This window comes from Candidatus Kuenenia sp. (genome assembly GCF_027493735.1).
In the GTDB taxonomy this organism is placed as follows: domain Bacteria; phylum Planctomycetota; class Brocadiia; order Brocadiales; family Brocadiaceae; genus Kuenenia; species Kuenenia stuttgartiensis_A.
On record NZ_JAOSKF010000001.1, the window covers coordinates 115,344 to 230,686 of the forward strand.

Annotated in this window: 92 protein-coding genes and 2 tRNA genes (1 of these 94 only partly in view); 28 read left to right on the plus strand and 66 right to left on the minus strand. The window is 40.9% G+C overall.

Going from position 1 to position 115,343, the window contains the following annotated elements:
* The 24 genes from mdh to mraZ form a co-directional block, all read right to left on the minus strand.
* On the minus strand, window positions 1–232 hold the 5' end (the start) of the coding sequence (mdh, locus tag M5U24_RS00570) for a malate dehydrogenase (RefSeq protein ID WP_099326381.1). It extends 710 nt beyond the left edge of the window; only the first 232 of its 942 coding nucleotides appear in the window; its start codon is at window positions 230–232; its stop codon lies beyond the left edge, outside the window.
* Between the two features lie 335 nt (window positions 233–567).
* Complete coding sequence (locus M5U24_RS00575; RefSeq protein ID WP_099326380.1) at window positions 568–1,251, minus strand: class I SAM-dependent methyltransferase; 684 nt, start codon at window positions 1,249–1,251, stop codon at window positions 568–570.
* A 3-nt stretch (window positions 1,252–1,254) separates the two neighbouring features.
* Window positions 1,255–1,545, minus strand: a complete 291-nt coding sequence (locus M5U24_RS00580) for a hypothetical protein (RefSeq protein WP_157820684.1) — start codon at window positions 1,543–1,545, stop codon at window positions 1,255–1,257.
* Window positions 1,546–1,795: 250 nt separating this feature from the next.
* Window positions 1,796–2,830, minus strand: a complete 1,035-nt coding sequence (locus M5U24_RS00585) for a tetratricopeptide repeat protein (protein WP_099326378.1) — start codon at window positions 2,828–2,830, stop codon at window positions 1,796–1,798.
* 259 nt (window positions 2,831–3,089) lie between these two features.
* Complete coding sequence (gene gspM, locus M5U24_RS00590; RefSeq protein ID WP_099326377.1) at window positions 3,090–3,692, minus strand: type II secretion system protein GspM; 603 nt, start codon at window positions 3,690–3,692, stop codon at window positions 3,090–3,092.
* Window positions 3,693–3,694: 2 nt separating this feature from the next.
* Complete coding sequence (locus M5U24_RS00595) at window positions 3,695–4,963, minus strand: PilN domain-containing protein (RefSeq protein ID WP_099326376.1); 1,269 nt, start codon at window positions 4,961–4,963, stop codon at window positions 3,695–3,697.
* Window positions 4,964–5,175: 212 nt separating this feature from the next.
* On the minus strand, window positions 5,176–5,973 hold the full coding sequence (locus M5U24_RS00600; RefSeq protein WP_230405811.1) for a general secretion pathway protein GspK: 798 nt from the start codon (window positions 5,971–5,973) through the stop codon (window positions 5,176–5,178).
* Between the two features lie 128 nt (window positions 5,974–6,101).
* Window positions 6,102–6,905 carry a prepilin-type N-terminal cleavage/methylation domain-containing protein gene (locus M5U24_RS00605; RefSeq protein WP_099326374.1) on the minus strand — a complete coding sequence of 268 codons (804 nt, stop codon included), beginning with the start codon at window positions 6,903–6,905 and terminating at the stop codon, window positions 6,102–6,104.
* Window positions 6,898–7,365 (minus strand): prepilin-type N-terminal cleavage/methylation domain-containing protein, encoded by a 468-nt coding sequence (locus tag M5U24_RS00610; protein ID WP_099326373.1) that lies wholly within the window; start codon window positions 7,363–7,365, stop codon window positions 6,898–6,900. Before M5U24_RS00610 ends, M5U24_RS00605 begins: the two co-directional genes overlap by 8 nt.
* 12 nt (window positions 7,366–7,377) lie before the next feature.
* On the minus strand, window positions 7,378–9,384 hold the full coding sequence (gspD, locus tag M5U24_RS00615) for a type II secretion system secretin GspD (RefSeq protein WP_099326372.1): 2,007 nt from the start codon (window positions 9,382–9,384) through the stop codon (window positions 7,378–7,380).
* 124 nt (window positions 9,385–9,508) lie between these two features.
* Window positions 9,509–9,595: transfer RNA gene (locus tag M5U24_RS00620), tRNA-Leu, on the minus strand.
* Between the two features lie 297 nt (window positions 9,596–9,892).
* Window positions 9,893–10,813, minus strand: a complete 921-nt coding sequence (locus M5U24_RS00625) for a hypothetical protein (protein ID WP_099326371.1) — start codon at window positions 10,811–10,813, stop codon at window positions 9,893–9,895.
* Complete coding sequence (locus M5U24_RS00630; protein WP_099326370.1) at window positions 10,794–11,798, minus strand: D-alanine--D-alanine ligase; 1,005 nt, start codon at window positions 11,796–11,798, stop codon at window positions 10,794–10,796. Before M5U24_RS00630 ends, M5U24_RS00625 begins: the two co-directional genes overlap by 20 nt.
* A gap of 12 nt (window positions 11,799–11,810) precedes the next feature.
* Entirely contained in the window at window positions 11,811–13,313 is a 1,503-nt protein-coding gene (murC, locus tag M5U24_RS00635; RefSeq protein WP_099326369.1) for a UDP-N-acetylmuramate--L-alanine ligase, read from the minus strand.
* A gap of 260 nt (window positions 13,314–13,573) precedes the next feature.
* Window positions 13,574–14,698: an undecaprenyldiphospho-muramoylpentapeptide beta-N-acetylglucosaminyltransferase gene (gene murG, locus M5U24_RS00640; RefSeq protein ID WP_099326368.1), complete on the minus strand. Its 1,125-nt coding sequence runs from the start codon at window positions 14,696–14,698 to the stop codon at window positions 13,574–13,576.
* A 212-nt stretch (window positions 14,699–14,910) separates the two neighbouring features.
* Window positions 14,911–16,110 carry a putative lipid II flippase FtsW gene (ftsW, locus tag M5U24_RS00645; RefSeq protein ID WP_157820683.1) on the minus strand — a complete coding sequence of 400 codons (1,200 nt, stop codon included), beginning with the start codon at window positions 16,108–16,110 and terminating at the stop codon, window positions 14,911–14,913.
* A gap of 24 nt (window positions 16,111–16,134) precedes the next feature.
* Window positions 16,135–17,211 (minus strand): phospho-N-acetylmuramoyl-pentapeptide-transferase, encoded by a 1,077-nt coding sequence (mraY, locus tag M5U24_RS00650; protein ID WP_230405680.1) that lies wholly within the window; start codon window positions 17,209–17,211, stop codon window positions 16,135–16,137.
* Window positions 17,212–17,232: 21 nt separating this feature from the next.
* On the minus strand, window positions 17,233–18,681 hold the full coding sequence (gene murF / locus M5U24_RS00655; protein ID WP_172953492.1) for a UDP-N-acetylmuramoyl-tripeptide--D-alanyl-D-alanine ligase: 1,449 nt from the start codon (window positions 18,679–18,681) through the stop codon (window positions 17,233–17,235).
* A gap of 13 nt (window positions 18,682–18,694) precedes the next feature.
* Window positions 18,695–20,164, minus strand: coding sequence for a UDP-N-acetylmuramoyl-L-alanyl-D-glutamate--2,6-diaminopimelate ligase (locus tag M5U24_RS00660; protein WP_099326364.1), 1,470 nt, complete (start codon window positions 20,162–20,164; stop codon window positions 18,695–18,697).
* Between the two features lie 26 nt (window positions 20,165–20,190).
* Entirely contained in the window at window positions 20,191–20,454 is a 264-nt protein-coding gene (locus M5U24_RS00665) for a hypothetical protein (RefSeq protein WP_230405681.1), read from the minus strand.
* A gap of 114 nt (window positions 20,455–20,568) precedes the next feature.
* Entirely contained in the window at window positions 20,569–22,284 is a 1,716-nt protein-coding gene (locus M5U24_RS00670; protein WP_099326362.1) for a penicillin-binding protein 2, read from the minus strand.
* A gap of 417 nt (window positions 22,285–22,701) precedes the next feature.
* Window positions 22,702–23,067, minus strand: coding sequence for a hypothetical protein (locus tag M5U24_RS00675; protein WP_099326361.1), 366 nt, complete (start codon window positions 23,065–23,067; stop codon window positions 22,702–22,704).
* A 1-nt stretch (window position 23,068) separates the two neighbouring features.
* A complete protein-coding gene (rsmH, locus tag M5U24_RS00680) occupies window positions 23,069–23,968 on the minus strand; it encodes a 16S rRNA (cytosine(1402)-N(4))-methyltransferase RsmH (RefSeq protein ID WP_099326360.1) in 900 nt (299 codons plus the stop codon).
* Window positions 23,969–24,077: 109 nt separating this feature from the next.
* Window positions 24,078–24,518 (minus strand): division/cell wall cluster transcriptional repressor MraZ, encoded by a 441-nt coding sequence (mraZ, locus tag M5U24_RS00685; RefSeq protein ID WP_099326359.1) that lies wholly within the window; start codon window positions 24,516–24,518, stop codon window positions 24,078–24,080.
* A gap of 313 nt (window positions 24,519–24,831) precedes the next feature.
* Between mraZ and queA the strand changes: the two genes are divergently transcribed.
* Window positions 24,832–25,935, plus strand: a complete 1,104-nt coding sequence (gene queA, locus M5U24_RS00690) for a tRNA preQ1(34) S-adenosylmethionine ribosyltransferase-isomerase QueA (RefSeq protein WP_230408010.1) — start codon at window positions 24,832–24,834, stop codon at window positions 25,933–25,935.
* A gap of 404 nt (window positions 25,936–26,339) precedes the next feature.
* Window positions 26,340–28,109 (plus strand): adenosylcobalamin-dependent ribonucleoside-diphosphate reductase, encoded by a 1,770-nt coding sequence (locus tag M5U24_RS00695; RefSeq protein WP_298201304.1) that lies wholly within the window; start codon window positions 26,340–26,342, stop codon window positions 28,107–28,109.
* On the opposite strand, the gene M5U24_RS00700 is transcribed toward M5U24_RS00695, so the two are convergent.
* The 3 genes from M5U24_RS00700 to M5U24_RS00710 form a co-directional block, all read right to left on the minus strand.
* Window positions 28,081–29,430 carry a response regulator gene (locus tag M5U24_RS00700; RefSeq protein ID WP_298201305.1) on the minus strand — a complete coding sequence of 450 codons (1,350 nt, stop codon included), beginning with the start codon at window positions 29,428–29,430 and terminating at the stop codon, window positions 28,081–28,083. The two genes, M5U24_RS00695 and M5U24_RS00700, sit on opposite strands and share 29 nt — an antisense overlap.
* A gap of 156 nt (window positions 29,431–29,586) precedes the next feature.
* Window positions 29,587–30,027, minus strand: a complete 441-nt coding sequence (locus tag M5U24_RS00705) for a GatB/YqeY domain-containing protein (protein ID WP_169703179.1) — start codon at window positions 30,025–30,027, stop codon at window positions 29,587–29,589.
* 3 nt (window positions 30,028–30,030) lie between these two features.
* Window positions 30,031–30,312 carry a hypothetical protein gene (locus tag M5U24_RS00710; RefSeq protein WP_099326354.1) on the minus strand — a complete coding sequence of 94 codons (282 nt, stop codon included), beginning with the start codon at window positions 30,310–30,312 and terminating at the stop codon, window positions 30,031–30,033.
* Between the two features lie 224 nt (window positions 30,313–30,536).
* On the opposite strand from M5U24_RS00710, the gene M5U24_RS00715 reads away from it, so the two are divergent.
* From M5U24_RS00715 to M5U24_RS00735, 5 genes are all read left to right on the plus strand, one after another.
* Window positions 30,537–30,728, plus strand: a complete 192-nt coding sequence (locus tag M5U24_RS00715; RefSeq protein WP_099326353.1) for a hypothetical protein — start codon at window positions 30,537–30,539, stop codon at window positions 30,726–30,728.
* A gap of 654 nt (window positions 30,729–31,382) precedes the next feature.
* The gene (locus M5U24_RS00720) at window positions 31,383–32,858 is read left to right on the plus strand and encodes an RNA polymerase sigma factor RpoD/SigA (RefSeq protein WP_298201306.1); all 1,476 of its coding nucleotides are present in this window, start codon (window positions 31,383–31,385) and stop codon (window positions 32,856–32,858) included.
* 1,118 nt (window positions 32,859–33,976) lie between these two features.
* On the plus strand, window positions 33,977–34,177 hold the full coding sequence (locus M5U24_RS00725; RefSeq protein WP_099326351.1) for a cold-shock protein: 201 nt from the start codon (window positions 33,977–33,979) through the stop codon (window positions 34,175–34,177).
* Window positions 34,178–34,404: 227 nt separating this feature from the next.
* Complete coding sequence (locus M5U24_RS00730; protein WP_099326350.1) at window positions 34,405–35,070, plus strand: transposase; 666 nt, start codon at window positions 34,405–34,407, stop codon at window positions 35,068–35,070.
* A 78-nt stretch (window positions 35,071–35,148) separates the two neighbouring features.
* Window positions 35,149–35,949 carry a DNA methyltransferase gene (locus M5U24_RS00735; RefSeq protein ID WP_099326349.1) on the plus strand — a complete coding sequence of 267 codons (801 nt, stop codon included), beginning with the start codon at window positions 35,149–35,151 and terminating at the stop codon, window positions 35,947–35,949.
* A gap of 27 nt (window positions 35,950–35,976) precedes the next feature.
* On the opposite strand, the gene M5U24_RS00740 is transcribed toward M5U24_RS00735, so the two are convergent.
* Window positions 35,977–36,426, minus strand: a complete 450-nt coding sequence (locus tag M5U24_RS00740) for a VanZ family protein (RefSeq protein WP_099326348.1) — start codon at window positions 36,424–36,426, stop codon at window positions 35,977–35,979.
* 190 nt (window positions 36,427–36,616) lie between these two features.
* Entirely contained in the window at window positions 36,617–38,101 is a 1,485-nt protein-coding gene (locus M5U24_RS00745; RefSeq protein WP_099326347.1) for an aldehyde dehydrogenase family protein, read from the minus strand.
* A gap of 763 nt (window positions 38,102–38,864) precedes the next feature.
* Between M5U24_RS00745 and nadA the strand changes: the two genes are divergently transcribed.
* A complete protein-coding gene (gene nadA / locus M5U24_RS00750) occupies window positions 38,865–39,773 on the plus strand; it encodes a quinolinate synthase NadA (protein ID WP_099326345.1) in 909 nt (302 codons plus the stop codon).
* A gap of 65 nt (window positions 39,774–39,838) precedes the next feature.
* Window positions 39,839–40,648 (plus strand): ATP-dependent sacrificial sulfur transferase LarE, encoded by an 810-nt coding sequence (gene larE / locus M5U24_RS00755; RefSeq protein WP_099326344.1) that lies wholly within the window; start codon window positions 39,839–39,841, stop codon window positions 40,646–40,648.
* Window positions 40,649–41,056: 408 nt separating this feature from the next.
* Here the strand turns inward: larE and M5U24_RS00760 are convergent, their stop codons facing one another.
* From M5U24_RS00760 to M5U24_RS00805, 10 genes are all read right to left on the minus strand, one after another.
* Window positions 41,057–41,287: a type II toxin-antitoxin system HicA family toxin gene (locus M5U24_RS00760; protein ID WP_169703175.1), complete on the minus strand. Its 231-nt coding sequence runs from the start codon at window positions 41,285–41,287 to the stop codon at window positions 41,057–41,059.
* On the minus strand, window positions 41,265–41,540 hold the full coding sequence (locus tag M5U24_RS00765) for a hypothetical protein (RefSeq protein ID WP_099326343.1): 276 nt from the start codon (window positions 41,538–41,540) through the stop codon (window positions 41,265–41,267). Before M5U24_RS00765 ends, M5U24_RS00760 begins: the two co-directional genes overlap by 23 nt.
* A gap of 408 nt (window positions 41,541–41,948) precedes the next feature.
* Complete coding sequence (locus M5U24_RS00770; protein WP_099326341.1) at window positions 41,949–44,555, minus strand: AsmA family protein; 2,607 nt, start codon at window positions 44,553–44,555, stop codon at window positions 41,949–41,951.
* Between the two features lie 1,062 nt (window positions 44,556–45,617).
* A complete protein-coding gene (gene tatA, locus M5U24_RS00775) occupies window positions 45,618–45,851 on the minus strand; it encodes a twin-arginine translocase TatA/TatE family subunit (protein ID WP_099326339.1) in 234 nt (77 codons plus the stop codon).
* 144 nt (window positions 45,852–45,995) lie between these two features.
* Window positions 45,996–47,042, minus strand: coding sequence for an RluA family pseudouridine synthase (locus M5U24_RS00780; protein WP_157820681.1), 1,047 nt, complete (start codon window positions 47,040–47,042; stop codon window positions 45,996–45,998).
* Window positions 47,000–47,650: a tetratricopeptide repeat protein gene (locus M5U24_RS00785; RefSeq protein ID WP_157820680.1), complete on the minus strand. Its 651-nt coding sequence runs from the start codon at window positions 47,648–47,650 to the stop codon at window positions 47,000–47,002. The genes M5U24_RS00780 and M5U24_RS00785 overlap by 43 nt, the downstream gene beginning before the upstream one ends.
* A gap of 13 nt (window positions 47,651–47,663) precedes the next feature.
* Window positions 47,664–48,305, minus strand: coding sequence for a histidinol phosphate phosphatase domain-containing protein (locus M5U24_RS00790; protein WP_099326336.1), 642 nt, complete (start codon window positions 48,303–48,305; stop codon window positions 47,664–47,666).
* A gap of 12 nt (window positions 48,306–48,317) precedes the next feature.
* Window positions 48,318–48,391: transfer RNA gene (locus tag M5U24_RS00795), tRNA-Arg, on the minus strand.
* A gap of 475 nt (window positions 48,392–48,866) precedes the next feature.
* Window positions 48,867–49,673 (minus strand): AsmA family protein, encoded by an 807-nt coding sequence (locus M5U24_RS00800; RefSeq protein WP_157820679.1) that lies wholly within the window; start codon window positions 49,671–49,673, stop codon window positions 48,867–48,869.
* A 361-nt stretch (window positions 49,674–50,034) separates the two neighbouring features.
* A complete protein-coding gene (locus tag M5U24_RS00805; RefSeq protein WP_157820678.1) occupies window positions 50,035–52,359 on the minus strand; it encodes a sensor domain-containing diguanylate cyclase in 2,325 nt (774 codons plus the stop codon).
* Window positions 52,360–52,714: 355 nt separating this feature from the next.
* Between M5U24_RS00805 and M5U24_RS00810 the strand changes: the two genes are divergently transcribed.
* Complete coding sequence (locus tag M5U24_RS00810) at window positions 52,715–54,427, plus strand: 2-oxoacid:acceptor oxidoreductase subunit alpha (RefSeq protein WP_099326332.1); 1,713 nt, start codon at window positions 52,715–52,717, stop codon at window positions 54,425–54,427.
* A gap of 1 nt (window position 54,428) precedes the next feature.
* A complete protein-coding gene (locus tag M5U24_RS00815) occupies window positions 54,429–55,292 on the plus strand; it encodes a 2-oxoacid:ferredoxin oxidoreductase subunit beta (protein ID WP_099326331.1) in 864 nt (287 codons plus the stop codon).
* Window positions 55,293–55,305: 13 nt separating this feature from the next.
* Here the strand turns inward: M5U24_RS00815 and M5U24_RS00820 are convergent, their stop codons facing one another.
* The 22 genes from M5U24_RS00820 to M5U24_RS00925 form a co-directional block, all read right to left on the minus strand.
* Window positions 55,306–55,896, minus strand: coding sequence for a TetR/AcrR family transcriptional regulator (locus M5U24_RS00820; protein ID WP_099326330.1), 591 nt, complete (start codon window positions 55,894–55,896; stop codon window positions 55,306–55,308).
* 579 nt (window positions 55,897–56,475) lie between these two features.
* Entirely contained in the window at window positions 56,476–57,255 is a 780-nt protein-coding gene (locus M5U24_RS00825) for a hypothetical protein (RefSeq protein WP_099326329.1), read from the minus strand.
* A gap of 107 nt (window positions 57,256–57,362) precedes the next feature.
* Window positions 57,363–58,580 (minus strand): MFS transporter, encoded by a 1,218-nt coding sequence (locus M5U24_RS00830; RefSeq protein ID WP_099326328.1) that lies wholly within the window; start codon window positions 58,578–58,580, stop codon window positions 57,363–57,365.
* Window positions 58,581–60,131: 1,551 nt separating this feature from the next.
* The gene (locus tag M5U24_RS00835; protein ID WP_157820677.1) at window positions 60,132–60,302 is read right to left on the minus strand and encodes a hypothetical protein; all 171 of its coding nucleotides are present in this window, start codon (window positions 60,300–60,302) and stop codon (window positions 60,132–60,134) included.
* Window positions 60,299–60,481, minus strand: a complete 183-nt coding sequence (locus M5U24_RS00840; RefSeq protein WP_099326327.1) for a response regulator — start codon at window positions 60,479–60,481, stop codon at window positions 60,299–60,301. Before M5U24_RS00840 ends, M5U24_RS00835 begins: the two co-directional genes overlap by 4 nt.
* Window positions 60,482–60,487: 6 nt before the next feature.
* The gene (locus M5U24_RS00845; RefSeq protein WP_157820675.1) at window positions 60,488–61,573 is read right to left on the minus strand and encodes an ATP-binding protein; all 1,086 of its coding nucleotides are present in this window, start codon (window positions 61,571–61,573) and stop codon (window positions 60,488–60,490) included.
* Window positions 61,574–62,384: 811 nt separating this feature from the next.
* Window positions 62,385–62,633 (minus strand): hypothetical protein, encoded by a 249-nt coding sequence (locus M5U24_RS00850; protein ID WP_099326325.1) that lies wholly within the window; start codon window positions 62,631–62,633, stop codon window positions 62,385–62,387.
* Between the two features lie 847 nt (window positions 62,634–63,480).
* Entirely contained in the window at window positions 63,481–64,746 is a 1,266-nt protein-coding gene (locus M5U24_RS00855) for a DUF2130 domain-containing protein (RefSeq protein ID WP_099327101.1), read from the minus strand.
* Between the two features lie 692 nt (window positions 64,747–65,438).
* Entirely contained in the window at window positions 65,439–68,825 is a 3,387-nt protein-coding gene (locus M5U24_RS00860) for a PAS domain S-box protein (protein ID WP_099326322.1), read from the minus strand.
* A complete protein-coding gene (gene lipB, locus M5U24_RS00865) occupies window positions 68,816–69,514 on the minus strand; it encodes a lipoyl(octanoyl) transferase LipB (protein ID WP_099326321.1) in 699 nt (232 codons plus the stop codon). Before lipB ends, M5U24_RS00860 begins: the two co-directional genes overlap by 10 nt.
* A complete protein-coding gene (locus M5U24_RS00870; protein WP_099326320.1) occupies window positions 69,465–70,715 on the minus strand; it encodes a dihydrolipoamide acetyltransferase family protein in 1,251 nt (416 codons plus the stop codon). Before M5U24_RS00870 ends, lipB begins: the two co-directional genes overlap by 50 nt.
* A gap of 15 nt (window positions 70,716–70,730) precedes the next feature.
* Window positions 70,731–71,759: an alpha-ketoacid dehydrogenase subunit beta gene (locus M5U24_RS00875; protein ID WP_298201387.1), complete on the minus strand. Its 1,029-nt coding sequence runs from the start codon at window positions 71,757–71,759 to the stop codon at window positions 70,731–70,733.
* A 453-nt stretch (window positions 71,760–72,212) separates the two neighbouring features.
* Window positions 72,213–72,854 (minus strand): LexA family transcriptional regulator, encoded by a 642-nt coding sequence (locus M5U24_RS00880; protein WP_099326319.1) that lies wholly within the window; start codon window positions 72,852–72,854, stop codon window positions 72,213–72,215.
* A gap of 219 nt (window positions 72,855–73,073) precedes the next feature.
* Window positions 73,074–74,051, minus strand: a complete 978-nt coding sequence (locus M5U24_RS00885; protein WP_099326318.1) for a thiamine pyrophosphate-dependent dehydrogenase E1 component subunit alpha — start codon at window positions 74,049–74,051, stop codon at window positions 73,074–73,076.
* Window positions 74,052–74,314: 263 nt separating this feature from the next.
* Complete coding sequence (locus tag M5U24_RS00890; RefSeq protein WP_099326317.1) at window positions 74,315–74,560, minus strand: ferritin family protein; 246 nt, start codon at window positions 74,558–74,560, stop codon at window positions 74,315–74,317.
* Between the two features lie 249 nt (window positions 74,561–74,809).
* A complete protein-coding gene (locus M5U24_RS00895) occupies window positions 74,810–75,943 on the minus strand; it encodes an SAM-dependent methyltransferase (RefSeq protein ID WP_099326316.1) in 1,134 nt (377 codons plus the stop codon).
* 376 nt (window positions 75,944–76,319) lie between these two features.
* Entirely contained in the window at window positions 76,320–77,219 is a 900-nt protein-coding gene (locus M5U24_RS00900) for an NAD(P)-dependent oxidoreductase (protein WP_157820674.1), read from the minus strand.
* Between the two features lie 282 nt (window positions 77,220–77,501).
* Window positions 77,502–78,809: a tellurite resistance/C4-dicarboxylate transporter family protein gene (locus M5U24_RS00905; RefSeq protein ID WP_099326314.1), complete on the minus strand. Its 1,308-nt coding sequence runs from the start codon at window positions 78,807–78,809 to the stop codon at window positions 77,502–77,504.
* A gap of 1 nt (window position 78,810) precedes the next feature.
* Window positions 78,811–80,037 (minus strand): MFS transporter, encoded by a 1,227-nt coding sequence (locus M5U24_RS00910; protein ID WP_099326313.1) that lies wholly within the window; start codon window positions 80,035–80,037, stop codon window positions 78,811–78,813.
* A gap of 116 nt (window positions 80,038–80,153) precedes the next feature.
* Window positions 80,154–80,537, minus strand: coding sequence for a hypothetical protein (locus M5U24_RS00915; protein ID WP_099326312.1), 384 nt, complete (start codon window positions 80,535–80,537; stop codon window positions 80,154–80,156).
* 151 nt (window positions 80,538–80,688) lie between these two features.
* On the minus strand, window positions 80,689–82,053 hold the full coding sequence (locus M5U24_RS00920; protein WP_099326311.1) for a cache domain-containing protein: 1,365 nt from the start codon (window positions 82,051–82,053) through the stop codon (window positions 80,689–80,691).
* Window positions 82,037–82,453, minus strand: coding sequence for a response regulator (locus M5U24_RS00925; protein ID WP_099326310.1), 417 nt, complete (start codon window positions 82,451–82,453; stop codon window positions 82,037–82,039). The genes M5U24_RS00920 and M5U24_RS00925 overlap by 17 nt, the downstream gene beginning before the upstream one ends.
* A gap of 691 nt (window positions 82,454–83,144) precedes the next feature.
* Here M5U24_RS00925 and M5U24_RS00930 point away from each other — a divergent pair.
* The 3 genes from M5U24_RS00930 to gspE all read left to right on the plus strand — a co-directional run bounded on the left by M5U24_RS00930 (window position 83,145) and on the right by gspE (window position 86,469).
* A complete protein-coding gene (locus M5U24_RS00930; RefSeq protein WP_298201320.1) occupies window positions 83,145–83,849 on the plus strand; it encodes a prepilin-type N-terminal cleavage/methylation domain-containing protein in 705 nt (234 codons plus the stop codon).
* Window positions 83,850–84,049: 200 nt separating this feature from the next.
* Window positions 84,050–84,490, plus strand: coding sequence for a type II secretion system major pseudopilin GspG (gspG, locus tag M5U24_RS00935; RefSeq protein ID WP_099326308.1), 441 nt, complete (start codon window positions 84,050–84,052; stop codon window positions 84,488–84,490).
* Between the two features lie 302 nt (window positions 84,491–84,792).
* Window positions 84,793–86,469, plus strand: a complete 1,677-nt coding sequence (gene gspE / locus M5U24_RS00940) for a type II secretion system ATPase GspE (protein WP_099326307.1) — start codon at window positions 84,793–84,795, stop codon at window positions 86,467–86,469.
* A gap of 185 nt (window positions 86,470–86,654) precedes the next feature.
* Here the strand turns inward: gspE and uvrA are convergent, their stop codons facing one another.
* The 3 genes from uvrA to M5U24_RS00955 form a co-directional block, all read right to left on the minus strand.
* Complete coding sequence (uvrA, locus tag M5U24_RS00945; protein WP_099326306.1) at window positions 86,655–89,480, minus strand: excinuclease ABC subunit UvrA; 2,826 nt, start codon at window positions 89,478–89,480, stop codon at window positions 86,655–86,657.
* Entirely contained in the window at window positions 89,477–90,994 is a 1,518-nt protein-coding gene (locus M5U24_RS00950; protein ID WP_298201323.1) for a leucyl aminopeptidase, read from the minus strand. The genes uvrA and M5U24_RS00950 overlap by 4 nt, the downstream gene beginning before the upstream one ends.
* A gap of 314 nt (window positions 90,995–91,308) precedes the next feature.
* On the minus strand, window positions 91,309–92,151 hold the full coding sequence (locus M5U24_RS00955; RefSeq protein ID WP_295101185.1) for a heme-binding protein: 843 nt from the start codon (window positions 92,149–92,151) through the stop codon (window positions 91,309–91,311).
* 497 nt (window positions 92,152–92,648) lie between these two features.
* Between M5U24_RS00955 and folD the strand changes: the two genes are divergently transcribed.
* The gene (gene folD / locus M5U24_RS00960) at window positions 92,649–93,560 is read left to right on the plus strand and encodes a bifunctional methylenetetrahydrofolate dehydrogenase/methenyltetrahydrofolate cyclohydrolase FolD (protein WP_099326304.1); all 912 of its coding nucleotides are present in this window, start codon (window positions 92,649–92,651) and stop codon (window positions 93,558–93,560) included.
* Between the two features lie 82 nt (window positions 93,561–93,642).
* Here the strand turns inward: folD and M5U24_RS00965 are convergent, their stop codons facing one another.
* A complete protein-coding gene (locus tag M5U24_RS00965) occupies window positions 93,643–96,642 on the minus strand; it encodes an SBBP repeat-containing protein (RefSeq protein ID WP_172953491.1) in 3,000 nt (999 codons plus the stop codon).
* 64 nt (window positions 96,643–96,706) lie between these two features.
* Window positions 96,707–97,924: an aryl-sulfate sulfotransferase gene (locus M5U24_RS00970; RefSeq protein ID WP_197705236.1), complete on the minus strand. Its 1,218-nt coding sequence runs from the start codon at window positions 97,922–97,924 to the stop codon at window positions 96,707–96,709.
* Between the two features lie 636 nt (window positions 97,925–98,560).
* Between M5U24_RS00970 and M5U24_RS00975 the strand changes: the two genes are divergently transcribed.
* The 13 genes from M5U24_RS00975 to M5U24_RS01035 all read left to right on the plus strand — a co-directional run bounded on the left by M5U24_RS00975 (window position 98,561) and on the right by M5U24_RS01035 (window position 115,297).
* Window positions 98,561–99,256, plus strand: coding sequence for a phosphopantothenoylcysteine decarboxylase (locus M5U24_RS00975; RefSeq protein ID WP_164995328.1), 696 nt, complete (start codon window positions 98,561–98,563; stop codon window positions 99,254–99,256).
* Window positions 99,257–99,748: 492 nt separating this feature from the next.
* Window positions 99,749–100,531, plus strand: a complete 783-nt coding sequence (locus M5U24_RS00980; protein ID WP_099326300.1) for a DNA-binding protein — start codon at window positions 99,749–99,751, stop codon at window positions 100,529–100,531.
* 714 nt (window positions 100,532–101,245) lie between these two features.
* Window positions 101,246–101,458, plus strand: a complete 213-nt coding sequence (locus tag M5U24_RS00985; RefSeq protein WP_157820672.1) for a hypothetical protein — start codon at window positions 101,246–101,248, stop codon at window positions 101,456–101,458.
* Between the two features lie 1,141 nt (window positions 101,459–102,599).
* A complete protein-coding gene (locus M5U24_RS00990; protein WP_099326297.1) occupies window positions 102,600–104,117 on the plus strand; it encodes a glycosyltransferase family 39 protein in 1,518 nt (505 codons plus the stop codon).
* A 192-nt stretch (window positions 104,118–104,309) separates the two neighbouring features.
* Window positions 104,310–104,675: a lipid-A-disaccharide synthase N-terminal domain-containing protein gene (locus M5U24_RS00995; RefSeq protein ID WP_197705235.1), complete on the plus strand. Its 366-nt coding sequence runs from the start codon at window positions 104,310–104,312 to the stop codon at window positions 104,673–104,675.
* An 11-nt stretch (window positions 104,676–104,686) separates the two neighbouring features.
* Window positions 104,687–105,412, plus strand: a complete 726-nt coding sequence (gene cmoA / locus M5U24_RS01000) for a carboxy-S-adenosyl-L-methionine synthase CmoA (protein WP_099326296.1) — start codon at window positions 104,687–104,689, stop codon at window positions 105,410–105,412.
* On the plus strand, window positions 105,409–106,131 hold the full coding sequence (locus tag M5U24_RS01005; protein WP_099326295.1) for an isoprenylcysteine carboxylmethyltransferase family protein: 723 nt from the start codon (window positions 105,409–105,411) through the stop codon (window positions 106,129–106,131). Before cmoA ends, M5U24_RS01005 begins: the two co-directional genes overlap by 4 nt.
* Before the next feature lie 312 nt (window positions 106,132–106,443).
* Window positions 106,444–107,883, plus strand: coding sequence for a TolC family protein (locus M5U24_RS01010; RefSeq protein ID WP_298201327.1), 1,440 nt, complete (start codon window positions 106,444–106,446; stop codon window positions 107,881–107,883).
* Window positions 107,884–107,887: 4 nt separating this feature from the next.
* Window positions 107,888–108,997, plus strand: coding sequence for an efflux RND transporter periplasmic adaptor subunit (locus tag M5U24_RS01015; RefSeq protein ID WP_298201329.1), 1,110 nt, complete (start codon window positions 107,888–107,890; stop codon window positions 108,995–108,997).
* Window positions 108,994–112,047 carry an efflux RND transporter permease subunit gene (locus M5U24_RS01020; RefSeq protein WP_099326292.1) on the plus strand — a complete coding sequence of 1,018 codons (3,054 nt, stop codon included), beginning with the start codon at window positions 108,994–108,996 and terminating at the stop codon, window positions 112,045–112,047. The genes M5U24_RS01015 and M5U24_RS01020 overlap by 4 nt, the downstream gene beginning before the upstream one ends.
* A 120-nt stretch (window positions 112,048–112,167) precedes the next feature.
* The gene (locus tag M5U24_RS01025) at window positions 112,168–112,320 is read left to right on the plus strand and encodes a hypothetical protein (protein WP_157820671.1); all 153 of its coding nucleotides are present in this window, start codon (window positions 112,168–112,170) and stop codon (window positions 112,318–112,320) included.
* 183 nt (window positions 112,321–112,503) lie between these two features.
* Window positions 112,504–113,940: a glycosyltransferase family 39 protein gene (locus tag M5U24_RS01030; RefSeq protein WP_298201331.1), complete on the plus strand. Its 1,437-nt coding sequence runs from the start codon at window positions 112,504–112,506 to the stop codon at window positions 113,938–113,940.
* Between the two features lie 304 nt (window positions 113,941–114,244).
* Complete coding sequence (locus M5U24_RS01035; RefSeq protein ID WP_298201333.1) at window positions 114,245–115,297, plus strand: metallophosphoesterase; 1,053 nt, start codon at window positions 114,245–114,247, stop codon at window positions 115,295–115,297.
* Window positions 115,298–115,343 lie beyond the last annotated feature (46 nt).

The window sequence follows — 115,343 nt, forward strand, 5'->3', positions numbered from 1 at the left end:
TGATAACTACTATATCCGAATCCTTTGTTTCTTCATACCCGTTCGCACCGGTGATTTTCGTATTATATCCATAAACAGGACCTGCCTCCAGGATGTCCAAGGCCTTTCCTTGCGGCATATCCTGCACTATGTCTAAAAGTACCAAGTCTCCGAGTTCCTTTTCTGCAAGGCGTTGTGACAATGTGGCTCCGACATTCCCTGCGCCAATAATGGTTATTTTTTTTCTGGCCATAAATATACTCCATTGATTTTCATGGTGTGTGAATAAGTGTAATTACGAATCCCGCATTTCGTGTTTGTTTGATTTCGGCTGTGCCGGCTTAGATGAAATCCGAAATACGAAACACGAAATACGAGACAATTTCTAATGACAAAATAATTTGAAATTCTAAACAAGTACACCTTTCGTATCCCGCATTTCGTGCTTCATATTATTGTAAGTTTTGGATTTGTTTTGAATTTTATGCTTTGTTATTCGGATTTGTTTCGTATTTCGTACTTCGAATTTCGTATTTTTTATATATTGCTTGTTTGATTCCGGCTGTGCCAGCCTAAGGGACAGGTTGACTATAATGCCTCTGGGCTAAACACCAGAAAATACTGGTAAGGAAGGAGTAGGTCATATTTCTTTTGTAATGTAAACCCCGCCTGTTTTAATTCGTTGATAACCAATTCTTCCGGCAAGCGGATATTGATCGGTGGGCCAATGGGACTCTCTTTGCTAAATTCTATAATTGCTAGCCGGCCTTCGGGTTTCAGTGATGCTTTCACTTTCTTCATGAAATCGACAGGATGCGCTATTTCATGGTATATGCTTAGCAAGATTGCCGTGTCAATACTATTTGCAGGCAATAAGGGGTCGTCCATGCCGCCCAGCACGAGACGAACTGTTTTTTCATCTTCCGCATTTAATCTGTTTTTAATGTAATCAAGCATTTCTTGTTGTATATCGACGGCATAAACAGTCCCGGTTGGTCCGGTACGTTTTAAGAGTCTCATAACAAGGTATCCGGAACCGGCTCCAATGTCAGCAACAACGCTCCCTTTTTTGATTTCCAGCGCATCCAGCAGTAATTCCGGTTTTTGCCAGACATCACGTTCCGGATTCTCAAGCAGCGGGATTTTTGCAGGACTGAACAGTTTGCCGGGACGCTCAAGTTGTATGGTATATTGGGCGTGCATTTCACGGCAAAAAAACACTATTCCCAAAATAGCAATGAGAGAGAGTAGTTTGGTTCTTTTTTCACACATAAACTAGTTTTCCTCCTTTTCGTTTTTTTCTTTCTGTTCCTGTTTATCTAACCGCAAGATGAGCCAGATCGATGCGCCAATGGCGAATGGCAGCAATATGTATTGAATAATCTCTAGTTTTGACCGTGGATATGGCGTTATTTCCGGGAGGGGAGAGGAAGTTTGAAATTGTTGCGGTTGTTTGGCTTCCTCTGTTTGATTACTTCCCTGTGTTGTTTGGGCGTAAATGAAACTGCCGGAAAACAAACTGCCCGTTAGCAGAAAAAAGCACATTAAAATCAAAACTTTTTTCATAATGAAACATCCATAAACTTTAGTCACAAATGGGGATAAAAATAAATAATCCACAATCAGGACGCAACGCGTGGTAATAAGCAAAATAATCGTAACACTTTAGTTTTTTGAAAAATTAGGGGCGAAGTATTTGCTGCAAATTGTCATAAAAGCATTCATACCCAAACGGGCAAATGCTTCGCCACTACACTATGCGGTAAACATCGCTATTATTAGAATTTTTCAAAAAACTAAAGTGTTACAAATAATTTCATTTCTTAAATACAAGTTCTTTGTAAATATCAAATTCTCTTTTCGCCTCTTCGTGTTTGCCGAGTTTATTATATGAATCTCCCATCAACAAGCGCACATTGGTGTTTGCAGGGTTTAATTCCGTCAGTCTTTTGCAAATTTCTAAAGATTCACCGTATAATCCACTTTTATTATATGCAAATCCAAGATTGTACAGCGCATCATGATTTTCAGGGTCAAGGTTTAAAACTTTTTTAAACGCTTCAATGGCTTCATCAAATCTCTCCATCATATTATATGCTACGCCGATATTGTAATACGTTGGGACATGATTCGGATTAATGGTTAATGCCATAAGGTATGCTTTTACTGCTTTGTCAAACCTGTTTTTTTCTCCATAAATACATCCCATATTATAGTAAACATTGGCATTGCCTTGATCAAGCGAGACATATTTTTCAAAGGTAGCAATGGCGTCATCGGCCATGCGGTTCTTGTAGTAAAGAGTTCCAAGTTCAAGGAGTGCTTTTGCGTCGCGAGGATCTAATTCTATCACTTTTTTGAAGTTTGCAATCGCTTCGTTTGCTTTGCCCGATTTAGTATATGATAAAGCAAGCATCCTGAATGCTTCTTTCATCGTCGGATCTAAACTGACCGCCAGACTAAATGCTTCTGTCGATTCGTTTATCCACCCCTGCTGAAAGAGTTCACATCCTTTGTTGTAATAATCATTTGCCGTGAGTGGTTTTCCCTGAATAGGTTGTTCGGCTTGTTGCTTTTCTGGAGGAATTGATTTTTCTGTTGTTTCCGGCGCTTGAACGCCTGCAATGGCATTTATGTCCAAAGGAGGCCTTGTGTCCATTGTAACCGCGTAAGGAACTGGCGTTACTGCAACTGGTTCTATTCGTTCTATTTCAATTATTTCCGTTAAAGGGCTTTCTTTTTTCCCGCAGCCCGCATTGACCAAGACAAAACAACAGGCAAAAAAAAACGCAGAACTGAAGATTGGTTTTAACCACGAAAGAAATTCAAAATGGCAATTTGTTTTTTTCATGTTATTTTCCCCGAATTCCTTTTCAAATAATTAATAATGCCGCCGTTCTTATGGCATTTTAGTTTGACAAGTTGAATTGTCAAGAAAATTAGCGTTTATTATGAGGCGATTATACTGTAACTGTCATTCATTAGTCATTGGTCAACAGCCGATTGCCGACTGCAGAAGCAAGCATTAAATATTTTGCCAAAAAGCACGCACTGACGAATGGAAGTGTGCAAAGAAATTACTGGATTTGTTCGGTGCAGTCTATGCTATTCTATGATTTCTTTTCTATAAAGGCAACCGCTGTTAAGGTCGAGTTAAGAACCGCACCCTTCACTGCCGTAACACCTAATACTTTAATTCTGAGATTGTCAATAAAAAGTGTTTTGTCGTTATCATATTCGATATCATAGAGAAAATTCCGCAATTCTTCCGTACTTGCGATATCGCTTATTTCAATATTAATTGATAATGCTATGAGATACGGATTCTTATTGATGATATTTCTCTTTAGTGCAGTGCTTCTCGATACCACCAAACCGTTTTTTTTCGCAATATTATTTACTATCTCCTGCAATTTTGCAGATGCAAGTTCTTCCGTCTCCTCATAAAAAAACTTCTTCTTCATTTTTTCATAATATTGTTCCAACTCACTCAATCGTTCTTCGTATCGTTTTTTATTTGCAATAAACGAGTAACTCTTCTCCAGCAGTTTTTCTTTCGTTTCTAAACTCTGCTTCGTTTCATTGATCGATGTAAAGAAGGGGGTAATTATTGCCCTATCGATGACAATATAAAAGAGAACGAGTATTGCACCAATCAGCAGAACTCTTTCTCGTACTTTAAATCTTCTCAATACAGCAATCAGTTTTTCCATCACTACTGCCTTTCAACCTTACCCTTTATCCGGAATTTCTCCCTCCCGCTCTGCGTTTTGGTAACAGGAGATGCTAAACCAATCGCTGATAAAAGAGGTGAATTTTCCAGAATGGGTATTAAATGGGTGGAAGATACCGCATCACCCTCTATCTCAAACAGATTATTATCTATTTTAATGGTTTTAGCCCAGGCGTCGTTCGGCAAAATTCTCGCTAATTCCAGGATAATATCAATTCTTGGAATGTATTTTTCGCTGATTTTGTCAACATTAATCACCGTATTCTCCAACAACTCCATCCTCTCTTTTGTATTTTCAACAATCTTTATCTCTTTTTTTAATGATTTAATTATTGAATCCACGGTTTTTATTCTTGTAAGGTTATTCATTTTCTGAATATAGGGTATCAAAAAAATAAACAATATTAAGAAGCCTGTCAAAAAACACATTGCCGATATTTGAGGATTGCGTTGTTTTCTCTTTAACTTAATTAAGCTTATATTACACGGATAACCAGAAACGCCATAAAGCGCTGCGCCATATGATTCTGCATTCTCATCCATCCGTTTTGTTTGAACAGAATAGTCTTCCGGCAAAATTGTATCACCGTTATTTATATAAAAAACTGCTCCGGGAGCATTCGCCTTTACCTGTTTTGTCAACTCATCCAGATTCTTCACAATCGACGATGACCTCAGGAAACTATTTTCATACAGGCTGTAGCAGTAATCCTTTTTATTTTTATTAACAACGGCAACAGCGCCTCGTTTGTCTGCTATGAGAGGAATAAATGCGAAGGGTGTGATAATAACCCGAGATGGCATTATTTCGAGAGCTTTCAAACGCAACAATATATCATCCAATGCCTCTTTTTTTACCGCAACAATGAGTACCTTTGAATTGTGCCGGTTGCGGGAAAGCAAGTGAATATCAAAATAAACATCTTCGTTATTAAAAGGAATAAAACTATCTAACTGATATGATAACGCTTCCCGTAATTCTTTAATATTTGCATAGGGAAATTCTATTTCTCTGATAATACATAATTCTCTGGGCACGGAGAGGATTATCTCTCCGGCAAATTTCTTTTGTTGCACTAAAATGGGTTTTAATTGCTGGCTATCTTTAATTAAAAAATCTTTTACTACAAACGTTTCATACGATAATTTGATTAGTTTCCTGGAAACAAACGTAATAACAAGATCATCCCCGTGCAAAGATAAACCAGTGCCACTGGGGGAAAAGACACCAACAAACGGAATCCTACTCATAGCATTAGTCCTTAGGCGATTTTCTGAATGTAGGGCGAAGTGCAACTTCGCTCATAACGAAGCAGGCGCTTCGTTCTACAATTTTAAAATTTTTATATACCAAAAATCCACCAATAGTGTTTACAGGAAAGGTGGATTCGCAATCGCTTAATCCACCCTATATCTGTGGTTTAAATATCTTTTTATCGGTCGGAGGCTTCGCCAGACACTTATTAATCAGGATATACCGCAATAATAGTAAAATCACCGCTGCCTTTCCGCACAATCATCTTGTAAGAGCCATAAGAGTTTTCTGATTTTTCAGGGTGCGAAAGAGCATTAATTGTCAAAAAACTTGAATCGTACACGGTTAAATATTTCGTCACTTCCTGAAAGGATTTGCCTATGACCCCATACCCTCTGAATAATTCCTTTAAATCTCCGAATTTTTCTATTTTCCCGTTTTCATCTCTATATTGAATAATCGCATCAACTATTTCCGGTGAAATGTCGGGCACGGAAAGCAACACTTCCTTAGAAGCAAAATTAACATTAATTTTGCCGGCTCCATAGATGGTTACATGCTCCCGTAATAATTCAAATACTTGCGGGGTAACGCCCTTTACTAATGTTAACTCTTCAATTATCTCAAATGCCCCATTTTTCGGTTCGTAAGGTTCAGGTAATGAGCTGTAGTAATTTTTTTCTGCTCCATTTACATGGTGCAAATCATCCTCATCCACCCAATCCAAAATAGAATCCGTTATAATTTCTGCTGCATGTTCTTCGATCTTCAGGGCTAAAAGGAATTTAATAAAACCCTGTTTCGTCTCATCAGTAATCTTATTTATGTTTATTTTGCCGCTTTCATCGTGAATATGCACATCACAATTCCTATCCCCTATCAATACAGAATACGGTTTATTGCTTGGTACCCATTGGCGTACACTTTGTCCCTTCTTCTCTTTCCCGCGCGGCTTTTTTTTATTATCCTCTGTTTTTTTAACCTGTTTTTCCGGGAGCAATAGCATTTTTATCGCATAAATACATGCCCCTCTGGCAGCATAAACATTTTTTATACGCTCAGTAAACGCCAATTCGGTTTTTATCGCAATACCGGTATTACGGGTAAAACTTAATGCGATAAATCCTATAACTACTATTGTCCATAGGCTAAAAACGAGTACATAGCCATAATTGGAGTTATAAGCGTTTGTTCTTCCCCATTTTTTGTTACCGTTAGTTTTATTGCCTTCGGGATTTTCCCTATAATTTTTCCCTTCCATACTGCTTTCACGCCTTCTTTACTATTATCACTCTGTTGAGAAGGAGACACTTCCCCTCCTGCAATATCCACGTCATCGTCCATTGCGTCCTCATCAGATACTAAATATTCAAATGCAACGGATGTACAGTCATTAAAAAATACCGTATACTCTTCATACAAAACGGCGTTAGATTCCATACGAAAATTCGTTTTAAATCCTTCCGCCAAATCCATTAACAATTTTGGATTCAATCGTGTTTCAACATAAATCAAATCCAACCTGCCCTCATCATTCATTTTCACCTTATAATTTGCAATTACCAATCCCTGTGAATAATGTTTTTTTAAAGAAAGCGGCGAGACAAAAGCAAGAAAATCTTCTTCACCAACAAACATTTTATCCTTCTTTTTTTTCACATTATCATTTAGAAGTCTGTTTTCTTTCGGGAGTTTTTGATTATACAGGGCAGACGCTTGCTGCCAAAGGAAATCAAAGGCCGCTTTTTCCCTTGTGGAATCACTGAACCAAACGCCCTCTTTTTCCATAGAAAACAAGCCAATTCTGATCGCATACACCCCTGACATAACAAGCACCATACCAACAAAAAGCGCTATTAGTAACTCGAATAAGGTGAAGCCTTTTTTGTCATGTATGCCAACCGCATCATCATATACGCTACAATAATTACTATTCATTCCCCTTCTTCTTTTTCTTTATAGTATCATTTCTCTTCTGTTCGATAAATGTTACCGTATCAATCGTTATCCCCTCTACTTGCGTATTTAATGCCATATAACCTTCCGGGGGTAATTCTCGCTCCTCATCCTCCTCCCCCATCATAACTCTCATACGTGCTTCTTTATATTTATCAATTTCCATGATTTTCCATTTAACACCCTTTTCGGTAACCCCCTCATATATTGTTTTTTCATCCAGCCTGGTGTATATCCCATCAAGTATTCCCAAAAAGGATTCTTCTGCTTTTGTCCTTGCCAGCAACAACGAATTTGTATGATCGTCGATTTTCCCTCTAATTCTGGAAGAATTACCCACCATGCTGAAAAAAATACCAATGGAAACGCCGATAATTGCCATCGCAACCATAACCTCAAGCAGGGTAAATCCTTTTCTTTTTTGAGACAAAATGAATTTCATCACCTCACCTGCCTACTGGTTTACCAGAAAATCAATTTCCTGCAATTTTTTCTCGAATGCCTGCGTTAACGAATCGGCATCTTCTGCGTTATTTGCAATATATGGTGTAATTAACATTATTAACTCAGTCCTCTTATCAATAAGCGATGTCGCCTTAAACAAATTTCCCAGATAGGGAATATCACCCAAAAGAGGGATTTTTTTCACCTCTTTCTCATTTTTTTGTTCAATAATACCACCAAGACCTATCGTATGGCCGCTTTTTATCACCAGCGAAGTTTGCACCTGACGAGTGGAAAACGTCGGGGATTTCTCAACGCCTGTGTCTGTTAGTTTAGCATTGCTTACTTCCTGATTTACCTCCAGTGTAATAAGGCCATTTTCGGCAATATGTGGTGTAACGGTAAGGATAATACCAGTATCACGATACTGTACCTGTTCAAAAGTAATCGTAGTGCCCGTCTGTTGGCCGGAACTGGTAAGAATCGGCACCTCTTCTCCCACCTGAATACTTGCCGGTTGTTCGTCCCGTACTAATATATGCGGCGCAGAAAGTATTTTTGCATTAGAACTTGTGGCGAGAATATCAATAAGAATTTCAAAGCTCCCTTTCGCAAATGTGTTGGTAAACTGCACCGCTGCATTACCGGCAGCCCTTGCAATATCACCTACCCCATATACTTGCAAATTACTTCCCGACCACAACCACTCCGTTCCGTAGTCTAATGTATCGTTACGAGTGACTTCTACAATCAATACTTCTATAAACACCTGTTGCGGGGTTGCATCAATTGCTTCTATAATAGCTTTAATGCTCTTGTAATCACTGGGAAAGGTCTTCATAATGACCGAATTGGTTTCAGTGTCCGCAAGCACCTTCATTGATTCTACTATATCTCTTCCAAGCTTCTTCGGCTGCGCCGCCATCTTTTCGCTATACATCTGAGTGATAATCGGCACAATTGTCTCTGCTTTCTGGTGCTGAACTTTATATATATACACTCTCATTTCCTCGTCTAACTGCGTGGGAGGAACATCGATATTTTTTATCCACATGTCTATTTTAGGCAAGAGTTCCGGGAGTTTCGTAATCACTATCAATTTATTTGTATCTGAGAATGGCACAAAATCAAATTCCCCGTCCCCTCCGACCTTTGCCCCTAAAGATTTTGCCAAACTCCCAAGATCCTTCGACATATTCCGTGCATCAACATATTTAAACTCATAAAATCTCATGGCTTTCCCTGCTAAAAAAGGCACATCAAATATTTTTATTATGGTAAGCAGTTTTTCCATTACAGAGGCATTATCGATAATCATTAAATAGGGAAAGTCTTCGTGGGTAACAATATTTCCAATACTAGACATGAATTGCTTCACGGTTGAACTCAATTTTTTCGGGTCGGCATATTTCAATGGCACAATTTGAATAATAATATCTTTACTCCATTCGGGAATTTTATCTCCGTGTATAATGATACTTGTTTCCCGTCTGGCTTCCGCCTGCGGCAGCACATTGTATAGATTCCCGTCTTTCAGTATCGTAAAATTATACACATAAAGGAGTGAATTAAGCATAGAGATCAATTCTTCTTTATAGACTTCTCCGCTGGCATGAAGGTTTACTTTTCCCCCAACTCTTTTATCCAACACATAATTCACATTTAAAATTTCCCCCAATATTACCTGTACCACATCCTTGATTTCTGCATCATCAAAGTTGAGTGCAATATCAATTTTTTCCCCGGTATACGCTGGTTTATAGAGCGCCGGTTCAGGCCTTCTGTACTCAGAAGGATATATAATTTCATCCGGTACTCCCTCTTTCTTTCCTCCTAAAACCTCCTTCTCCGGCATCACTTCATATTCCCACGATTTTTTTTCTACTTTTTCCGTGGTAGTTGAAAGCGAAATGGGTTTTCTAAAAGGCGTAAAATCTGTTTGCTTTATCTGCGTTTCTTTACACCCGGATAAAAGTGCAAAAACAATCATGATAAAAACACGTGTGCATTTATTCATTCCCACGCTGCCTCTCCAAAAAGAGAAAAATATCCAAACATTACTTTCTGCCCTTTATTTATGTTTGTAGATGTGTCATCAATTGCATTGTCATACCAAATTTAACTGGCGGGGGAATATCGAATGGTGCGGAAGGGGGGATTTGAACCCCCACCCCGGTTAAGGGACTAGCCCCTCAAGCTAGCGTGTCTGCCGATTCCACCACTTCCGCATTTTGTTGATGTGCTTTTACTGTGGCAACTTCTGTCTATTTTTATAACAACTTCCGGCTTTCTCAACTTCAATGATACTTTTAATACTTTATTATATTATTCCATTTATACTATTAAACAACCCTTTTCTTTCGATATATTCATTACCTTCGCAAAACGGGCAATCAAAATCAATACCACTTCAAGAGGTGTGCACATTTTTCTTAACTTATATCTATCTAATCACTTAAAAAAACCTAGTAAATTTTATCACCATAGCATGAAATGTCAAATAATTTTACCCCCCCTTGTGCCTTTTAGTTTCCCCATCTTTTGCCGACAGGTTTGCTCCATCTCACGTCAACGTACTCCATTTGTTTCAAGCTCGTACCCTCAATCTTTGCAATACTCAAGAGATTTTGAAGTTTCTCTTCGTCGGTGAGCTCATCCGGAGACTTGAATAATGAAGAGCAGCCCCAACGAATCTGGGTATTGTTTTCCGTCCACAAAATAATATCACTTCCCCGGGAATATTTCTCTCTATGCACATTTGTTACATCCACAGTTACAATTCCAAAGAGGTTGTGTATGTTATTTATCCTGAGAAATTTCACCAATGCTACTCCTGCCTTTATCTTCTTATCATTCCACTCTTTTCCCGGCAATGGCAGCCTGGATAACCTTCTGCTTTGAATGTAAGGGCTTATATAATCGACATCAGAGAATTTATAATATTCTTTTGGCAACAATACCCCTTCTTCATCAACAAGATAAGAATTCTCCCCTTTTTTTATCAAAGCAAACGGCCTGCGCATCGTAAACCTGATGTTGAGTTTATTGGGAAATACACGCTTTACCACATCGACTTTTTTAATCACTACCATATCGCCATATATCGTTGCTATCCTATTCGCTATGTCCCTTTCATATAAACTATAATGGCGATGCAATGCCTCTACTTGTTTTATATCTTCGGAAAAACGATTATCCATCCATGGCGGTACATTAAATGTCAAAGTAGCAGGATTCACTTTAAATATACTTAAATCGGTGAGTGTATTCCATACTTCCTTTAGTCCCCAAATGGTAAAAATTACAATACAAACCACTCCCGCAAATTTTAATAAAAAGGGGTATAGCTGCCGATGGAACCAATGAAGTTTTTCAAAAATAGACGGCACAAGAGATTTGAATGTAAATGTGTGGTTCAGAGATTTTTTAATTTTTAATCGACCCATCTATACTTACAAAATTCTTTTGTGAAGCAAGATCGACAATTTTTTCACATAATGATGTGAAAGAAATATCTGCTGCCCTTGCCGCCATCGGCAATAAGCTTTTTTCTGTAAAACCCGGGATTGTATTGACTTCCAATATGTAAAAATCATTCTTATTATCCAGCAAAATATCCACTCTGGAAAACCCTCTGCAACCTATAGCATTGTGTGCCTCAATAGCCAATTCCTGAGCTTTATCATACAACGCAGCATCCAGAAAACCAACATCGCAACAAGGGGTATTCAATATGTTTGTTTTGTTTTCAAAGGTTTTATTTATTACAAAATATCTTGTTTTACCGCTATTGTATTTCGCATTATAATCAAAAAAATCATCTGCTACACAAATCTCTATAATTGGCAATGACCTGCTATCCAGTATTCCAATCGTAAACTCCCTGCCAGATACATATCTTTCAACAAACGCTTCATCGCCACACTTTAATGCTTCTCCAACATGATAATGAAAATTGTTGCCCTCTTTAATTATGGATACCCCTATGCTCGAGCCGCCGTTCGTTGGTTTTATTACTACTGGCAAACCAAACTCTTGAATCTCTTGCTCTATCTCTGCCAGATTTACGGGTTTCTTTAGCAAGAAATACTCCGGCGTCTTGAGTCCGGCATACAAAAAACATCGTTTCGATTCCACCTTATCCATGGCAATCCTGCTGGCGTTAACCCCTGAACCTGTATAGGGAATGCCTTTTACTTCCAAAAGCTGCTGAACCCCCCCGTCTTCTCCAAAGTAACCGTGTAATGCAATGAATGCGACATCAATCTCCTCATGATCGAGTTCTTTTATGTCTTCATCCTTTACATCAATACAAATAACATTGTTTCCCGCATCTTTTAGCGCCTTTGCTACGGCATTACCCGATCTTAAAGATATTTCACGCTCAGGAGAAACGCCCCCCATCAGTACTGCAATATTTCGTGTTCTCATTTTATGCCTGCTTTATAGTATTCCCGGTAGGGGCGTATTGCAATACGCCCCCTGATTCTTTTTTTCTGCACTATATGTTGTTCCTATTCTTTCCGCAAGTTCATGCGCCACTTTCCAAATATCGCCCGCACCCATCGTAATAATAACATCTCCAGGCTTCGCATTCAAACAAAGCATGTCTGTAATGTATTCCATTTGCGGATAATATTGTATATCGACGCCTGTTTTGCGAATTTCTTCATACAATTTTAATGAACTAATTGAAGTTTTTTCAAAATCATTGTCGCGTGACTCATAAATATCTGCCAGCGCTACTTTATCTGCAAGATAAAACGATTCCGAGAGTTTTTTCAACAAATGCCTTGTTCTGCTATACTGATGCGGTTGATACACACAACATATTTTTCTTGCGGGATAAAGCTCGCGCGCTGCTTTCAGGGTGACGTCTATTTCCGTGGGATGGTGAGCATAATCATCAATTATTGTAATATTATTCTTTATGGCAACAATTTGAAAACGCCTTTTTGCACCTTTAAAAGACTCCAATGAAGTTTTTATAATTTCTTTATCAACGCCAATAGATGTACAAACGGCAATAGCGGCAAGTGCATTCAATATGTTATGCGACCCTGGAATCTTTAACCAAAAATCGCCGAAGATTTTGCCTCTATTGTAAACCCTGAATTTATTTATACCCTGAGTAGTAGGAAGAATCTTTTTTGCATACCAATGAGAAGTATGCCGTAGTGAGTAAGTTTCTCTCTTACAAACGGATCTTTTCGCAGCAACTGCAACATTTCTGTCGTCATCATTCACTACTAACAAACCATTTTTTGCTATCAGGTTTGCAAAATGTCCAAAAGCATTTACTATTTCCTCAAGATTGCCATAATAGTCTAAATGGTCTTCCTCTATATTTGTAATCACTCCTATGGAAGGAACCAGGTCGAGGAATGAACTATTATACTCACAGGCCTCTGCCACAAACAAATTCCCCTTGCCTAAATGAGCATTTCCTCCGATATCAGGGACTTCTCCACCGATAACATAGGTAGGATCCAATTCCGCTTTTTTTAAAATAGTGGAAATCATTGCGCTGGTGGTTGTTTTTCCATGTGTACCGCTAATTGCAATGCCTCTCTTTTCCTGCATTAAAGAGCCAAGTATTTGAGAGTATTTTACCACCTTAATGCCCAATTGTCTTGCGACTTTCAGTTCCGGATTGCCCTCCTGAATCGCGGCAGAAACTATCACCATATCAGTTTCCAATGACATCATACTTCCATCTTGTTTTGAGTTAACCGTCACTCCTATTTTTTCCAGTGAAGAAATAAGCGGCGATAGCAGAATATCAGAACCGGCAACAATACACCCTTCACTCACAAGAATACGTGCAAGCGCACTCATCCCATTCCCGCCAATCCCGATAAAATAAACACGGTTTCCGCGCAAAGGCTTGTAATTAAAAAATCTGTTATTAACTGATGATGTTGTATGCGCTAAGGATATATCCATTGTTTTTGTTGTATGTTGTATACACGTTTCTCCACTTTAAAACTATTTTTTGAAACATGGGTTTTGCTTATTTTAACAGCAAAAATCACGTACCAGGATTTTGTTCTTCTTTCACAAAAAAAGTAGGGGCGAAGCATTTGTCCGTTTGAGCATGAACGCATTTATAACTATTCGTAGCAAATGCTTCGCCCCCTATACTATACGGCAAACATCGCTATTATTGGAATTTTTCAAAAAGCTAAAGTGTTACCAAAAAGGAGTTATCTGGCGAGCAATGCTACTCGCGTCTCCCTGTAGCTAATTAGTCTGCTTATCGTATCTACAACACAAACAGAGGCATTCGGACGCCCCATTTCTTTACTAAACATCTTCATTCTCTCGTATTTTTCCTTGTTTCTGATAAGGTCAATAATAATTTCAACAATCTTTTCAGGCGTTAAATCAATCTGTGGCAATAAATATCCACCGCCGTTTTTCTCCACTTCAACTGCATTCCAGTATTGGTGATTATCGGCGGCGTAAGGGTAGGGTATAAGAATAGCTGGAATACCAATTGCGGTAATTTCAGCAATTGTTGTTGCACCTGCCCTGCATATAACAATATCTGCTATATTAAGCGCCGCATCCATTTCATTTAGAAAACTACATACAAAAGAATTAATCTTTGTTTGCCTGTATCCTTTTTTTACGCATTCATATCCATGCTCGCCCGCACAGTGAATTATTTGTATCTTCTCTGAAAACGGTTCCAGTTTATGTAGACTTTTCACCATAACCTCATTAATTGCCTGTGCGCCCTGGCTTCCACCAGTGACTACAATGGTATATTTTGCGCTATCGAAACCAAATTTTTCATAATAGTTCTTCTTCCTGCCAGACACTATTCCCTTACGGATAGGCGTCCCGGTAACATTTACCTTCTTTGCCTTTGCAAACCATTTGAGAGAAGAACGCCAATGGCAACACACCTCATCCGCCCATCTTGCCAAAAACAAATTCGCCTTACCTGGCACCACATTTTGTTCAAGCAATACGGAAGGGATGCACAGTAATTTTGCCGCAATAATTGGCGCAAAAGAAGCATATCCCCCCAACCCTACTACAATATCAGGCTTGAATTTTCGCTGCAGGAAAAGAGATTCAATCACCCCTAAAATTGCCATTCTAAGGAATACAAAAATCCCCTTAAATGATCTTTCCCATTTTTTTGCATGTATTTTCTGAAACCGAAACCCTTGTTGTACAACATATTCCTCTTCAAACTTTTTCTCCGTGCCGCAAAACATAATTTCTGCATTATGGAATCTCATGCGAATCTCTTCTGCAGCGCTAATTCCAGCAATAAGGTGGCCGCCTGTACCGCCACCCGCAAATATTATTCTCATTTCTCAACCTCTATTTTCAATAATTGCCATCAATAATTAAACATTTAAAAACGCTCGTCCCAAGCCGGAACCTTGAAACGAGAGCGAAAGAATATCTTTTATTTCTGTTTTCGTCATTGGTAATTGTAAGCTTGTGACGAATTTTTTAATCTGTGTAATCTGTGGTTCCCCTTTTTAACAACTCCGATGGATATTATAATTTTTTTTAACAACTACCATGAAAATGCGGATATCTTAGAAATTATTTTACCGGTAATTCTCACGGGGAAAAACCTTTCATTAACGGATAGTTTTTCTTTCGCTTCACCGTTCAATAGTTTGTCTGCATCACACCTTAAAGATTGTTTCGCAATATTAACCAAAATCCCTATGCCAAGCATTGAAAATAACAAAGAAGAACCCCCTGTACTTAGAAACGGCAAGGGAATACCTTTTGTCGGTATAATACCGGAAACAACTGCAATATTCATAATTGACTGCAAACCAAACATCATGGTAATGCCAAGTCCTAAAAAGAAACCAAACACATCCTTAGTCCTGCTGACAATTCTCAACCCCTGCCATAGCAGTAATGAAAAAAGAACAATAATTGTCATTCCCCCAATAAAACCAAATTCTTCCCCGATAACGGTAAATATAAAGTCACTGCTGCTTTCCGGTAAGAAAAACAGTTTTTGTTTGCTATTGCCGAGTCCCAGGCCTGTCAGCCCCCCGGAACCAAGGGCAATCCACGATTGTATTACATGATAGCCCGTTCCCTGCGGGTCCTGCCATGGATCGAGAAATGAGGTAAATCGTATTTTTCTATACGTAACACTAAAAATCAATTCGTAGATAAACGGCGCCGACGCAAGTAAAGTAAAAAAGATAAAAATAATCCGCGTCCCCCCCACCATGCACATCAATATTGACAGTATAACGATAAACGCCGCTGTACCAAAGTCGGGTTCCATGAGTATTAGCCCGCCCATCATCGCTATGAACCCCAGAGGTATTAAAAACCCACTTTTAAAGCTATGCATGTGATTATGATTTTTGGCTATATAATTCGATATAAATATAATCGTCGCCAATTTTGCAAATTCAGACGGCTGAATACCCGCAATACCTCCCAATCTGATCCATCTTCTCGCGCCGTTGGCTACCGTTCCAACACCTGGCAACAGCACAAGTATAAGGCTAATCACTGATACCGCAATAATCGGATACGTTAATTTCTGTAAATGCCGGTAATCGACATATGACATAGCAATTAACACCACCAAACTTAATACTATCCATAAAAGATGTTTGGCAAATTGATAACCATTGCTATCTGCCGCAAACATTGTAGTGTCAGTACTATAAACAGTGACAATACTAAAACCCAGTAGCGCAACGACAATATATACGAGACAGTGCCATGATTTCAAAATATCTCTCCCGATTAAATTGAATCACAAAAGCATAAAACTACATACTGACAGCAACGCTGCAATTATCCAAAACCTAAGGGTAATTTTCGATTCAGGCCATTTCGCAAATTGAAAGTGATGATGCAAAGGGGCGCACAGGAAGATTCTTTTCTTCGTAATTTTAAAAAAATATCTCTGCATAAGTACCGATACTGCCTCCGCAACAAAAACACCCCCTATAACAATCATCAATATTTCCTGTTTTACGATAATACTTACCAAGGCAAGCATCCCACCTAGCGCCAGAGAACCTGTATCTCCCATAAAAATTTGTGCGGGATAACTGTTGTACCATAAAAACCCCATACCGCCCCCTACCAGTGCGGCGCAGAAAATACTCAATTCACCGGCGCCGGGAATGTAAGGAACTCTTAAATATTCACTAAAATCAACCCTGCCGGAAATATACGCAATAATGGCAAGGGAGATGCCTGCAATTATACTGCATCCTATTGCCAATCCATCCAGGCCATCCGTTATATTCACGGCATTTGACATACCTACAATAAAAAAAGTGATTATTATTACATAAAAAGGTCCCAGTTCCGGCCTCAAATCCTTAATTAACGGAATCATCAACTGAGTGCCCCATGTAAACTTGCTGGAATAAAAATATAATATCAACCCAAGGATAAGCCCCAAGGCAGACTGGAATAATAATTTTGATATATCTGTCAGGCCGGACGAGTTCTTTTGTGTAAGCTTGATGTAATCATCAATAAAACCGATTACGCCAAACCAGATCAATGTAAACATCAATAACAAAACGTAAATATTGTAAATATTACACCAAAATAGCGTAGCAACTAATATTGAAACCAAAACAACAATACCGCCCATTGTTGGTGTATTTTTTTTTGAAAAGTGCAATTTTTTCAATTCTTCAGAATCCGTCTTCGTAGTGTCTTCTCCATAATTCAAGGCGCGAAATTTCCTGATAAACCAGTGGCCGAAAATAATGCTTATTAAAAATGCCGTAAATGCCGCCAGGCAGGAACGAAAGGAGATGAACCTGAATATTTCAAACGAAAACATTGAATACAATAAACCGTATAACAATCCATGCCCTCTTAAATAAAATCAGTTATGAGTAAGTACACGCGGAGAGAAATATTCCCGATATTTATCAATGATAGTTTCCATGTGCATACCCCTGGAACCTTTAATAAGTATTACATCATTTTCCCTGAATTCACCCATGTCATATTCCGTGATGTCATCCAGACTCCGAAAACTTAACACCTTTTCCACGTCCATGCCGCCATCTTTTGCCGCGCCTGCAATATCAGATGCATATTTGCCTACCGTCCATAATAAATCCAGATTAAGCGTTGACGCCTTTTCCCCCAATTCTTTATGCAGGGCATGTGATTCTTTCCCAAGTTCCAACATATCTCCGCAAATGAATATCTTCCTCCCTGCAGCATCAATTTCTTCAAAATATTTCAAGGCGGCAAAAACGGATTCCGGGTTTGCATTGTAAGCATCATTAATAAAGGTAACATTGCCTATCTGCTGAGAATCGATTCTCATATCGGGCATTTTAAATGAGAGAAAGGCATTATAAAGTCCACTTATATCGAGGCCAAGCGCATGGCAGACCGCAAACGAAGCCAGACAATTGCTAATATTATGATGACCTGGAACCTGAAGTTGTATTTCAAATTGCCTGCGTCCTCCCCCCTTGACCCCACAGAGGCGAAAGGTATTGTAATCAATATCAATTGTAAACACAGAACCGTTGCCTTTTTTCTTTGCATCAGTACCCCTTATTTGCGCATTCTGACCTAAGCCGAAACTTATCTTATTGCCCCCGAATTTATCCGCAATTTCACAGCACAACGGGTTATCGGCGTTATATACAAAAACTCCGTTTTCTTTCAGATTTTTTACTATATCCCCCTTTTCCAATGCGACGCCTTCAATACTCCCTAATCCTTCCAGGTGTGTTTTGGAAATATTCAGGATTACCGCTATATCGGGTAAACCAATCTCCGAAAGACGCAATATCTCTCCCGGAGCATTTGTACCCATTTCGAGTATTCCGTATTTATGTTTTGACTCAATTTCAAATATAGTCAGAGGAACACCGATAAAATTATTAAAACTCTTTTGTGGTTTTACTACCGGGGCAAAATGAGAAAGCAGGTGATATAACATCTCTTTGGTGGTGGTTTTGCCATTACTTCCTGTGATACCTATGATCTTTGCATTTAATTTCCGGCGGTAATGTCTTGCTAAATCGCCCAATGCGGTTTTAACATCATCTACCAAAATCAGAGGAAGGCACTTGCCGCTAATATCAATTCCACCTTGTTTTGATACCACCACACCAATTGCACCCGCATCAAAGGCTTGCTCAATAAACTGACGCCCGTCGTAGTGGTCGCCTTTTATAGCAAAAAACACATTGCCCTTATGGACGTTTCTACTGTCAACAGAAACGCCATTCACCATTAAACCACTGACATTCGATATCGCTTTCCCGTTAACGGCTTGTATCACTTCTTCAAGAGAAATTGCGTCCATTTTCATTCATCGTCTAATTTTGAGATACCATAGTGCCGGATAATACCTGCTTTACCACTTCACAGTCATCAAAAGGAATACTCTTGTCTTTCAATATCTGGCAACGTTCGTGACCCTTTCCTGCAATAACGACGACATCGCCCTTTTTCGCCTCAAGGAGTGCTTCTTCTATTGCAACTTTTCTATCCAGTTGAACTTTATAGCATGAATCCCGTTTTATTCCCCTCTGTATTTCACGTATTATATTAAGCGGGTCTTCAGAACGGGGATTATCATTTGTTATCCAAAATAAATCTGAATATTTTTCTGCGATATGCCCCATCTTTGCCCTTTTCCCTTTATCCCTGTCTCCGCCACAGCCAAATACTAAAATAATCCTCCTGGCTGCAATGCCTCTAAGAGTCTCTAAAACTACCTGTAACGCATCGTGCGTATGTGCATAATCAATAAGGACATGAAAATCCTGACCGTAGTCCAGTTTTTCCAGCCTGCCAGGAACGTTATTTAAAGATTCAAGGCCTTTTCTTATTATTTCCATATCAAAACCGAGACAAAACCCCGTCGTTGCGGCTGCCAGTGCATTATAAACATTATGATTGCCTGTTAATTTTAAGTGAATAACTTCCTTTCCCCAGGGAGAAATCAATAAAAACCTTGTTCCGTTAACCCCCATATTTATTATCTCTGCTCTCACGTGTGCAGACGTATCTTTTATCCCATACCACACTATTTGTGCGACAGTACTCTTTGCAAAATATTTGCTTGAAGTATGGTCGGCATTTAAAACCGCAGACGCATTTTCATCTAATCCCCTCATCAATTTAATTTTTTCTTCTCTGTAATTTTTAATATTTTCATGATAATCGAGATGTTCCGCAGACAAATTGGTAAAAACAGCAGAACGGAAATGCACTCCGTCCAGCCTGTGCTGCGAAAGTGCGTGAGAACTTGCCTCAATTACCGCATATCGTATATTGTTGTTAAGCATATCTGAAAGATGTGATTGTATATCAACGGATTCAGGGGTAGTTTCATTCGCAGGGATAATCCTGCTCCCTAATTGGTAATATATCGTTCCTATTAACCCTGCCTTATTGCCGGAAGATTCTATGATAGACTTCGTAAAAAACGAAGTAGTTGTCTTGCCATTCGTTCCGGTAATACCTACTATTGTCATTTTTGAAGAAGGATAGCCATAAAAATATTCACTCAGAAGAGAAAGCGCCCGTCGGGCATTCGGCACAACAATTTGCGGAACATTTATAACATAGTCAACACCTTTCTCCGCAACTACGGCAATAGCTCCTTTCTCTATTGCCATTGAAATAAAATCGTGACCATCAGATTTATAGCCCTTTATAGCAACAAAAATATACCCCTCTTTAACTTTACGGGAATCGTGTGTTAGCCCTAAAACGACTTTCTCCGTAAAGGAATTGCACTTATATTTTTCTAAAACAGCACAAATCTCACTTAATTTCATTTTGCGACCTTCAAAAACCCATCAAACTAAATGTTTTTTTCATTACCTGAAAAACAATCAATTCTCAGTACGCCATCGAAACCTTGTGTACTCAGACTCTGCGGCTGAACAATCCGTTCGTATAAACGCTTGGTACTGTCTACCCTGTCAACCTCCTCTGCATATTCCTTTAAAAGCCTATGCAGCGCTTCTCTATTACTCGACCTCGCAATTTCTAATTCTTTTTGAGAAGCATACAAACTATACCATAAAATAAAATTTTTCTTGTTTAAATCCTTCGGTCCCATCATTGCTCCTCCTCCCCTCTCTCCTAAGCGCTATAATTATAACAAATATATTTACCATTATTTTAGATATAACATCATATAACTACCACCTCCTTCCTTTTTTCGTAGTGCCAATAGTCAGTGCATAGCCATTTTTAATTTTAATGGCTCTACCTCAAGATACTGCAGCGTTTTTTTGATAATTTCCCGCACTGACGGAGCCGCAACAGTGCCGCCATAATAAGCACCTTTTGGTTCGTCAGCCATTATTAATACACAAATACGGGGATTATCCGCCGGAGCATATGCGACAAAGGAAGCGATATATTTATTGCGCGAATAACGTCCGTCGCTCTTGTTAACCTTTTGGGACGTTCCTGTTTTTCCGGCAACCTCATATTCCGCTAAAAAAGCCCTCTTTCCTGTGCCATTTCTCACGACATCAACTAATATAGGATTTAATAAATCACGGGCAACTTCTTCACTCATTACACGCCTGACAACCTGAGGTACAGGATATTCTTCTTTAACCTTGCCGTCATTGCCGGTAATCGACTTTATTATTACTGGTTTTAACAGCAGGCCGCCATTTGCAATACTGCTAAATATAGTGACAAACTGAAGCGGTGTTGCAGCAATTTCATGGCCAATCGAAACCGATACTAAAGAAAATTGTTTCGACCAGCTTTTCATGGGACGAAAAATCCCCCCCTGTTCTCCGGATAACTCAATACCAGACTTATTCCCAAAATTAAACTGTTCAAGGTGACGATACATCCTTTCGATTCCCATGCGCATACCCAACTTTGCCATCCCAATATTACTGGAATGGGTAACAATTTCTGCAACAGTAAGGGTGTCGTAGCGGTGCGAATCGTGCAATATTCTTTTCCCCATTACATATCTTCCATTTTCACAGTTAATCATATCATTCGGCCTGGCAAGTTTATTTTCAAATATGCCGGCCAGCACAATCGGTTTTATTATTGAACCCGGTTCATAATAATCAGTGACTGCCAGATTTTTCCTTGCTCTCGCAGGATATTTACCAACATTATTTAAATCATATGCCGGCAGATTCGCCATGGCAAGTATTTCTCCGGTGCTTATATCCATCACAATCGCCGTAGCAGAGGCAGGCGACCATGTTTTGTCAAGATTCTCCAATTCCTCTTCGGCAAAACGCTGAATATTCGCATCAATTGTCAGCATAACATTGTTTCCATGCCTTGGACGCCGCATCTCTGTGTCTGCCGTTAAAATATTGCTTTGCTGGGCATCGCGGTACATCCTTTTATAACCAGGCTCACCTTGCAACGCTTGATTGCATGACAATTCAATACCTTCAAGACCATTTTCATCGATATCCGTGAACCCGATAACATGGCTTCCTAACGGGCCATTTTGATAAAAACGCTGATACTCATGCTCAATATACACACCTTGCAAGGAGAGCTTCCGAATCTCTTTCAATTCCTCATCGCTGACCCTTCTCTTTATCCAGACAAATTTTTTATCTTTTTCGAGTTTTGCTGATACTTTTGAGGGATTAAGGTGTAAGACCTTGCTTAAGTGGCTGGCGACTAAAGAAACGTCTTTAATTGCAGAAGGGTTTGCATAAACAGAGCCGACACGTAAAGATTCCGCAAGCTTCCTGCCATTTCTATCCAATATCAAACCCCTTCTTGCAGATAAGGCTACCTTCTTGCTTTGTTGTGCTTTGGCCAGTTTCAAATATTTATCATGCTCAAGTACCTGTATACGGCATAAATTTACTGCCAACCCTATGAAAACCAAAATAAGCATAAAGCCTATCGTATTCGTCCAAAACCTGTGCATGTTTTTAAAATACATAACCGGCTTTCCTTAGAATAGAAAAAAATACCTTTAGAAATTTACGAACGCTTTCGAGAAAAAAAACTTTCCCCGAAAGCGTTCGGGAGGAAGGCAATAAAATAAGTTCAAATATCAATCCTCAGTCCTCAATCCTCAATCCTCAGGCGGCAATGGTCACTTTTGCCGATTACCGATTGTAGACTGCCAACTGCTGAACAGACAAATACTAATAACATCTTACCGTTTTACTATCTCCTGAAAAATTCTCACCTTTAACCATCTCTAGTACATCGTTTCGTTAAAATGTGCACGTGAAAAAATGTCATTGCGAGGAGTGGCGCGACGAAGCAATCTCTTGTTCACAAAAAACTTAAGATTGCTTCGCTGTCGCTCGCAATGACGGTATCAATGTAGATATTTTAATGAAACGTTATACTAGTTATGGAGCACACTACCCTTCAATACTTGTTCTTTTTGTGTATATAAATTACCGGCCATAATTGTTTTTGCATCCCGCCCCACATTTTCCTTTATATTCCCGGCAACCACGCTGTTCTGAAAATATTCTTTAGGTAAAAGCGCCAGTTGATAGGTTTTTACCTTATCTACAATCACCTCATGTGATTTTAATTTCTGCACATAATAATTGAGGTTTTTGTTTCTTTCAGACATCTCATTAAAATCTTTTTGCAGTTGTGCAATCTGATATCCTGTTTCAATGGTTTTATTTCTCTCCCATACAACCAACACCGCCATCGTTATTATAATAGCAAACATTACCAACCATCTGAACATCTCCATGTTAAATCCTTTCTGCAACTCTGAGTTTTGCGCTTCTGCTCCTCGCATTTCTTTCTATTTCAGAAGCACCCGGCCTTAATGGTTTTTTGGTTATTATGTGAAAAATATTTTTATCTTCCATCTCTATAAAACTGTTTTTCACAATTCTATCTTCCAGTGAATGAAAGCTTATGACGGCAATACGCGCACCTTTTACCATAGAAAAATGAATCTTATTCAAAAATTTTTCCAAACTTTCCAATTCTTTGTTAACTGCTATTCTCAACGCCTGAAAGACCCTTGTTGCAGGATGAATTCTGTGTCTCATAGATGGCACAGCACGTTCTATTATCCTTGCTAACTGTGTTGTTGACTTTAATCCGGATACACTTCTTTCTTTTATTATCCGCCTTGCAATTCTTTTTGACCAACGTTCTTCCCCATATTTTTTTAACAATGCCTGCAAATCCCGTTCAGATATCTTACGTAATAAATCCTGCGCCATAAAAGAAGCCGTCCGGTCCATTCTCATATCAAGCGGGCCTTCTTTAGAAAAACTAAATCCGCGCTCTGCGCTATCAAACTGCAATGAAGAAGCACCCAGGTCGAGAAGTACACCATGAACTCCGTCAATGCCAGCCTGCCGCAATACTTCATCTGCATCAACATAATCGGCATGATACAATTTAAATGGGCATCCTCTGTCCGATAAACACTCTTTTGTCATATTTAACATATCAAAATCCTTATCAATACCAATCAAACAACCATCAGGTTTAATCCTGTCCATTATTTTACCTGCATGCCCTCCACCTCCTACCGTGCAATCCAGAATAATGCTCCCCGGCTGCAAACACAGGTATTCCAACACCTCGTCAACCATAACAGGCTCATGAAGCAGATTATCTTTTTTAACATACATATGATATTTTCATTAAAAACCTGCGTGGGTTCAATCCCGGAATATCTCATAGATTTCACAGTGATTATAATGCGTTTCTGCCATTCATCGGTTATAAGGAAAGTCATGCTTACTGGAATAAATCTTCTGCAATTTCTTCATATTCCTCGTTAGTTTCCGATTCAAAGTCGCTCCAGTTTTTTTCATCCCATATTTCAATCCGGTTGTTCACACCCACAATAACAACATTTTTCTGTATATTCGCAATTTCTTTGAGGTACTGAGGAATTAATATGCGACCATGAGGATCCGTTACGCTAATGTGTTGGGCTTTAGAGAAAAAAAGACGCTGAAATTGTCGCGCCTTTTTATTCGTAAAAGAGGATTGTTCTATTTTGGAAACAACACCTTGCCATTCTTTAGGGGTGTACATGAAGAGACATGTATCGAGGCCCCGCGTTATATAAAACCCTTTCCCCTCAACTTCTTCGTTAATGCTTTCACGCAAAGAAGCCGGAATGGCAAGGCGGTTTTTAGTATCTATTGTGTGTCGGTACTCTCCGGTGAACATACGCTTTCCCCACTTTTCACCACTTTATACCACTTTATACCACTTATGTGGCTATGAAATTATCTTATTTTTTCTTTTTGTCAACAAATATTTTTCCCTTTGCTTCTGCATAATCCGCGTAATATTAACTATCTATCCAAATTGTTGTCATATTGTCATGTTCGGATACTATATGTTGTAGTAATAAAAAAGAATGTTTTTCCTAAAATTTAGCGTATGTTTTTCTTTTTTTCATGAATTTCCATAATTGAACACTGTTTTTTTTAATTGTTATTTTCTTAGATGTCTTTTAATATGAAGTAAATAAACCAAAGTGCCTCTAATTTTCTGTTTTTCATTGCTAAATACCGGAATGCCTGACGTCTCTGTCATTTCTCATAAATTATCCGATTACGATTTCGATCTTCCAAAAGAACTTATTGCCCAAAAACCTACGGAAAAAAGGGATAATGCGCGGCTTTTGGTTCTATATCGCCGCTCTGGCAGGATAGAACATCGCAGATTCAGTGAAATTGCCGGTTACCTCCGCCCCGAAGATCTTCTCGTGTTGAATAATACGAAGGTTATTCCGTCACGGATAGCTGGTAAAAAACCTCAGGGGGCATATGTAGATTTATTGTTCATAGAAGAATTGGAAGGTAATCACTGGAAGGCTTTGCTAAAATCAAATGGGCTGTTGAAGAAAGGAGAAAAGATTTATCTTGATAATGCCGCCGTTTCAGCCTGTTTACTTGTAAAACATGAAGATAACTCGTGGATATTGCGGATAGAAAACGGGGCGAATATAAGGGAACTTATTCACCGGACCGGAGAAATGCCATTACCTCCATATATAAAACGTCCTAAAAAAAACAATACACTTTCCACCCTGGATGCAGAACGATATCAGACCGTGTTCGCTCAAAAGGAAGGCGCTATCGCAGCCCCAACGGCGGGATTACATTTCAGCGAAGATGTTTTGGGAAAAATAAGAAATAGCGGAACAGATATCGCGTTTGTCACGCTTCATGTCGGATTAGGCACGTTTTTGCCTATCAAAACGGAAGAGATAAAAAATCACCGTATGCATAAAGAATATTACGAATATACAAAAGAATTGCTCCCAAAAATAACTATCACCAAAAACCGGGGTGGACGCATTATTGCAACCGGAAGCACGTCATGCCGAACGCTTGAAACGATTGCATTGAATAACAACATACATCAGTTTTCTGGTTATACAGATTTGTTTATATATCCGCCATATCCTTTTCAATACGTTGATGCGCTCATTACCAACTTTCATCTTCCGAAAACCACTCTTTTCTTATTAGTTTCAGCCTTTGCAGGAAGGGAACAAATTTTTAACGCCTATGAAATTGCCAAAAAAGAGGGATATCGCTTTTACAGCTACGGTGACTGTATGCTGATCATTTAATTCTGTTGACTTAACCATAAAGCTTATCCACACTTTGTGAGTGAAAATTTATTATATTTTTGCGCAGAACGTAAGAATAAAATGCCGCAATAGAGATAATTTGTAACACTTTAGTTTTTTGAAAAATTCCCGGTATAGAAAAAATACCATGTAGCCCCGTTAGGGGCGGTCTGTTTGTAGCACAATAAAATTCAATAGAGTAAATAGCTCCGTAGGAGCGGCCTGTCCATATTCAGGCAGACCTGTTTAATATGGGTTTACAAGAGACAGGTCGCTCCTAACGGAGCTAATATCTGTTATAATATCCTATTTTGCTACAAACAGGCTGCTCCTATGGAGCTTATAGGTAATACGTTTTTCAAAAGACTAAAATGTTACGATAATTTACTTTTTTCAATAAAAATATGAATAAAAATATCCTTTTCTTATCTCCAAACGCTAAACTGACGCTTGAAAAGAGATATTTAAAAAGAAATGTCTTAGGCAAGATCATAGAATCGCCTGAAGATATGTTTCGCAGAGTGGCAAAAAATATCGCCTCGGTTGATTTAATTTATAATAAAAAGGCTGATATTGTTTCCATGGAAGAAGAGTTTTACCACCTTATGACCTCACTGCAATTTTTGCCCAACTCACCTGCATTAATGAACGCAGGCAGGCATCTGCAACAATTGCTCGCATGTTTCGTATTGCCTGTAGAAGATTCCATCGAAGGCATATTTGATACCGTAAAACAAGCCGCATTAATCCACAAAAGCGGGGGCGGCACCGGTTTCAGTTTCTCACGCATAAGACCAAAAAATGATATTGTAAGCGCTTCATGTGGTATGGCAAGCGGCCCTGTTTCCTTTATGAAGGTTTTCAATGAAGCGACGGAGGCCATAAACCAGGGTGGTTTCAGACGAGGCGCAAATATGGCGGCGCTGAACGTAAATCATCCCGATATTTTTGATTTTATTCATGCAAAAAATACTGAAGGTGTTTTGACAAATTTTAACATTTCTGTCGGGATTACGAATGCATTCATGGAAGCAGTGGAAAATGACGCACCATTTCCCCTCATTAATCCGAGAACGAAATTGGTTGTCAAAACAATAAGGGCAAAAGTGCTTTTTCAGGAAATCGTACAATCCGCATGGAAAAATGGCGAGCCGGGCGTTTTATTTATTGATGCCATAAACGCCGCCAATCCTACCCCATTGCTTGGGAGTATTGAGGGAACAAACCCCTGTGGAGAACAGCCCCTGCTGCCTTATGAAGCATGTGTTTTAGGATCGGTCAATGTTTCGCAAATGACTACATACAAAAATGATCATTACGAAATGAATTGGCACACATTGGAGAAAACAATCCATCTTGCCGTGCACTTTCTTGACAATGTTATTGATGCAACAAAGCATCCATTACCTCAAATTGAAGTGTTAACCAAAGGCAACAGAAAAATAGGATTGGGGATCATGGGATTTGCAGACCTTCTCATAAAACTCAATATTTCCTATAATTCAGAAGAAGCCATGAGATTCACTGATAAACTTTTAAGATTCTTCTCCGGAAAAGCAAATGAAGCATCTGAGAGATTGGCATCAGAACGCGGTATGTTTCCCAACTATGAAAAAAGTATTTATGCCCGGCAAAATGGCCCCAAATATAGAAATGCGACACGAACAACAATAGCGCCTACAGGCACTATCAGCATTATTGCCAATTGTTCCAGCGGCATAGAGCCTCTGTTTGCCATTGCATATACAAGAAATGTTCTCGTTGAAGGTGGATTACCGGAAATCCATCCGTTTTTTGAAAACGTTGCAAAAAAAAGAGGACTGTATACTGATAAACTTTTAGCAGAGGTAAAAAGGGAGGGTTCAATACAAAATATTGCCTATATTCCAGATGATATAAAAAGAATATTTACAACGGCAAGAGACATTTCACCGGAATATCACGTAAAAATTCAATCTATCTGCCAAAAATATATCGATAACGCCGTTTCCAAAACTATTAATTTTCCAAAAGAATCAACCGCTGAGGATGTGGAAAAGGTCTTCCTGCTGGCATACAGAAGCGGTTGTAAAGGAATAACCATTTACAGGGATAAGAGCAGAATGTCACAGGCGCTTTCCTTTGAATGTGCATGCACAAAAGATCTTATTGGCAAAAATACCGTTGTGTTATAGCTGAGTCCCAATATTGTTTTAATTTTTGCATATCATTTGGCTTCACAATAAAATTATCCACCCCACCCATCAAATAACTGCTACGTTCCCGAATGTTTTCCGACAGTATCGTAGTTGAAAGACGCGGGAAATATTTTTTTACTTTTGTAATAAAATCCAATCCCTCCTCACCGGTAATTTCAGTGTCTAAAAGCATAAAATCAATTTTGTTCATATTTAACACATTCCATGCGTGTTCCGTATTAATGACAAAAATGGTATTCAAACCCTTTTGGTCTGTAATCTCATAAAGCTGTTTTCTCACTGTATCTCTGAGGCTAACAATCAGTAGATTTTGATTCGACCGTTTTTCGTTTTCAATATATTGACGAAACATATTTTTATACAATATTTTTTTAAAAACCACTTCAACAACAATAGTGAGTTCTCTTTCATTAAAACCTTTTATGAGATATTCATCCAAACGAAATGATAAAAGGTCTATCCATGTATCTACCGAGTCTATTTCCAATATTATTCCCAAATCAGCAAATTCGGTCTTTACATCTTTTAACAATTCATACTCATTAATCTTTGCAGATTCAAATTCAGTAACAAGAAGATCGCATTTGTTTTTGCGTAATATACTCATAGCATTGTGTTTTTGATTTACCGCAAAAATAATATACCCTTGCTTTGATAATATATTTTCAATTGCACTGCATTGGGTTTCCTTGGTATAGAGCACCATTATTTTCAGGTCTTTCTTCATTTTACAACGTTTTTTTATAACCTCAATACCATTAACCTCTTCCTGCAATTTCTCCATAGAATCCTCGTCTATAGATAAAGCGCCTATGTCATACTCTTCACCGGACGAAGTGGAACGTTTTAGCACCCTCCTTACCTCCACAGATATTTTCTTTTGCGGCTTTCGATACAAATTGCCGGAAACGCCGGCAGGAGATAAGCTGAATTTAATGATTAAATGGTTTGACGGCAACAATGAACGATTGATAATAAACCTGATTCCGTGCTGAGAAACATCCTTAATAGTAATGGGTATTTCTTCATTTGAATAATCATTCAGGCTCCTATCTAGGATCGCACACGTACCACTTATCTTCATATCAAAACGTTTCTCTGTGCGTCTTTCTCCTGATTTCTGAGGTGTGTCTGGCGGGTAAACAATGACAGGTGCAATTTCTGCTGCTGCTGCTGTTGCAGGGATGGTTGCTTTTGCTTCTGATTCCTGAATTAATTCATCGACAAAAGACCTGATATTCCTAAGTTCATCGGCCGCTAAATTCCGAAGCGATTCCTTCCAGTTTTCATTTTGCATGGACAATATTCAGAAAAAGTTTTTCTTTTATTACTGTGTAAAAACTTCTTTTTCTGCAAGGTTTTTCCCTTCCTCACGAAAGAAGGGGAGATTATCTTTGGTTGAGGCTTGCTGCGCTGTGTTACTGCCTTCGGGTGTTCAATGACAGAAGACGGCTCAACAACCTAGTTTTTGTTTTAAAATCGTTAGAACCTTCTTCCCATCGGCTGTTCCGCCGCATTTGTTCATAATAAGTTTCATTGCAACGCCAAATTCTTTTCCGGTAAATTTGTTTTCGTCAACAACTTCATCAACAATTTTCTGAACATCTTCATCAGAAAGCTGCTTTGGAAGATATTCCTCCACGATAGCAAGCTCATTATCTATTTCTCTTGTCTTTTCCGGTAACGAAAGCCTTTCATACTCTTCCCGCGTCTTTTTTAATTTTTTCTGATACCCTTGAACTACTGCAGCATAATCTATCTGATCCCTTGGCTTGCCAGATGTCTCTGCAATTTTTATATCCGCAAGCATCATACGCAAGACGGAGGTTCTCATCTTATCCTGCGCTTTCATGGAAGATTTTAAATCTTCTTTGATCTTTTCATTTAAATCCATAGTTTATTCCCCGTTAAATGAATACCCTTCAACCTTATGCCCGCAATTGGGGCAATACGCAGGGCTGCCCTCATAATGTCTCCCACAGTATTTACAAGGCGTCAATATCTCCACCTGCGACTGTTTTGGCCGTGTAAATAAATACAACGGCAAAAATACGATCATAAGCAAAAACGCACCTAACATCCATCCGACGGCAGAAATGGTTTTATATCCTTTACTTTTGGCATCCATGTAAACCCAAACAGCCACCGCCGCAGCAATAAGCAATCCAATAAATCTCATAACCATTACCCCTTCCCTGGTAAGGGTGAAATATAGCACACAAAACTTTTGTAGTCAAATAATTATCATTGCAGCATCTTGCACCGGCAAACGATTTATTGTAATTATATTTTTATTTTATACAAGAAAATTAACCTTGAAACTATTTTATCCTGTAGTAAAATACCTTGAAATTTTGTTAGTGAGAAAAGCCTGCAAATATATTTATACAAAGGATGGTGTCGATGAAATACATATATACGGCTGAAGATTGTCCAAAGTGCGAAACGTTGAAGGAAAAATACAGGGCAGATGGTATACGATTTGTTGAAAGAAACGCCGAAAGAATCAAACAGCCTGAAGATGATATTGACAGAGAGGCCTTGGTACAAGCTTCAATGCAAAATATGGAACTACCCGTTGAGGTAGACGCTTAAATCAACACTCGTGAATTTTGCAATATGATTGTAGCCAGAACCCCCCACGTTTTATGCTTCGCCCCCCAAATAAAGCAGAGACGCAAAATTTTGTGTCTCTGCTTTATTTCAGGCAGCAAAAATTAGTATAATCTCTTCAAAAAGACAGTCTTTTTTACACTTTACAAAGACACTCGTTATCCCATCCCGCCATTCACTTTTTATTTTAGAATCCTGCTTTAGCTGTTTTCCCCTTGGTGTAATACTTTAAGGACACTACGACTTATTACGGAACAATTTATTCTCTTGAAAAACTCCTGAAAAGCTTCGTGAGGAGGAACGGCCTAAACAATACATCGCTCCTTTTGGAGCTTTATCATCGTATTTGGTGTTTTAGCTTTTTAACATTTCATCCCTCCGGGGTTGTTTAAAAAAAATTAAAGTGGTACGAAAATAAAAAATAGATGAAAACAGGGCAATATTTTGTAACGATTTATTAGACTATTATGTTATAATCCGCGCTTATTTAGTAATTTGAATAAAAAAAACTTCATTAAAATTTTGTAAAATGGTAAAAATATATATTCCAGGAGAACATTTAATAAATAAATTATGTTATATGATACGTGTAGATTATTATTTTATTTTATTCACTTAACTCAATAAAATAGTGTTATGACCATATTAAAACAAAAAACAGAACGTTTAGATCAAATAAACAACGAAAATAACCCGGTTGAGGAAGAAATAACAGAATGGAACCAGGAAGAAGAAAAGAGCCGCGATTATGATTCTGTACGATTATATTTAAATGAGATGGCAAAAATACCACTGCTTACCCCTGCAGAAGAAATCTACCTTGCGAAGAAGATACGGGTTATGAGCAGACTGCTCCATCGCAAGGTGCTGGGTTTTGATTATGCCTTGGAAATGTATATACGACTACTGGAAGGAGTGGAGAGTGAATCAGAGCTTGTTCAATTTGTTGAATTATCAGCGGCAAGAGAACAAAACCGGGATGCAGTTGTTGAACAGATTCACGCGGTTACCAGCAATATCAGAAAGAGCATAGAAAGCAATTTAAAAGATTATGAAAAGATTCGCAGGGGAAATATTGTGCGGGATAAAAAGCTGAGGGTGCATAAAAGTATTCTCGTAAGAAAGAGAATGGCGATTAAAGAGTTAGAATCCATTAGTGTACGGTCGGAAACCATACTGCCGGTTATGCGTGAATTGTTAGAGGTTTTATCGACAATTGCGGATTATAATAGAAAACGTACCGTCCATCGTAATTTTAAAAGGGAATTATGCAAAGAACTTTCTTGTGATATCAATGAGATAGAGGCATTGTTTGCAATGCCGGCGAAAGAGTTGAAAAAAATTATTTTTTCTATTAATTCCATTTACAATGAATATGTGATGGCAAGAAAGCGGTTTTCAGAGGGAAATTTACGACTGGTAGTAAGTATCGCAAAAAAATATAGAAAACGAGGGATGGCTTTTCACGACCTTATCCAGGAAGGTAATACGGGGCTTATGCGCGCCGTGGACAAATATGACTACAGGATGGGTTTTAAATTCAGCACATATGCAACATGGTGGATAAAACAAGCTATTATCAGGGCAACAGAAGAAAAAGTAAGAACAATACGAATCCCTGTGCATATGATGGATGTAATCAATAAGTCTACTTACGTGGCCAAAGCCGGACAGGGATCATCTGCGGAAAAAATACAGTTAGAAGCCATTGCAAGGGATACCAATACGCCATTGCCTGAAATATATAGATTGCTTCAGATAACATCACAGCCTATATCATTAGAAACACCAATTGGCAGTGATGGAGAAACAATGTTTGAAGATTTTATTCAGGACAAAAAAATAGACGCCCCTATATTTCTTGCCCAGCGTTCTTTATTAAAAGAACAAATACAAAAGGTGCTTGATACGTTAAGTTACCGCGAACGGGAGATTATTAAATTACGTTTTGGAATTAGTGATGGATACACACACTCATTGGAAGAAATCGGAAAGAGGTTCAATATAACCCGCGAACGTATCCGGCAGATTGAAGCTATTGCCCTTCGTAAACTTCAACATCCGGTTCGCAGTAGAAAACTGGAAGGATTTCTTGAAGGTACGATGAATTAAAGGAAATTCAAATATCAGTATTGCAAAAATTTACACAGGGGATTCACTGGAAAATATGGCGAATCCCCTATTTTTTTCTCCATATTTTTCCAATTATCTTATTAATGTTGTCTCTCTGGCCAAGTGGCAAAACAGATATTTTTTTAAATAAAAAAACAGGTAACAATAAAAGGAAATGTTAACTACCGGGCGATAGTTAAGCAGCTCTCCCTAAGCAGCAAAATATGCCATATTGAAAAACGCGGTGGATTTAGCCCAAAAATCTATCAAATAATTATTTGTTCTTGTAAACATATCATCATAAACAAAGCCGTTTCGCATGGCAAATAATTATACGAAAACGGCTACAACGACAGGGAATGATTGCAGGTAAAAGGAAAGGTGAGATTTTCCGGAATGTTTCATTACCTCCCCATTATTGTACATGGGTCGGCAGTAGGTCATGAATTTATCTTTTTAACAGATTCACGTCATACCGCGCATGAATTTAAAAATGATTTATCAAAAAATATCCGGGAGTGTTAACCGAAACAAACTAACTGCTTCCATGCAGGTACAGACCTGCGATTTTATACCTTATCGCGTCTTCTTCTACGTCTTTTTAAAATGTATTTTCTCCTGTTTAACCGATGTTTTTTCTTACCCTCAAAACCGCAAGCCATACTAACTCCTTAAAAACTTTCAGAATAATTTCTAAATAAGTAAACGTAAGGGGAAATGTTACCAATAATAGGTTTCAAATTCAATAAAATATTAGATAAAAACGAAGTTATTTATATCATTAAAATCCTTATGTGGGTTTTATCTTCACAAATGAGCAACGTTTTATAACAAATCACCAGAATCACCAGTTACATTAGAGTAGAAATTAGTTCTGGCTTGTCCATGTTGGTGGAGTTCTACACACCACATGAACTATTGTTTTGAAATGGATAAAAGCAATAATTTCTCTTGCTTTAATGATAAAGTGTGATAATATTATTTCCAGTGATTGGTTGTACTGTACCGGATCGTTGCATATAGGGAAGTTTATAACGAGGCTACAAGGTGTTACAACCTTGTAGCTTTTTTAGTTTATAATGTTGTTTTTTTAATTATGAAAGGGGGTGATTTTAAGAATGCCACAGGGTACCGTTAAATGGTTTAACGACTCAAAGGGTTTTGGTTTTATTTCTCAGGACAATGGAGAAGATGTATTTGTACATCAGACTGCGATCGAATGCGAGGGTTTTAGAACTCTTGCAGAAGGAGATAAAGTAGAGTTTGAAGTCGTAAAAGACCAAAAAGGCTACAAAGCCACAAAAGTAGTCAAATTATAAATATATTTATTAAGCATACTCGTATATTTTGCCGTATATAAAATACTATTAATGTTGTATATTGAAAATATAGAGTACTATTAAAAATATTGTTATAATTAAGGCGCAAAAGACCCTGATAATTGTAAAAATTTATTGGGGTCTTTTTTTTCTTATAATTATGGTGATACAAGGGACAGCTACCCTTTTTCTTTGACATTTTAAATTAAAAGGATTACTATTTTTTCATGGCACGAATCGCACGAATCACAGTCCCGCGTTACCCTCATTATGTAACACAAAGAGGCAACTATCAAAAGCCTGTTTTTGAAACAGAAGATGACTATGAGCATTATATTCAATGGCTTCATGAGTATGCCGGTGAATACTCTCTGAAGATATGGGCATATTGCCTTATGCCTGACCATGTTCACCTCGTTTGTGTACCTGCCGAAAAAGATTCTCTTTCACGCGCATTAAATCTGCTTCACATGAGATATTCACAATATTTTAATCGTAAACGAAATGAGAAAGGACATCTCTGGCAAGGAAGATTTTATTCTTGCATCCTTGATAAAAAACACACATACGCCGCTGTCCGACATATAGAAAACAACCCTGTTCGTGCCGGCATCGTAAGAAAACCACATAGGTATAAATGGTCGAGCGCGTACAGTCATGTCACCCAAAAGAGAGATGGTATTTTATCTTACGATTGCTATTTAAATGCCGAAATCGAAGATTGGTCAGAATATTTAAGAGAAAAGGATTACGAACAAATCATTAAAAATATAAAGAAATGTTCAATGACGGGACGTCCTTGCGGTGATGACCGATTTATCAAGAAATTTGAAAAACTCCTGGGGAGAAGAATAAAGACGCTGCCACCAGGAAGACCGCTCAAAAACAAATGACAACTACCCCCCATCCTGTTTTAACCATTCAATATTTTAAAGCAAGCGCAATACATTTCAAGAGACCTTAGTTAATTAATGAATAAAAAAATCCGGTTGCAGACATTGACACTTTGGGATTTTCCTTCCCAGCACTATCTTCGTGAACAGGAACACGCCCAGAACTACAAGGGAGCCACTCCTTCTTATATCATCTGGAACCTATTGCAGCGATATACACGACCAGGAGATGTTGTAATTGACCCCATGTGCGGCGCAGGCACAACCCTAGATGTTGCTAAGGAGCTAAACCGTGAGGCATTAGGGTTTGATCTGAATCCAACACGCAAAGATATTAAACAGGCAGACGCACGGAAAATCCCCATAGAAAAGGCAACAGCAGATTTTGTTTTTATCGATCCTCCCTATTCAACCCACATCACTTATTCAGGAAAAGAAAACTGTATTGGAGAATTAGAGGCCACTTCCGGGGAATATTACACAGCATTGGAACAGGTAATCCGGGAAATACACCGCATACTCAAGCCCCGCCGCTATATGGCGCTTTTGGTATCCGATTCGGCAAAAAAAGGGAAACCGTTTCTTCCGATAGGGTTCAATCTGTTCAGCATTCTGAGCGATTATTTCCTGCCGGTGGATATTATTGCCGTAACACGCCACAATGCAAAACTTCTCAGGAATCACTGGCACAGCGCAGCAGTTGAAGGAAACTATTTCCTTAGAGGCTTTGGTTATCTTTTTATAATGTACAAAATGGGCAAGGGAGAGACTCCCGGGAAGTGGCTCGACCGCAGAGCTTCCAAGGAAACCCAAAAACAGCTTGACTCATTTACGATCAAAAAGAAAAACCAGGCAGGTTTTTGTAATCAACCACAGTAATATTCACTAGCAAGGCTAAACGATGAGCTACGTATAAGGATTTTTAAGACAACACCCCTTTCCCCCCTTTGCAGTATCCCAAACTGGCTTTAATACAAACACAATAAAGAGAGTTCCCAATCCGCCGGAAAACCAGTTCATCACTATATCCCTCATATCAAAGCATCTCATCGGCAAAATTGCCTGAATAAACTCATCAATTGCGCCTACCAAACATACCAAAATGGTTGTATACACATAGATTAATTTATTTTGAACGTCTATTCTTAACGCCCAGAACAGAATACCGCTTAAAATCCCGTAAAATAGCAGATGGAATCTCTCCGCACCATTCACACACATATACTTCAACAAAACAAGGCATGCCAGAGATATCACAAAAAATGCCGCATAAACAGAAACATTCCTTGCCTTTTTCCGGTAAACTAAAAAGAAAAGGGAATACACTCCCGCGATACTTACGAATATCCCGCTCAAATAGTTTACTTTTTCTCCCAGCAGTCGCAGTGCAAACCTCCAAATCGCAGGAGCAAACGGCAGGAAGGCATAGAGGGCAATGATATATGCAACAGTAATTATCCATCGCCATTTTCGTGATACATTTTCTGCTAATTCCGTCAGATGTTTAATGGTGGTGCTCTCAAGATTAAGTAAGTGGTGATAAGTACTAAGATAATTTAGCGCTAAGCCCCTGCGCCATTTTTATTTCTAAATCATGATTCACCGTCCATGCCGTGCGGTGTGTTACCGCATCTATCAAAGTGCTTGCGGAAGGGAGACCGGTCCCGCTCTTTTTCAGTCCCCCAAACGGCAAATGTACCTCCGCGCCTATTGTAGGTAAATTAACATACCCAAGTCCGTATTCACAGTCATCCCTTATCCGCCTCGCCTTTCGAAAATCTTCCGTAATTACTGCACAGGAAAGACCATATTCTGTATCATTATACACATTAATAGCCTCATCAATACTTTCCACAGGGATAATCGCCACATGAGGCCCAAAGACCTCCTCATGGAGAACACGGCTCTTTGGATTATTTTTCATTCGATATACAAAAGGAGACATAAAGTACCCCTTATCATATCCCCCGCCAGTAAGCCTGGAGCCGTCAAGCAATACCTCCGCCCCCTCATTCTTTGCAAAATCGTTATATCGTAAAATTTTTTCTGTTGCTGCTTGATTTATAACTGGTCCCATAAATACCTCTTCGTCAAGAGGGTTGCCGATTTTAATCCGTTTGGCGAGTTCAACAAATCTCTTTTCAAATTCTTCAAGCATATTCACATGTAAAATCAACCTGCCTGCGGAAGTACATCTCTGCCCTGAAGTTTTAAAGGCGCTGAGAATAGAGGCATTCACCGCTATCTCCATATTGGCGCCATCGAGAACTATTATCGCATTTTTCCCCCCCATCTCGCAGGCGCACATTTTGTTATAGGATTCAGCAGCAATCTTCTTTATCCCTTCACCAACTTCACATGAACCGGTAAACAATATTACCTGTGTATCGGAATGTCTTACCAACGCATCTCCACAACCTCCATGTATTACATTAATTACTCCGGGAGGAAATCCTGCAGCATGCACATATTCTGCAATTTTATTAGCGACGCAAGGCGTCTCCCGGGACGGTTTTAACACAACGGTATTCCCCTCCACTACAGAGGGACAAATCAGCCATAGTGGAATCGCAAAGGGAAAATTCCATGGCGTAATTGCGGCAACAACACCTTTTGGCCTCCGTCGCATGAAGGAGTCTTTTTCTACAATCTCCGAATCAATAATATCGCCATGCGGCATCCTTGTTGTGCCAAATATATATTGAACCATATGAATGCCTTCCGTTACATCCGCACGCCCTTCCGCAATCCCTTTCCCGCATTCTTTCGATACCAACTGAGAGATGGCTTCTCTGTCTTTTTTCAGCAACTGCGCCAATTCATCAAGATATTCGCCGCGTCTTATCCGTGAAATTTTTCTCCATGTATCATAAGCGGTCTTTGCCGCCAGCACCGCATTATTGACGTCATCTGCAGAAGAAAGGGGAAATGTCCCTAGCACCTCATCACAATACGCCGGATTTCTGCTTTCAAACACTTCAGATGAAGCACTATCAACAAATGCGCCATTGATGTAGTTTTTACCCTTCATAATGCAATTCCCCCCTCAAATAAAATAGTAAGAAACATCCCCATTGAACATAACGGTAATAAGTAAATCTATGTAACACTTTAGTTTTTTAAAAAAGAACCACCAAAAACACCGGAGGGGAAAACTCTTTTAATAAAAAAAAAAAAATAATAACAGATCGTAGAGACAGGTTTGAAACCTGTCTCTGCAATTATGAGCAACCTGTCTCTTGTAAATCCATATAAACAGGTCTACCTGAATACGGACAGGCCGCTCCTACGGAGCTATTTACCTTATTGAATTTTATTGCGCTACAAACAGACCGCCACTAACAGGGCTACATGGTATTTTTTCTATCCCGGGAATTTTTCAAAAAACTAAAGTGTTACAAATTTATTGTTATTTTCTGCTTCTGCGGTAACATAATCTTTTTGTCTGTATTCTGCGCCTAGCATCCATTTTATATCACATTGATAAATACGAGTCAATTTCACTTTGCCCGGCGGTATATTTGATTTCGATAAAAAGCAACCAATTTTGCAAATTGAAAAAAAACAGTAACACATTCCCTTTGCTTATAACCACTCGTATGAAATAACTGCTCCCGATTAATAGTTGGGAGCAATTGACTCATTTGGCGAAAGAGTCACATAAAAAAAGTATTTAAAATCGCATCATACTGTGTTATCATTCATTTTCGTAGCGTTTACGCCATGTTTTTCAGAAAGAAACACTGGCATGAAAAGATACCTCAATACAAGAACATCAACAAAACACCTAGAATTTGACTACATTAATAATAGATAAAATAAAAGAATTAAAGAAAAAAAGAAATGCAATAATACTTGCGCACAACTATCAAAGGGGTGAAGTACAGGATATTGCGGATTACGCCGGGGATTCCCTGGGATTATCACAACAGGCCGCCAAAACTGAGGCGGAAATGATTGTTTTCTGCGGGGTACATTTCATGGCAGAAACCGCATCAATTCTTTGTCCCGGCAAATTGGTGCTTTTGCCTGATGAAAATGCAGGCTGCCCGATGGCAAATATGATTACCCGGAAGGAACTTATTCTGAAAAAAAAGGAGTATCCCGGTGCAAAAGTTGTTTGCTATGTAAACAGTACCGCCGCAGTAAAAGCAGAGAGCGATATCTGTTGCACGTCATCTAATGCAATAAAAATCGTATCTTCATTTCCCAAAGAACAGGAAATACTGTTTGTTCCGGATAAGAGTCTGGGCGGGTATGTATCAAAACAGCTCAACCGTCCCATGATTCTTTGGGAGGGCTACTGCCCAACACACCACAGGATACTGGCGGAACATATTGTAAAAGCAAAAAAGGAACATCCTCAGGCAAAAATCGTGGTGCATCCTGAATGCACACCTGATGTTATTGAGCTGGCTGACCATGTTGCAAGTACGACTGGAATCGCAAAATATTGCAGGGAATCCAGTGCAGGCAAATTTATAATCGGAACCGAGATCGGTCTTTTACATCGCCTAAAGAAAGAGAACCCGCAAAAATCATTTTTCGCAGTTACACCGCTTTCCGATTGTCCCAATATGAAGCTCATTAACCTGGAAAAGGTATTGTGGGCTTTGGAAGACCTTGTATATGAAGTCAAGGTCGCTGAGGATATCGCGCAAAAGGCACATTCCGCTATCCAGAAAATGCTGGATTTATCGTAAATTTTCAGTGGAATATATTCAAATACACCTTGCTGAAATTAAAAATTTGATCACAGTTGAGTAGTATGGATACGAAAGAAAAACTTAATAAATTAAGAAACTATGCAGAGGCATTGGAAAGTGTTGTTGTTGCTTTTTCAGGAGGAGTGGACAGCTCGCTTGTCGCGAAAGTTTGTTTTGATGTTTTAGGCGGAAAAGCTATGGCAGTCACTGCCCGTTCAGAAACATATCCCGCCTTTGAATATGAAGAGGCGACAAAAATAGCAAAGGAGATTGGTATCTCCCATATGACCATCCATACCAGCGAACTTAATATTAAGGGCTTTGCGGAAAATCCCACGAACCGGTGCTATTTTTGCAAATCGGAATTATTTGGAAAACTGAAAGACATTGCAAGGGCACAAGGATTCAAGAATGTTGTGGATGGCGCCAATTTTGACGATACAAGTGAACACAGGCCCGGGCTTGAAGCTGCAAAGGAACTCAGCGTACGCAGCCCTTTAAAAGACCTCGGATTCAGGAAGTCCGACATACGCGAAATATCAAAATACCTCCTTCTCTCAAACTGGGATAAACCGTCATACGCCTGCATGTCATCCCGCTTCCCATATGGAGAAGCCATTACTGAAGACAAATTAGTTCTCGTTGCCGCCGCAGAAGATTATTTGCGAAGCATTGGGCTGCGACAATTTCGCGTCAGGCATCACGATACCATAGCAAGAATTGAGATACTGCCGGAAGATTTTCTCAAATTATTACAAAACGGCAAAAGAACTGAATTAATCAATACATTCAAGGAAATAGGTTACAAATACGTCACTCTCGATGTAGAAGGATACCGTAGCGGCAGTATGAATGAGGTGCTTAAACAATAAGTACATACTTTTCGATTATCCTTCACAATGGTATTTATAGCCAAACAAATATGATTTTAGAGATTTGGCGATAAAATGGCTTTCTAAAAAACAGATTTATTTGACTAGGCATATTATCAAACACACCCCTAAATCCCCTCTTGATAGAGGGGACTTCTTATCTCCCCTCTAAAAAGAGGGGCCGGGGGTGTGTAAATTTTTCGAAAACCTTATTTGTTTGACTATATTATAGAAATATGTTTCAAATAATGTAACTATTCAGCGTAAACATTACACGGCTCCCGGCGGGTTCAGGTTTGCAAACATGAACCCGCCGGGGTTTACGCTTAATAGTTACAAAACTTTTTGGTATACCTTTCAACAATAGGCATATCTGAAAGTCCATTCATGGGAATATATTTGTTATTTTTACAAACGATTCCATTCATCAACGGTAATTTCACTACCTATTATTTCTTCCGCTTCCCTTATCATCATACGAAGTTGAGGCACTGAATACTCATCATTAGACGGAATAGTGAGACAGTATTGTTGATAGACAATAAACTTGTGTCTGGTTCCAGAAAAAGGACCGTCAAAACCGAGTTTTCGTAAACGGCGAATAAAATCTCTCCGTTTACAGGGCGTCCATCGGCTCACGGGTTGGCTCCTTATTCAAATCGATACCTCTAATCACTGGTAAAGTATGGCCAAATTTCAACCCAACCAAAATCCAATCTTCAAGTGTTGAACGTAATTCGTCCTCACACTGGTGCAATGTAGTACCAAACGCCACAACCCCTTTACAAACAGGAATACGGCCTGAAAATGTACTATCTTCAAGCTTGTCGTAAAGGGCTTGTGCCATAGCTTGTTCCACATACTCACTGAGAATATACCTCGTTCCTTGCATTCTATACCTCCTGTTTGAATAATGCCAAAGATTAATTCGCATCTTTTTGTCTGCGTAATCTGCGAAATCTGTGGTTCCGCCTTGCTAGATTTTATCGGATGAACGTCTGAAACTCATTTTTCGCATTTTATTTTCTTTTCGTCTTTTTCATCACAATCTAAATGTTTTTTTCTTCTCATGCTTCAAGGGTTACTGTCTGTTTTGATTAATTCGTCTTTTAACCCTTTAAGTTTTAACCTAACGTGTTCATTGGGATTCCCTTATATTGATAATTATTGTGTAGAATAGGTAGCTAAAAGGTACCGTAGCGGCAGTATGAATGAGGTGCTTAAACAGTAAAGTGCAGACTTCTTTATTCGCTTTAGCGGAACGGTCTGTTTTTCTCTTCTTTTAAATCAGTATTAATCTTTAATCCTTTTGCCATAATTTTTCCAGGCCAAGCTTTTCCAGACCAAGTTTTCCTTTTAACTTATCCAATCCCTTTTCGAGTTCTTCCTTTCCATAATAATTCATCATCGCATTGAGTACATAACTTGTATCCAACAATGGTTTTGGATTACTCATCGTCCCGGTAACGGTAACGGGCAAGACAATATTCCCCTTTTCATTGAGAAGCGCCTTTAAAGGTTTAGCTTTTTTGGTCAACTTTTCTGAATGTTCAGAAGACAATATAACTTTGCCGCTTAAATCAAGTTTCCCGGTATCAAAATTGATATCCCCCTTTAGCTTTGCGTCTGAACCTGGAACATCAGGGGTATAAATATTTTCCAGATAACACTTTTTTAAATCAAGCATATCATTTAAAAGAGAAAATTCACCGTCGAGAGAATCAAATCGTGTTACATCATATTTTTCCAACACATCTTTCTTTTCCCCTGCATATTTGTAAACTTCTTTTATCCCCAAAAGAGAATCTATTATCGTTTCCATTAAATTTACGTTTTCGATCTCTCCTTGTAACAAACGAAACGATCCATTAGCATTCGTTACCATTTTATCGTTTTTCCCCAGAGAACCGCCCATGTCAAACGATCCGGAAAAAACTCCTTTCATCATACCGCGGTATTGAGTAAAAGCATCAACAACGCCATCTATCCTTACTGCATTTATTATAGGGCTTGCATCCCACTGCATGCTTTTGGAGTCATAGTTTCCTGTAAGTGAAATATCTCCCTCAAAGGTACGCATTTGAAAGCTCTGTATTTTCAAAATATCATCCTGGAAACTATATTTCCCCTTCGCTTCTTCAAAATTAATATCCAATATAGTTCCATTTCCCATTTCAAGCCCCCCGTCTGCTGTGATATTGTCCGCCAGCTTCTTTGCCAATAGTTCAAAACGAATCGATTCGGCAACATCTTTACGTTGTTTCGTATTTTCATCTTCTTTCTTATCAGAAGATGCGGGGAATTTAAACAAAAGTTTAGGGGATGAAACGTGTAGATTCACGAATGCGTCATCAAAATTACCTTTCATATAATTCTTAATACTAACCGAACCCTCCGGCTCATATTCTTTCAACAAAGGAACAATTGCATCCCATCCCTTCAACGAAAATTCATTCGCGGTACTCACCAAATCAAAACGAGGGTTTACCATATCTTCTATCGAACCAGAACTATTAAGGGATGCATTTTGCAAATTAACTGCAAAAGCCTCCAGTTGAATGATATCTGCAATTTTATTTGCTTTTAGAGATATTTGAAATGGGATATTTTTTTGCTTCTTAAATACCTCTCCATAGAGTATTTCCGCTCTCGTCATATCCGTATGCCCGGATATTTGCATAGCATCCTTACTTCCGCTTGAAGTTATCTCCATGTTTAAAGGTCCTGTGAATCGAAAATCTTGCGGCAACGCTTCTTTAAAGACAGGGTATAGTGCTAACGCTTCGTCAAGTGCATTCATTTTTGCCATGAGGGTTACATCCCATTGCGGATCTGTTTTTATATTTTCTATAGTGCCCGTCAATGAAACATTGTTATCATTCAACGCCAAATCCAATTGCTGAAAACCGATATCCCCTTTTCTGTCATCATATTTGATCTTTTCTTTCAGTGTAATATTTACGTTTTGTATTTTTTCATCAGAGTCTTTTATGGACATTACAAGTTTTTCGCCCTGAATCACAGACTCTAAATCCAATCCTGAATGAACAGAGCCCTTTATATTTGCCGTCATGTATAAGATTCCTTCAAGGGGGGATAGCATTAAACCATCGGGAATATAGGGGACAAATTTGTGGAGAAATACATTTTGGACGGAAACGTGAATGTCCATAGCAAGACCCACAAGATCCATATTATCTCCTACTGGTCCGACCATGCCCTTTATAAGAAGATTTTGCTCTGTTGTCCCCTGTAAACCGGCTGATGCATATATCCGTATCGGTTTATACAAAGACACATTTTTTAATTCTATATTTAATGAATCAAAAACCATCGTCACCGGTGCATCAGGAACAAAATTATCCAAAAAATGTATTTGCCCACTGTGTAAGGTGAATTGGGAAACCATTAATCCTGCCAGAAAAATGTTGTGTTCGCTATCAGGTTTTTTTTCACTCCCTGATTTTTTTTCTTTTCTCTTTTCATCCTTTGCCTGCGGCTTTTCGTCTTCTTCGGCATCACTTGCCATATCAGAAAAATTAAACACCCCATTTGAATTCCGAACCAGGCGCACAACAGGTTCATCCATGATCAACTTTTTGATTTGTATCTTTTTCTTTAATAACGGAAACAACGCCACCTTTATGCGAAGACTCTGCAAAGACAGAAAATCTTCACTTCCAAATTCCGGATTGTCCGCAATACGCAGTCCATTGATTTCTACCCCCAAGCCGCTTATTAGGGTAAGTTTAACATCAGCAAAATCAAACTCCCGATTCAGATATGGCTTTGCAAGTGTAATTATCCTGTCTTTATACTTATTTAGGTCAATTACAAAGGGCGCTGCAATCACTGCTATTAAAAGAAAAACAAAAACAGATGAAAGTATGATTATTATTTTCCGCATTATAAATATTCTCCCGCGTAATACCGCGTTAAGATATACCCCTGTCCGGCGGGAAGCCAGGTTATGTTCGGGGCTGTGTTATGTAATGCTATGTTTCCAGACAGATGCCGCCCCCGACTAAATGCTTCTTGCCATTTGGACATAAAATTTAACATCTTGGAGCTTCATAAAACAAAACATATGTTATTCCCAAAAAATTAAACTGCTTGGGTAAAGGCCAGGGCGGGAGCAGGGGGTTGAATTTAGCGAGTAGGGCGCACCCTACATTTCACTCAAAACGTTATTTGGAAAACTACATTCGGTTACAACTGATACACAACGCATTTTTTAATAGTGTCGGATTTTTGGCATTTCTGTGCGCTTTTCAGTAAATTTGCAGCAAACGTCAAAGGTGTGTAGCAAGAAAACCACAAAGCGCACATTACTGCCTCTCTATGATTTTAAAGGTGTGAATTGATCTTGGACAGAAAGTAAAAAAAGCAAGCAGCGTCTTTTCCCGGTTTTATTGATAAATCTTTACTTTATTACGGCAAAATACAAATACCTTTTTTTCGTAATAATTTGGTTCTTTGAAAAAATAGGGGCGAAGCATTTGCCGTAAATTGTCATGAAGGTGTTAATACCCAAACGGACAAATGCTTCGCCCCTACAATGTGCGGCAAACATCGCTATTATTGTAATTTTATAAAAAACTAAATTATTACTTTTTTTTCTATTTTTCGTAAATTTTCTCTTACGTCTTTCGCGTTCAAAATCTTTCTGGAACCTGCCATGCCTCATTATTACGTTTTCTAATCAAAAACACCTCTGCACAATTCAATTCCGAAACTAACAGAATAAATTATTCCTATATAAAAATTTACTATACATTCAACATATTGTTGTTCCTGAAAGCTTCATCCAGACAAAAGGGCCGGCATCGTTAAACGCCTTCTGATTACTTGTACCTGCCTACCCTTCTTCCCTTCGTACCCATTCTTCCATGATTTGCTCTCTTACTCTTCCAGCCTAATCTTTGTCTTCTTCTATCCCGCATTTTTATTATCCTTTTTCAAAATAAAACTAACTATTTTTTTCCTGCTTTGCAGTATCATTCTCGATGTCTATTTTTTTCTTTGACTGTGGCGACTTGCTGCTGACATCTTCCACGTCGTCTTCAACTCCCTTTACCCCTTTTTTAAACTCGACAATTCCCTTCCCCAAGGATTTCATTACCTCCGGAAGTCTTTTCCCAAAAATAAGAATTGCCACAATCAGGATAATAATCCACTCCCAACCACCTGGCATACCAAACATATCAATAACTCCTTCTATAAAAATTTAACGTCAGTAAAATATACTACCAGACTATTAGAAATCAATATATTTATTTTCAAAATTATTTTAAAAATATCGTTTATTAAACATTTTATCATATAAACACATTTCACATTTTCTTGTTCATTTCCGTAATGGCCTTAATTCCCGAAGTGCGCTAACCAAAAAAGAGATATCTTCAGCCATATCTACCTGAAAAGCCATTTGTTTGTTCAGAATCGGGTGGAAAAATTCAATTCTGTGTGCATGAAGCGCCTGTCTTTCAATTATTGACCCTTCGTCAGGAGCCCTTTCCTTACCAAGCAAATCCGAGCGAAAACAAGCATTGTATTTACTGTACATTTCATCTGCAACAACCGGATGCCCTATTGCCTGCATATGAACACGAATTTGATGTGTTCTCCCCGTCTTTGGCATTATCTTCACCAACGTATAGCCTCGAAAACGCTCGATTACCTCGTAAACTGAAGTTGCGTTTTTTCCCGTATCCCTTCTTACCGCCATCTTTTGTCTGTCAACTCTATGCCGTCCTATCGGCATATTTATTTCATTGGAATCAAATGCCACCTCGCCCTCTACAACTGCAAAATATTCCTTTTTCACAAGTCTTTTCTCAAACTGCATTGCAATGTGGGAGTGTACAGCATCGCTTTTTATCACAAGCATTACCCCGCTTGTATCTCTATCCAACCGGTGAACGATACCCGCTTTCAGGGGTCCGTTAATCTGAGAGAGATTTTGGCAATAAAAAGTAACTGCATTCACAAGAGTACCGGAAGGATGCCCTCCTGCAGGGTGTACTACCATATCATATGGTTTGTTAATCAACATTAAATAATCATCTTCGTAGATGATATTCAGAGGGATGTCTTCCGGTGTAATTTTGGTCTCTTCCGGCACAGGAACGGTAGCGGAAATCACGTCGCCTTTTTTTATGAAATAACTGCTTTTGACGACGTTTCCATTTACAACAATTGCACCCTCTTTTACTAGTTTTTGTATATACGTCCTCGAAAGGTCAGGAAAGCGGGAAGAAATAAATCTGTCTATTCTTTTACTTTCACCTACCCTCTTTATTTCCAATGTTACTTCTTTAACGTGTGCCTGGCTTTCCTGCAACATTATATTTATTTGATTACCGATAAACGGTACCGCGAAAGAGACGCCCAAATACTATCCGGTTCTGCCTCCACTGCCTTGTTGTAATTGAGAATGGCATTCTCCTTTTGACCTAATTTATCGTAGCAACGGCCTGCGTCCCACCCCTGTTGCGCTAAAAGAAAAACCTTATTCGATAGCAGGTTGTCATTAAATTGATTACAGGCTTCCTCTAAAAGTCCTTTTTCTTCATATGCATATCCCAGCGATTGTTTCGCAAGGAAAGCAATGGGATGGCCGCTGTATCTTTGCAAAAAATCATTATAAGCACGAATCGCTTCATCATAGTTTTTCAACTCATAATAAACATTGCCCTTCTGAAATAATATCCATGGCGTTGTGCCGGAAGACGCCAAAGCCTCCTCGATGTATTCGAATGATTCAATGGCATTGTTCAATGCCTCGTTTTTATCTTTTTCGGTTTTCCCTGCCTGAGCAGCCATTGCAAGATCGCTATTGATTCTCCACATACTCTGCCATGCGGTTTCATCTTTTCTGGACTTTGCTTTAACGAAAGTTACCGTCACTGCTGCAATAGAAATAACAACCGCAACGCCTATACCAATGAAAATTTTATATTTATTTAACACCCCAAGTATGTCAGATTTTGTATCAGTCATTTTTCTTTCTCTTTTATAAATCAATTAAAGTTTCTGCTTCTCTAAAAATATTTTCAATATCATCATCGTCCAAACCTGCTGCACGAATAATCAATTCAGCATACGCACGGTCCAACAAATCACCCGGCGCATGAGAATCTGAACCGATAACAAGCTTTGCCCCTACCTTTTTTGCCATTTTGGCGACGTGGCCATTTGCGTATGCATGGCCTTTCCTGCCGGATATTTCAAGCCTTACCCCCTTCTCTTTCGCCAAACGAGCATCATCAACGGAAATAAGCCCGGGATGCGTCAAAATATCAGCGCCAGCCTCTATCGCCGCCCTGTTTGTGCCCGGAATAACGGGTTCCGTAATTGTCTCCCCATGAACCAAAACAATGCACGCACCCAACTCTCTGGCTCTCTGAACCATTAATTTTATATGTTCCAGCCTGACATGCGTTAATTCAGCCCCTACGCACACCTTCATCCTGGTAGTAGATGCTATTTCCTGACATGCTTTTAATACATTGGGTATTACAATATCAATATTGGAGTAATCTGCATGATCGGTAATGGCCAGGCCCCGGAAACCTTTTACCTCGCAACGGCGGATAAGCTCGGAAGGCAAGAGTACACCATCGGAAAATAGCGTATGTGTGTGCAAATCAATCATAAGTATTTTTAATGCGCCCGAGACGATTCGAACGTCCGACCTACGGTTTAGGAAACCGTTGCTCTATCCTTCTGAGCTACGGGCGCATTAGTATAAAAGTCACTTTTTAACAATATATTACAGTATTTCTTAATATTCATTAATTGAAATATTTTATGCAATTTCTTCCGGCATGTTGCCACTTTTTGCATGCATTTGTTATCAATAATTATTTCCAGGCCGCTACAAAATTTCAATCGCGGTTATATTAACAAAATACCCATGGAATTTGAAACTGAAAAATAATGTGGTAAAAAAATATATCAAATATCTTGGTATAAATTTTACTGCATGACATCAAAAATAACACGAAAAAAACGATTTTGAAGGGTTTTAAACAATACAAAAAAGAACAGAAGGTATACCTTTTTATTCCCCTTATTTCACCGGAGAATATCATGTTATAACCAAAAACAAGACTTCTGGGTGCGTATGAGGATTCGATGCTTCGATTCTTCAAGAAAGGGGAAAACCGCCGGGACGTTCCATTATATACCGACTCAATCGTCAATCGAAAGGAGGTCATTCTTTCTTGCGCTGGAAAATGCCGCGAATGGCATCGGTTGCCCCTTTGCCGACGTCGCCGGCCCCTTCGAGGATGCCTTTACCCACACCTGTACCATGCTGAAACAGTTCGGTTCCCACTCCCAGCACGCCCTTGCCAATGTCGTTAATCATATCCAGCGGCAGCAGACCTTTACCCTGTTCCATTACACTCCTGGCGATAGTCTCCAAAATAATGTCAGTCAATTTGGCCACATTAATATCTTCGTTGGTTCCGAGATTGGTAAGCGTCATAGGCGCAACACTCAGCCTAACAGTGTCGGACTGTCCACGTATCGGCAGCAGTTTGGCCTCGACGGTCACGCCATTGATCTGGAGTTCCTTGATGAGAAGATTTTTGCCGGGCTCGTCCGTGGCGTCGTCCTTGGGCAGATTATTGAGGATATGCCGAAGATTGTTGGTCAGTCCCTTTTGTTCGATGGTCAGGTAGACATCATCCAGTTGGATTTTTTTAACCTCCACCGTATCGCTCAAGAGGGTACGAATATTAACGGAAATATAGGTATTGCCAACCTTCAGCACATTGGGATGCTGATAGCCTTCCGGGTTATCGACGATGAGGTTTTTTAAATTCAACGTTCCACCGAAAATCGACAGCGATACATCATCAAGATGTACCCCAACCTGCATCGATCGTTCGGCGCCGGCCTCGATCCCCACCTTCAATGCGCGGTCGCCGAACAACTTGGTAAGCAGCGCAACAACCGCTATCAAAACAACCAGCACCACCAAAATCGATATTAGAATTTTTGGCCCCTTTTTCATTTTTTTCTCCCGTAAAATTAGTGTTTTTTTGCAGCAACGCCTCTTGAACTTCAACACCGGACAATTTAACCCTGCAGGTGTCTGCATATGCTTCCGTAACCTCCTAGCGGATAATACGAAATAGACCGGTGCATTATACACGGCGCCATTGTTCAGTTCAAACGAAACCTCACTTGAAAACTCAATCATCGCCAGCTTGTGCTGCAACTGGAGGGTCAGGGTAACTCTCCAGGATTGGTGTGCCTTTAATGTATATGGAATACAAAATTACTGTTGTCCAAAAGAAGGCTACTCAGGGCATGGGCTTCAGTATTTGTGGAATACAACCAGCAAAAGGAAGGGTTAATATCGATTGCAGAATTTAAGTAACGCCAGGTTTGTAGATTTGATAGGTATTTTTACCCTTTGCCTTGGAAAGGTACAGGGCAACATCTGCCTGTTTAAATAAGCTTTCTGAATCATTTGCGTAGAGGGGGAAGATGGTGATACCTATGCTGGCAGTAGTATGAAGTTCGTGCTTCTCAATAAGAAAGGGCAGGCGAAATGCCTCCAGAATTTTCTGCGCAAACAGAGCGGCATCTTCTGTCTGAGCAAGGTCTGGAATGACGATTATAAATTCATCACCACCCATACGGGCAATTGTATCTCCTTCCCGCAAACATTGCATCAACCGTTCTGCGACAGCCTTGAGTAATAAATCACCCATTTGATGCCCGAAGGAGTCGTTAATCATTTTAAACCCATCCAGATCAAGCATTATAATTGCAACCATGTTTTTACTGCGAATTGCATGTGCCATGGCCACTTTCAATCGGTCATAGAGGAGGTTACGGTTGGGTAATTTAGTAAGGGCATCATGATATGCCATGTGGCTGATGAGTTTTTCCGACTCAACACGTGCTATTGCATTTCCCAAAATCTCTGACATGATATTGAGCAGTGTCACATCATCTTCAGACCATTGGCCGGTAGACCTTACGTTGTCAAAACCAATAAATCCAAGTAGTTTTTTTTCTATATATATTGGCAGGACCAATATTGACTTAATAGACTGTCTCTCAAATTCAATTTTTTCTGCGATTGCTTCATCCGGCATTTCAGAAACATCCTCAACATGAACGACCTTACCTTCCTGTAAGTTTTTTATTAACCAGGGAAATGCAATAACAGGAATGTTCTGAAGGTTATTCATTTCAGCGGTAACCCCCGAATCACACCACTCATGAGTATTATCCATAATAGTGCCGTTGTCCCGGGACTTAAAGAGATATGCCCTTCCTGCCCTGCACAACCGTCCGGCATCTGCCAGGGAAGCGTTAACAGCGGCATCAAAATCAGAAAGGGTTATAAATCGCCTGGAGATCGCCGCAACTGTTTTTTCAAAATTTGTCCTGTGTCGGAGCATTTCTTCAGCCAGCTTCCGTTGGGTAATATCCAGAACAACTCCAATCAACCCGGCGAGTTTGCCTTCCCTATCATTGAAAACTGCTTTATGGAAAAGAACGTTATGCACTGAGCCTTTGCTGTGTTTCACTACGGTTTCGTAAACCTGACTTCCCCTCCTATTAAACAATGCAGTATCGGCTTCGTGATAGCGATCTGCAAGCTCCGTGGGAGCAACATCATAGACGGTCTTGCCAATAATTTCTGCTTCCCGCATTCCTAAAAAATCCTCAAATGCGCTGTTGCAGCCGATATACTTACCATGTTCATCCTTATAAAATACCGGGGCTGGAATTGCATCCATAAGTGTCTGCAGGAACCGTTCTCTGTCCTTTAATGTTTCCCCAATCTCTTTATGCTCTGATACTTCTTTCTGAAGTTTCATTGTTTGCACAATTACGCTTTGTTCGTACACCTCCAGCAGTTGCTCCATGGCAACTATTTGATCCTTGAGCTTTTGAATTTCTGCGGTACGCACAAAAGCTTTTGCGGATTGAGCAAATACAGTATCTTCAAACGGCAGTACCGCTATTTTTACATTTGGCGCAAGGATTTTAAAAAGATCCGCCACTTTGTTAGTAATGGTACATTTCAGATACATAATGATCGCAAAGATATCACCCGAAGGAAACAGACCTCCAAATCCTATAACAGATTTTATCCCATAGGGAATAACAAATTCTTTCTGCGCAGGAATACAGGAGCTGCCAAGCGCCTCTGGTATGCAAAAGACGTTATACATTTTATCGTTTTTACTCAACAGAAACCGTGGGTCTGGCTTGATCACCATGTCTGTATCTAACCCCAACTGCGCAATAAGGTTTTTGATCATCGGAATCTGATCTACCATCTCTTCGCTTAAAAGCGGAATCGCCCTGTGCCCTTTTGAGGTTTTTCTGGAATTCCACGCCGGGTTTTCACCAACGGTCGCCAGGAGGGTCAGGCACTTCGTCTCCGGGAAAACAGTACTATTTCCTGACACATTTTTTGAAAAGTTTTGAAGTTCAGGGTCGAGCTTTGCAAATGTATGCGTTTTGAAAAAACGAACCAGCGAACATGCCTTATTGCCGCTCTGCCCATCAATCAAATTGACGTATAAATGATTAACAATGCTATTGGCAACTTCTTCCATGTTTTTTGCACCTTTGCCAATAGTGCGTACTACTTTACAACATTCCGTCATATCACGAATGGTAAAATTTGATACGTCATACATCGACGGTTTTTGGTTTTTTGAATTCACGGTCTTTCTCGCTTATAAATTATATTCCAGGTAACATATAGTCGGGCGACCACAAAGGGTCTCCTCTACGATATTACACTTCTGTGCCATGTACCATTCTTCACATTTTAGCCATACCCCTCACTTTTTCTGCGTAATTTTTCTTTTTTCCCTCAAAATCCCACGCTGTCAATTATCCTTGCAGTGAACAATCATATTTGATAACGTGCATATTATACTTGCCTTAACAAATTTCCCATTCCTTTTTCACCTTTTCTCATGAAAGGATTGAATTTCCACCAGGACAAAATAAATTGAAATTTGAAATAATCTACAAGGGGTGAGACCACCAAATATACTATCGAGGTAACTATTTATGGATAATGAGCTTACAATAAAAATTGCCGGTGAAGCAGGCCAGGGATTGCAAACTGTAGGAGGGGCATTATGTAATATGTTCAAAAATGCCGGGTTCTATATTTTTGCTGCCCAGGATTACATGTCAAGGATACGGGGGGGTAATAATTTTTATCAAATAAGAATCTCAGATAAACACCTCCATACACTACGCCAAAACTCCGACATCATGGTAGCCTTTGATAATAAAAGCGTTAATCTCCACAGAAAAGATATATCAAAAAACGGGGTAATTGTCCTCGATAAAAAGAGATTTAATATTACTGAAGAAGATAGCACATTTTTTGATATCCCTATGTACAACATAGCAAAGGAGGTTGGAGGGGACGAAATATTTGTTAATTCAGTTGCTTGTGGATTTTTGGCAGAAATGACCGGCGTGAACTTTAGCTACGTAGATAATGTATTAAGAACTGCATTCGCCGATAAGAAAAAGGATCTCATAGAAAAAAACAGAGAAACCGCTCATGCCGGATATGATTTTGCCAAAAATAATTTTAAACGGGATATCTTCAAAATAAAAAAAGGCAGTGCGAAAGACACCCTTTTAATGACCGCGAGTGATGCAATAGGATTAGGTGCAATTAAAGCAGGGTGTAAATTCTATTCTGCATACCCCATGACGCCTTCCACCGGCCTTGCAAACCTTATGGCACAATATGCAAAAAGATTTAACATGGTTGTCGAACAGGCAGAAGATGAGATTGCAGCAATAAACATGATAATCGGGGCATCCTTTGCAGGGGTGCGGTCAATGACTGGTACTTCCGGCGGGGGATTTGCCCTTATGGTAGAAGGCTTAAGCCTTGCCGGTATGACGGAAACCCCCATTGTAATTTATGAAGGGCAGAGACCAGGCCCCGCAACCGGTCTCCCCACACGAACAGAACAGGGAGACCTGGATTTTCTCATTTCTGCAGGTCATGGCGAATTTGCAAGGCTCATATTCTCGCCCGGTTCAATAGAAGAGGCATTTTACTTAACAATAAAAGCCTTTAATCTGGCAGAAAAATACCAGATACCTGTAATTATCATGTCAGACCAGCATTTAACAGACTCTTATAGAAATATCGAAATGTTTGATTTGGATAAAATAAAAGTACAAAGATATATTTTATCAAAGGAAGAGTCTAAAAATGTGAAAGATTATAAACGATATCAAATCACCGAATCAGGCATTTCTCCCAGGGCAATACCCTCATGGATAGAAGAGCCTGTCTATGCAGACAGTGATGAGCATACAGAAGAAGGGCACATAACCGAAGATGCGGGGATACGCACAATGATGGTTGAAAAAAGATTTTATAAAAAGATGGCAGGCCTTTCGAACGAAATAGAGAAACCCAAAGCGTTTGATGTAGAAGGCGCCGATTGTATTCTCATTGGTTTCGGTTCTACCTACGGTGTATTAAAAGAAACAAAGGAATCAATCGCTGATAAAAAAATAGGGTACATTCATCTGCCTCAAGTCTGGCCTTTCCCATCTGCCGATATGATTGAATTACTGAAGGGAGCGAAAAACACCGTTGTGGTAGAAAACAATGCCGGAGCCCAACTTGCAAGATTATTAAAACGGGAAACCGGGATTCAAGCCAATAGATCTATATTAAAATTTGATGGCAGACCTTTTAATTTAGACTTTCTTATCCAGCAAATCAGACAGGAGATATAATATGGTAGAAGTTCAGGATATTAAAAGCAGCGATGAGATAGCCTGGTGCCCCGGGTGTGGTAATTTCGGTATCCTTACTGCGGTAAAAAAATCTGTTGCCAAACTTGGCAGGGATTTGAAAGATGTCTTATTTGTTTCCGGAATAGGCCAGGCTGCAAAACTACCCCACTATATCAGATGCAACTGTTTTAACGGTCTTCATGGAAGGGCACTGCCGGTTGCCGTTGCAGCAAAAATTGCAAATCACAAATTAACAGTAGTGATTACTACCGGAGATGGTGACTGTTACGGTGAAGGTGGAAATCACTTTATTCATAATATACGAAGAAATTTAGACATAACGTTAATAGTTCACGATAACCAAATATACGGCCTTACAAAAGGGCAGGCATCACCAACAACAGATCCGGGATATCAAACAAAATTCCAACCTGAAGGGGTAATTGAAGAACCTCTTTGTCCCCTGGAAATGGCGATTGCTATTGGGGCAGGATTTGTTGCAAGGGGATATGCTGCAGATTATGAGCATCTTTCCTGGCTCATCCTTGAAGGAATAAAATATAAAGGTTTCGCTCTCATAGATGTATTGCAGCCCTGCGTATCATTTAATAAAAAGAACACCTTCGGATGGTATTCTAAAAGAATTTATAAAGTTAACGATGATGAATCATACAATCCGGAAGACAGGATGCTTGCTTTTCAGAAGTCCTGTGAATGGGGAGACAGGATCCCCATTGGTATAATTTACAGGGCAGAAAAAAAGACCTTTGAAGAAAAGACCGGGCTTTCGGAAAAGTCACCCCTCGTGGAAGAACAGATAGAAAATATAGATATAAGCGACATAGTACTGAATGATTTCACATAACTATGTGCAAAGATTAAAGCCCAAGTCCATGTTGATAAATATTCCATAGCTGCTTATGCATTTTTTTTGGTACGAAATTAAAATCTTTATATGACCACACGCTTACAGTAGATTGGATAAGCCCCATAAAAGCCATAGCAGATATCCTGGGATTGATGTCCTTTTTTATTAATCCCAATTTTACGCCGCTTAAAAGCAGTTTCTCTATTTTCCGCAGGTACTTCTGGATAAGCGCTAATATCTTTTTGCGTATGATTGGATCGCTAAACTGCATGGCTCCCATAATAACAACAAAGGAAGTCTTCCGACGATTTTTGGCTAAAGTAAGTTGTGCAAGTAAAATATTATTTAAATTTTGAATGGGGTTTTCATCCGTCATTGCATTGTCAACAGTATCCATAAGGGCTTCTTCTACATTATCTATCAATAAGCGCAGTATATCCCTTTTACTCTTAAAATGCCGGTAAATAGCCCCTTTGGTGGTTCCCATTTCTCCAGCTATTTCGCTTATGGTAACATGTTCAATCCCTTTAGAAGAAATAATAGCCCGAATAATGTCTACAATCTGCTGTCTCCTGATCTTCGTAGATTTTCTTACTTGCACACAATACCCCTCTTCTGTATATGAATTACAACAGGACTCTATAACTTCTCTACGGTTCTATGTAAAAATAAAAATATACAAGATTGAAAATGAAACTTAATTTTTAAGGTAAGGGCTTATACTATACTAAAGATGCCCATAAAATATGAATTTTAAATTGAAAATAGGGTAGCATGGACAAACTTTGTTTGTCTGTGTTGAACTGCGACGACATTGTCTATAAATCACAAATTGTAAGCCTCTTGAGTATATTCATTCCCGGGCAACAATTATAGTGTTTCTTAAGCATGCTGACGATGAGAATGTAATGCGGTGACGATTCAGTGGATTAAACGTTTTACAAGAAGTTTAATCGGCAGCCAGTTCGTCATGCTGAATGGAGTAATCATATAGGAGTGGCCAAGCGAAGCAGACCCATTAATAAACCGTCCTTTTTTTCTTCTCTCGGTAATGAATTTCATAGTTTGCCAATCGTACTACTTAAATTTAAAATTCTTTTCTGAATGGCAGCATAGCTGCACAATCTTTGTAGCTCATTTAAAATTTTTTCAGGTCAAGTTGCCAAAGGTATAAAGCATCTTACACACCAATAGCTATACTAATAATTGAAATAATATTAATAACCGGTGTTAGAAAATCCAGGATAGCGGCGCCCATATACAAATCATATCTATCAATAAATCCAAACATATTGGTTGCAAAGAGGAATCGTATAAAAAAGAAGGCATAAAGGGTAAGAAAAGCATACTTGCCTAAGGAAAGATACCTGCAATATACCGTAACGAATATGAAAACCGAACCTAATTTAACAAAATCGTTTAAAATATTTAAGATAATTGGAATTACATGATGTTTATGAGCGGCGAAAGAGATATGATGCATTGAAACACTAACGTCTTCCTCTTCTTCCAAAAATACTTCAAGTACCTCAGACAAGAAATATTTTGAGAGAAAATACAATCCAAACCCGATGATACTTACATAAAAAAGGCCTTTTACCCATTTTATTAACTGCTCCACAGCTTGTTTATCCTGGCAGGTCAATCCTGATGAAACATCAGAGATTCCATCTGCTACTCTTTTTACTGAATCAGACGCGATAAAAAGATATGCGAAAGCAAAGACTATTGCCATCACAATATCACCAAACATATCGGGCAGATTCGGCACATGTGCCTCATATTCGCGTCCGTGATTTCCTGCCCGAAGAAATTCGAAATAGATAAGGCCGTGAATTAAATTTCCTACTAAGAAACTTAGATTAACACCAATAAATACTAACCGTGCACCGACCTTTAAATCCTTTATTGCAGATTGCGTCAGCTTATTCTGACCTATATAATTTTCGATAATAGCCATAGGTATTCTTCTTTATTTAAATGCCATTAAATAAATTTTTAGCGTCTTTATGTACCGGCACCAGCCTTCAATATTACCCCACTGCCTCTTTGCGCTTCTCGCCCTCATTACATTGCAGTTGCTACTTTTCTGTGTGCATTTACCAGGGTTTTTTTCTCCATAAAAGAAAGGCACATAAGACAAACGAGGGATACAAATATATACCCGAGAGCATAATTCTCGGTGTAATCTTTAATTGTGCCTAAAATTATAGGAAGAAAAAAGCCTCCGAGACCCCCTGCTGCCCCTACAAGGCCACCCACAGCCCCGGTATCTTTTGGATAATATTCTGCTACCAACTTGTATACGACACCATTGCCAATACCCAGACAAGTGCCCATAATGTAAAACACCGCGAGTGCGGTTGTTAATGATAAGTTGAAATTTAAGAATACCGCTATAAAAAGTACGGCTACTGTAAGCAGTACCATTATTTTTCTTCCATCGAACTTATCGCCCAGGTAACCACCCAAGATTCGGGTAAATGATGAGAGAAATACAAATATAGAGGTGAAGCTACCGGCCTTTACCGGTGAAATATGATAAAAGTCATATAAATACGTCGGCAACCATACTGAAAAGCATACGAAGAATCCAAAGTACATGAAGTAAAAAAAGCAAAAGATCCAGGCCAATCTGGAAGATTTATAAAGTTTCAGTTTGTCACCCAGGGTTGAAACCTTTAAATTGGCAGGTTTTGGGGCATTGGATGTAAAAAACCAGTAGATAAATGCCATGAGAAGTAACGGAAATGAATAAATAATAAATACCTTACTCCAACCCAAAGATTCCGCGATAAATGGCGCTCCAAATGCAGCAAGGGCAGTACCCGCATTTCCCACGCCATAAACGCCTAATGCAAAGCCTTGTTTTTTCTTTGGATACCATTCTGAAACATGCGGAATTCCAACAGCAAAGGAAGATCCTATTAAACCGAAAAAGAATCCGCACGCTAACAAAGAACCATAACTACGGGCAAAACCGGTAAAAAACAGAGATACGAATCCAAACAGAAGCATAATCGTAAAAACGAGTCTTCCGCCATACTTATCTGTCACAATACCCATAGGAATCTTTGCAAGGGAACCAAGTAATACCGGCGTAGCAAGTAATATTCCTACCATTGTGGAAGACAGATTAAATTCTCTCTGAAAATATATTGCTAAAGGTGCAAATAATGTCCAACCGGCAAAGCATAGCGCAAATGCCAAGGTTGCAAGTATCATTACCCTTGTATTGCCATTTGGCGTTTGTATTTGTTCATTCGCTGACATATTCATATTCATAAAAAATTTCCTGATTAATTACTATTTACCGTCTTGATTAATTTAATTGTGTTTTGTTCAATAATATTTAAAAATAATTACATTTCAAACAATTATTAACATGCGTGCTGTACTGACACGAAAAAAGTCCTCAGTCCTCAATCTGCAATTTGCCGACAGTAGATTGCCGATTGCCAACTGTGCATAAGGTACTATCATATTTTGTCCTTTCTAAACGATAATTGTTTTTAAGCAAATTATCAATCTTAATTAAACTCAATACTGTGTATTTCAACTGCATTTCTGATAAAAAGTATTGCATGTATTTTTTGGTCATTTACATAAGTAACCGATAATATACTTGAATATAATAACTAAGGAAACTGCATATGTCAATAAATAAGTATACAATTGTTTACCTATTATAAACCTGCAATAACGTGAATGAGAACATATTGCCAAATAAAACTTTTAAAAAGCTAAAACGCTGAATTATGGATAAGACTTTGGTGGTTTGAAAAAACCGCTCGTTCCCAAGCTCCGCAGACCGGGTCAAATAAGCAATTTTACGTTATTTCGTGGGTATAATTCCCCACTTTGTTACTAAAAAGCGGCAAAATAGGCGCAAAAACAGGAGTTTATAGCAATTCATCCCCACTTCCTTGACAACAAAGTTCATTTGACCCGGTCTGTGATTTTCGGGAATGTAATAGCACTGAAAACTAACATTCGTGGGTTCACTCATTAGAAGGCTTTTGTCAAGGACAAAAGCCTTCTAATGAGTGAACCTACCGGGAGTCGTGTAATGTTTACGCGGAATAGCAACCTTTATCTTTTCCTTTCGCCGCCTGCTTTCTTAGATAAAATGTTTCGATCAAGCATCTTCTCAAATCTTTTTGTAAACCATTTTGCCTCTAAACTGACATAGCCAGAAGCAAACAGGCACAAAGCACGAAATACGAAAGATGCGTTCATTTAGAATTTCAAATCATTTTGTCATTAGAATTTGTTTGGTCATTGGTCAATTCTAAGATTGTAACGAATTTTTTAATCTGTGTTATCTGTGGTTACGCCTGAACGTCCTGCCGGTGCATTCTCTGCAAGGCCAGCCTGAACGAAAAGTTGGAGGGAAGCTTGGAGTGAGGCTGGGTGAGGATAAAGCGCCTAAACTTCAAACAAAATTTAAGGTTTCCATGATACGATTTCAAGGGCAAGAACAAGGGTTTAAGCATGAAGTCACTGGATAAACCCAAGAGCCCTATCTTAGGAAACGAAGGGACACCATCAGAGATATCACCAAACGCTCACAAGGCGTTAATAAGGGATATACTAACTTAATGCATGATATGCGTCCTTTTCTCTGAATTAGAGCAACTCTATCGTGGTCGCTAACTACGAGAAAGATGTGTGGTTTAAAAGGGAACATGCCAGTGTCGCATGTATCTGGGAAGGAATTAATTTTGGGAACTACGGCCACCAGCCTACGAGCTTCTGCAGGTCGGTTTCTTACCAGACAATACAATTGCATTGCAAACACAATCGCCACATAATGGTTTTATAAGTATTGCAATATCAATCTTTTAATGAATCATTAACGGAACGTAATACCTCCTCTAATTCGAAAGGCTCCTTGATAACAAAATCTGCGTTCATTTCTTTGCCTGGCAATGAATTTGACGCATTAAGGTATCCTGTAATTACGCCAATCACTGGTTTTCCGGCCATAGTATTTATTGCATTCACAATAGCCCACCCTGATATATCCGGCAGTCCAAGGTACACAGCACGAGATCAAATTCATCCTTTTTTAGAAGCGCTAACGCCTTAGCGCCATTATCTACAAAAACAACGTTATAGCCTTCTCCCGTAAGGAATCTGCTCAATTTTGTTCCTTGAGTTACCTCATTATCTACGATAAGTATGCGGTTTCACCCGCCCTTTTTATCTGACATCCCTTTGCCAGGCGCATAATTCTTCGTTATACCTTGCGACCCTTTCACTATGGGAAAGCTTAGAATAAAGGTACTGCCCTTTCCCTTTTTACTTTGCACCGTTATTTTGCCTCCATGCCGGTTGACAGTCCCATAAACAATACTCATTCCCAACCCCATGCCATATTCCTTGGTGGTAAAAAAAGGGTCAAAGATTTTTGTCTGCGTTTCTTCGTCCATGCCAATGCCTGTATCTGAAATCTCTAAAACGACGCTTCCGTTTTCTTCCCTTGTAGAAAAGGAAAGCGTTCCTCCCTCTGGCATGGAGTCAAGGGCATTATAGATGATGTTAATCAATACTTCCCGCAACCCCAAAGGATTGCCATTTATGCATGAAACGTGTTTAACGCCGTCCAAATTTATGGTATAGGTAATTCCTTTTCTCTCTGAGTGTTCCTTACATTTTGGGCAAATTAAATCAATTGTATTTTTTATCTCTTCCCGTAAGTCAATTGCTACAAACCCTTCACGATCTTCCTTCTCCGTAGTAAATTTATTCATACGGCGGACAATTTCAGCGCCATCCTTGATTGAACTTTGAATTAAACGTAATTCATTAAGTAATTTTTTTCTGCCTTTATTTTCCTGCATTAACATCTGTATCTTTCCGTCTATGATTGCAAGCATGTTGTTTAACTCATGCGCAATCCCTGTTGTCATAACACCTATTGCCTGTAATTTCTGCGCATGCAGCAGTTCTTGTTCCATCCGCTTGCGTTGTTGGGTGACGTCAAGCCCGTAAATATTAACATAACCTTTCTCTTTCACTGGCGTAAACGTAAAAGAATACACATGGAGGGTAAATTCGCCGTAAAACGTTATAGTTCTGCCATTGTGCAGGGCGTTATCAACCATTTTCAACCATGGTTCAGGAAGTATTTGATATACATGGCAGCCCAACAAATTCAATATGTGAGAACCGGCATTATTGGTATATAAAATTATTCCCTCACTTGATACCCGCAACACCGGATTAGTGTCCTCACTGTGGAACTTTAACAAACTATTTAATTTTATTTCCAAATCTTTGTAGTCAGAAATATCTGCTATAGTGACAAGATATTGAATGATGTTTCCCTCTGCATACTCAACCGCAACGCTTTAAGGCTGTGCATTAAACGATTGATCTCCTTTAAGCATTCTCCGTTCACAGGTTTCCTTGTTTCCCATTTCAGACGCCCTTGTATAATGCATCTGTATCCTCCTTTACGATGTATTTCGATAGAGGTTTATTTGTTAACGAATGCGGCTCTATGCCCAGCATGAAAGCTCTTGCAAAGTTTGCCGCCAGAATGAACCCTTTCTCATTAAGAATAAGGTATCCAACAGAGACAGATAAGATCGTAAGGGTTGAAATGTTTTTGTCTTGATTCTTTAAGCAGTGCGTGGGAGTAACGAAATTCTTCCTCCTGCATTTCAAACCCAACCCATAATAGGTAATTTGGCATGTTTATGTTTTGATTTATATTTAAAATATTTCTCGCTGAATAGTTACAATTCATCTTCTATTAAGCGAACCTGATAGGACAGGGCATTACCCAACAAAATATCACTCTTCCGTTTACACGTTGTTTATTTCTCTGCGGATAATGCCCTCCCCTACACGACTGATGGCACGGACAAACCCTGTTTGTCCATGCCATCCTGAAAATCCAGCAAATAAATGCAAGCCACTGGCGCTATTGGGAAACATCCGCCCGCTACTTCGCAAAGCGATATGCTATAAATGTTTTCTTTCGCCAATTGTTTTCATATGTCACCAATTTAGCCCAACGTCAGCTTACATAACAATGAATACTCCTGTATGACGAACGTATCAATTGTTTACTGCTTATTAGTCCTCGCAGGTGCAATCATCTTTCTTTTTTCCGCATTTTTCGCAGACATCCTCATTGGAAACGACAGCACTAACATATGAGGCACTACTTGTTTTATAACTACCCATCAGCTCGTCAGTCTTTTTCTCAATGTCTTTCCCTTCCTCTTCTGCGATTACGGGGCTAATGAATGCTGTGTTTAATCCAAAATAACTAAACATTAACGCCCCTGAAATAACAACACCAATACCTATCTTCTTAAACATTTCGCCATCCTCCTTCAATTTGCATCTTTTTTAACAATCTTCCGGGAACACTCCCGAAACAGACTTTTTTCTCAACGCAATACCTACGCAATGCCTTTGCCATTGAAAATTAAAACAATACAATTTTTTTATACTAGTAGTAATAAATTTATAACCTTCAAAGATAAAAGTAGTTATGCCTGATGAAATTAACAACGGCATGAGAAGTAGTGATAAAAACAAGTCCGGGCAATTTACAAATATTGTATGCAAATCAATACACCGTATAGTAGATATTTCATAAACTATTAATGCTTAGAGTTGTTATGCTTGTTTTCCACTGTATGCAAATACATACAGCAGATTCTCGTATTAAATTTAGTATTACATAAGGGATGTGATGCGGCGGTATCACTAATTAATTCATATAGTGAGTACATATTGCGATGTGCTAAGAAATATGTGCGCTTTCACACTATGGATTAACGCGATGATTTAAATGATGGTGAAAAAAAGAGTGAAGACTTTCTCACCTGTATTGCGGTAAATAAAAACGCGGCTTAATCAACCAGGAACCCGGCTGAATGTTTCTTTTAACCTTGGACGGTTCCAGAGACATAACACTACGTACTGCGATTATTCTGGAAGGGGTGCATTCCCGATTTTTTGCAAATATTCGCACCTACCTGTTGGCTAACAGGTATTGTATCGCAAACATCTTGTTTGATTAACCCTGACAGGGTTTGGAACCCTGTCAGGGTTGTTTCTGTCATTTTCAAGCGGTAAAAGACAGGTTTGAAACCTGTCTCTACGTTACTGTTAACCCCTACTGATTGTTTTTTTGCAAAAAATCGGGAATGCACCCGTATTATTCTTCAGATGCCTCCAAAGCGCTTAATTCCAACCCCTCAATCTCCTGCAACGTCTTCCCAGCAATACCCTGCAGGTCGCCGTACATGCCAACGGTAGACTGCATCACGCGCCCGATCTGTTCCTCGCGCTTGGCCCATTGCTTCGTAATGATCTTCTTCTCTTTGTCGAGGTCTTCCTGCATGGAGGAGAACGCCTCAACGATGGCCTGTACACGCTGTCGGAATCTAGGGCCGGTGAGGTACCTGTAGACCATTTCCATCTTGGTTTGCTGCCCTTCCATAGTCTGCCTGGCTGATGAGACCTCGATGAGGGTGTGGCGGAGCGTGACAGCTACGGGAATTGCTGCCCTGGGATGCGTTACCCATACGCCGTCAATCAATTCGAATGTCGCCGCGCCCTTCGGGAGCGCCTGGCTGACGATTACGGCAATCTCTGCCTTTGCTGCCCGCTGGTCTTCACGAAGCTTGATAAGCCAGCCGTCGCTCCAGCTCTTTGTCCTTTTGGACTCCCACAAGATAGTACCGCAGGATTGGCCGAGATGGCCAATGACCCGATGCAACACATCGCCGCCATGCTCGCCCTTCGGAACGGGTTCTATCGTATCGCGCGGGAATTTCGAGATCAATAGCGCTTCAAGCTCAAGCTCCTGGACTTCTCCCTGAAGTTGCTGTGACCCCTGATCGGCCTTGCGCTTAAGTTCTTCTATCTGCTTTTGCATTGAAGCAATAGTCTGCTCTTTCTCCAACACCTTGAATTTAAGTTGGTCTTCAGCCTCTTTGTGCGCTTGTTCACGTACCGTGGCAAGCCCTTCCTGTATGCGCTTCTCCACCGTCAAGTCAAATTCGCGTTTTTCGTCATCGAGTTCCCGCTGCCTTCTCAAGACTTCAGCCTGCGCCTTCTGCGCCTCGGCAAGTTTCTCGTCCCTCTGTTTGAGCACTTCCTGAAGATCGGCAAGTTCCTTTCGTTTTTGCTCAAAGTCGGCAGCAAGTGCAAGCTTGGCCTTCCTGGATTCTTCAGCAACTATCCTGTCGCGCTCCTGACGCAGTTTCTCTGCGACCTGTCCGTCAATAGCCTCTTTTGCCCTGACAATCTCTTTTTCACGCTCACAAAGCAAGGTTTCGCGTTTGGCGATGTCAGCGTCTTTCTGTGCCAGACGTTGCTCATACTCGCGACGGGCGGACTCGACGATCGGCGCCGCAAGCGATTCTGTCAGCTTAATCGCAGTCTGGCATTTCGGACAAGTAATCATTGGCTCTGTCACACATCTCTCCTTGATAATATCAACAAACCGGTTCAAACTATGCCTCTCGCCAGCGGGGGACAGACTTGCCACGTCTCTTGCAGCTTTCATGCCCTTGTGGGGCTGATTCTTCAAACGTCAACTCTGGCTGCATTCCCGGTTTTTTGTGATTTCTGCCATGTTTTAATGAAACGTACAGTAGTATTAATCCCTGGCAATGTTGTTTTGCCCCAATCACATAATCGGTTACAAAAAATCGGGAATGCTCCCCCTGACACTCATCTGAGGATTTCGAGTTTGAAATGCAAATGCTTCGTCCCTACACCCTGGTTTTATGTATTTTGTTATTGTTGGAATTTTTCAAAAAACTAAAATGGTACAAAAACCGGCTTCCAGGCGAGCAACGCAATCCGTAGCCGGTGTTTGGCGGTAATGTTTACGCTGGATAGTTACCTTTTTTTGAATGTTTTTGATTTTCGTTATCCTCATATTGAAAATCTATAAATGTAACTTTATCTTCCAACACACAACCCTTCTGCAGAGGCTGGCATGGTTTCTTTAACCGGATACATTCATTATTTTTTTGGTGAGGACACGTCCAACTCATTTTTTCTGCAACTCCAAATGCGCGTGCGCATGTACATATTGTACCTACCACGCGAATAACTTTAACCCCTTTTAAAATACAAAGCAGATACGAATTATCTATCCCTTTAAAGTATCTGCTGAATATGTTCTAATACAACTTCTAAATCAAATGGCTTATTGATGATAAAATTTGCTTTTATTTTATTATCTGGAAAAGTATCCGCGGTATTCAGGAATCCGGTAATTATACCGACCTTTGGTTTTTCTTGTAACATTTCTACTGCATTCATTATATCCCATCCCGAAACCCCCGGCATCCCAAGATCACAAAGGACAATGTCATATTTGTATTGTTTTAATTTATCTAATGCATCTGCACCATTATTACAATATTCAACAACATACCCTCCCTCTGTAAGAAAATTGCACAACACCTTTCCTATAACCAATTCATCCTCAATCACCAATATCTTATTTCCCCCACCATACTCCAACACCGCATCGCTGACTGTGTTCGCATCATCAAGCACCAATACATTATCTTCCATCATCCCTTTTTTTGTCCCGATTATTTGTGCTTCTTCTACCGTATAAACCTCTTTTTTTGATGGAAACGATAATAGGAAAACACTTCCCATTCCAACCGTGCTGGAAACGTGTATCACACCCCCATGTCTTTTAACAATCCCATAAACAACACTCAAACCTAAGCCTGTGCCCTTTTCCTTGCTCGTGAAGAAAGGATCAAAGATTTTCGATATCACCTCTTCAGTCATACCGGCCCCCGTATCGGAAATACTCAAATTTACGTTATCTTCATCCTCCCAGATATTAAAACAAAGGGTACCTCCTTTGGGCATGGCATCCAATGCATTAGTGATAATATTCAATACTACTTCCCGTAATTCTGAAGGATTGCCTTTTATATCCCTGACTTTTTTAAGTCCATCAGTGTTTATGCGATACTTTATCCCTGTCCCCTGAGCCATATCCTGCCACCTGGGACTGAGGAATCTCACAACATGCCTTGTCAGTTCAGCCAGATCAACCGGCACATAACCGGGGGAATCTTCGTTCTTTTTGGTAAATTCATTTAATCTTCTAACAATCTCAGCCCCGTCTTTTACGTATTTGTGAACTATCTTAAGAGAGTCCAGCAGCATCTTCCGGCCTTTATTCTGTCTCATTAACATCTGTATATTGCCGTCAATAGCCGCAAGGATATTATTCACCTCATGTGCAACACCGGAAGTAATTGTTCCGAGGGCCTGCATTTTTTTCGAATGTAAAAGCTCTTTCTCCATGCGTTTTCGTGCAGTAATATCCTGAAAAGTAACAACCGCTCCGATATTTTTATTATTTTTATATATCGGGTATGACCGATACTCTACAGGGAAAAACGATCCATCGGCACGCCATGCAATATCATCAATGACGTGAATACTTTCGCCTTTCTGGTACGCCTGAAAAACATTACATTCCTCAATGGGATACGGCATGCCGTCCCGGTGGGTATGATGAATCATTTTATGCATTTGATTTCCTATAAGCTGATGCGGGGTCTCATATCCAAGCAATTTAACGCAAGCAGTATTTGCAAACGTGCATATGCCCTGCTCGTCTATACCATAAATACCTTCCCCTGTGGAGTTAAGTAACAGTTGGATTTTTTCATTACTTTCCTCAAGCGCAGCTATCGCCTTCTTACGTTCAGTAAGGTCTTCCACCGTTATCATGTAAAAATCAGGTTCCTCTCCTGTTTGCCAAAAGGGCGATACCGTCATGTTCACCCACACAGTATCCCCATTCTCGTGAAAAAACCACACTTCCATAATAAATTCATGAATCGTACCGTCAATTAATTTTTGTTTGTTTACTAAAACTGCCTGCCGGTCATCAGGATGGACAAGCGGTGCGTTACTCATAATTTCATTGTATTTTTTATTAACTAAAATATAATTGCCAGTCTTTACTTCCTGAAGCGCAAAACCCACTGCAGCCTGATCAAACATTACGCGAAAACGCTTTTCACTTTCCTGCAGGGCGGATTCAGTCTTTTTCCGTTCTTGCGATTCCATTGCCAGTTCAATATGCTGTTTTCCCAGCCTTTCAGCATATTCCCCGGCATCCTGTTTGAGAAGTGCATTCATTTTTTTAAGTTCTATCTCCATTTCCTTGCGCTGTGTAATATCCGTCGAAATCCCGCACACCCCGTAAGGGACGTCATTTGAAGCATATAACGGAAATTTTATTGATAGATAGGTGTGAGGGACGTCATCATGGAGAACAATTTCTTCAAATTCCATAGGAGTTTTCGACTCAAGCACTTTTTGATCGGTCTTATGTAATGCCTCCGCCATCTCCCGTGGGAATATATCGTAAACTGTTTTCCCTTTTATCGTATCCCCGGTAATGTGAAACACCTTTTCATATTGCTTATTAATAAACAGGTGCTTACCCTCAATATCTTTTATGTAAATGCACGCTGCGGCATTATCAAACACTGCTTGTAATTGACTCTGACTTTGTTGCAGTTCGTTTTCCGCCTGAAGCCGTTTAATGATTTCATCTTCCAGGCTTTTGTTTGCCCTTTTCAAGTCCTCTGTCACCTCAATCATGCACTCATTTGTCATATCCAGTTCAGCCTGGATGGCGGCAGACATTTCTCTTTCAATAAGGTATTTCTTGTGGTAATCAATACTATTTTTATGAAACTGTTTGGTGTTTATGCCTGATTCATCATTATTAATGCTTATTCCATTTGAATTCGGTGCGTGCAGGCTATTTTTAAATATATTGCCCTCTATTTCAAACGGCAGCATAATCTGCTTTATCGCGGGATTGATGGCGAGAAATGATTTTGCGGTATTTTTACGAATTAACTCTTTGGAAAAGATGATAATCGCATAGACATTGCCTGAAGAAAATTTTCCACCAAACCCGACAACTGATTTTATGGAATGGGTATTCACAAAATTTGTTTGATCCGGAATTGACATCATGTCTCCCGCATCTTCAATACAATATAACCCATAATTTTTATGTTGGTCATTTTTGAGGAAATCTATTCCCGCATTTACTTCACAAAGAGGATATTCTCCTATTTGCGTTAAAAGCGCAGCGATCATAGGATATTTGTGAGACAATTGCGGTTCATCCATGGGAAAGGCAATATGATTTCCGGATTTTTTTCTATCACACCATGCATCCAAATCGCCGCATGTCCCTAATAAAGTCAAATACCTGCTTTGTGAAACTATTGATTTCGTTGTTACCTTGTTTTGTATATATGACTGAACATCATCCGGAAGTTCCTGGTAAAAACATGATTTAAAAACGTGTACTAATGCAAAAGAACTGCTTCCGTTACCGGTAACAAATGAATTGTAAAAAAGCTTTGTTGCCTCCTGAACCGATTCTTCCATAAACGCATGTCCACTACATTTATCTTTAATGTTTTTGGAGAATTTCGTTATTTCAACTGCCGATAATTGGCTGAGATTTATATGCATACAATTGCCCTCGTAATACTATATGGTGACGTATTTTCTATGAAAACTATTTCGGTTTGGAAGATGTTTGCATAATGATTTGTAATCCTTTCATATATTTCTTTTAAATCAACCGTTGTATTCAATAGGCTTTGCAGGGATGCGACCTTTATCCCGTCAATTCCGCATGGGGTTATATATTCAAAAGGAGACAGGTCATTATTAACATTGAGTGAAAAACCATGCATCGTATAACCCGTGGCAATCCTGACGCCTATAAAACCTATCTTGGCATTATCTGCCCAAACGCCGGTATATTCTTTTCTCCTGTCTACGGTTATCCCATAATCAGATACTACTTGTATCATTACCTCTTCAAGCATTCTCAGATATTCATAATAATCATTCGTATAAGAACGCATTTTTAAGATAGGATACCCTACTACCTGTCCAGGTCCGTGATACGTGGCAAGACCGCCCCTGTCTGTTTTGTAAACAGCAATGCCGATTTTCTCATAGCACATTTTATTTGAAATAAGATTTGATTCTTTATATCTGCGGCCATAGGTGAAGGTAGGAGGATGCTGGAGAAGGAGCAGGCAATCTTCTATTTTTCCAGAGGTCCTTAGCTCTAACAGCGTTTTTTGCAACTCCCAGGCTTCACCATACTCCACCATATCCGCCAGGAGGATTAGGCTTTTTCTGTTCATATAGAGATTCTCCCCACGTCTCCAATATATCTTTTACCTTATGAAGAAATGCATCGGCATGCGCACCATCCATTACCCGATGGTCAAAAGAAAGACTCAGATATACCATTGACCGGACGGCAATGGCGTCAGCATCACCGAGAATAACCGGCCTTTTTACCACAGCCCCAACGCCTAGTATTGCAGACTGGGGTTGCAATATCAAGGGAGTCCCAAACAGGCTGCCATTGACGCCGTAATTTGTAATAGTGAATGTCCCGCCCCGGACGTCATCCGGTTTCAATTTTTTTGAGCGGGCATTTACTGCTATTTCCTGAATTTCCCGTGCTAATTGAAACATATCTTTTTTATCCGCATCCTTAATAACGGGAACAACCAGCCCATCCTCAAGGGCAACGGCAATGCCCAGATTAATATAATTCTTCTGCAAAATGCCGTTATCCGTCCACGATGAATTCAAGGCGACATGTTCTTTTAAAGCCTGTACGACTGCAAATGCAATAAAAGGGAGATAGGTAAGATGTATGCCTTCCCTTTTCATCGCTTCTCTATTCAGTTCGCGATATTTTGTCACAGGCGTCATATCCACTTCAAATACAGTAGTTACAAGCGCCGCTGTTTGTCTGCTTAGCGCCATCCTTTCCGCCGTTATTTTGCGTTTTGGATGCAACGGAATAAGCGTCTCACGCTCCGCTTCTTTGACAATTTTTTCTTTTGAAGCAGTAATCTCCCGCTTTGAAGAGATATATTCCATTATATCCTTTTTGGTTACCCTGCCAAATTCGCCCGAACCTTTTATTTCCGTCAAACTGACGTTATATTCCTTTGCCAGTTTTTTTACTAAAGGAGAATATCTTTTTTCATGCATTTCACGTTCACCGACAATTGCCGCCGTTTCAGATATTTCAATCCTCTCTTTCTCTTCCTGCTCCTTCTTCACTGTTCCGGCCTGCGCCTTTATTTCGCCCTCTTCAATTTGAGCAATAACGGTTTGAACCGCCAGGACAGCGCCTTCTTTGTAAAGAATCTTCTTTATGATACCGGCAGACGGCGAAGGTATTTCCGTATCAATTTTATCCGTGCTGATTTCTACCAGCGGCTGTTCCTTCTCAACGTAATCACCCTCGTTAACCAGCCATTTAAGAATGGTGCCTTCCGCGACGCTTTCTCCCATTTGCGGCATGATTATATCAACGGTCATATATATTTCTCCAAATTAATAACGTATTATTTTATCTATAGTATTTACCACATCTTTTGTTTGCGGGATAAATGCTTCTTCCATTAAAGGGCTGTATGGTACCGGGGTATCCGGGGCAGCAATGCGAATGACCGGGGCATCCAAATCATCAAAACAATATTCGGAAATCAATGCGGATACCTCGGCGCCAACGCCGCCCGTCTTTGTCTGTTCATGCAGAATGATCACCTTGTTTGTCTTTTTAACGGACTCGTAAATTGTTTTTTTATCCAGTGGCAGGAGTGTTCTCAAATCGACAATTTCAACAGAAACACCTTTCGTCTTCACTTCGTTTGCCGCTTCAATAGCCGTATGCACCATTGCTCCATACGTAATAACCGATACATCCGTGCCTTCCTGAACCACCTTTGCCATACCAATCGGTACGATGTAATCATCTTCCGGAACCGTATCTTTTATCCGCCGGTAAAGGTACTTATGCTCACAATAGAGCACGGGGTCATTGTCTCGGATGGCTGCCTTTAATAAACCCTTTGCGTCATACACACTCGACGGTGCCACAATTTTTAATCCCGGTACATTAAAAAAATATCCCTCAATACACTGTGAGTGAAATGCCCCGCCATGTATATTGCCGCCATAAGGTGCGCGGACAACCATAGGCACGGCGGTGCCCATGCGATAATGAAACTTTGCCGCCACGTTTATCAACTGGTCAAAAGCACAGGAAATAAAATCAGCAAACTGCATTTCAACAATCGGTCGCATACCTACGAGGGCTGCGCCAATTGCGGCTCCGGTAAACCCTGATTCCGATAAAGGGGTATCCAGCACCCGCCACTCTCCGTATTTCTCATAAAACCCTTCCGTTGCCCGAAACGCCCCGCCATATACCCCTACGTCTTCACCCAAAACAAACACGCCTGGGTCGCGGGACATCTCTTCATCCATGGCTTCCCTTATTGCTTCAAGATAGGTAATTTGTCCCATCCATGCCTCCTTTTTTACATTTGCATATATTTTATTAAAGGTGTTTTCACACATCGACAATTGGTTCTGCAGGAATAGCGAATCATGCTATATTATAATCAAACAGATAAGGGTGGCACGAACAAACTCCGTTTGTCCGTGCTGTTTAAAAATCAGAGATCTGACCTCTGGTAACACTTTAGTTTTTTGAAAAATGTACTACCTATAAGCTCCGTAGGAGCAGCCTGTTTGTAGCAAAATAGGATATTATAACAGAGATTAGCTCTGTTAGGAGCGACCTGTCTCTTGTAAATCCATATAAACAGGTCTACCTGAATACGGACAGGCCGCTCCTACGGAGCTATTTACCTTATTAAATTTTATTGCGCTACAAACAGACCGCCCCTAACAGGGCTACATGGTATTTTTTCTATCCCGGGAATTTTTCAAAAAACTAAAGTGTTACGACTTCTGACTTCTACTTGCTATAGATTCATAGATTCATTTTTTCTTCCTGCAAGCTACACGTCATAACCGCTTGCCTGACCACACAACCCTGCCGACAATCACAATATCACCATTCTCTATCTGAGCCGTTTTTGCTTCAATGGGTTTATAGGTAGCATTGTCGCACAGCAGATGAAGACTACCGCCTGGAAGGCGCTGCACTCGTTTAATGAACGCTGCCGCACCTTCGGTACGCAAGAGATACAATCCATCCCGGTCCAGCACATTATTTTTTTTGTCAACGATGACAACATCACCGTTTTTTAACGTAGGTTCCATGGAATCATCTTTTACATGAAATAAATAAAGCTTCGCTTTATTCGCACCGAATTCAGACATTAACCAATCGTTTTTAAACGCCATAAATCCCGCAGCATGTTCCGGTTCTTTTGCCTTTTCCTCCGAAAATATTTTGGCGTTATATATAGGGATACTCACATAATCACTCGTTTTTTCCTGCTCTCCTTTAATAAGCCAGTCAATGGATACCTGGTTTAAGAGGCAAAAACGGACGAGCAATTCGGAGGGGATTTCATTTTGTTTTTTGAAGGAAAGAAATGCCTGTGCTGTTATTTCAAGGCTTCTTGCCAAATCATCTTCCGATTTGGTATTCAGCACTTCCTTCAGCCGTTCTGTAACCTCTGAAAATTTTATATTATACATTTCTCAGTTTCCAAAAATTTAATACAGCATCCTAAGCCGGTATAGCCAGAACTAAAAAAAACGAAAACAGTCCTCAGTCTGCAATCTTCAATTTGCCGACTGCCGACTGTAGAGTGTCGACTGCCAACTGCATAAGAGACCATTAAATCTTTTGCCAAAAAGCACGCACTGACGAATGGAAGTGTGCGAAGAAATTACTAATAAGTACTAAGACCATTCCTATCTTGTTTCTACCGATGTCGCATAAACACCTTTCAGGCCGTCAGCGGGGTCGGGATACGGGCTCTCTTCTGCAAATGCCTCCGCTTCATCTATTTCCTTTTTTACCCTGGAGTCAATGCCGTCAAGTTCCTCTTTACCTGCTATATTCTTTTCCGTCAAATACCTTTCCATATTTGTGATAGGGTCCTTCTTCTTCCACTCTTCCAGCAATTCCCTTGGCACATATTTGGCACTGTCATGTTCCGAATGACCATGCATCCGCATGGTTTTACACTCTATAAACGTAGGGCCTCCTCCATTCCTCGCAACTTCATATGCCTCCTTTGCAGCCATGTAAACCTCAACAACATTGTTGCCATCCACAATTTTGCCGGGCATGCCGTATGCGGCAGCACGTTCTGCGACGTCTTTGATATTCATTTGCAACCGCAGCGGCGTCGAATATGCGTACTGATTATTATTACAGAAGAAAACAATGGGCAATTTTCTCACAGAAGCAAAATTCATCCCCTCGTGAAAATCACCGCGGCTTGTGCCCCCATCACCGGTACACGCAGCCACAACCTTCTTCTCTCCGCGTATTTTAAAGGCAAGGGCTACACCGGCGCCTACGGGGTAATTATCTGCCAAATGGCTTGGGAATCCGACAACGCCATACTTCATATCACCTATATGCACATTGCCTTCTTTTCCGCCGGTAACGCCAGTCTTTTTCCCGAAATACTGCGCAATAATGCGTTTTGCAGAAATACCCCGTATCAGGAATACTCCCATGTCCCTGAAATAAGGGGCGGCAATATCATCCTTTTCAAGCGCATATCCGTATCCAACAGACACCGCCTCTGTACCGTTGCTCGTCCATGCCCCTCCCATAATTTTCCCCTGATGGTAGAGAGAGGTTACACGATCCTCCAGCCTCCTCGTTAATTTAAGGTAATAATACATCTGCAATAGATCGTCTTTTTTTATTTCCATATATGCCTCTGCTTTATATGATAAAAATGAAGATTCTTGTGAAATAACATGTCAACAATTTCTTTGCACACTTCCATTCGTCAGTGCGTGCTTTTTAACAAAATATTTAATGCTAGTACATCGTCTCGTTAAAATGTGTACGTAAAAAAATGACGGTATCAATGTAGATATTTTAATGAAACGTTATACTAGAATTCGTTCAGTCCACAGTCTGCAACTTGCCGACTGTCGTCTGCTACGGTATAATAAAAATTGCAGGTCCCTTATATACCGCCGGTAATTGCCCTGTCTATTTCCTTCTGCGCCTTCAGTTCCGCCACATGATGTTGTAGTTCTTCAATATGTGATTTCTCCCATTCTGCAAGTTCAAGCAGCAATTTTTTTGTCGCAGGTTTTGTTGCTTTTAATGAAGCATTATAATAATATTCATATGATTCCTCTTCTCTTTTTATCGCCTCAGTCAGGATATTCATAATCAATCCCACTTCCAATGGTTGTTTGCTCTCCACAAATTACTCCTTTCTGTTTTAATGAAATTGGTCATTAGTCATTGGTCAACCGCCGACTGTCGACGGTAGATTACCGGTGGAAGAAGAGACAATTGTAAGCTTGTGACGATTTTTTAATCTGTGCAATTGTTCGACTGCGCTCACGACGAAGTCTGTGAAATCTGTGGTTCCTCTTCCTTTTTTTAATCTGTGCAATCTGTGAAATCTGTGGTTCCTCTTTTGTGTTTCGCGTTTCGCGATTAAAGCGCATTATGTTCCGGGTTTTAACGAACTTAAAGGTTTCAGGCTGGACAGGCATGGATTTTTCACATTCCTGTGCTGAATCAGCGCCTTAAAAACCTCTCCCATGCCTTCAGGCAGGAAGAGGTTCTTTACTTTCAATACAGTTTCAAGATTGTTCCTAATGTTATTTAACTTCTCCAGTACCCCCAAAGCAATTAAATAATGGGATTGTTTGACCAATCCCGTCACCTCCAGCCCCGCCCCCTTCCCAACGTCCATCAGGAAAGAAAAGTCAACAGACGCGGTAATATCCTGTTCTCCCAGTCGTTCATAATAATCATGGTTAACGTTGTGCCGGTAATAACACCTCAATGTACCTCCCGTTGTGTTGTCCCGATAACGCCGCTGCGCGGTGTCTCCATAATCAATCGTTAGCACAAAACCGCAGTTTAATTTCTGTGCAACGTGATTCAGATAATCACGGGCGGCCAGGTTTATTTCAAGCACCCGGCTCTCTCTTAAAGGCATTTCAGCATTGATGCAATAGTCTTTTAATGCGTGATTACAAACATCACCAACAATTTCATAAAAATCGTTGCCATTGTACCCAACATATATCTCTTTTACTTCACCTTCTTTTACTAATAACCGGTGTACAGGCAGTGCATCGATAAATTCGTTTGACAAAAAACAGCCCTGAACAGCGTCAAATGAAAACCCATCCTCTCCATATGAGTGCCATGAAAGTTTTTCGTCAAAAACAGGATTGCCGCAAAAAAGTTCCTGCTGCTTTTCCCGAAGATGGGGATTCGATTCAACAATAAAGTACTGTACTTTTTTATAAAACCAGGGATACTCATTTTTTATATAACGCATAATATCATAACATAACCAACCGGCATTCGCTCCCATTTCCACAACAGTAAATGAAGCACGCCCCAATATCCTCCACATCTCTTCCAATTGGACTGCGATAAGTTCTCCAAACATCCGGTGAACAGCGGGGCTTGTATAAAAATCCCCTGATTTGCCAATTGACACAGCATTCGAGTTGTAATAACCGTATTCCGGATAATACAATGCCATCTGCATAAATTCAGCAAATGTAATGTTCCCCTTATTTTTTATACGTTCGATGATTAAGTCACTGAGGATAGTCATTAAGTCATTAAGTCATTAAGTCATTAAGTAAGAAAAATATTCAATATTCAATTCTCAAATTGTTGATCATTTGCCTTTATTCTTTTACATTGAATATTGGTAACTATTCAACGTAATTTATTAAACTACCGGAGATCAGAGCGCAACTCGTTCCCAAACCCCAGTTTGGGAACGCAATTGCACTGGAAACTTTGTTTCCAGTGAGGGTCTGACTTGACAAATTACAAACTGTCTTAACCCTGTGATTTTATTCCCTATCTATCAGCAAACAGGCGAGAAACCGGAGTTTCTCGAACAAATGCATTCCCAAACTGGGGTTTGGGAACGAGCCGTGTATCGTTTACGCTGAATAGTTACGAATATTGAATATTAATTTTCAAATACGAAGCGCTAACTCCCTAATATATCGTTTTACCCCTTCAATGCCGGGATAAGAAACTCCCAGTTCCTTTGATTGCGTATTGTCGATTGTATGAATAGATTTTTTTGGCGTGCCACTGATAATTGACCGTGAACCACAAATTTCCCTGGCAATTTGGGCAACGTTCATATTATCAATATACATGTCCATCAGATTATATATCTTTCCCGAAGCATCTTTATTGCCGGCCGCCAATTCAATTGCACGGACAACATCTTCAACGTAAACTATTTTTCCCCCGCCGGATACTTCCACATCGCGGCCATGCTTAATATCTTTTACAATATTATACCAGGCGGAATGTGCAAGGTGCGGCGCAAGCCCATAAATGCCGACAGGCCGGAATATCGTTATGCCAAAATGTTTTGAAAGAAAATAAGAATGGCAAAATGCCTCCACAGACGCCTTGTAAGCCCCATAGTTAGAATCCGGCAGCAAGGGGTGCAATTCGTCAAGACGGATATGTGAATAAATAAATCCATAAACAGCACAGGAGCTGATAAAGATGCATTGTTTCACCCCCTCGCATTTCGCAGCATCAAGCAACTCTATGCTCCCCAAAAGATTCGTTTCCACAAATCGTTTTATATCCTTATTGCCCGCTTCATGAAATGACGCCCCATTTCTTTCGTACGCCATATGAACAACAATATCCGCGCCATACACAAATTTCTTCAGCGTTTCTTTATCGTCTAAATTCCCCTGCACATACGTTATGTTTTTTTGAAAATCCTGAAGATGCAACAGATTCGTTGTATTTCTAACAAGTGCCAGGATTTGAATGCCCTTCTCAAAAAACCGCTTTGCAAGGTAATACCCCAAAAAACCTGTTAAACCCGTTACCGCTATTTTCATAATATGCCCCTTTTTATCATTTGACTTTATACAGCAAAACGCCGCCATCACAACTATTACTCTTCCTGACTATCAAACACCATGCTTTTTATTATATTCGATATGAATGGTATGCCAATACAAAAATGCTTATGGCTTATGGCTCGTGGCTCGTGGCTCATGGCTGAAAACCTTTGAACTCTAAATCTCACGAAAGTTCCTCTCGTTCCTACGTTACTATGTGGAAACGAGAAGAATGGAGAATATGGCATAGTCGGCAAACTGCGGATTGTGGATTGTGTATTAAGAATTGTGAACTGGCGGTTGAATGGGTGGTTGTCCTTTTGTGTCAATTGCGGCGTTCGCCAGGCGAATATACCACTTTTTTGAAAACAGGTCGTAGGAAATCAGGCAGTTAAGGTTATTGTTGACAATTGCATAATATTGCTTTTTAACCTTGCCCTGAATATTCTTGTCCATCCATTCACTTACAATGCCGGTTACATAGAAGATCTTTCCCTGTAAGGTGAAACGATAGGGGACAACACAACTGATTGTAAGGTCGTTTACCGGCATCCATACTAATGAGAATGCCAGATGTGTAATGGTAGAGACAAGCGCATAACCATACACAAGAAGAACGGCAATGTGAAGAAAGTGTGAAAATGCGACTATGTATTGTCCGGCAAAAATGCCCGTTAATTGTTTGGTTCCAGCCGCATATAAGGCAAGAGACAGCGCTATCTCCCAATATCCTACTGTAAACACGAAGCGGTCATCATTATACGCCTGTTTTTTCAGCGCCATAATACTCAATAATGGCAGCCACCATAGCCCCACAGACCAAAAAAACAATGAAAACCCTTTTAAAAAAGGTAAAAGATCAAGAAATGTTCCCCCTGTGGCTGATATATGCTGAAATAATGTAATACCGGTAAGCGCCGTAAGCGCAGCGGCTCCTACATTCATCCAATAGGGTGAGAGTTCTGAATTATTGGGGAATGAATAAAAAATGAGCCTGAGTACAATTAACGTTATAAACAGAAGATATAAAAACGCCCCTATCGACCACAAACCAAAAGAAATCAGGTGGATAAGGAATAGGTGGCTCGTTGCCTGTTTGGCGGCAATGATACTCATCAAAGCGGTTGCCTGAGTACCTATGCAAATAAAAAACCATCCGCCGTGCAATACTTCTTCCAGTTTCCGCTCTTCAGATTTGCGGGACAAAAACAAAAAGCTGAAAGATAAAAGGGTAATAATTACCCAAAGGGCAAGAGAAACATACAAGAATATCCAGGAAACGGTATAATTGCTCCATAGTTTAGAACAAAAAACACCTGCAAGGCCAATAACCCCCACCACTGAAAAGAGATAGTTGGTTTTTTCCGGGCTATGAATGTCATGTGAAAATTCGCTGTAAAAAAATACGGCCTTCATGGTGATAAAGGCCGCCACTAAAAAAAATGCTGTAATTCCGGCGATAAAAAGATAGGGAGCAGCTTCATTATACCCGTAGGATGACGATATGAGCGCCATCATCATTGTTGCCATAGCGGGAATAAACCAGCGGGTATTGGTTGAATAAGTTGCAATCGTTACTATGTTCATACTATTGTCCCACGGCGGGCGTCATTTCATCGCCCTTCTTTGTTATAAAAGTCTTTTCTTCCATAAAGGAGAGGCACATGAGGCACACGAGAGAAACAAAGATGAATCCTAATGAATTATTGTTGGTATAATCCCTGATGGTGCCAAGAATTATGGGAAGAAAAAATCCTCCAAGCCCTCCGGCAGCTCCAACCATGCCACCTACGGCGCCTGTTTCTTTTGGAAAGTATTCCGCTACCAGTTTAAAGACAACGCCATTCCCAATGCCCAGACAAACCGCCATGCAATAGAAAACAACAAGCGTAAGCGCAAGAGAACTGCTCAGATTCAGATAAATAAGTATGCCAATAAGGAACAAGGAGATAATTGTTAAAACATGTTTCCCATGGAAGATATCTCCCAGGTATCCGCCCAAAATCCTTGAAAAAGTCGCCAGAAACACAAATACAGAAGCATAGCTGCCCGCCTTTACCGGTGTAATGTTGTAAGATTCTTTAAGATAAGAAGGCAGCCAAAGCGAAAAGCATACAAAAAAACCAAACGTCATGAAATAGAAGAGGGAAAACACCCATATTAAATGAGAAGATTTATATACCTTCAGCCGGTCGCTCAAGGTCTTGGGTTTCACCGTTTTAGGTTTTGGCGCATCAGCGGAAAAAAACCAGTAAATAGCAGCCATCAAGAGCAATGGAATGGAATAAAAGATAAACGCTTTGTTCCATCCTACGGATTCAGCAATAAATGGCGCTCCAAAGACCGCTGCAGCAGAACCGACATTTCCTATGCCATAAATTCCCAGCGCCAACCCTTGTTTTTCTTTTGGATACCATTGGGAGACCTGTGGAATACCAACGGCAAAAGACGCCCCGACTGCGCCAAAAAACAACCCGCATATCAATAAAAACAGGTAGCTATGCGCAAAGCCTGCGATGAACATAGGGAAAAAACACACCGCCATCAATGCGCTAAAGACCTTTCTTCCGCCATATTTATCAGTCAAAATACCAATAGGCACTCTGACAATGGAGCCAAGCAACACCGGTGCGGCAAGCAGCAATCCCAATGCGGTTGAAGATAAATCAAATACCACTTTTAAATATGAGGCCAAAGGCGCAAACAGTGACCATCCGGCAAAACTTACCGCAAAGGCAAGCGTAGCAAGTATAAGCACCCTTGTGTTCCCTTTTAATTCTTCAACTTCAACAGGTGTATTTGCAGAAACATTCATAAAAAAAACTCCCGGTAATGTAATGAATGAAATTAATCTATATGTTTACCGCAGTGATTTTAATCCTGACAAGGTTTCAAACCCTGTCAGGGTTGATGGAAAAGCCTTTTAAAATACTACAGCGTATGGGATATCTCGAAAGAGGTTTGTACCTTTAACGGCAAATGGTAATACTCATCGGTAATCAGAGTGCTGCTTTGTTTTATAAACACCAGGTTGTCGTCCATTCCCTTCATCAGGGTGAAAAAACCGTTTACCTTTCCATCCCTGAACAGCATAGATAATGTCTTTTCATGGTCATAGGGATGCGCATACAATTCATTTATCTTTTTCCCGAGCATGTCATCCGGAGACGAAAAGCCAAGAAGCCTTGCTCCCGCAGTGTCGATATTCAAAAGTACGCCATCGTAAGACGCCTCATACTCAAACCACCCCTTTGTAAATTCCGCGGTTAAAACTTTTTTTGTCTTTTCCCTCGGGGATAAAATAACGTTAGTCATAAATAACTCCTTTCAAAAAATTAAGCGTCTTGAAAATGGTCTGTATCATCTACAGTAGTTATTCGAATTTGCTTTTTTAGCCTTTTTGTGACATATCATTTATCAATGGCTAACAAGGTCTATCATTCCTTATACGGAACGAGAGCGCTTTTTAATGGTAATTTCCGCCTTTTACCAGTTCGCTCTCCTTCTTATCATTGTGAAAAATATTTTCAGATTTTTTAATACGATACTCCTTTCTGAACTTTGAAATGTTATTTTCTATAAAACCTTCTTCTCTCAGTATGGCAATAGATCCCAGTACACTAAAGGGATTTGATATTCTGTATTCCTGTTCTCTGATATAACCGCTTTCCTTCTTCAACTGATATCCGTCCAAAATCGCTATGATAAATCCCACAACAAGAATAAGGGCAGTCCCGATCAAGGTTTTTTTAGGGAGAGGCAAACCTTTTATCATATATCCCAGATTGATTTTTCTGTGTAATAAAAAGGCAAGAACAACTGCGGGAATGAGCACTACAATCATGAAAGATTTTATCATTGAGTTAATATTGTTTATTGTATTAAATGCCTCATCTGCATCTATCTCCACCATTAAACCCATGTGCATATCTTTCAGCCAGCGCCATGCGCCAACGACCTTTATTCCTCCATAATCGCGATATCCTTCCAGGTTATAGCCGGAAGCCTTTCCCGTAACACAACTTTTCACTCCTTTTGTCATCATTTTTGTTTCCGGGTTCTCTACAATGTGACACGTTTTGCATGTATCATTCGTCTCATTTCCATGGTGACGGGAAAATCTTGATTGTGTAATCATAATTCCTTCTTTATTTATCAAATAGGCTTCACCTGTTTTCCCGAGTACAAAACTATTCATCGCCGTATCCAGCAGGGAAGTATTCATCCAAAGGAAAATCGCTCCAATGATATCGTGGCGATTTCCCTTGATTGGGTATGATATGAACAGCGAAGGTTCTTCAGTGTCTTCTTTTTTATTTACCGAGAAATGTGATACGCCAGAAATATATGACTTGCCGTCGTACAAAGTCTCCTGAACATCCCGAAAGGCGTCTTCCTTCATAATATTCGTTCCCTTAAGTGACTTTTCGTCTGCGGTCGTTATGTGTACAATACCTGCCGCATCACATATAAAAATCCCTTTATAACCATAATCTGCCTTCGTACACTCCAGTTGCGTGCTTAATCGTAAATATTCAAGTTCATTTCCGCCGCTTAAAATACCTACAAAATCTTCATCACCATAAATAAACATTGTGCTTTGAATAGCATCAGAAATTGAACGTGCATGCGATCTTCTTTCTTCCCAAAACCGTGAGAGAAGGTCATTTTGTTTGTACAATGCGTCTTCCAGATTTCTTTGAACATGTTGTTCCAGCTCTGTCTTCGCATTGGGAAATGCCAACATGCGAAACAACAAAAGCGGAAATAATCCAAAGAATACAAGGGTGATAGCTACGATAAATATACTTTCCTTAAATAATTTCTTCATGTTTTACCTCTTCCATGTTAAATTTACCGGCCTCTTCCGGTTTCATTAATTCATTAAGACACGACTTGATTTCATCCATACTAAAAGGTTTCCTAATTACCTTTTTTGCACCCTTACAAATGGCTTCCCTTGCAATATCTTCATACGTATATGCTGTAATAATCACTATTGAAGAAAAAAGCTGTTCCTTTCGAATGCGTTCTAACAGTTCAATTCCATCTATGCCTGGCATCTTCATGTCCAGTAATATCACTGCATAGTTTTTCTTTTTCATCTCTTCCAGTGCATCCATGCCGTTTGCTGCAACTGTTGTCTCAAACCCTAAATCCGTCAGGGAATTCGATAATACCTTTCTATACCCCTCTTCATCATCAACGATCAGAATTCTTTTCGATAGCATGTGTGTACTCTCTGTTTCCTGCACTAAAATGGTTAAACCTTTTCTCACTGTTCTTGTGATGCCAGATGTTTTCTTGCGATAGCGTTCGTTGTTTTATGAATAGAGCAACCGATGTGCCTGTAAAAAAACAGAACAGTAAAACATTCATAAGTGCTTTCATTCAGAAGATATAAAATTTTTAAAAACTAAAACAGGCAATCTGTGAACAAAGAATATTGTAACCTTTTTGTTTCCTGTTAAATTTATGGCAATAGGCATAACTACATAAAATAACAAGGTATAGAAGCAAAAATGCAATAAAGTTACAGATGGAAACAATTTGGTTGCAGTTTCGTAAAGGTGAGCGGGGCGACAGGGCAAATACAGGCAACTTCTTAATAAGTTGAGGTTTTTATAACCACAGTCGGCAATCCTCAATCCTCAGTCTGCAATTTGCCGACTGTAGATTGCCGATTGCCAAAGAGGGAGTGGCAACATCAAAAAATTCTATTTAAACGCTTAGGCATGCTGTATAATATTGACTTCGTAACATTTTAGTTCTATGAAAGAAAACCACTCGTTCCCAGGTAGCGTCAAAGCATGCCTTGTCGCTAACTGGGAACGAGCATTTTTTGCTTTTTCAAAAATCTAAACTGTTACGGTTATTTTAATCGGGATTTTGGATTTTGTTTAATATTTCATAATTTCGTGTATGGATAAATATATATTTTTTGCAAATAAGAATTCCTTGCAAAAGCATGGATTTACTTTAATCGAACTTATTATCGTTATGGTAATTATGGGAATCATTGCCGGTATTTCAATTCCCCGCTATACAGGGTCTCTTGATACCATTAAATTCAGGAAGATTATGTCCGGCATTGTTTTTTCCCTGAGAGAAGCCAGGATTATTGCAATGTCCGGGGGGGCAAAAACGGAAGTAGTGCTTGACCTGTTGGACGGCTATCTATGGTGTGAAGGCATGGAAAAATTGGAAATCCCCTATGAAATACAAATGTTTTCTGATAATTTTGAGGATGCTGACGAACAAATAAGGGTCTTTACCTTTTATCCGAGCGGCACTGCCCACGGCAGGAAATTGGGGTTTGCATATGGTGAAATGACTGCGGTTTTGCACATAGAACCCCTGGGCGGCCTTGCCACGTTTCGCTTAGGCGAAGACATGGAACAGACCGTAAAATATGAAAGAATCCCGGGAGAAATTACCGATAAAGAAATTGAACAAAAGATCAATGCATTGAAAGTTTCTGCTGTTTTAACAAGTAGAGGACCAAGGGGAAAGACCCCATTACACGCGGAGAACAGAAGCGATTCCTTTGACAACTACGAAGATGATTCCTATGATGTCGATGAAGAAGAGAAGATGAAGATGTGGATGATTAATGGCATGCGCTAAACGGCCAATGTATTATATTAATACTTTGAAAAGACGAAAGGGGAACCACCGATCACACAGATTTTGAATTTGTTTTGAATTTTATGCTTTATCATTAGAATTTGTTTCGTATTTAGTATTTCGGATTTTACCATTAAATATTTTGTCAAAAAGAAGTATTGTTACAATTTTACAACCTTTACTACATGGAGTATGGTGAAATGAAAGAATTGAAAATGAGGTCGTATTTGTTGAGAAATGGTGGTTTTACGTTGTTGGAATTGCTCATAGTTATGATTATTATAGGCCTGCTTGCTGCATTGATAGGGCCTAAAATGATTGGCCGTGTGGGTGAATCACGGCAGACAGTGGCAAAACAACAGATTGAAGGATTCTCAACGGCCCTGGAAATGTTTAAACTCGATACTACCAGATATCCAACGCAGGAGGAGGGTATGGAGGCATTGGTTGCGGCGCCGCACGAAGTGGAAAACTGGAAAGGCCCCTACTTAAAAAAGAAGTTTATTCCTAAAGACCCGTGGGGAAATGACTACGTATATGTGTATCCGGGAGAGAATGGCGATTATGACATTATTTCGTATGGCGCTGACGGCGCAGAAGGCGGCGATGGTGAAAATGCAGACGTGGTAAGCTGGGAGTAGCATTCATAGGTGAGGGCGGCGAAGCAACATTATGAATGCAGGGTTCAAGCCGCAAATTTGGTAACACTTTAGTATTTTTAAACTGGAAATTGTAATTTGCAGTACGACGAACCTCGTCGTACTGCATGGATTTAGCGGGCTTAGATATCTCAGAGAGGAACAAGCCGCAATCTTTTATTCCAAATGCACTGTCCCTACACTACTACACGGCAAACAGCACTATTATTGAAATTTTTTAAAGAACTAATGTGTTACCAAATTTAAGCCCACAAAGGTGTTTTTGCAGGAGAGAATAATAAAGTATGGTGTTGGCAACGGACAATAATGTCGGAGAGGTACTTCTTGAAATAGGCAAGATAAACCGTCAGGACTTAGAGCGGGCATTTGAAGCGCAGAAGCAGACGGGACAAAAGCTTGGCCGTATACTCATTGACCTTGGAACCGTTTCAGAAGAAGACCTGCGCCTCGCATACAGCAGGTTGCTGGAAATACCGGTTTGGGAAAAAAAGAAGACGGATACATATCCGATGCTGGAAAATGTGCCGAAGGTGTTTTTGACCACAAACCGGGTGCTTCCTTTAAGCCTCGATGAAAACGTACTAGATATCGCGCTTGCAGATCCGCAGGATACGCTGCTGATTGAAGCAATTGCATTGTCCACCGGCAGGGAGGTAAGGGTCTTTGCCGGAACAGAAAGAGATATCATTAGTTCTCTGGAAAAACTCTATGAAACCGGGGTGAGCGAAGAAGAGGAAGATGCTATGGCTTCATCTGTTGAGATGATGGAAGACATAGAACAATTGCGTGATATGGCCTCCGAAGCGCCCGTTATCCGCCTGGTAAACAGCATCCTGACAAAAGCAATTGAAGTAGGCGCCAGCGATATACATATTGAAGTTTTTGAGAGAAATACCCGGCTGCGTTACCGGGTGGACGGCGTCCTGGGTGAGCTTGCCCCCCCGCCCCGCGAGTTGTATAACTCAATTGTTTCACGTATCAAGATTATGGCAAAGTTAAATATTGCCGAAAAACGGCTGCCGCAGGACGGCAGGATAAGAATGAGGGTTGCAGGCAAGGAGATTGATTTACGTGTGTCCATTATCCCTATGAGTCATGGCGAAGGTATTGTAATGAGGATTCTGGACCGTACTGCCGTAATGCTGGATCTGGAAACGCTGGGATTTCAACCTGAATTTTTAAAGAAATTCCGGAGGCTGATCAGCAGGCCGGAAGGCATGTTTCTTGTGACAGGCCCAACAGGAAGCGGAAAGACAACCACACTGTATGCCGTTCTCAAGGAGATCGTTTCCCCTGAAGTGAAGATAATAACCGTAGAAGATCCGGTAGAATACAGTATGCAGGGCGTAAACCAGATACAGGTAAACCCCCAGATCGACCTGACGTTTGCGTCAGGGCTGCGTTCAATTTTACGCCATGATCCGGATGTTGTTTTGATCGGCGAGATCAGGGATCGCGAAACGGCGTCAATCGCTGTCCAGGCCTCTTTGACCGGACACCTCGTGTTTTCAACACTCCACACAAATGATTCGGCTTCCGCCTTTACCCGGTTGATGGATATGGGGGTAGAGGATTACCTGATTTCATCGTGCCTTATTGGCGTGCTTGCCCAAAGGCTTGTTCGCAGGCTATGCCCGAAATGCCGGGAGTTGTATATGCCGGGGCCTGAGATCCGCAAGACGGTTGGGCTAGAAGAAGGCGTCCCCCTGTATGGCCCAAAGGGGTGTGATGATTGTAATAATACGGGGTTGAAGGGAAGAAGGACAATTGCAGAGTTTCTTGTAGTGGATGAAGGCATTCGAAGACTCGTTTTAGCCCACAAAGACTCAAGTGAAATAATGAAAGAAGCCGTGAAAAAAGGGACAAAAACGTTATGGGATGACGGGCTGGATCTGGTTCGAAGGGGAGAGACCACCCTGGAGGAACTACTCAGGGTCTCTTCTGATACGGAAAACGGGTAGTCGGCAATTGGTAGTCGAATATCGAATAATTAACTGCTAATGGACGCAAATAGACGCGAATAAAAAAAACTCATATTAGCGTTTATTTGCGTCCATTAGCAGTTAATTCCCAGCGGGTTCACTCATTAGAAGGCTTTGTTGACAAAGTTCTAATGAGTGAACGAATGTGTTTCATTTGTGGTTAATTAGCATTCTAAATTTCCTACATTGAGAACTTGCTTTGTCATAAATTCTTTTAAATATCTTCCGGTATAGGATTCTTTTGTTTCTGCTATTTCCTCCGGCGTTCCTGCCGCGACAATTTCACCTCCTTTTGCACCCCCTTCAGGCCCCAGATCGATAATGTAGTCCGCCGCTTTAATAACCTCATGATTATGTTCTATGACAAGCACGGAATTCCCCAAATCAACAAGCTGATGCAATATTTTCAGTAATTGTTGTATGTCTGCCATATGCAAACCGGTTGTCGGTTCATCAAGGATATAAAGGGTCTTTCCTGTTTCTCTCCTGGAAAGCTCCGTGGCAAGCTTGATTCTTTGAGCTTCCCCTCCGGAAAGGGACGTGCTTGACTGCCCCAGTTTTATATATCCCAGCCCGACGTCCTTGAGTGTGCGTAAAACCCTTTCTATCCTGGGAACAGCGGCAAAAAAAAAATGCGCATCTTCTATTCTCATTTCAAGCACCTCGGATATATTTTTCCCTTTATACATGGTTTCCAACGTTGCAGTGGTGTACCGCTTTCCATTGCATTCATCACAAATAACATAGGTATCGGGCAGAAAATGCATTTCCATTTTTTTTGTGCCCTGTCCCTTGCATGCCTCACAGCGCCCACCGCTGATGTTGAAGCTGTATCTTGCCGCGGTATAACCGCGTATCTTTGCCGACTGTGTTTGCGCAAAGAGGGCGCGAATTGGGTCAAACACCTTTGTATACGTCGCCGGATTTGAACGTGGCGTGCGCCCTATGGGAGACTGGTCAATTTCAATAACCTTGTCAATATGCCTGATGCCGGTAATTTTTTCGTGTTTCCCGGGGAGGGTATGGCCGCCGTGCAGGGCTTTTGTAAGGGCGCGGTACAGGACGTCGTGAACAAGTGTGCTCTTGCCTGAACCTGATACGCCGGTGATGCAACAGAAAACCTTTAAAGGGATTTTTACCGAGATTGTCTTCAGGTTATTGGCACATGCACCTTTAATTTCCAGGGCGTGTTTCAGATTGTATTTTTTTCTTTTATGCGTAGTGATTGTTTCCGGTGAATGGCACAGATAACGGCCGGTTATGGAGTCAGGATTGCTGAGAATTTCCTTCAATGTCCCTTGCGCTACGATACGCCCCCCCTGCTCTCCCGCTTTTGGCCCAAGGTCGATGATGTAATCAGCATGACGAATTGTGTATTCGTCATGCTCGACAAGAATTACCGTGTTTCCGTTTTCTTTCAGGGCGTACAGGGTTTTCTGGAGTCGTTCGTTATCCCTCGGATGAAGGCCTATTGTGGGTTCATCCAGCACGTAGCACACACCAACAAGCCCCGTTCCTACCTGTTTTGCCAGTTGGGTTCTTTGCGCTTCTCCCCCGGAAAGGGTATCGCTGCTGCGTCCAAGGGCAAGATAGTGCAGCCCAACCTCCATCATGAACTGAAGCCTGCTTTGAATTTCTTTCAGCAGTTGTTTGGAAATAACGGCCTGTCGTCCTGAGAACGTCAGCGTTTTGAAAAATGCAAGCGCCTCCTCTACAGTGAATGTCATGATTTCATGGATAGAGGTGTTACTGATTTTTACTGCAAGCGCCTCCGGCCTTAATCGTGCGCCATTGCACAGTGAGCACGTTCTGTAGCTCATGTAACCGGAGAGACGCTTCAAAACACGTTCAGAGGTGGTTTTTTTGTAGATCCGGTGCAGATCAGGAATAACCCCCTCGAAATCCGCAGACCCGTAAAGCAATGCGTGAGAAACCTTTTCCGGCAGATTGGCGAAAGATGTAGCAGGTGAAATGGAATACATTTCTGTAAATGTTTTGATGTGATCATCATAAATTGTCTGTGTAAGAGAACCCCAATTGTTCCAGGCGTCAATTGCCCCCTCTTTAATGCTCAGATGCTTATCTTTAATAATTAATTCCGGATCAAAATCAAGGGTACTTCCGAGTCCGTCACATCCCTGGCATGCGCCATAGGGACTATTAAATGAAAACAGGCGCGGGGCCGGTTCTTCATATCCCTTGCCGCAATTGGGACAGGCGTACCGTTCGCTGAAGATCGTGTCTTTCCAACGTTTCTTCTTTTCTTCGCTTACAACCATCACTCCATTGCCAAGAGTGAGGCATGTTTCAATGGAATGGTGAAGCCGTGACTGGACGCCTTCTTTTATAATGAGTTTATCCACAATTGCGTAAATATCATGGGCTTTATAACGTGCCAGTTTCGGGATGACGTCAAGGTCAGTGACCGAGCCGTCAACCCGTGCGCTTACGAACCCCTTTTGTAAGAGCGATTGAAATATTTCCCGATGTTCACCTTTTTTCCCTATCACAAGCGGCGCAAGGAGCATAATCCTTGATTTCTGGGGGATTTCCATGATTTTCTGCTGTATTTGTTCAATACTTTGGCGGGCGATTACGCAGTTGCAGAGACAGCAATAAGGGGTGCCTGTTTTTGCGTAGAGCAGGCGCATATAATCGTAGATTTCCGTTATTGTCGCCACGGTTGAACGCGGGCTTGAGGGACAGGTGCGCTGTTCAATGGCAATCGTTGGCGGCAACCCTTCAATAAGTTCGACGTCGGGTTTTTGAATCTGGTCAAGAAATTGACGGGCATACGAGGAAAGACTCTCGATGTAGCGCCGCTGCCCTTCCGCGTAAATCGTGTCAAAGGCAAGGGATGACTTTCCGGAACCGCTTATGCCGGTAATAACGGTAATGTGATCCCGCGGTATGTCCACATTTATACCTTTAAGGTTATGTTCTCTTGCCCCCCGGATGATAATGGAGTTGCCGTTTTCTTTTGTGGTCATTTTTCTTTCGTAAACTTCTTCCAGTCCTTCAATAACTCAAGCATCAGCATAACACCTACTCCCGTTGCCCCTTTTTGCATGTAGGCGTTATTTTTCTCCGCCCAGGAGGTTCCTGCGATATCAAGGTGTACCCAGGGATATTTCTCCGTAAACTTACTTAAAAAACAGGCAGCAGTTATCGTGCCGGCGCCGCTGCCTCCCGTATTTTTAATATCTGCAATATCGCTTTTAATGAATTCCTGGTATTCTTCCCAGAGAGGGAGTTCCCATACCCTTTCCCATGATTTTTCTCCGGCGGTTTTTATCCTGTTTTTCAGTTCTTCATTATTCCCCAGCATTCCTGTTGCAATGCCGCCCAAAGCGACTACGCATGCTCCGGTAAGCGTTGCGAAATCTACTACTGCACCGGGATGAAATTTCTCAGCATAAGCAAGCGCATCGGCAAGGATCAGACGTCCTTCGGCGTCGGTATTTGCCACCTCAGCAGTTTTGCCGGAATGAAATGTGACAATATCACCCGGTTTAATTGCAGAGCCGCCCGGCATGTTTTCCGTACAGGGAATAAGCCCTACAATACGCTGGGTGACCTTAAGTTTGGCAAGGGCGCTGAAAACACCCAGTACGGCTGCCCCTCCCGACATATCGCTTTTCATCTGGTCCATGTTTTTTGCCGGTTTCAGACATATCCCCCCGGAATCAAAGGTGATGCCTTTCCCGACAATTACAATAGTGTCCTGATTTTTGCTTTGCGGATTATACTCCAGTATGATGAATTTCGGGGGCTGTGTGCTGCCCTGGGCAACACCCAATATGCCTCCCATCCTGAGTTTTTTAAGGTCAGGTGTTGATAATATCTTGCATGAGACGCCTTGCTCTTTTGCAATATTTTTTGCAATATTCGACAGTATAGTAGGATTTTTATCCTGTGAGGGAGTGTTCACCAGGTCTCTGGCGAATGAAACTGCATTTGCGATAACCTGTCCGCGTTTTATGCCTTCCTTCACCGGAGTCAGGATTTTCTTATCAGATACCAAAAGGGTAAGCGCCCTGACTTCCTTTTCTTCTTCCGGCTTTGTTTGTTTATACTTTTTAAATTGATACAGCCCTAATACAGCGCCTTCGGTAAAGGACTGGCACCATTCTTCCAGCCTTTCTGCAAGGATTTCCAGTGAATCCATTACGCTTGTCACCTTCTTAATACCCATATCACGCGCGGTTTTAACGGAAGTACCGGACGCCTGTCTGATTTTGTCAAAGGTAATATCTTCTTTTTTCCCTAAACCAACAAGCAGGACATACTGGGAGGGAAATTTGCCATAGGTAGGCAAGGCACGGAGATTGTTAAGCTTTGCGGTAAATTCCTTATTTTTTAATAATTCAGAGATGGCATGGTTGAATGAAACATCGAAGGGTTCTAGTGTCTCGTGTATCTTTTTGCTATCTTCGTACATATAAAAAACTAACATTTCCGCCGTTTCATCTGCCGCATGTCCTGTTTTCGCATTGATAATCACAAATAACACCTTTCTTTAAAAGCAGTTCAAGAGATATTTTTGCATTGAAAAATTATTTATTTTGTAACAATTTAGCTTTTTGAAAAGCCAATATATAAAAAACAATATAACCCCGTTAGGGGTGGTCTGTTTGTAGCTCAATAAAATTCAATAGAGTAAATAGCTCCACAGGAGCGGCCTGTGTATGATTCATAGATAAACAGGCCGCTCCTGACGGAGCTAGTACCTCTTCATCCTTATCTTGCTACAAACAGTTCGCTCCTATGGAGCTTATAGATAATACATTTTTCGAGAAACTAAATTGTTACTCTATTTTATTTTTTTGTACGAACAGGATGTGTTTTAGGCAATTTTTCCGCAATCTTCATTGCCTCCGGAGAACATTCCGGATGCCCCCAGCCACTTTGGCTTGTCCCGGCAATTATGTCATGTATGATATTATCGTCGCCGGAAGGGCTGACACCTTTGGGGACATAGTCCAGCATAAGGACATGCCGTACTTTCCATGCAATAATATGGTCAGCACAGGAACTATCTCCGCTCACTCCCAATGCACCAATCAGCACACCTTCACTATTGTAAAGCGCCAGTCCGCCTCCAAACACATTTATACCGCCAATCCTCCTGCCAGCCATAGGGTCGTTTTCCTTTCCATATTTCTGCGGCGCCCCGCTGTAGGCGGTTTCTGTATCAACCGGATTACTCAACTGCAGCCCGAACAAACTGCCGCCAGGCTGAACTGCAGAAAAAAGATTCGCAGTCGATAATGCAAATCCGGGCAAACTGAACGCATTTGCAGTGTTTGCCTTTTGTGCTGAAATAACCCTGCTTCCGGGCCACTGATCGCCTCTCTCATTTCCGGAGAAGACCACCACTCTCACAAAGCCGTCCCGATCTACAACGGTTGCCCACATATTGAAACCAAAGCCGCCGTTGTCTTCTTTTACCACCGCCGATAACGCATCTTTTAATGCCGAATGGGAAGGCAAACCACCGGCAGCATACAAAGAAGAATTCATACCATGAAAAGACACGGTAACAAAAAAGGCATAAAAAAGTATCTTACGAATGCTCATCATACTACCTCCCAATAATAAATTTTTAATAATTGAACCACACATGATTTCATATACTTCTTTGCCATTTTTCTCAGGCATAACTACGTCTAAGACGAAGCTTCTCGACAAATCCCGTTCCCAAGCTGGAGCTTTGTAACGGGAGGAAAAATATTGAAATTCCTATACGTTTATTATGGAACAAATGCGACCTACTGTACATTTAAGATACCCCCTTGTCAAGAATCGAACCGCAGCTTAAAATAATCCACTTTATTCGTCTCACCCACCTTACGGCAGATTGATTCCCTCACCGGCTTTGCTGAAACACGTGTTTTTCCATACATTGAATATCTGACGTTGTAAATCACAGAAAAATGGCGAAAAAAAGTTGTATTTCCCTGTGTGTTTTACTATCATTCTAACTCCTCAAAAAAGAACCTGTTGTGTCATTTTGCAGTGCAAACGCATTATAACCACTGTAAAATCAATGAGATATTCAAGGCGGGTTCAGGATTCACAGTATTTGTAACGCTTTAGTTTTTTAAAAGTTAAAACTTGTTTTTTATTGTATATAGCTGAAAGGAGAGTGTATTGTCATGTCCGCAAAATTAATTAAAGGTACAGAGATTGGTGAACAAATATTAGAGGAAATTACCGGTGAAGTAGCGGAAATAAAGAAGAAACACGGCGTTGTTCCAGGCCTGGTAACAATCCTTGTCGGAGAAAACCCGGCATCCATGTCGTATGTAACCTTAAAAATCAAAACCGCTCACCGGGTTGGTTTTAAAGAGGTGCAGGATTCACAACCGGCGGATATTTCAGAAAAGGACCTTCTCGCCCTTATTGAAAAGTACAACCACGACGATTCAATTCACGGCATCCTTGTACAGCTTCCACTCCCGAAACATATTGATGAAAAGAAGGTGCTTAATGCCATTGATCCGGACAAGGATGTTGATGGGTTTCATCCTGTAAATGTCGGACGTCTTATGATCGGAGGCAATGAGGTAAAATTCCCGCCCTGCACCCCCGCCGGCATTCAGGAATTGATTGTACGGTCTGGCGTTGAAACCCGCGGCGCTGAGGTGGTTGTGGTTGGGCGTTCTAACATTGTGGGAAAACCAATCGCGAATATGATGCTTCAGAAAGGGAAAGGGGCGGACGCTACGGTAACAATAGTCCATACACAAACAAGAAATATGGCGGAACACTGCAAACGCGCAGACGTCCTTATTGTTGCCGCAGGAGTTCCCGGACTGGTAAAACCTGAATGGATTAAACCTGGCGCGTGTGTAATTGATGTGGGGGTGAACAGGGTAGGCGAAAAACCCAGCAAGAACGACCCAAACAAGATGGTTGCTCTTTTAAAAGGAGATGTTGATTTTGAAGCGGCGAGTGAAATTGCAGGATTTATTACCCCTGTTCCCGGAGGAGTAGGCCCTATGACCATTACAATGCTTATGAGAAATACCCTCAGGTCTTTGAAGTTTAAACTGGGGATAAAATAGAAAATTACGCTTTCATCCGGAGGTTGGAGGTCCGCGAAAAACATGGATCTCTGACTTCTGACTTCTGACCTCTGACCTTACACTATCGAGTTACTCTTACTTTAACTTTTGCCTTACTATTTGAGTCGCTTGACACAAACCTTGCCGTTGCATTTCCTCTCTTTACGCCCTCAATCGTAAACACAGCCTGTCCATTATCATCTGTGATTGCATTTTCGGGAGATATGGAAATATTGTTTCCACCCTTTATGATTTCCCAGATTAGCAGCACACCATAGCGAGGGTCGCCACCATTACATGCAACTGTTATCGTAACCGGTGCGGAAGAAGTGCGGGCAATTTCCATAATCTGCTGATCCGCAGATACAGTCTCTCTCTTACACTGCGCTGATGTTTTGAATGACATTTCACTTCCGTATAACGTCCCAACGCTGTTTTTTGCTACCAGCCGGTAATAATACGTTGTACTGAAACTCAGGCTACTGACACTACTATTTATAGAAACATCCTCATATCCGCCAACCGTTAGTTCTTCTGTTGTATTATCATAAGAACCGCTCACCGTTCCATACTCAAACCATGCTATCGTTGACAGTCCGGCGGCATTAATTGTCCCGTGCAATGTAGCCGATTCAACGGTTATATATGACGCCTCGCCCGTAGTTACTTCCCCGCTTACCGAAAGTGAGCTGTCGAATCGTGATATGAATGCATTGCCCAACTCACTATTAAAACCGGCGCTATATGCTGCTTCTGTGACCGGGAAATCATTCGAATACGTTGAACCTGCAATATACACGCCTCCGGCAGCACCCAAAACCATCGCGAGGGATTTATCATCATCCGCCCCACCAAGATACGTTGAAGCAAGCAGACTGGTCAGATCGCTGTTGAATTTCGAAATAAACACATCCGCACCGCCGTTAAATGATTCGTCAAAAACGTTAGCAGTTGTAGGAAAGTCTTCTGATTTGGTAATGCCAGTTACATACACATTATCCTCAGCATCTGTTACTAATGCATACGCCTCTTCATAATCCGAGCCGCCAAGATAGGTTGAAGCAAGCAGACTGGTTAAATCATCATTAAACTTCGATACAAAGACGTCTCCCCCATAATAAGACGAATCATACGCGCCGGCAGTTGTGGGAAAATCCGCGGACTCTGTTGAACCTGTATAACCTGTTATATATACGTTTCCGCTTGAATCCAGCGCCAATGAATAAGCGCCGTCATAATCATATCCGCCAATATATGTTGAAGCAAGCAGACTGGTCAGATCGCTGTTGAATTTCGAGAGAAACGCATCCGCACTGCCGTTAAATGATTCGTCAAAAACGTCGTCAGTCACCGGAAAGTCTTCTGATTTGGTAATGCCCGTTACATACACATTATTACTTACATCAAGCGCCAGTGAATAGGCTCCGTCATACTCTGACCCGCCCAGATATGTCGAGGCAAGCAAACTGTTTAAACCATCATCGAATTTTGTGATAAAAACATCTCTGTATAAGCCCGAAGACGATGTATCGTAAGCGCCTTCGGTGGTGGGAAAGTTAGTAGAGGAGGTCATGCCCGCTACATATACATTGCCGTTTATATCAAGCGCCAGCGAGCGGGCTTCTTCACTATACGACCCGCCCAGATATGTTGACGCCAATAAACTGCCAAGATCGCCGCTCAACTTCGACACAAAGGCATCACCGCCGGAATACGAGGCGTCATACGCATCTCCCGTTACAGGAAAATCTTTTGAATAAGTAAAGCCCGTTATGTAAACGTTGTCGCCTGAACCAATCGCCAGTGCATGGGCATCTTCAGTATTAGAACCGCCAAGATATGTTGAAGCAAGAAGACTCGTCAGGTCATTGCTGAATTTTGAGATAAAAACATCTTTATTACCGCTGGAAGAGGTTGCATATGCATCATCTGTCACAGGAAAGTCATCTGACATTGTTACTCCAAGAACAAACACATTATCATTTGAGTCCACTCCCAAAGACCTGCACTCTTCGTCAGAATAACCTCCCAAAAAAGTAGATGAAATAATAGGGTCAATGACGAGTTCCTTTGACCTGTCAAAATTAGCCGTTCGGAAACCATAGATAAATTTATCACCAATAGCGGTTTCCGTTATATTGTTCGCAAATACAGGTTTAGCACCCTTACTATTTGCCGTTCTGCGCCATCCATACTTCTTATTTTCTACGATACGATGCCCACTGTTGTCTGATATCTTTTCACCCTCATGAAGATAATATGTCACAGGCACATCTACTTTTTTGCCGTTGATAATCTGATACGCAACAGGGCGCGAAAATGCCGCCATCCCGGTTTGTGTTTCAACCGCAAGCCCGCCATAAGCATTAATTTTTAATGTGCTTCTTTCTGCCGTTTCAAGGCAAACCCTTATTTCGTCGGGGTTTGCCCCTGGTTTTACATAAAACAGCTTTTCTACGGCATTTCCATACGCTTTTAATTTCAATTCTATCCCATCGTATACCTCTCCCAGACTTACCATCCTGTAGCTTGAAATTGCGGACATCCATTTCCCAGCGTCATCCCCCTTAAAATAATTGATCTTCGCTGCCACCTCTTCTTCCCCTCGTATTCCGGATAGGGCACTGCCCGCAAGTTTTTCCCGGAGAATGAAAAGCCCCCTCTTTTCACCGGCAATGCCTTTCTTGCCGGAACTTTTCTCAATTGTTTCGGAGAAATCAGGGGGAGTCGTCTTGTTTTTCGCCTTACGCGCGCTTAATGCCTGTTTTCTTTGATGCTCCGGCAATACATACACCATTTCTCCGTCTTTTGTGACAAACACTGTGCCGCAGAAGATGTGCGCATAAAATGCCACCCGTTCATCCTGCTGCCCCTTGTTGACAATGAAAGGCGTCTCCATTTTCACAATCTTTTCAACGGCTTTTTTGTCCTTTGTTTGCTGTCCGCTCCCACCAAACAATTCATCTTTGGAAACAGGCGTTTGTATATCAAATTTCTCAGCCGCTAAACATACCTGTTTAAAAGAAAACACCCATAGTGCAATGCATATCAAAAATGCCAACGCAACGTTCCTGTTCTTCATCTCAAAAATTCCCCTCCTCGGGTTCTTGCATAGTAGGGACATGGCATGCCATGTCCCTACTATGTTATCGTAAATTAGGAATTTCCTCTGCGGTATAAAATGTGGCTTTAAAAATGGAATTATCAATCACATCTTCTTTATTCGCATAAAAATAAGGACTTACATATTCCCATACCACTTCCTTGTCGGATGTTACCTGAAATATGCGGCCAAAACACCCTTCGGTGATAAGGGTATTCCCGTTTGATAATCTTTGCGCCCCCGATATTGTAGGGCTGAAAAAATTAATTGCCGGCACATCACGGTATCGCCACACAATCTCTTTTGTATCCCGGTTTAGTTCTATTACTCTGGAATAGGGGACGGGTTCAGACTTCCGTTGCTGTCCGTTATCGAATACAAGTATATTGCCATTCTTAAGGATGCGTGGGTCATGTTGCTGGGCAAAGACAGAGTGTCCGAGCTTCCAGACAAATTTCCCGGTATTCTTGTCAATAATTCCAACGGTAGAGATATTTCTAAAACTCACCATTACCTGGTTGTCATCTTCTAACGGGACAACGGCATTTGCGTGCGTCCATTCATCCCTGGGGCAATTTGATTGAATAACATCCGTATCAAAATCAAGGTGATCCTTCGCATGCCACTTCCATACCTGACTTCCATTCGCATCTACCTCTATAATAATATCCGCCCACATATCGCCTTTTTTGCTGGAACCTTCAGTCCCCCCTTGTACCTGGTCTCTTATCTCCTCTGACAGTTTTTCCACCGCCAGGTAAATGGCGCCTCCGGAAGAAGTACGCCTGCCGTCATGGTGATGGTAGGGATTGCGAAGCTCCCATACAATATTTCCTTTCCAGTCCACTTCCATCATAATGCCCCCTTTAAAACTGTTCCAGTTTGGCCACAGATCCCAGGCGCCGTCATCCTCAACCTGCCCGTTATAGAAAAGATTGCCATTCGGCAGTAAATAGCCATACACACCTGGGGCATAAGGCAAATTCCACTGATGCACCACCTTGCCGTCATTCGTATCAATAAGAAATACTTCGCCGCAGGTATTATTCATTGGAGTAAAAAGAATATATCCCATAGCCGCTTTTTCCCTGTCAACTGCAACAACACCTGTGCGGCTGACCCTGCGGTGGGTTTGCTGGTCTATCGCCAACTTATCCACCAGATCATCTGCGTGTATGCCTTTACCTTGCCAGCCGCTAATCAATGCGGTGAAACCTAAAATATACATCGCTGTTTTTATTATTTGTTTTGAGCTTTTCATACTCCGTTTTTCCTATAAAATGCCATTGAGTTTACAATACAATACTTGCGGCAGATACAACATATCAAAAATACGAACGCTTTATTTTGAAGGTTCAATTTGTAACAAAAACCTAATGTTTTCTATCGTTGCCCGGACTCCTTTCCCCCTAAGCTGGCATAGCCAGAACCTATCAAGCACGAAATGGGAATTTGTTTTGAATTTCGGATTTCACCATTAAGGGAAAATGGGATTTGGATGCTTTGGCTATTCTTTTACTATGCCAACACCCTATTTGCAAATAAAAAATGCCATAATACACCATAAATGGAACAATGATTATTGCAACAATCTTTAACACTTTAGTTTTTTGAAAAATTCCAATAATAGCGCTGTTTTCCGTACGATGCTGGTACAACGGACATCCCTCGTCTCTCGTGCTTCGTCTCTCGCTCTTACGTTTTTCAAAAAACGAAAGTGTTACAATCCCACTTGCCTTGTACTATATTGCCGATAACGGCAAGCAGGACCTTGCATCCGCTTTGTCAAATTGATACACTTCCCACGTTGGTGGAGAAAACATGTTTTTCACAGAGTTTTTCAGAAAATCACCTTATTGCCAATCGCTCAAATTTTTTAAAAGGCCGCGTTAAGCAGATGGAAGATAAAAAGAGGTTAAACATACTTATAACTTCAGGACCTACAAGGGGTTATATAGACGACGTCAGATATATAAGCAATAAATCTTCCGGCAGATTGGGGGCTGCAATAGCAACCGAAGCGCTTAAAAGGGAGGCTGACGTCACAATGGCGTATGGCACAGGAAGTATTATTCCTGATGTTACTTGCTTAGGAAAAGAAACGGGTAACCGGCTTACCCTCATTGAAATAGAAACGATACAGGATCTGTCAAAATTATTCCGGGAGGGTTTACAGGGGAAAGTCTTTGACGCCGTTGTCCACGCCATGGCGGTGCTGGATTATATCCCTGAACAACCGGTCGAAGGAAAAGTGTCTTCCCATAGCAATGAGATTACCATACGGTTTATAAAAACTCCGAAAATAATAAAGTTAATAAAAGAGCTTTGGCCCCGTTTGCTGCTCATCAGTTTTAAATTAGAAGCGGGGATTCCCCATGATGAACTCATGAAAAGGGCCTATGCCTCCTTGCTGAAAAATAAAGCGGATTTTGTGGTAGCAAATGACCAGCATGAGATTTTAGGGGATAAACATCCCGGTTATATCATTAATTCACATCAGGAACTGGTGGCAACGTGCAATACAAAACAAGATATAGCAGAAAGGCTCATAGACATAATATATAGTCAAACAAATCTGATTTTAGAAATGTAGGGGCGAAACATTTGCCTGTATATAAGATTCGGACGTAAAATGTTGCTGCACACGCGTTAACTCCACTCTAATTGAACTAGTCTACTGTACACAGTCAAATGCTTCTCCCCTACTCTGGTAATTCCCCGGTTGCTAAGGTGAGAAGGTGCAGGGTTGTCCTGGTTGCGGCCATGCACGCAGTGTAATTTTACCCTTTACGCCTCTCCTATTTGAAAACATGTATGCATGAAATATGAGGCGGAATAGACAAACCTGCAACAAATTAATGGATAATAAAATTCTTGTTTTATCATGATAAAGTGAGTATCATTTTTTCATTGGCCGATTTCATTACGTACTGCAGTATTTTTGCTGAAAAACAACCTTTTTTCTTGCTTGCCGCATAACAGCTCCGCCGAATGGAGTCTGCAAGTGTTGCAGCTTAACGTTAATACATTAAACAGTACATTATTTCACCTGAAAACTTAGTAAAATAGAGTAGGAGACTTTATAATGAAAAAGATTGTATTTGTATTTGCTTTATCGCTAACATTATCTTCCGTAATAATCGCAGAAAATACTTTTGCCTATCAAATGAAATCGGTGGAAGAACCCTCTCGTGACTATACACATAGTAATTATTCACAGGAACATTCGCATGAAGCGCAAAACGAGGGCGGCTATTTTCTTGCCGGAAAAATTGCAGAAACAATGAACAGTGGCGGCTATACGTATCTCTGCATTGATGACTACGGGAAAAAAACATGGGTAGCCATACCGGAAACAACCGTATCCGTGGGGCAGGAAGTTGTTTTGCAACCAGGTTTTGAAATGACCGGCTTTGAAAGCAAGACCTTGAACAGAACATTTGACAAAATCATTTTTTCCAACGGTCTGGCGGATTCAGGGCAAGAAGCTCCTTCATACACTACCAAAGGCAGCAAGGGCATCAGCGTTACAACAAATGAAAATATCTCTGTGGAAAAAGCTACAGGGGCGGACGCTTATACCGTAGAGGAACTTTATGAAAACAGCAAGAAGCTTAACAATAAAAAGGTCATTGTGAAGGGTAAAGTAATTAAAGTTTCTGTTGGCATTATGGGTAAGAACTGGCTGCATCTTCAGGACGGAAGCGGAAGCCAGGATAAGAATAATACAGACCTCGTAGTCACCACAAAAGATCAACCTTCTGTCGGTGATATTGTTACGGTAAGCGGCACTCTCTATAAGGATAAGGATTTTGGCAGCGGTTATAAATATAATGTAATCGTGGAAGAAGCCACAGTGAAGAAATAACGGAGGAAGCCACGTTTGTTAAGGATGGATTTCAGTGGTTTGTAATGGCACAAACTTTCTTTCGTAATGTATTCACTGCCTAACAGGCAAAATGTTCTTTATTATCTTTTCAGGCTGTCCGGGAATTCAGTTTTTCGCAATTTTCTTCTATAATAAGTCATCATATATTAACAGCTGGATTTTTGCGGGATTCTCTATTCACGGACAGCCTGTTTTCTTTTAAACAGGCGAAAACTATGTCCATAGCTGCTCCTGTAAATAAAGCAATCAACCATTCGCCTGAAAATACTTTTTCCCCGGCAGATTTCGAAGATGAGCACAGATAAAAAACATCAAGTGGATTCAGATTGCAAATCTGAACCCGGCCTGTAGTATTCGGACGCTCAGGGCAGTTTTCTCCCTGCAGCTACCGCTAATATCCTCCTCCCTATCCACGAAGACGAAGTTGCCATAAATAAAAACCCGCCGCCATCCCCAACACATTGTGCAGTGATATAAATATACCGTGCAACATATATATATATATCATTGATTTTACAATGATTAAGATGTGTTTACCCTAAGCTGGCATAGCCAGAACCAAACAAACAGGAAATAAAAAATACGAAATACGAAACAAAACGTAACTATTCAGCGTAATCCATTAAACTACCGAAGCACAACTCGTTCTCAAACCTTGTACTGAACATAGTGAAGTATCTGATTGGGTACGTAATGGCAAAGGTATCAGTTTGTCATTGCAGGGGGGTCTCAGCTTGTCATTGCGAGGGGTCTTTTCCGAAGCAATCAGTATACTACGAGATATTTCGTGACGTAAGAAACGTCATATCGCGGGAGAAGCAAATTAAGGGTGGCTCAAGGGCTAAAAAAATAGAATTAATTAATGGGATGAATGCAGGAGGGAAGGATCTCTATGATGGTTTATGAGATTGCTTCGGAAAAGACCCTCGCAATGACAAGCCGAGTCCATTGTAATGACAAGCTGATGCCCTTGTAAGGACAAAATAAGTCACCAGTCATCATGTTACATTTGCAATACCCAGAAACTATGAAAATGGTTTTATAACCATATTGTGTTGTAGTATCTGTACTTAAACTATTTTTGTAGTCTTATTTTCGAGCTTGGGATTTCGGGCTTTGGGCATTGGAATTTTACCGCAGTACATGGCCACATTATACACATAAACTCATAGGTTCAGGTTGCAAACCAATGTCATTATGTTAAGGATATTTGATTAAAAACAACCCCCCTTTATCCCCCTTTTCTAAGGGGGATTTTTATGGCAGGTAGCAGAACTTAATGACATTGGTTTGCAACCTGAACCCGCCAGGAGTCGAGTAATGTTTACGTTGAATAGTTACATAATTTGAAAACATACCGACTTCTTTTTTTAATCCCGCCAAAATATCTTTCAGGATATCAGGCTCTGATGCATTGCCCCCGAAAACCTTGCTCTGTTTGGGAAAATCCCTCTTCATCAACGGTAAGGGATAGCGTAATTAACGGACAATCATTACGGCTCTCTTTTGATTTGTAGTGCCGGGCCTCCTTGCTCCCTCTTTTGCTACCCTCAAAGGATGACCCCCTGGTATTTACTGGCTTAACGGCTTATCTATCCCTCGAATTGCGTCAGAAACTGCGTACATAGATTGGTAGGTCGGTTTTTGTTGGCATCTTAGCCTGAACCTGCTTTTCCTTAATACATCTGAATATTTTAAGAATGACATTTTTACGCTTAATTTTCTTGCCGCTGTTTACTTCTCTAAAATTACAAAAATGTAATCCTGCGTTAATCTCGTATTCATATACCATATCTTATAGTAAAAGTTACCGTAGTGCGATCCTTTCAGGTTCGCCTGCATATGTTTCGTATCATTTTGGGTCATTAAGAACTGGCAAAAGTGTCTACATACTGCCAAAAATCATAAAAATTATACTTAAATAGGGCACCTTATTTTTTAAAATGGTATTTTAGTGCGTATAACAAAAAAGGACATTCCTTTCATTCTCTGTCTATTTTTATTGGGCCTCTTTTTTTTCCTATTCTATACATGGGCAATACCGCTCATGGATCCCGATGAGCCTCGTTATGCCGCCACTGCACGGGGAATGGTGTTAGACAACAACTGGATTGTACCGTTTTTTAACGGGGAACCACGTATTAACAAGCCACCGCTCTTTTATTGGATGGTTGCCTGTTCCTATAAGGTCTTTGGAATAAACGAATTTGGTGCGCGATTCCCATCCGCTATGGCGGCTATTGGTACGGTATTGATAACATACCTGCTAGGGAAGAGGTATGAAAGCCGTAAGAGTGGCTTTTGGGCAGGTATGGTTCTAATATCAAGCCCTCTCTTTTTCCTTGTTTCCCGATTATGTATTACCGACATACTCCTTACCTTTTTTATCAGCGCCAGCCTGTACCTTTTCTTTGTTGAATACACGGAAAAAAACAAGAACATGCCCAGAAAATGTTTTCTTTTTTTCTTACTGGGCATGGTATTTCTCGTAAAGGGGCCGGTAGGGGTACTGTTGGTTGTTTTAACCATACTCTGTTTTCTCGCATGGATGCGCGACCTTCGATTTGTCAGGAAGCTTTGGTATTTACCAGGATTCCTGCTTTTTCTGGGCGTTATTTGTGCATGGGGTATCCCTTTCTGGCTCTCTTTAGGCACGAAACAGATTTTCGGATTAATTACACAGGAAACGACAGGACGGATTATTCATGGTTATGCCCATCAGGAGCCATTTTACTATTACCTGCCGGTGATCCTGGCGGGTTATTTTCCATGGTCGTTGTTCTTATGCGCGGTATTTTTCAATATCTTCAAAAAACGGACTGTCTTGCCTGTTGAGGAAAAAAGACGAGTATATTTTTTTTGCATATGGTTTGTCCTTGCCCTGGTCTTTTTTTCCCTTTCGCGCTCGAAATTGATGACCTACATTCTTCCCATTTCTCCTGCCATTGCATTGCTCACTATTTCGCTTTACCGATGGGAAAAAGAAGGCATCGCAGGAAAAAGTATTCGGTGGATATCATGGCTTTCGTTGGGGTTTTCAGTAGCACTCCCCATGGTTTTGATTTCCACCATGTCAAAGTGGGTTCCCGCGAATTATACAATGCCAACATATCATGTTGTCATTCCCGTTATGATTCTTTTCATTGTAGCACCGACCGCGTTTTACGCCATTTATTACAAAAAAGGCTTTTTATCGTTACTGAAGGTGTATTGTTTCACGCATGGTTTATTCCTCCTGGCTGTTATTATATTTGTAGTGACATATGTGGGAACCTTTCGTTCTACCAGGGACATTGTTAATAAAAGCCATCTGTATGAAACAAATGATTGCACTCTTCTCAGTTATGCCAAGACATTGCCGAGCTTAGTCTTTTACAGCGACAGAAATGTAATAGAAATAAACCCGGATGCATCACTTCAAACAGCCAATTTCGACAAGGGAAAACCCATTTACTTTGTAATGACTTTGCATTCCTTTCAGAAAAAAAAGGATTGGTTGCTGAGAAATAGCTTCCATATTGTAGACCGGGATAGCGCATACATTGTATTGAAAAGTGAGAAATAATTGAAAGCTATGACATGCATACAATTACGGTTCTTTCTGAAGAACAAGTATTGTCATAGTTGCATTTGCCGGACAGCAGTATAACGGTGATTGGGTTAGGTTTTGGAGTTTTTTTTGATCCATTGATTGTGCAATTGGATGATAAAGGGCGAATGTATTAATAAGAAATTTTAAAAACAAGGAGAATTTTTTATGGTTGAGCATATGACATTGGCTGTTACCTGGTTTGGCAAACAACATCGCCTGTTCGGACTCGACTGGAGCTACCTTACGATACTTGGGTTTATTGGCAATGCGGTCTTCTCCACACGGTTTTTTATACAGTGGATTGCCTCGGAAAAGAAGGGAAAGAGTGTCATTCCCGTATCATTCTGGTATTGGAGTATAGCGGGAAGCATGATCATGTGCGTTTATTGGATTATGGAACGTAGTCCTGTCGGCATATTAGCCTACCTGCCGAACTCTCTGATCTATATGCGCAATCTCCATTTGATCAGGCAGCATAAGCTTGCGGCAACGGCATCCGCTTCCACGCAAACTCCGCTTGAGGAAAGTTGAGGAATTCGCCTATGTCAAAGGATGAAATATTCAAAGACAATGTGCCGGCAGTGGCGGACTTTGTCTTTGGAGAGAAGGTCGCTTCCGTGTTTGACGATATGCTGGAACGTTCTATTCCTTTTTATCAGGAAATCCAGAGGATGATCGTGGAAATGGCCGTTGATTTTGCTGTCGAAGGAACGAATGTATATGATCTTGGTTGCTCAACCGGCACCACCCTCATCAATATAGGTGAAAATATTAGCCGTAAAGTAAAATTCATTGGTATCGATTCCTCGCAGGACATGCTTGCCAGGTGCAAACAGACTCTCTCCAAGCGCCGTTTTGCCGGAGAATACGAATTGATCTGCAGCGATTTGAATCACGGCGTTGCGGTCGAAAATGCATCGGTGGTACTCATGGTTTTAACGCTTCAATTCATCAGACCATTAAAACGGGACAAAGTAATCAGTGATATAGTGAGGGGATTAAATGAAAACGGATGCCTTATCCTTGTAGAAAAAGTGCTCGGGGAAGATTCGTTATTCAACCGTCTCTTTATAAAATACTATTATGATATGAAAAAACGAAATGGGTACAGCGAATTGGAAATCTCCCAGAAACGTGAGGCGCTTGAAAATGTATTGATTCCATATAAACTCCTGGAAAACAGAGAACTTCTGTTAAAGGAAGGTTTCCGGTATTGTGACGTATTTTTCAAGTGGTATAACTTTTGTGGAATGGTGGCAGTAAAATGATGATTCCAATAGGTACGTTCTTTTTTCGATACCGGAATGTCCTTTTTCCATTGGTATTTGTGCTGCTTTTTTTTGAGGGAACGTGGCCGATATGTGAAAACGAACTCATAGAAAACCTGGAAATTGTCATTGGCATTATCGTGGCATTAAGCGGGCAGGCATTACGGGCGCTTACAATAGGACTGGACTACATCAAGCGTGGTGGCAAGAATAAACGGGTATATGCGAAAACACTTGTGCAAAACGGCATGTTCGCCCATTGCAGAAATCCCCTCTATTTGGGAAATCTTTTGATTTTCACGGGTATTGGCGTCGTCGCAAACTCATTGCTATTTGTCTTGTTTGGTATTCCGTTTTTCCTGTTTGCCTATATGGCAATCATATGTTCAGAGGAGAACTACCTTGAAAATAAATTCGGACAAGAGTTCAAGGATTACTGTAAACGGGTCAACAGGATTATTCCGGACTTTTCAGGCCTGCTTACCACCATTCAAAGTATGGAGTTCAGTTGGAGAAGGCTTATTATCAAGGAATATACTACTACCTTTTTGTGGATAACCGGCGTACTCCTTCTCATTATTAAGAATATCTACCTTGGCAGGGGCTATGAGACAAGTAAATACACATTATTGATCTTGTCCGTTTTTCTTCTGATGGTATTTTTAGGGTTTTGTACTGCCTGGCACCTGAAAAAGAGCAAAATACTGAGATTGAAGTGAGTAGTGTGTGAGTGAATTTGGGACGGCAAAGACAACGCTGGAATTTACCCAGTGAGTAGAATACCCAGGCAAACGGTCAACACGTAAAAACATTGCTTCGAAGAATGTAGAAATACTGAAATTCACTCTGGAAAGCACAAAGCCAGACATCATCTATAAACTAAAAATGGCCTTCTACGATATCCTGCTGGCCAATAAAAACCTTTCATTTACGACAATAAATGCCGTCAACCTTTAATACAAAATACAAAAGGCTGAAATCCTAAAGGTCTTAGAATCAAGATGGATATTCCTATACAATCGGGATACGAAATGAAGAGTTTAGCCGTATTACAAGGTTATAAAAAGTTCTTTTTGTTTTTCACAGGACATAAGAATTTTTGGGTTAAGGGCCTGGAGATACTTACCTGGATGTTTCTTCCGGCGGTGGTTTTCTCCGGATGCGCTTCGTATCATCCAAGATATCTAACCTCGGAGGTCGTAGAGGAGAAACTTACCGTTCCTTCTACAAAGGATATTTGTATTATGGCCGGATCTATTGATCACCCTGTTCTGAAACCTATAGACTTTGACGACCGTGACGGACTTTCACCGAATGAGGCGGCAGTTTTGGCCGTCCTGCTGGATCCCTCCCTGACGGTGGAGAGAGACCGCCGTCTCCTTGCAGGGGCGCAATTGCTGCAGGCCGGGTTATTGCCGAATCCACAATTCTCTTACAATATAAATTTTCCCACCGGGGGGCCCACAGAGGGTCTCGTAAACAATTTCGCAACCAATCTCAACTGGGATATTAAATCCCTGATAAGCCGGTCCGCCAGGGTGGATGCGGCATCCGCAAAACAAGCGGAAGTAAATCTTGCTGTTGCCTGGAAGGAGATGCAGGTGGCACAGGGGGCGCGTATGGCCGTTTACCAACTTTTGGCCCTGAATAAACAGGCTCAGGTCAGAAAGGAAATGGAACAACTATTATCTGAAAATGTCCACCGTGTTCGTCAGGCGGTTATGAATAGCCTTCTTACAAAACTTGACCTGGCCGCAGCCGAGGCTGCCTATAATCAGGCGCAAGTTGCATTGTTACAAATCACACAGGAATCGGGTCAGCAGCTCCTGACGTTGAAACAGCTTCTCGGCCTCCCTCCCGATTATGAGATAAAATTGCAGGACAACATTGAATTGATGGATAACATTGATATTTCATCACTCGAACAGTTGACTGCAAGCCTTGATACACGTCGGCTGGATTTGCTGGCATTACGCCAAGGTTACAAAAGCCAGGAAGCGACGGTTAGGGAGGCGATTCTTACACAGTTCCCGATGATAAACCTGGGCGTCAATCAAGCGCAAGACTTTGGCGGTTTCTATAACGCCGGTCCGGGTATTACCATAGGAGTGCCCATCTTTAATCGCAATCAGGGAATGATAGCTTTCGAACGCTCCACCAGAAAACAACTCTTTGATCAATATGTTAACAGTGTTTTTGCGGCACGATTAACTGCCGCCAAACTTTTAAAAATCATGCTTTCTCTCAACAACAGGATTACTGCCTCCAAAGAGGCCGTTCAAGTATTGGAAAAGCTCCTTCTCACTTACCGGCAGGCGTTGGAACAAGGTTATTCAGATGTAGTTATCTATTACAATACATGGAGCAGCCTGGCGCAAAAACGTATTGACCTGATTCTCCTGAAACAACAACTGGCGGATTCACGTTTCGCATTTGAACTTGCCGTCGGAATATACAGTATAGAGGAATAGCGCAATGACTCAAAGAATACGAGTAAAAGTGGCAATTGGAATAGCGATAACCGTGGCTATCGTGTCGTTATCATTATACTGGTGGCGTAGACAGCCTGGACCGCCAACCGTAGTATCCGGAGGCGCCGGTCAGGTAATCGTAGAGGACAGTTCTCCTGTGGCAAAAGTTAAAACTGTTCCGTTGAGCTATGGCCGTATTAACGAAACGCTTACGGCGTATGGAATAGTGGAACTGCTTCCGAGTACTATTGAAATATACAATGTTACCTTTGAGTGTATTATCACCAGGGTGCTGGTAACGGCAGGACAGGTTGTTAACCCCGGTGAATTGTTACTTATAATCAAGCCCAGCCCTGATACACAGTTAATATTCAAACAGGCACAGGACGAACTTGAATCCGTGCGTCTGGAAGAGGCGCTTCTGAGCGATCGCATCAAGTTACAGTTATCTACAAAGCAGGACATGGTGCCGGTACAACTCAGAAGCCGTCTGGCTGAAAAGAAACTCAATAGTTTAAAAGAGCGCGGTGTTGAATCGATGAAGGAAATCAGGGCTGATTCAGCAGGCATTGTGTATTTCATCGGAGCGCAGCCGGGTCAAACCGTGCCGGCGGGCACAAACCTCCTGCAACTGGCGAATGAGGACCAGATCATTGTCCGCCTCGGGGTTGAGTCCGATGACTTTAACCGGCTTGAGAAAGGTCAATCGGTAAAATTGAAACCCATTCTTGCACCAGACTCTAAATCTATTGAAGGGACCATCCAGACAATTACCCGCCGGGTCGATCCCATTACACGTCTCGTCAGTGTGATGGTTAAGCCAATGTCCGAAGGTAAATTGCTGCTCAATGACTACATCGAAGGGAAGATTATCGTAAGTTCCCGTAATGCCTTACTGGCCCCTCGCGAAGCCATTCTGCCTGATAGCGGCGGACATAGTCTCTTTACGGTCATGGGAGGTCATGCCGTGAGACATCTGGTGCAAATCGGATTGGAAACTTCCGGGAAAATGGAAATAATCTCAAAAGAGCTGAAAGAAGGTGATCCTGTAGTAGTGTTGGGAAATTATGAGTTATCTGATGGTATGCCGGTCGTGGAGGAGCGGAAACAATGACAATCCCACAGTGGGCGCAGCGTCATCACCGGTCTATCCTCTTCGCACTGGCGGCTTTTGCAGCCGCAGGCATTTTCGCCGGAATGAGTATGCCCATAAGCCTTTTTCCACGAATGAATTTCCCCAGAGTTTTTGTGAACATAGAGGCGGGAGACTGCCCTGTGGAACGTATGGCAGTAGAGATTACACAGCCGGTTGAAGAGGCCGTACGTTCCGTGCCCGGTGTGCGTAACGTACGGTCAAACACCAGCCGCGGAAGCGCAAACGTGTCCGTAAATTTCGACTGGAATGTGGATATGCTATCGGCCATGCTTCAGGTGGAATCGGCTATCAACCAGACGCGTGGGTCGCTTCCAACCGGGATAAACTTTCTGGTGAGAAGAATGGATCCCACGGTATTTCCGGTATTGGGGTACAGCTTAATTTCGGATACACGTTCTCTTGTGGAATTACGTGATATTGCCCTGTTCCGTATTCGGCCTGTTTTATCAACGGTTACGGGCGTTGCTCGTGTCGGTGTGTTGGGAGGCGCTGTCGAGGAGTACCAGATCGTTGTAAATCCGAGAAAACTGAATTCATTCGGATTAACCATTGATGATGTGGTTAAAGCAGTTTCCGGGTCAAACGTCATTAAGGCCGTGGGCCGTATAGAAGAAAACTATAAACTGTATCTTGTACTTTCCGATACGCAGTTTGGGGACATCAGTCAAATTGAACGAACAATACTACGTTCCAACATAAATGGAGTGGTGTATCTGGAAGATGTTGCCACGGTGAGCCAAGGCACAATGCCGCAATGGACGCGTGTGAACGCGGATGGACACGAAGCGGTTTTGTTCCAGGTTTATCAGCAACCAGGCGGAAACACGGTTCATATAACCGATGAATGCAGGGTAAAACTCAAGGAGTTAAAAAAGATTATACCCCCGGATGTCAGTGTCTCAAACTGGTATAATCAAAGCGATTTAATCCTGGCATCTGAGCGCAGTGTACGAGACGCGTTTGGAATCGGTATTGGACTGGCGGTACTGGTTCTTCTCATATTTCTTCGCAATCTGAAATTGACCCTGATAGCTGTGATAACCGTTCCCATGTCGCTGGCTGCCACTGTACAGATTCTTGCATGGCTGGGCATGAGCCTCAATATCATGACCCTTGGCGGCATGGCGGCAGCCGTAGGTCTGATCATTGACGACATCATCGTTATGATTGAGCACATCATCAGGCGTTTGCGTGGAAGCAGCGGCCATTATGCGGAGCGCATTCATGAGGCAGCGGCCGAATTTACCCTTCCGTTGGCAGGTTCTTCCGCCTCAACAATTATCATCTTTGCGCCGCTGGCATTTCTCAACAGCGTCACCGGAGCATTCTTCAAGGCGCTCTCTTTGACGATGGCCATGTGCCTTGCCGTCTCTTTCTTAATAGCCTGGCTGGCTGTGCCGCTGTTCGGGCGCCATTTGCTGAAACAAAAGGACACGGAACAAGCGGAGGGAGGACACATGACCACCGCGGCACACAACCTTTACGATGCCCTGATGCGGATTATATTGCGGAACCCGTTGATAATCCCGCTGGTAATCATGCCTTTTCTTACACTGGGATATTTTGCGTATCAACATACGGGTTCGGGTTTCTTACCCTCTATGGATGAAGGAGGCTTTATCCTGGACTATCGCACAAAATCGGGCACATCACTATCAGAAACCGATCGGCTGCTACAGCAGGTGGAAGAAATCCTGCAGACAACTCCGGAAGTCCAGACATACTCGCGGCGGACCGGACTAAGCTTGGGTGGTTTCATTACTGAGGCCAATGAAGGCGATTTCTTCATCAGGCTAATACCTATGCCAAGACGCGGTCTCGATGATGTTATGGATGAAATCAGAGACCATGTAGTGCATGAGGTCCCCGGTATAGAAATTGAGATGGCCAAACTTATGGAGGACATTATCGGAGACCTGACGGCCGTTCCTCAACCAATCGAAATTAAGTTGTTTTCAGACAACGGCCTCCTGCTGCAACGCCTGGCGAGGAAAACTGCCCGGAAGATAAAAGACATACCCGGCGTTGTAGATGTCCGTGATGGAATAGTTCTGGCTGGTGACGCTATTGAAATTCATGTGGACAGGGTAAAGGCGGCGCTGGAAGGCATGACGCCTGGAGAGGTGACGCAAACGCTGGAAAACTCTTTGAGGGGTAACGTAGCCACCAATATTCAATCCGGTCCGAAAATGGTTGGATTGCGTGCGTGGATACCGCACGAGGACCGTTTTTCAACAGAAGACGTTAGAAACCTGAGACTTCGGTCATTGGACGGGCATATCTTTCCACTCAAACGAATCGCCAATATAGAACCGGTTGCCGGCCAGTCACAGATCGCGCGGGATAATCTGAAACGAATGATTGCTGTCACCGGAAGAATCAGCGGAAGAGACATGGGATCCACCGTTCATGATGTCATCAGGGCGCTGGATCAACCCGGCTTCCTGCCAAAAGACGTTTACTATACAATTGGAGGTTTATACGAACAGCAGCAGGATGCATTCAGAGATCTTGTTACTGTTTTCGTAGCAGCAGTCCTTTTGATCTTCGTTCTGCTCTTATTTCTCTTCGAGAGTTTCCAGGCAGCCATAGCGATGATGCTGACAACCCTCCTCGCGTTAGTGGCCGTCTTTATCGGGTTGTGGATCACCCATACCGATTTGACCATCACCGCCATGATGGGCATGACAATGATCGTGGGCATTGTTACCGAGGTGACGATATTCTTCTATTCGGAATATCGTAATCTGCCGCGTGGCGGCATTACTCCAGCTCAACGACTGATCCTGGCAGGCAAGAACCGAATGAGGCCCATTGCCATGACCACCCTTGCGGCAATCTTCGCCCTTGCTCCCCTTGCATGGGGCATCGGTGAGGGCGCTGACATGCTGCAGCCTCTTGCGATTGCCATCATCTCCGGCCTTGTGGTGCAGATGCCCCTTGCATTGATAGTGCTTCCTGTATTCCTTATGGTACTGTCAAGGATCAAGGACAAAGATAATTTGTGATACAGTCGAGACGGCTATAGGTGGAAGAGCAATGTCATTAAGTTAAGGATATTTGATCAAAAACAACCCCCTTTATCCCCCTTTTCTAAGGGGGACTTTTGCGGCAGGTAGCTTAACTTAATGACATTGAGTGGAAGGGTGGTAACAACGGTTGTAAGAGATATAATGGCAATCGCCCTTATTGGCGGTCTTATTGCTTCAACACTTATTATACTCGTTGTCCTGCCGGCCGCATATAAACTCGGCCAAAAAGCGTTCAAAGTCAGTTTCTAAGTTCATTGTAAAGGAATTTTCATTTTTTTTATGCGGGTTAGCGGGCATACATGGCAGCAAATCCCCATTCGAAAAGGGGGGAGGGGGTTGTTAAAAACGCCAGAAGAAAACAACCCCCTGAATCCCCATTTATTAAGGGGGACTAACTTGACATACGGTTTCTTCGGGAAAAGAGGTTTTCAAATGATCAATATTTTTAGGAGACAGCGAACACCATTTTTTGATTTATTCGTATTGGCAATACTCTCCGCAGTGGTTCTGTTCCTGGCCCTTGGCCAGAACAGGCATTGGTCGAGCCGTGAAATCCGCCATGCGGAGATTATCCGGGAAATGGCAGAAAGCGGTGACTATCTCGTGCCAAGGCTTCTAGGTAAAGTATACTATGACAAGCCACCGGTTATGCATGCGCCGGCGGCGCTACTCACCCGTTTGATGGGTGGGCCTAGTATGACAATTGCACGCTTGCCTTCCGCCGTAGCTGGTATGATAGGAATACTGGCGACCTATGGGATAGGGCTTCTGTTTTTCGACCGACGCACCGCATTGATCGGGGCCATAGCATTACTTGGCACGATAGGGTATAGCAAAATGGCCCGCGAAGCAAGGCCCGACATGATCCTGTGTGCCTCCATCTTGTTGTCGTGCCTCTGCCTGGGGCTGGGCATGAAAAAGCAAATAGGCTTTCCACGAGTATTGTGGTTGGTTTCCGCAGGACTATTTGCAGGGCTTGGGGCAATAACTAAGGGGCCCTATGGGGTACTTGTGCCCGTTCTTTTTGCGGTTTTTGCCCCTATTCGCAGGCAAGACTTCAAACGACCCCGGTCAGATTGGTTTTGGTTCGCTTTTGCACTTGTGGCTGTTTTGGCGATCTGGGCGATCCCTGCATACCTTCGCGACAACGGGGAATATCTCAGAAATGTACTTTCTCAGCCGGATCTTAATGTGACCAAGAAGGACAGCGGAAACCCATTTTATTATCTGAGTCACGGGTTTCTGTATTCACTGCCGCCCTTACTTTTCCTTCCTTGCGCAATTGCAGATTTAAGACGTCGTGGTTACTCTGCCCCACTCGCAATTGCGGGAGCGCTTTTTGTTATTATTTCATGCATTCCAAAAAAACGGCCTCATTACTTTTTGCCGCTGGAACCGTTCATTGCGCTTGGTATTGCAAACGCTCTTGTCCATTATTGTAAATCAAGCCAACTAGTACGCCGTGCGGCATGGTTGATAATACCTCTTCCGATAATTGCAATACCTCTTTACTTTACAACTATCCAGCCCCTAATCCAGCCATATAAAAACTCAGAAATGTATCTTGCACAGGAAGTTTATAAAGTTACCGGATTAAATGCTCAAATATACTGCTCGTCTGGTGACGCAGAGGTATTGGCATGGGTAGGACAACAATATAAAAGAATTCATAGGTTAAATACTAAAGATCCTCACCTGTCAATTCGAGATTTGTGCAATGCAGAGGCAAATTCCTATTTAGTTATCAGCGAAGATGACCTGAAGTCTATTTATAAGGATGCTGAACCATTTCTAAAAAAGCTAATTCTTCAACGGAAGGCACATAATAAAAAGAAGATGCTTTTTCTTATTGGTGTGAAAGACACATGAATTGCCTTGAAGTTTCAGAGTCTCAGTTAATACCGCAAGATATGGTATCTCATGGCAAAATGAACGTATTTTAACCATTAAATTTCACAAGAGATGCATTTTGCCATAAAATCATCCTCCTGTTACCTCTATCAAAATTACAAAAAATTAATTTTTCTTTTTTCTTGAATTCATGTAATATTACGCCTTATATCATAATTTCCTATAGAAATCTTGCTCGTCTTCCTGACAGCGTATTACTTTTGTCGTATGTGCTATCCAGCTACTTTTCTGACAAATATCCTCTTTTGGAAATGGTAACATAATGAGAATTCACCAGTTAATTCAAAAACCAACCTCTCTCAGGGTAACAGTCCCGATTGTTTTATTCATTTTATGCTTCTTCTCCTTTGAAGTATATGCCTTGCTTTTGCAGCGTTTTGAGGGAAACGAGAAACTCCCGCCGTTATCCGGCAATTTTATGCACGTCAGAGAAGTGTTGACACAGGAAAAACCTATGGAAGCATTCCGGTTTGCCGTTTTTGGTGATACGAAAAGCACTGGCACCTTTGAAAAGATTGCCGACGAACTAAAAGAGGAACCATTGTCGTTTGCTGTCTTTCTGGGGGACTTTGTGCGCCGGGGCACGGAAGGTGAGCATGCTTATTTCAAGGCGGAGTTGGCCAGGGAAATTGCATTTCCATTTCCAACCTTTTTTCTTGCAGGCAATCATGATATCGATACTAATAATTTTCCTATATCGAGATTTGAAGAGGTCTACGGCCCGAGTATTTTTTCCTTTACCTATCAGGAATGCCTCTTTGTCTTTCTCCGTATCCTTGACAAGCCATATTCCACAAAAGAGAGTCTCCTGTTCCTGGAAAAACTCATTTCGGAAGACGCTTCATCACGACACAGGATGATATTTGTGTTTTCACATATTCCGCCACCGGTTTCTTCCGTCATCGATGCCAGAGAATTTGAAGGCTCAGAGGAGTTCGTTTCATTGGTGGAAAAACTGCATGCAGACTATGTAATAACAGGCGACTATCATGGGTACGCAAGAGTAAAGAAAGGGAATACCGTGTATCTGGTTACCGGTGGTGGTGGCGCACACCTCAAAAAGAATAAATATGGCTGTTTTCACCACGCAATGGTTATCGACGTATCGGAGGACAAGGTTGTTGAAAATATACTCTTTATCAACAGAAACGAAGACCTGGAAGACAGGATTGAACGGTTTATCCTGGCTGATTTGTATCCATGGATGAAAGGGCATTTTGTTATAATAATTTTTTCCAATATAATACTGATCACTATTGTTGTTTGGTTAGGAGTTAGTATACGCCGAAGCATACAACAGACCCTATTGTCTTGAAACGGATAATTGTGTTTATGCGGTGAAAATCCCACTTAAGAAAGAA

What these genes read in the sequence shown, in the direction of transcription:
- M5U24_RS00585 (WP_099326378.1), bottom strand. Translation starts at nt 2,830, where the DNA reads ATGAAAAAAACAAATTGCCATTTTGAATTTCTTTCGTGGTTAAAACCA.
- M5U24_RS00905 (WP_099326314.1), bottom strand. Translation starts at nt 78,809, where the DNA reads ATGAACATAGTAACGATTGCAACTTATTCAACCAATACCCGCTGGTTT.
- M5U24_RS00920 (WP_099326311.1), bottom strand. Translation starts at nt 82,053, where the DNA reads ATGAAGAAATTATTTAAGGAAAGTATATTTATCGTAGCTATCACCCTT.
- M5U24_RS01025 (WP_157820671.1), top strand. Translation starts at nt 112,168, where the DNA reads ATGACATTGAGTGGAAGGGTGGTAACAACGGTTGTAAGAGATATAATG.
- folD (WP_099326304.1), top strand. Translation starts at nt 92,649, where the DNA reads ATGTCCGCAAAATTAATTAAAGGTACAGAGATTGGTGAACAAATATTA.
- M5U24_RS00625 (WP_099326371.1), bottom strand. Translation starts at nt 10,813, where the DNA reads ATGGGTCGATTAAAAATTAAAAAATCTCTGAACCACACATTTACATTC.
- cmoA (WP_099326296.1), top strand. Translation starts at nt 104,687, where the DNA reads ATGTCAAAGGATGAAATATTCAAAGACAATGTGCCGGCAGTGGCGGAC.
- M5U24_RS00735 (WP_099326349.1), top strand. Translation starts at nt 35,149, where the DNA reads ATGAATAAAAAAATCCGGTTGCAGACATTGACACTTTGGGATTTTCCT.
- M5U24_RS00910 (WP_099326313.1), bottom strand. Translation starts at nt 80,037, where the DNA reads ATGAATGTTTCTGCAAATACACCTGTTGAAGTTGAAGAATTAAAAGGG.
- M5U24_RS00895 (WP_099326316.1), bottom strand. Translation starts at nt 75,943, where the DNA reads ATGACTATCCTCAGTGACTTAATCATCGAACGTATAAAAAATAAGGGG.
- M5U24_RS00815 (WP_099326331.1), top strand. Translation starts at nt 54,429, where the DNA reads ATGGTAGAAGTTCAGGATATTAAAAGCAGCGATGAGATAGCCTGGTGC.
- murC (WP_099326369.1), bottom strand. Translation starts at nt 13,313, where the DNA reads ATGGATATATCCTTAGCGCATACAACATCATCAGTTAATAACAGATTT.
- M5U24_RS00850 (WP_099326325.1), bottom strand. Translation starts at nt 62,633, where the DNA reads ATGTTTAAGAAGATAGGTATTGGTGTTGTTATTTCAGGGGCGTTAATG.
- M5U24_RS00825 (WP_099326329.1), bottom strand. Translation starts at nt 57,255, where the DNA reads ATGGCTATTATCGAAAATTATATAGGTCAGAATAAGCTGACGCAATCT.
- M5U24_RS00975 (WP_164995328.1), top strand. Translation starts at nt 98,561, where the DNA reads ATGGAAGATAAAAAGAGGTTAAACATACTTATAACTTCAGGACCTACA.
- M5U24_RS00985 (WP_157820672.1), top strand. Translation starts at nt 101,246, where the DNA reads ATGGCAAAGGTATCAGTTTGTCATTGCAGGGGGGTCTCAGCTTGTCAT.
- murF (WP_172953492.1), bottom strand. Translation starts at nt 18,681, where the DNA reads ATGGACGCAATTTCTCTTGAAGAAGTGATACAAGCCGTTAACGGGAAA.
- M5U24_RS00580 (WP_157820684.1), bottom strand. Translation starts at nt 1,545, where the DNA reads ATGAAAAAAGTTTTGATTTTAATGTGCTTTTTTCTGCTAACGGGCAGT.
- M5U24_RS00720 (WP_298201306.1), top strand. Translation starts at nt 31,383, where the DNA reads ATGACCATATTAAAACAAAAAACAGAACGTTTAGATCAAATAAACAAC.
- lipB (WP_099326321.1), bottom strand. Translation starts at nt 69,514, where the DNA reads ATGAACAGAAAAAGCCTAATCCTCCTGGCGGATATGGTGGAGTATGGT.
- M5U24_RS00965 (WP_172953491.1), bottom strand. Translation starts at nt 96,642, where the DNA reads ATGAAGAACAGGAACGTTGCGTTGGCATTTTTGATATGCATTGCACTA.
- gspM (WP_099326377.1), bottom strand. Translation starts at nt 3,692, where the DNA reads ATGGAAAAACTGATTGCTGTATTGAGAAGATTTAAAGTACGAGAAAGA.
- M5U24_RS00765 (WP_099326343.1), bottom strand. Translation starts at nt 41,540, where the DNA reads ATGCAAGGAACGAGGTATATTCTCAGTGAGTATGTGGAACAAGCTATG.
- M5U24_RS00875 (WP_298201387.1), bottom strand. Translation starts at nt 71,759, where the DNA reads ATGTGTGAAAACACCTTTAATAAAATATATGCAAATGTAAAAAAGGAG.
- M5U24_RS00800 (WP_157820679.1), bottom strand. Translation starts at nt 49,673, where the DNA reads ATGAAAAAGGGGCCAAAAATTCTAATATCGATTTTGGTGGTGCTGGTT.
- M5U24_RS00610 (WP_099326373.1), bottom strand. Translation starts at nt 7,365, where the DNA reads ATGAAATTCATTTTGTCTCAAAAAAGAAAAGGATTTACCCTGCTTGAG.
- M5U24_RS00930 (WP_298201320.1), top strand. Translation starts at nt 83,145, where the DNA reads ATGGATAAATATATATTTTTTGCAAATAAGAATTCCTTGCAAAAGCAT.
- M5U24_RS00900 (WP_157820674.1), bottom strand. Translation starts at nt 77,219, where the DNA reads ATGAAAATAGCGGTAACGGGTTTAACAGGTTTTTTGGGGTATTACCTT.
- M5U24_RS00810 (WP_099326332.1), top strand. Translation starts at nt 52,715, where the DNA reads ATGGATAATGAGCTTACAATAAAAATTGCCGGTGAAGCAGGCCAGGGA.
- M5U24_RS00915 (WP_099326312.1), bottom strand. Translation starts at nt 80,537, where the DNA reads ATGACTAACGTTATTTTATCCCCGAGGGAAAAGACAAAAAAAGTTTTA.
- M5U24_RS01030 (WP_298201331.1), top strand. Translation starts at nt 112,504, where the DNA reads ATGATCAATATTTTTAGGAGACAGCGAACACCATTTTTTGATTTATTC.
- M5U24_RS00705 (WP_169703179.1), bottom strand. Translation starts at nt 30,027, where the DNA reads ATGGATTTAAATGAAAAGATCAAAGAAGATTTAAAATCTTCCATGAAA.
- M5U24_RS00745 (WP_099326347.1), bottom strand. Translation starts at nt 38,101, where the DNA reads ATGAAGGGTAAAAACTACATCAATGGCGCATTTGTTGATAGTGCTTCA.
- murG (WP_099326368.1), bottom strand. Translation starts at nt 14,698, where the DNA reads ATGAGAATAATATTTGCGGGTGGCGGTACAGGCGGCCACCTTATTGCT.
- M5U24_RS00885 (WP_099326318.1), bottom strand. Translation starts at nt 74,051, where the DNA reads ATGGAAATAAAAAAAGACGATCTATTGCAGATGTATTATTACCTTAAA.
- M5U24_RS01015 (WP_298201329.1), top strand. Translation starts at nt 107,888, where the DNA reads ATGACTCAAAGAATACGAGTAAAAGTGGCAATTGGAATAGCGATAACC.
- M5U24_RS00770 (WP_099326341.1), bottom strand. Translation starts at nt 44,555, where the DNA reads ATGCGGAAAATAATAATCATACTTTCATCTGTTTTTGTTTTTCTTTTA.
- larE (WP_099326344.1), top strand. Translation starts at nt 39,839, where the DNA reads ATGGATACGAAAGAAAAACTTAATAAATTAAGAAACTATGCAGAGGCA.
- M5U24_RS00660 (WP_099326364.1), bottom strand. Translation starts at nt 20,164, where the DNA reads ATGAAATTAAGTGAGATTTGTGCTGTTTTAGAAAAATATAAGTGCAAT.
- M5U24_RS00970 (WP_197705236.1), bottom strand. Translation starts at nt 97,924, where the DNA reads ATGAAAAGCTCAAAACAAATAATAAAAACAGCGATGTATATTTTAGGT.
- tatA (WP_099326339.1), bottom strand. Translation starts at nt 45,851, where the DNA reads ATGTTTGGTATGCCAGGTGGTTGGGAGTGGATTATTATCCTGATTGTG.
- M5U24_RS00695 (WP_298201304.1), top strand. Translation starts at nt 26,340, where the DNA reads ATGAATAAAAATATCCTTTTCTTATCTCCAAACGCTAAACTGACGCTT.
- gspD (WP_099326372.1), bottom strand. Translation starts at nt 9,384, where the DNA reads ATGAATAAATGCACACGTGTTTTTATCATGATTGTTTTTGCACTTTTA.
- M5U24_RS00730 (WP_099326350.1), top strand. Translation starts at nt 34,405, where the DNA reads ATGGCACGAATCGCACGAATCACAGTCCCGCGTTACCCTCATTATGTA.
- M5U24_RS00955 (WP_295101185.1), bottom strand. Translation starts at nt 92,151, where the DNA reads ATGCCTGAGAAAAATGGCAAAGAAGTATATGAAATCATGTGTGGTTCA.
- M5U24_RS01020 (WP_099326292.1), top strand. Translation starts at nt 108,994, where the DNA reads ATGACAATCCCACAGTGGGCGCAGCGTCATCACCGGTCTATCCTCTTC.
- mraZ (WP_099326359.1), bottom strand. Translation starts at nt 24,518, where the DNA reads ATGTTCACCGGAGAGTACCGACACACAATAGATACTAAAAACCGCCTT.
- M5U24_RS00715 (WP_099326353.1), top strand. Translation starts at nt 30,537, where the DNA reads ATGAAATACATATATACGGCTGAAGATTGTCCAAAGTGCGAAACGTTG.
- M5U24_RS00990 (WP_099326297.1), top strand. Translation starts at nt 102,600, where the DNA reads ATGGATCCCGATGAGCCTCGTTATGCCGCCACTGCACGGGGAATGGTG.
- M5U24_RS00600 (WP_230405811.1), bottom strand. Translation starts at nt 5,973, where the DNA reads ATGCTATTGCTCCCGGAAAAACAGGTTAAAAAAACAGAGGATAATAAA.
- M5U24_RS01005 (WP_099326295.1), top strand. Translation starts at nt 105,409, where the DNA reads ATGATGATTCCAATAGGTACGTTCTTTTTTCGATACCGGAATGTCCTT.
- M5U24_RS00700 (WP_298201305.1), bottom strand. Translation starts at nt 29,430, where the DNA reads ATGCAAAATGAAAACTGGAAGGAATCGCTTCGGAATTTAGCGGCCGAT.
- M5U24_RS00880 (WP_099326319.1), bottom strand. Translation starts at nt 72,854, where the DNA reads ATGTATAATATAAAATTTTCAGAGGTTACAGAACGGCTGAAGGAAGTG.
- M5U24_RS00710 (WP_099326354.1), bottom strand. Translation starts at nt 30,312, where the DNA reads ATGAGATTTATTGGATTGCTTATTGCTGCGGCGGTGGCTGTTTGGGTT.
- M5U24_RS00870 (WP_099326320.1), bottom strand. Translation starts at nt 70,715, where the DNA reads ATGACCGTTGATATAATCATGCCGCAAATGGGAGAAAGCGTCGCGGAA.
- M5U24_RS00725 (WP_099326351.1), top strand. Translation starts at nt 33,977, where the DNA reads ATGCCACAGGGTACCGTTAAATGGTTTAACGACTCAAAGGGTTTTGGT.
- M5U24_RS00860 (WP_099326322.1), bottom strand. Translation starts at nt 68,825, where the DNA reads ATGCATATAAATCTCAGCCAATTATCGGCAGTTGAAATAACGAAATTC.
- uvrA (WP_099326306.1), bottom strand. Translation starts at nt 89,480, where the DNA reads ATGACCACAAAAGAAAACGGCAACTCCATTATCATCCGGGGGGCAAGA.
- M5U24_RS00605 (WP_099326374.1), bottom strand. Translation starts at nt 6,905, where the DNA reads ATGAATAGTAATTATTGTAGCGTATATGATGATGCGGTTGGCATACAT.
- M5U24_RS00675 (WP_099326361.1), bottom strand. Translation starts at nt 23,067, where the DNA reads ATGGAGATGTTCAGATGGTTGGTAATGTTTGCTATTATAATAACGATG.
- gspG (WP_099326308.1), top strand. Translation starts at nt 84,050, where the DNA reads ATGAAAGAATTGAAAATGAGGTCGTATTTGTTGAGAAATGGTGGTTTT.
- M5U24_RS01035 (WP_298201333.1), top strand. Translation starts at nt 114,245, where the DNA reads ATGAGAATTCACCAGTTAATTCAAAAACCAACCTCTCTCAGGGTAACA.
- M5U24_RS00630 (WP_099326370.1), bottom strand. Translation starts at nt 11,798, where the DNA reads ATGAGAACACGAAATATTGCAGTACTGATGGGGGGCGTTTCTCCTGAG.
- M5U24_RS00790 (WP_099326336.1), bottom strand. Translation starts at nt 48,305, where the DNA reads ATGATTGATTTGCACACACATACGCTATTTTCCGATGGTGTACTCTTG.
- M5U24_RS00995 (WP_197705235.1), top strand. Translation starts at nt 104,310, where the DNA reads ATGGTTGAGCATATGACATTGGCTGTTACCTGGTTTGGCAAACAACAT.
- M5U24_RS00785 (WP_157820680.1), bottom strand. Translation starts at nt 47,650, where the DNA reads ATGACTGATACAAAATCTGACATACTTGGGGTGTTAAATAAATATAAA.
- rsmH (WP_099326360.1), bottom strand. Translation starts at nt 23,968, where the DNA reads ATGTATGTTAAAAAAGATAATCTGCTTCATGAGCCTGTTATGGTTGAC.
- M5U24_RS00575 (WP_099326380.1), bottom strand. Translation starts at nt 1,251, where the DNA reads ATGTGTGAAAAAAGAACCAAACTACTCTCTCTCATTGCTATTTTGGGA.
- M5U24_RS00830 (WP_099326328.1), bottom strand. Translation starts at nt 58,580, where the DNA reads ATGAATATGAATATGTCAGCGAATGAACAAATACAAACGCCAAATGGC.
- M5U24_RS01010 (WP_298201327.1), top strand. Translation starts at nt 106,444, where the DNA reads ATGAAGAGTTTAGCCGTATTACAAGGTTATAAAAAGTTCTTTTTGTTT.
- gspE (WP_099326307.1), top strand. Translation starts at nt 84,793, where the DNA reads ATGGTGTTGGCAACGGACAATAATGTCGGAGAGGTACTTCTTGAAATA.
- M5U24_RS00665 (WP_230405681.1), bottom strand. Translation starts at nt 20,454, where the DNA reads ATGATGGGACCGAAGGATTTAAACAAGAAAAATTTTATTTTATGGTAT.
- M5U24_RS00670 (WP_099326362.1), bottom strand. Translation starts at nt 22,284, where the DNA reads ATGTATTTTAAAAACATGCACAGGTTTTGGACGAATACGATAGGCTTT.
- M5U24_RS00595 (WP_099326376.1), bottom strand. Translation starts at nt 4,963, where the DNA reads ATGAGTAGGATTCCGTTTGTTGGTGTCTTTTCCCCCAGTGGCACTGGT.
- M5U24_RS00980 (WP_099326300.1), top strand. Translation starts at nt 99,749, where the DNA reads ATGAAAAAGATTGTATTTGTATTTGCTTTATCGCTAACATTATCTTCC.
- M5U24_RS00925 (WP_099326310.1), bottom strand. Translation starts at nt 82,453, where the DNA reads ATGCTATCGAAAAGAATTCTGATCGTTGATGATGAAGAGGGGTATAGA.